This is a genomic window from Streptomyces justiciae (assembly GCF_015163075.1).
Taxonomy (GTDB): domain Bacteria; phylum Actinomycetota; class Actinomycetes; order Streptomycetales; family Streptomycetaceae; genus Streptomyces; species Streptomyces justiciae.
The window spans coordinates 57,011-165,772 of record NZ_JADDXU010000019.1; the positions used below are offsets into that span (position 1 = coordinate 57,011).

Consider the following 108,762-nt stretch of genomic DNA (forward strand, 5'->3'; position numbering starts at 1 on the left):
GTGAAGACCGACTCCACCTCGTCCTTCGGCTCGACGCGCAGCAGCTTCAGCAGGGTGTTGGCGAACGCGTTGACGCCGAACACCACGGGCCGCAGCACGCGGGTGAGCGCCACCAGGGGCGGGCCGAGCACCAGCGCGGTCGCCACGGGGGCGGCGAGCGCGATGTTCTTCGGCACCATCTCGCCGATCAGCATGTGCAGGTACGTCGCCACGGCGAGCGCGATGACGAACGCGATCGGGTGGACCAGGCCGTGCGGGATGTGGGCCGCCTCGAAGCCGGGCTCCAGCAGGTGTGCGATGGCCGGTTCGGCGACCGCGCCGAGCACCAGCGAGGAGACGGTGATGCCGAGCTGCGCGGTGGCCATCATCGCCGAGAGGTGCTCCAGGCCCCACAGGGTCATCCGGGCCCGCTTGTCGCCGTCCTTGGCGCGCGGTTCGATCTGGCTGCGGCGCACGGAGATCAGGGCGAACTCGCCGCCCACGAAGAACGCGTTGGTCAGCAGCGTCAGGGCGCCGATGACGAGTTGCAGGACGGTCATCGGGACTCCTCCCCCGCCTGGACCGGCACCGGGACCGGTGCGGTGATGCGGACACGGTCGGCGCGGTGGTGCTCGACGTCGAGGACGTCGAGCACCCAGCCGTCGAGCGCGACGACATCGCCCTTGACGGGGATGCGGGCGAGCCGGGTGGCGACGAGGCCGGCGACGGTCTCGTACGGACCCTCGGGCGCCGTGAGTCCTATCTCCTCCAGCTCGTCGATGCGGACGGAGCCGTCCGCCTCCCACGCCCCCGCTCCGACGGGCGCCAGGTCGGGCGCCTCGACGGGGTCGTGCTCGTCGCGGACCTCGCCGACGACCTCCTCGACGATGTCCTCCATGGTCGCGACGCCCGCGGTGCCGCCGTACTCGTCGATGACCACGGCCATCGTGCGCGTCGTGCGCAGCCGCTCCAGCAGCCGGTCCGCGGGGAGGCTGTCCGGCACCAGCAGGGGCTCGGTGGCAAGTTCGGTGACCGGGGTGACGGCGCGCCGCTCGGGCTCCAGGGCCAGCACGTCACGGATGTGGACGGTGCCGATGACCTCGTCCAGGCTGTCGCGGTAGACCGGGAAGCGGGACAGGCCGGTGGCGTACGTCAGGTTCGCCGCGTCGGCGGCCGTGGCGTGCGCTTCCAGGGCCTGGACATCGACGCGTGGGGTCATCACGTTCTGCGCGGTCAGCTCGCCCAGGTGCAGGGTGCGCACGAACAGCTCGGCCGAGTCCGCCTCCAGGGCGCCCTCGGCGGCCGAGTGCTCGGCCAGCGCGACCAGTTCCTCGGGGCCGCGCGCGGAGGCCAGCTCCTCGGCGGGCTCCAGGCCGAGACGGCGTACGGCACGGTTCGCGGTGTCGTTGAGATGGCGGATGAACGGGCCGAAGGCGGCCGTGAAGCCGCGCTGCGGTCCGGCCACCACCTTCGCGACCGCGAGCGGCCGGGAGATCGCCCAGTTCTTCGGGACGAGCTCGCCGATCACCATCAGCACGACCGTGGACAGCGCCACGCCCAGGACGGTCGCCACCGTCGGAGCCGCCCCGCCCAGCCCTGCGGCCTCCAACGGGCCCCGCAGCAGAGCGGCCAGCGACGGCTCGGCGAGCATGCCGATCACCAGTGAGGTGACGGTGATGCCGAGCTGGGCGCCGGAGAGCTGGACGGTCAGCCGGCGTACGGCCTTCAGGGCGCCCTCGGCCCCGCGCTCGCCGGCCTCGGCGGCCCGTTCGAGCTCACCGCGCTCGACGGTGGTCAGGGAGAACTCGGCCGCGACGAACACCGCGCAGGCCAAGGTCAGCAGGAGGGCCGCCAGGAGCAGCAGGACCTCGGTCACCGCGCCACCCCCGTTCCCTCTGGCGGGCGGGAGGCGGCACGGCTGGTACTGGGAGGCTCACCCATCGCGGGCTCGTTTCTCCTTCTCGGGTCGGTGGATCGGGGTGTGTCGCTGCACCCCATGGTAAAGGGCGCGCAAAGCACGCTGGTCAAGAGCACAACGCTCGGGACTCCCCGGTTGTTCCGCCGATCGGTGGTTTACGTCGCCCTGAGTCGGCAAGGCGGACAGGATGCCGCGCTCTGCCACCACACCCGTAACTCCAGTAAGACGAGCAACCCACCCCGCGGGTTTCACGACGGCGACGACAGAACGGCCCCAGCGGCGGGACGCGTTCTTCGACAACGCCAAGTACCTGGCGATCGTGCTGGTGGCGATGGGTCACGCGTGGGAGCCGCTGCGCTCCGACAGCCGTGCCGTGACCGCGCTCTACATGGTCGTCTACGCCTTCCACATGCCGGCGTTCATCGTGATCTCGGGCTACTTCTCGCGGACCTTCGACGCGAGCCCGGCGAAGATCAGGCGGCTGATCACCGGGGTCGTGGTCCCCTACGTCGTCTTCGAGACGGCGTACACCTATTTCACCCGCTGGTCCGACGGCGAACCGGACCGGGCGATCAGTCTGCTGGACCCGCTGTATCTGACCTGGTTCCTGGCCGCGCTGTTCATCTGGCGGCTGACCACGCCGATCTGGCGGGCGGTGCGATGGCCGATGCCGATCGCGCTCACCGTCGCGGCCCTCGCCACCCTCACCCCGTCCATCGGCAAGGACCTCGACCTCCAGCGCACGTTGCAGTTCCTGCCGTACTTCGTGCTCGGACTGTGTCTGCGGCCCGAGCACTTCAGTCTGGTGCGGCAGTGGCGGGTGCGGATCGCGGCGGTGCCGGTCATGGTGGCGACGCTCGTGTTCGCGTACTGGGCGGTGCCGCGCATGGACTACGCCTGGTTCTTCCACAAGGACGCCGCCGCGGACTTCGCGGTGCCCGACTGGTACGGGCCGCTCATGACGCTGGCCCTGTTCGGCTGTTCGCTGGTCCTGGTCGGCTGCTTCCTGTCGTGGGTGCCGGGTCGCCGGACGTGGTTCACCGCGCTGGGCGCGGGCACGCTCTACGGCTATCTGCTGCACGGGTTCGTCATCCAGGCCGCCAACCACTGGCACTGGTCCCACGTCGAGTGGTTCCATCAGCCGCTCGGCAAGGTCGCCGTCTCCGTGATCGCCGCCGCGGTGGTGACGGTGTTGTGCACGGCGCCGGTGCGGCGGGTGTTCCGCTGTGTGATGGAGCCGCGGATGAACTGGGCCTTCCGCAGGGAGGCCTGACCTCGGTTCGAACGGGCACTCGTATGGTCACCAACGAGTGAGGGGTGGCAGACCGCCCATGGAGATTTCAGGCGTCATCAGCGCGATCGTCATCGGCATCGTGATCGGTGTCCTCGGCCGGCTCGTCGTCCCGGGCCGCCAGCGCATCGGCATTCTGTGGACGATCGTCATCGGCATCGTCGCCGCGTTCATCGGAACCGGCATAGCCTCCGGCCTGGACGTCGCCGACACCAAGGGTGTCGACTGGGTCGAGTGGCTCATCCAGATCGCCCTCGCCGCCCTCGGCGTGGTCGCGGTCAGCAAGGTGAAGCTGCGTCGTTGACGGGGTCTCGGCGGGCAGTGTGCCAGGTCACATTCAGAGCGAGAACAAGGTCACAGGCTTGCGCTCTGCTGGAACTTCAGTGATCTGCCCTAGCATCCGAGCATGACGGTCCTGCCTGACGACGGGCTCGCGCTGGCCGCCGAGTTCCCTGACGCGACACACGAACAATGGCAACACCTCGTGGCCGGGGTGCTGCGCAAGTCGGGCAAGGAGGTCTCGGGCGCGGCGGCGGAGGATGCTCTGGCCACCGCGCTCGAGGACGGACTCGGCGCGCGCCCCCTGTACACCGCCCGCGACACCGCCCCCGATCCCGGCCTGCCCGGCTTCGCCCCGTTCGTCCGCGGCGGACGGGCGCAGGGCAACACGGCCGGCGGCTGGGACGTACGCCAGCGGCACGCGGCGGCGGACGGCCAGGCCGTCCTGACCGACCTGGAGAACGGCGTCACCTCCGTGTGGCTGCCGCTCGGCGAGGGCAGCGGCATCCAGGTGTCCGAGCTCGGCCGGGTGCTCGACGGCGTCTACCTCGACCTCGCGCCGGTCGTCCTCGACGCGGGCGCCGAGACCGAGGCCGCCGCACTCGAACTGTTCAAGCTGTACGAGGAGCGCGGCGTCGCCCCCGACGCGGCGCGCGGCAACCTGGGCGCCGACCCGCTGGGCTTCGAGGCGCGCACCGGGCGGTCGTACGACCTCGCACCCGTGCTGAAGCTCGCCGAGCGCTACCCGGGTGTGCGCGCCCTGACCGTGGACGCGCTGCCGTACCACGAGGCCGGCGGCTCGGCCGCGCAGGAGCTGGGCGCCTCGTTGGCGACCGGCGTCGCGTATCTGCGGGCACTGACCGAGGCGGGGCTGAGCGCCGAACAGGCCTGCGCCCAGCTGGAGTTCCGGTACGCGGCGACCGCCGACCAGTTCCTCACCATCGCCAAGCTGCGTGCCGCGCGCCGGCTGTGGGCGCGGGTGGCCGAGGTGTGCGGGGTGCCGAAGGCGGGCGCCCAGGTGCAGCACGCGGTGACCTCGCCGGTGATGATGACGCGCCGCGACCCGTGGGTGAACATGCTGCGGGCCACGATCGCCACCCTGGCCGCCGGTGCCGGTGGTGCCGACGCCGTGACGGTGCTCCCCTTCGACCAGGAGCTGGGGCTGCCGGACGCGTTCGCCCGTCGTATCGCCCGCAACACCTCCACGATCCTCATCGAGGAGTCCCACCTCGCCCGGGTGATCGACCCGGCGGGCGGCTCCTGGTACGTGGAGCGGCTGACCGACGAACTCGCCCACGCGGCCTGGGAGTTCTTCCGGACGATCGAGCGGGACGGCGGCCAGGCGGCCGTGCTGCGCTCGGGCCGGCTGCGCACCGACCTGGCGACGACCTGGGCGGAGCGCTCCAAGAAGCTCGCCAAGCGGCGCGAACCGGTCACCGGCGTCAGCGAGTTCCCGCACCTGGCCGAGAAGCCGGTCGTCCGCGAGCCCGCCCCCGAGCCGCTGTCCGGCGGACTGCCGCGGGTGCGCCGCGACGAGGCGTACGAGGAACTGCGCGCCCGCTCCGACGCCCATCTGGCCGCCACCGGCAGCCGCCCCCGCGTCTACCTGGCCGCGCTCGGCCCGGCCGCCGCGCACACCGCACGGCTGACGTTCGCCGCGAACCTCTTCCAGGCGGGCGGCATCGAGGCCGTCACCGAGGGCACGTTCGCGGAGAGCGGCGCCACCGAGGTCTGCCTGTGCTCCAGCGACGCGCTCTACGCCGAACAGGCCGAGGCCACCGCCCGGGAACTGCGCGCGGCGGGTGCCACGCACGTCTCCCTCGCCGGCCGTCCGGCCGAGTACGCGGGCGTGGACTCCTACGTCTTCGCCGGCTGCGACGCCGTCTCCGTACTGACCGACGCTCTCGACCGCTTGGGGGTCTCCCGATGACCGTCCCCGACTTCTCCGGGATCGATCTCGGAACCCCGGCCGCCACCGGCACCGCCGACGACTGGCAGGCGGCCGTCAAGAACGCCGGTGACGGCGACGACCTGCTCTGGGAGACCCCGGAGGGCATCCCGGTCAAGCCGCTCTACACCGGGCAGGACCTGGAGGGCCTGGACTTCCTGCACACGCGTCCGGGCGTGGCGCCGTATCTGCGCGGCCCGTACCCGACGATGTACGTCAACCAGCCCTGGACGATCCGCCAGTACGCGGGTTTCTCCACGGCCGAGGAGTCCAACGCCTTCTACCGCCGCAACCTCGCCGCCGGCCAGAAGGGCCTGTCGGTCGCCTTCGACCTGCCCACGCACCGGGGTTACGACAGCGACCACCCGCGCGTGACCGGTGACGTCGGCATGGCGGGCGTGGCCATCGACTCCATCTACGACATGCGGCAGCTCTTCGACGGCATCCCGCTGGACAAGATGACGGTGTCGATGACGATGAACGGTGCCGTGCTGCCGGTGCTCGCGCTCTACATCGTCGCCGCGGAGGAACAGGGCGTACCGCCCCAGAAGTTGGCCGGGACCATCCAGAACGACATCCTCAAGGAGTTCATGGTCCGCAACACCTACATCTATCCGCCGAAGCCGTCGATGCGGATCATCTCCGACATCTTCGCCTTCACCTCGCAGCGGATGCCGCGGTACAACTCCATCTCGATCTCCGGCTATCACATCCAGGAGGCAGGTGCGACGGCCGACCTGGAGCTGGCGTACACGCTCGCGGACGGGGTCGAGTACATCCGCGCGGGGCGTGAAGCGGGCCTGGACGTCGACGCGTTCGCGCCCCGGCTGTCGTTCTTCTGGGCGATCGGCATGAACTTCTTCATGGAGGTCGCCAAGCTGCGCGCGGCGCGCCTGCTGTGGGCGAAGCTGGTCAAGCAGTTCGACCCGCAGAACACCAAGTCCCTTTCCCTGCGCACCCATTCGCAGACCTCGGGCTGGTCGCTGACCGCGCAGGACGTCTTCAACAACGTCACGCGTACGTGCGTGGAGGCGATGGCGGCGACGCAGGGCCACACCCAGTCGCTGCACACCAACGCCCTCGACGAGGCGCTCGCGCTGCCCACCGACTTCTCCGCGCGCATCGCCCGCAACACCCAGCTGCTGCTCCAGCAGGAGTCGGGCACCACCCGGGTCATCGACCCGTGGGGCGGCAGCGCGTACGTGGAGAAGCTGACGTACGACCTCGCGCGCAAGGCCTGGCAGCACATCCAGGAGGTCGAGGCGGCGGGCGGCATGGCCAAGGCCATCGACGCCGGCATCCCGAAGCTGCGCATCGAGGAGGCCGCGGCCCGCACGCAGGCCCGCATCGACTCCGGCCGCCAGCCGGTGATCGGTGTGAACAAGTACCGGGTGGCGAACGACGAGGCGATCGAGGTCCTCAAGGTCGACAACTCCTCCGTGCGCGCCCAGCAGATCGAGAAGCTGCGCCGACTGCGCGCCGAGCGGGATGACGTCGCATGCCGGGCCGCCCTCGACGCGCTGACCCGCGCGGCGGGCGGCGAGGGCAACCTGCTGGAGCTGGCGGTGAACGCCGCCCGCGCCAAGGCGACCGTCGGCGAGATCTCCGACGCCCTGGAGAAGGTGTACGGCCGGCACGCGAGCCAGATCCGTACGATCTCCGGCGTGTACCGCAACGAAGCAGGGGAGTCCCCGTCCGTGGACCGCACCCGCGCCCTGGTCGACGCCTTCGAGGAGGCGGAGGGCCGACGCCCGCGCATCCTGGTCGCCAAGATGGGCCAGGACGGCCACGACCGCGGCCAGAAGGTCATCGCGACCGCCTTCGCCGACCTCGGCTTCGACGTCGACGTCGGCCCGCTGTTCCAGACCCCGGCCGAGGTGGCCCGGCAGGCCGTCGAGGCGGACGTGCACATCGTCGGGGTGTCCTCGCTGGCGGCCGGTCACCTCACTCTCGTACCGGCGCTCAAGGAGCAGCTGGCCGAGGAGGGGCGCGAGGACATCATGATCGTCGTCGGTGGGGTGATCCCGCCGCAGGACGTGCCCACGCTCCTGGAGATGGGAGCGGCGGCCGTGTTCCCGCCCGGGACGGTGATCCCGGACGCGGCGCACGACCTGGTGGAGCGGCTGTCGTCGGACCTCGGGCACGACCTGTGATCGATGCCGACGCGTATGTGAAGGGCGTGCTGTGATCGATGTCGACGCCTATGTGAAGGGCGTGCTCGACGGGAAGCGGGCGATCATCGCGCGCGCCATCACGCTCATCGAGTCCACCCGGCCGCAACACCGGGTGCTGGCGCAGGAGTTGCTCACCGCGCTGCTCCCGCACAGCGGCCGGTCGCGGCGGATCGGGATCAGCGGGGTGCCCGGCGTCGGCAAGTCCACCTTCATCGACGCCTTCGGCACCCTGCTGACCGGCCTCGGCCATCGGGTCGCGGTGCTGGCCGTGGACCCGTCCTCCACGCGGACCGGCGGTTCGATCCTCGGCGACAAGACCCGCATGGAGCGCCTGGCCGTCGACCCGGCGGCCTTCGTGCGCCCCTCCCCCACCGCCGGGACGCTGGGCGGTGTGGCCAAGGCGACCCGTGAGTCGATCGTGGTCATGGAGGCGGCGGGCTACGACGTGATCCTGGTGGAGACGGTCGGCGTCGGCCAGTCCGAGACCACGGTCGCGGGCATGGTCGACACCTTCCTGCTGCTGACCCTGGCCCGCACCGGCGACCAGCTCCAGGGCATCAAGAAGGGCGTCCTGGAACTGGCCGACGTGATCGCCGTCAACAAGGCGGACGGCCCGCACGAGCGCGACGCCAAGGCCGCCGCCCGTGAACTGGCGGGTGCGCTACGGCTGATGCACGGCCCCGACCCGGCCTGGACCCCGCCCGTGCTGAGTTGCAGCGCCCGCGAGTCGACCGGCCTGGACACCGTCTGGGAGCGGATCGAGCAGCACCGCACCCTGCTGGACTCCACGGGCCGCCTCACCGCCAAGCGCCGCGACCAGCAGATCGACTGGACCTGGAGCATGGTCCGCGACGAACTCCTGGACCGGCTGCACGCCGACCCGGCGGTCCGGGCCCTCGCCCCCGACCTCGAACAGCAGGTCAGGGACGGGGAGTTGACGGCCACGCTGGCGGCGGAGCGCATCCTGAAGGTGTTCGGGACCGCCGGCGGTCGGAGCTGATCAGTCCCGTGACGGACTGACGGCCCCCAGCCCCGAGGTCAGCCACAGATACAGGTGCCAGTCCTGGTCGTTGGCGAGCGGATCGGCGCGGTGCGCGGCGCGGCCGTCGACGGTCGAGGGCATGACGAAGGCGCAGGTGGCCGAGCCGTCCTCGCGGTAGTTGGCCATGTTGGCACGCAGGATCGCCTCGGCGAGACGCTCGGTGCCGGGGGTGCGCAGGGCGGCGGGGAGGCGCCGGAGCGTGGTCGCGGTCAGGGTGCTCCAGTAGTGCGGGAAGACATCGCCCCACAGCCGGTCGGCGCCGAACCAGAAGCCGTCCCAGTGCCGGATCGCGATCCCGTGCAGCCGGGCGTGCGGCTGCGGCCCGCCGAAGGCCAGCAGCCAGGGCAGCCGTTCGGCGACGGCGTCGAGGAGGACGGGGTCGCCGGTGAGGGCGTGGGCGTCGGAGAGGAGGTCGAGGAGCGGGGCCACGATGGACTGCTCGTAGTTGACCTCGTGGGCGGGGAGTTTCCTGCCGAGACGCACGAACTCCCGTGCGCTGTCGATCAGTTGTCCCCGCAGGGCCTGGGCACGGTCCGCCTGCCCGGCCGCCTCCAGCCGGGCGCAGACGTCCAGCACCGCCGGCGACAGCCCGATGGACAGATGCAGGGCGCCGCCCATGGCGTAGCTGCGTTCGAGGATGCGGGCGGCGCGTTCGAGGTCGTCCGCCCGGCCGTGGGCCTGGTACCGGTCGTGGAAGAACCGGGCCAGCCACGGCATGTCGTACAGCCGTGGTCCGCTGTCGTGGTCCTGCGAGCCGCGGCGCGGGGCGTCGGTGTCGTCGAGGAGGTACCGGCAGGCGAACGCCGACCAGCCGTCCAGCAGCGGGTCGATCTCCGCCGGGTCCGCCCAGCCCCGGGTGGCGGCGGCCTGGAGCAGCAGCGGCATCGCGATCCGCTCGGAGCCGTCCGTCCAGTCGGACCAGCCGTTGGTGGACTGGGTGAGGCCGGTGCGGGTGTCGACGGGCACGAAGGCGTGCGCGAGCAACCCGGCGCGCTCCCGGGCCCGTTGGTGCCGGGTGATGTAGGCGACGCGGCGGCGGACCATCTCCTCCAGCGGCAGATGGAAGAGGACCTCGGTGCGGGCGCCCTCTCCGATGTCGAGGGAGTAGCTGCCGTGCCGGGAGGCCTGGACGCGGAAGCGGCCCTCCGCCGTCTGCTCGACCTTGACGTCCGGGTCGGGGGCGGTGACAGAGGCGGCCCGGACGGTGACGGAGTCCCCCAACTCGGCTGCGTAGGCCGAGAGTTCGGCGGGTGGCCGGGTCGCCCGGGTGAAGTCCTCGTCCGAGGTGTACCAGCCGAGCTCCCAGGCCAGCGTGGTCGACTCCCCCGGCGCCAGGCGGAGTTCGGGCTGGCCGCCGAACGCCTCCGGGTTGCGGGCCCGGTCGGTGACCAGGAGGACCAGATGGCCGCGGACGTGGGAGTTCGACTTGACGTTGCGCGACTCGACGGAGTACGCGCGGACGGCGCCCTCGCGCACGATCAGCCCCAGTGACCTGCCGGTGCCGGACATCGGCCGGGCCAGCGCCCATGCCCACGTACCGCCGGTGAACAGGTGCGCGTTGACGGCCTGGTCCAGGGACTCCTCGGCGGTGGTGTAGCGGTCGGCGAAGGGGACCTGGATGCCGAGGCCGGTGACGGTGAGAGGGTCGGGCGTGTCGTTGACGAGCGTGTAGCGCTCGCGCAGCAGCGAACCGTGCGCTGTGCGGCGTATCTCGACCCGGACGCCGGGGAGGGGTTCGTGCACGGCCTCGATCCGGCCGTCCTCGCAGCGGAGTCGGGCGGGGGCGTGCCAGCGGGCCGCGCCCCGGTCGGTGATCAGGTGCCCCGAACCCCACTGGTGCTCGACCGAGTGCCACGGTGTGACGTCGGCGTCGAGCAGGAACCGGCGGGCCGGGTCCGCCTCGTCGACGAACTGGACGGGGGCGCCGGTGCCGGGGTCGACGACGGCGTGGCCGCCGCCGAAGGCGAGCGAGTCAACAGGGCGCAAGGGAGGGGCCTTTCGGTAGGGCGGGTTGGACCAACCGATGCCTTACCCAGGCGCACGCCGGACATCACCGTGCACCCCCAACTGCCCAGGCGCACCCCGAACATCACCGTGCCGGCAGCCGTACCCCCAGCTCCTCGGCCGCCGCCCGCAGCACCGGCACCATCGCGACCATGTCGTCCATGCTGCGGCGGAAGGCGGGTGCCGCGGTGGACAGGGCGGCGAAGACGGTGCCGTCGGGGCGCAGGATCGGGACGGCGACGGCGCGCAGGCCCGCGTGGTGCTCCTCGTCGGCCGTGGCGTAGCCGCGTCCGGCGGCGCGGGCGACCTCCTCGCGCAGGACGTCCCGGTCGGTGATGCTCCGGGGGCCGTGCGGGGTGAGCTCGACGCGGTCGAGGAGGTCCTCGCGGACGTCGTCGGGCGCGAAGGCCATGAGGACCTTGCCCATGGAGGTGCAGTGCAGCGGTCCGTGCCGGCCGGGGTCGCTGCGGACGCCGACCGGCAGCGGGCCGTCGACGTAGTGGACGTAGAGATGGCGGGTGCCGTCGAGGACGGACATCAGGGTGGCCTCCTCGGTCTGCCGCGTCACGCGCTGCATCACGGGGAGGGCGGTGCCGGCGAATCCGTAGACCTGGCCGGCCTGCTGGCCGAGCTGGAACAGTCGGAGTCCCGGTTTGTAGCGCTTGCCGGCGGCCTCGAACTCCACCAGGCCTTCCCGGCACAGGGAGTTGACCAGTCGGTGCGCGGTGCTGACGGCGACGCCGCTGGCCCGGGCCAGCTCGGAGAGCGTGATGCCGTGCGGGTGCTCGCCGACCAGGACGAGCAGCCGGATGGCCCGGCCCACGACATCGCTCGGCACCTCACTGGTGGCACTCATGCTCCGCAGATTACCATTGAGTGGATAAGTTTTCCACTGAATGGAAAAACAGCGATGAGTCATCCTCTCTTCGACGTCACCGGCAAGGTGGCCCTGGTGACCGGTTCGAGCCGTGGCATCGGCCGGGCGCTGGCCACGGGGTTGCTGGAAGCGGGCTGCACGGTCGTCCTGAACGGCCGTGACGCCGTCGCCCTGGAGGCCGCCCGCAAGGAGCTGGCCGAGACCTTCGGCGACCGGGTCCTGGCCGAGGCCTTCGACGTCACCGACTCCGCCGCGGTCACGGCCGCCGTCGCCCGGATCGAGGACCGCGCCGGACCGATCGACATCCTGGTCAACAACACCGGCGCCCAGCGCCGCGCCCCGCTGCTCGACTTCACCGACGAGGACTGGCACGGCCTGCTGGACACCAACCTCACCAGCGCCTTCCTCGTCGGCCGCGAGGTCGCCCGCCGCATGGTGCCGCGCGGCCGCGGCAAGATCGTCAACATCTGCTCGCTCCAGAGCGAGGCCGTCCGCCCCGGCATCGCCCCCTACTCCGCCACCAAGGGCGGTCTGAAGATGCTCACCAAGGGCATGTGCGCCGACCTCGGCCCACACGGCATCCAGGTCAACGGCATCGGCCCCGGCTACTTCGACACCGAGCTGACCTCCGCCCTCGTCGCCGACGAGGAGTTCAGCGCCTGGGTCCGCGGGCGCACCCCGGCCGGCCGCTGGGGCAAGGTCGAGGACCTCGTCGGCGCCCTGCTCTTCCTCTCCTCCCCCGCCTCCGACTTCGTCAACGGACAACTCGTGTACGTCGACGGCGGCATGCTCTCCGTCCTGTAACCCAAGGAGCCCCCATGCACGCCTGTGTCGTCCACGGAGCCGGAGATCTGCGGATCGAGGAACGGCCGTACGACGGTCCCGGCGCCGGTGAGATCGCGGTCGCCGTCGCCCTCGGCGGGATCTGCGGCAGCGACCTGCACTACTACCACCGGGGCCGGGTCGGGGACTTCGCCCTGCGCGAGCCCATGGTGCTGGGCCACGAGGTGGTCGGCCACGTCGCCGCCCTCGGCCCCGGCACCGACGGCCCCGCACCCGGCACACCCGTCGCCGTCCACCCCGCCACGCCCTGCGGCACCTGCCCCGAGTGCACCGGCGGGCGCCGCAACATCTGCGCCCGCACCCGCTACCTCGGCAGCGCCGCCCACACCCCGCACGTCCAGGGCGGGTTCGCACAGACCATCACCGTGCCCGCCGAGCAGATCCGGGCGCTGCCGCCCGGCCTCGATCTGCGGCGCGCCGTGCTCGCCGAGCCGCTGTCGGTGGCGCTGCACGCGGTCAACCGGGCGGGCGAGGTGCGCGGCAGGCGGGTCCTCGTGACCGGCGCGGGGCCGATCGGCTGCCTGGTCGTGGCCGCACTGCGCCGGCGGGGCGCCGCCGAGGTCGTCGTCAGCGACCTCTTCGACGAGCCGCTGCGCCTCGCGACCGCCGTCGGCGCCACGGCGACGGTACGGGCCGACCGGCCCGAAGACCCGTCCTGGGCAGGCGACTTCGACCTCGCGATCGAGGCGTCGGGCGCCCCGGCGGGGCTGCGCACCTGCGTGGAACGCGTCCACCGCGGCGGCACCGTCGTCCTCCTCGGCCTGCTTCCGCCGGGCGAGATCGGCCTGTTGGGCAACGTCGTGGTCACCCGGGAACTCGAACTGCGGGGCGCCTTCCGCTTCGACACCGAGTTCGACGAGGCGCTCACCCTGCTCGCCGGGGGGCTGCCCGTGGACCCGGTCGTGACGCACACCTTCCCCCTGTCGGAGTCCGTCACCGCGTTCGCGACCGCCCAGGACCGGATGGTCGCCTCGAAGGTGCTGCTGGACCTGTCGAGGTCCTGACCGGCCGAACACCCGCTCGCAACGAGGCAGTTGTGGCCGGTACGTTCGCTCCCATGCGCATACGGACGATGGTCATCGGTGGCGGGATCGGCGGTACGGCAACGGCGTTGGCGCTGCACAAGGCGGGTGCCGACGTCGTCGTGCACGAGGCGCATCCCGACTCGGCCGAGGACCTGGGCGCGTTCCTGACGCTGGCGAGCAACGGCATGCGGGCGCTGACCCAGCTCGACGCCGGTGCCGCCGTCCGGGCGGTCGGGTTCCCGCTGCGGGAGATGCGGGTGCTCGACGCGGCGGGCGAGGAGATGGGGCGGGGGCCGCTGGGCGAGGCCGACGATCCGCGCCTGCGGTTCCGGTGCGTGCGCCGCGGCGACCTCAACGCCGCGCTCCAGGCGGAGGCGGTGCGCCGGGGCATCGACGTCCGGCACGGGGTACGGCTGACCGCCGTCGAGGAGGGCCCGGACGGCGTCACCGCCCGCTTCTCGGACGGCAGCGCTGCGACGGCCGACCTGCTCGTCGGCGCCGACGGCCTCCACTCCACCGTCCGGGAGGCGATCGTCCCGGGCGTGCGCCCGCGGTACGCCGGGCAGCGCGTGTTCTACGGCTACACCGGCGCCGCCCGCCCCCCGGGCGCCGCCGAGCAGCTCACCATGGTGCGTGGCAGCCGGGCGGCGTTCGGGTACGCGGTGTCGCCCGACGGGGAGACGTACTGGTTCGCCCGCGTGGCCGACGTACCGCCGAAGGCGCCCGGCGGCTGGCGGGAGCCGCTGGTCAGGCTGCTGCGCGAGGACGGCGGCCCCGCTGCGGACATCGTCGCGGCCACCCACGACGATGTGCTCGCCACCGACGCCGCGGAGATACCCGTCGGCACGCCGTGGCGCTCCGCGCGCACCCTGCTCGTGGGCGACGCGGCGCACGCGGCGTCCCCCGCGACCGGGCAGGGGGCGTCGATGGCGCTGGAGGACGCGGTCGTCCTCGCCAAGTCCCTGCGGGACGCCCCGGATCTCGACGCCGCGCTGACCCGCTACGAGGCGCTCCGCCGCCCGCGCGTGGAACACAACATCACCGTCAGCGGCGCCCTCTCGCGCGGCGACCGCCCCACCGGGGCGCCCCGCCCGGGCGAGGACGACCTCGTACGACTGCTGGACTGGAACAGCGAGTTGGCGGCGTAGGGAGAGCCGGTCAGATCCAGCCGTCCAGGGACTTCATGAACCCCTCGAAGTCGTCACGGTGGATGGTGTGCCCCGCCCCGGTGACCGTGCGCACCTCGAAGCCGCTCGCCCGCAGCCGCGTCACGTCCTCGGCGCCCACCAGGAAGCTGGGGTCGGCGAGTTGGACGAGGGAGGGCACGAAGGGGCGGTCGGGGACGAAGCCGGTGAGGGGGCGGCCGTCGAGGAAGTACGAGGTGTCCGCGTCCCAGTCGGCCAGCGTGGCCACCTCGACGTCGACGTCCTCGGGGTCCCAGCGCGGATTGAGCTGGGCTATGTGCTCCCGGGTGACGTTCTTGCCGGACGCGAACACCTCGGGGTCCAGGGGCTGTTCGGGGTCCGGCGAAGCCCAGGCAGGGTCCGAGTAGACGGCCCGCAGGGGGCGCAGCCGCTCCACCGCCAGGGAGAGGGTGAGCCCGCCGAGGGAGTGGCCGATGACCACATCGGCACCGGTGGGCAGGGTGTCGACGAGGTCGTCCGCGAAGTGCCGCGGGGTGTACTCGCCGCGCGGCGACCGGCCGTGGCCGCGCAGATCGACCGCGATCACCCGGTAACCGCGCTCCGCGAGCGCCGGTCCGACGCGGCGCCAGGTACGGGAGTCGGACATGATGCCGTGGACGAGCAGGGCCGTCCGGTCGCCGGTGCCCCATTCACGGGTGTGGAGTTGCACGGAATTCCTTTCGCTCCGGTGGGTGTGCCGCAGTCAGTGTGCGGGTTTCTCCCAGACGGAGACATGCCGGCCGCTGTCGTGGGTGAACGGCTCCCGAGCCCACCCTTCCCACCGCTCCCGCAGCCGCAGCCCGGCGAGCCGCGCCATCAGGTCGAGTTCGGCGGGCCAGACGTACCGGAAGGGGATCTCGAAGTACGTCGCCTGCCCGTCCGCGACCCTGACATGGTGCGAACTCATCGCCTGGGTCGCCACGTCGTAGGTGTCGAACCCCAGCCGCTCCGCCCCGACATGGAACGGTACGGCGTGCTGCCCGGGCGGCAGCTTGCGCAGCTCGGGGACCATGACCTCGACGACGAAGCAGCCGCCGGGGGCCAGATGGCCGGCGGCGTTGCGGAAGCAGGCCACCTGGGCGTCCTGCGTCGTGAGGTTCATGATCGTGTTGAAGACGAGGTAGGCGACGGAGAAGTCGCCGTCGACCTTCGTCGTCGCGAAGTCGCCGATCGTGACGCCGATCGCGTCGCCGCCCGGCTTGGCGCGCAGTCGGGCGACCATGGCCCGGGAGAGGTCGATGCCGTGGACCGGGACACCGCGGGCCGCCAGCGGCAGCGCGATGCGTCCGGTGCCGACACCGAGCTCAAGTGCCCTGCCGCCACCGGCTCGTTCGGCCAGGAAGTCGACGACCGGTGCTACGGCGTCCGGCGCGAACATGTCCGACGACGACTCGTCGTAGGTCGCCGCGATGGGTTCGGGGAAGTATCCGTCCTCGTCGTCCACGCTCGGACGGTACCTCTCGGCCGGGCGGTGGCGCCCGTGGATTTCCGCCGGGGTGCCGTGCGTTCAGCGGCGGGCGCGGCGGAGTTCCGGGCGGGGTGGGTTGATGAACTGGAGGGTGAGGGTGGCCGGGGGTTCGGCGAGGCCGGGGCCGCCCGCCGCGACCCAGTCCAGTACGTCGTCCGTGCAGGCGTCGTCGCCGGACCAGCCGATCCAGGTCGCCCGGCCGCCCCGGCGTCGGCCCTCCCCCGAGGGCTGCACGACCAGGACGTTGGCCTGGTCGCAGGGGCCGAGGCAGTCGGTCGTACGGACCGCGAGACGGCCGCCGGAGTCCGCGGCGGCGGCCCGCAACCGGTCCAGCTGCCACTGATGGTCGACGCCGGGGTGCTTGCGCGCGTCGCCGCAGCAGCAGCCCCGGCACAGCACGAGGGTGCACGGCCGGGCACCGGCGGCCCCGAACACGACCCGGCTTCTCGGCACGCTCACGCCATCCCCTCCCGGTGACACCTCGACTTCCAAGATCGTACGTACTTGTACGGCACACCCAGACCGCGGCCGCCCCAACCGTTGACGGGAACATGCCCCATCCCTATCTTCTGACCGGAATCACGAACTACGTTCGAAATTACGGACAGGGACGGTCTCGTATGCCTCGGACTCACCTCGGGACACACCGCCGAGCGCTGCTCGCCTGTGTGCTCGGCCTGCTCCTCGCGCTCGTGGCGGCGACCCAGCCGGCGCAGGCCGCGGAGGGCCGCCCGTACACCAATCCGCTCAAGTCCTTCAAGGGCGCCGACCCCTGGCTGGAGTACTACGACGGCAACTACTACCTGATCACCACGACGTTCACCGGCATCCTCGGCATCCGGAAGTCGCCGACGCTGGCGGGCCTCGCCACCGCGCCCAACGTGCAGGTGTGGTCGGACACGACGTCGACCCGCAACACCAACATCTGGGCGCCGGAGATGCACTTCCTCAACGGGCACTGGTACGTCTACTACTCCGCCGGACAGAGCGGGGTGGCCTGCTGCGACTCGCAGCGCACGCACGTCCTGGAGAGCGCCGGGACCGACCCGATGGGCCCGTACAGCTACAAGAACACGCTCACCGGCTCCAACCTCAGCCCGAACGGCTGGCTGATCGACGCGAGCGTGCTGGAGCACGGCGGCAGTCTGTACCTCGTCGGCAGCGGTTTCATCAACGGCAGTACGCAGAGCCTGGTCATCGCGCCGATGAGCAACCCGTACACGCTGGCGAGCAGCACCTTCACCATCATCTCCAGCCCCACGGCGAGTTGGGAGACCTCAGGCTCCCCCGTCAACGAGGGCCCCGAGCCGCTCTATCACAACGGCCGCACCTTCCTGACCTTCTCGGCGAGCTCCTGCCAGACGGCCGACTACAAGCTCGGCATGCTGGAACTGACCGGGTCCAACCCGCTCAACGCGTCGTCCTGGACGAAGAGTTCGTCGCCCGTGTTCCAGCGCAGTGACGCCAACAGCGTCTACGGCCCAGGACACAACGGCTTCTTCTCCTCCCCTGACGGCACCGAGAACTGGATCGTCTACCACGCCAACTCGTCCTCCTCCGGCGGTTGCGGCAACGGACGGACCACCCGCGCCCAGAAGTTCACGTGGAACGCCGACGGCACCCCGAACTTCAGCACCCCCGTCGCCCTCGGCACCTCACTGCCCGGCCCGTCCGGCGAGACGGCGGCGACCCCGACGTCGTACACGCTCGTCAACCGCAACAGCGGCAAGTGCCTGGACGTGAACGGCGGCAGCACCGCCGACGGCAACAACATCTTCCAGTGGACCTGCAACGGCGGGACCAACCAGAAGTGGCGGATCGAGGACCTCGGCGACGACACCAACCGGCTGGTCAACGTGGCGACCGGCAAGGTGGCCGACGTCGCGGACTGCTCCGCCTCGGACGGCGCCGACATCCGCCAGTGGTCGTGGCTCAACAACAAGTGCCAGCGTTTCCGGCTGGTGTTCACCGCCACCGGTGACTACGTCCGGATCGTCAACGAGTCCACCGGCAAGGTCGCCGACGTCGCCGACTGCGGCACCGCGAACGGCTCCGACGTACGCCAGTGGACCTGGCTGAACAACAACTGCCAGCAGTGGCGCCTCGTTCCGACGACCTGACTCTCCCCCCCGCTCCCGTATCCGGAGAACTCCCTTGAGACGCATCGCCGTTCGCCTGCTGCTGGCTCTGCTGGTGGCGCTCACCGCGGCCCTGGGCACCGCCCCCGCTCAGGCCGCCGTCCCCGACTCTCCCGCCGTGACCTACACCAACCCGATCGCGGAGAAGCGCGCCGACCCGCACATCTTCAAACACACCGACGGCTACTACTACTTCACCGCAACCGTCCCCGAGTACGACCGCATCGTGCTGCGCCGGGCCACCACGATCCAAGGCCTGTCCACGGCCTCCGAGGTGACCATCTGGACCAAGCACAGCAGCGGTGTGATGGGCGCGCACATCTGGGCGCCGGAGATCCACTTCATCGACGGCAAGTGGTACGTGTACTTCGCCGCCGGGTCCACCAGTGATGTGTGGGCGATCCGCATGTACGTCCTGGAAGGCACTGGCGCCAACCCGCTGACGGCGACCTGGACCGAGAAGGGCCAGATCACCACGACGTGGGAGAGCTTCTCGCTGGACGCGACCACGTTCGTCGTGAACGGCGTGCGGTATCTGGCGTGGGCGCAGCGCAACCCGTCGGAGAACAACAACACCAGCCTGTTCATCGCCAAGATGGCCAACCCCTGGACCATCAGCGGGACTCCGGCCGAACTGTCGCAGCCGACACTGTCCTGGGAGACGGTCGGCTACAAGGTCAACGAAGGGCCGGCGGTGATCCAGCACGGCGGCAAGGTCTTCATGACGTACTCGGCCTCGGCGACCGACGCCAACTACTGCCTGGGGATGCTGACCGCGTCGGCGACGGCCGACCTGACCAACCCGGCGTCCTGGACGAAGAGTTCGACGCCGGTGTTCCAGAGCAACGCCTCGACCTCGCAGTACGGCCCGGGCCACAACTCCTTCACCACGTCCGAGGACGGCAAGTCGGACATCCTCGTCTACCACGACCGCAGCTACAAGGACATCAGCGGCGACCCGCTGAACGACCCCAACCGCCGCACCCGGGTACAGAAGGTCTACTGGAAGGCGGACGGCACCCCGGACTTCGGCATCCCGGTCGCCGACGGCGTCACGCCGAAGCGCTTCTCCTCGTACAACTTCGCGGACCGGTTCATCCGCCACTGGGAGTACCGGGCGAAGATCGAGGCGAACGTCTCGCCGCTCGCCGACTCACAGTTCCGGGTGGTCACCGGTCTCGCGGGCACCGGCACGGTCTCGCTGGAGTCGGCCAACTTCCCCGGCTACTACCTGCGGCACAAGAACTTCGAGGTGTGGGTGGAGAAGAACGACGGCACGTCGGCCTTCGCCTCCGACGCGAGCTTCTACCAGCGGTCCGGGCTGGCCGACTCGGCCGGGATCTCGTACGAGTCCTACAACTACGCGGGCCGGTACATCCGGCACTACGACTACCTGCTCTACGTGCAGACGCCGGCCACGGCGACGGACCGGGGGGATGCCACGTTCTACGCGCAGTAGCCGGTTCACAGGCATGATCAAATAGACTATAAACCGCGAGTATAATCGCTGTGTATAGTCCCGACATGCCATCTCTGACCAACCAGATGCACAAAACGGGGGCCGGGTTCCGAGCGGCGCTGATGTCGGCGGCGGCAGCGTGTCTCACGCTGTCGCTGACCGGCTGCGCGAAGGTCGACACGACCGCGCCCAGCGCCGCCCGGGCCCATGCGGCGCCGGCCACCGCGCAGGCCCGGTTCGGGACCGTCGACTGCCGTCACGCCAAGTGCATCGCGCTCACCTTCGACGCCGGCCCGAGCGAGCACTCCGCGCGGCTCCTCGACATCCTCAAGGAGAAGCAGGTCCCGGCGACCTTCTTCCTCCTCGGCAAGCGGCACATCGAGAAGTACCCGGAGCTCGTCAAACGCATGGCGGACGAGGGCCACGAGGTGGCCAGCCACACCTGGGACCACAAGATCCTGACCTCGCTGAAGCCGGACGAGATACGCGAGGAGCTCAACCGCCCGAACGACGCGATAGAGCGCCTCACCGGTAAGAGACCCACGCTCATGCGGCCGCCGCAGGGCCGCACGGACACCGATGTCCACGACATCTGCGCGGAGTTGGGCCTCTCGGAGGTGCTGTGGACGGTCACCGCCAAGGACTACATGACGACCGACTCGGCCCTCATCCAGAAGCGGGTCCTCGCGCAGGCGTCCCGGGACGGGATCATCCTGCTGCACGACCTCTACGACGGGACGGTCCCGGCGGTGCCCGGCATCATCGACGCGCTCAAGGCACGGGGGTATGTGTTCGTGACGGTGCCGCAGTTGCTGGCGCCGGGGAAGGCGGAGCCGGGGAAGGTGTACCGCTGACGCATGCCCTGGCCGGCGCGGGTGCGGGCGGGAGGGCTCAGAAGACGACGGACCAGCCTTCCCGGGTGGCCTGTTCCTTGGTGTACGAGACTCCGTGGACCTTCAGGCCCTTGGCGTCGAAGAGGGTGATCTCGCCGCCGTGGTTGCCGAGTTGGGCACCGCCCTCGGCGAGCGGTACGAGGAGGCAGGCGCCGGCGGCCAGCGTTCCGGCGGGCACCGGGGACTTCTGCCCCAGGCGGTCGCCGAGGCGCCACCCTGTGAGGTCGACGGGGTCGGGTGAGGCGTTGAGGAGCGTGACCGTCTCGGCCTCGGGGGACGGACCGGGCGGGTTGACGAGCGCGGCGACGATCCGCACGGGCAGGGTGCCCGGCTCCGGCCGGTTGCCGTCGACGTCGTCGAGGGCGTGCCCGGTGACGTCGTCGGTGTGCCAGGACTGGCTCTGGAAGGCGAGGAAGATGCCGACCCACCGGTCCAGCCCGGGGAAGTGGATCAGCACTCCCCCGTCCTGCCACACCCCGTCGTCACCGCGGAAACGCCGGCTGTTGCCCTGGTTCATGTGGATGTCGTGGATGCCGTTGCCCGGCAGGAAGCCGAACACCTTGTCCTTGACGCCAGGTTCGGGCCCGAAGCGCTCACCGAACAGATACACCCGGGCGTCGGGGTCGGCGACGGCCCGTCGTACGTAGTGGTCGAGGATGTCGGCGAGGTCGTTGCCGTCGCCGGGGAGGTCCGGGGGCAGGGTGCGCATCTTCGCCGGGTCGAACAGGTTCCCCCGCACGAAGTCGAGGTTGGGCCCGCCGGGCCCGGACGGCAGCGTGTTCCACCCGCTGGCCAGCCCCGCGAGCCGGGCGGTGACCGGGTGCCGGAAGTCCTCGTCGACGAGGTAGAGCAGCTCGGAGGGACGCTCCTGGGACAACACGTTGACGGCGGCGCGGTAGTGCACGCCCTGGTCGTCGGTCAGATGGATCTGGTAGTGCGGGGTGTCGACGGCGCCCTCGCGCCGGGTGTCGACAGCCCTGGTGATCAGTACGCCGTAGGCCTTCAGCGGCATGACGATCAACTCCCCCTGTTATCGGGCGGATTGCCCAACCCTGGGAGTAATCGTAGAGCGGGCACCGCCGCGCCGGGCCGGTGTCCGCCCGGTGTACGCCCGTCTGTCGACCCCGCGCTGGACGAAGTCTGTGAGCCGTATACGAATACGCCGCTGAGCTGGCCGGATTCCTTAAGATCCTGCCGTGGTCAACTTCCAGCTCGAACGCACGGCCCCGCTCCCTCTCGACGAGACCTGGCGCCGTCTCACCGAGTGGCCCCGCCATGGCGAGGTCGTCCCCCTGACCCGGGTCACGGTCCTCACGGACCCGCCGACGGGCGAGGGCACGGTGTTCGTGGCCCGCACGGGGCTTGGCCCGCTGGCCTTCGACGACCGCATGGAGGTCACGGTGTGGCGCCCGCCGGTGGAAGGGGCGTTCGGCTGCTGCCGGTTGGAGAAGCGGGGGCGGGTCGTCACCGGGTGGGCGGAGATCGAGGTGGGGCCGGGGCCGGGCGGGCGCAGCCGGGTGGTGTGGCGGGAGGAGCTGGGGTTCCGGTTTCTGCCGGGGGTGGTGGATCCGGTGACGCGGAGGGTGGCTCGGTATGTGTTCGGGCGGGCGGTGAATCGGCTGCTGCGGATGGGCTGATGGGGGGCTACCAAAGCCTGCGAGTCTGTCCGGCACCAGGCGACGCCCGGCTTCCTGGGTCGGCGGGTCTCGGGAGCGGCCCTCAGGCCACCGACCCGATCCGCCCGGTCGGCAGCGACGACGTCACGTCATGGTGGATCGGCGTGTGCGCGCCGGTCAGTGACACCCCGCTGCCGCCCCGCCGGTTCGCCACGATCTCCGCGCCGATCGACAACGCCGTCTCCTCCGGTGTCCGTGCCCCGAGGTCCAGGCCGATCGGGGAGCGCAGTCGGGCCAGCTCCAGTTCCGTCACGCCTACTTCGCGCAGGCGTTCGTTGCGGTCCAGGTGGGTTCGGCGGGAGCCCATCGCGCCGACGTACGCCACCGGCAGGCGCAGCGCCAGCTGGAGCAGGGGTATGTCGAACTTCGCGTCGTGGGTCAGGACGCACAGGACCGTGCGGGCGTCCACCGGCGTCCGCTCCAGGTACTTGTGCGGCCACTCCACCACGATCTCGTCCGCCTCCGGGAAGCGGGTCCTCGTCGCGAACACGGGGCGCGCGTCGCACACCGTGACGTGGTAGCCGAGGAACTTGCCGACCCGTACCAGCGCCGACGCGAAGTCGATCGCGCCGAAGACGATCATCCGGGGGGCCGGGACCGACGACTCCACCAGGACCGTGAGCGGTGCTCCGCAGCGTGAGCCCTGCTCTCCGATCTCCAGGGTGCCGGTGCGGCCGGCGTCCAGGAACGCGCCCGCCTCCGCCGCCACCGTGCGGTCCAGTTCGGGGTGGGCGCCGAAGCCGCCGTCGTACCCGCCCTCCGTACGGACGAGCAGCGCCCGCCCCAGCAGCTCCGCCGGGCCCGAGACCACACGAGCCAGCGCCGCCGCCTCGCCCCTCGACGCGGCGGCCAGGCCTGCGGCGAGCACCTCACAGACCGGGTCTCCCGCCCGTACCGGCGTCACCAGGATGTCGATGATGCCGCCGCAGGTCAGGCCGACCGCGAAGGCGTCGTCGTCGCTGTAGCCGAAGCGTTCCAGGACCGTCTCGCCGTCCTCCAGCGCCTGTTGGCACAGCTCGTACACCGCGCCCTCCACGCAACCGCCGGAGACCGAGCCGATCGCCGTGCCGTCGGCGTCGACCGCGAGGGCCGCGCCGGGCTGACGAGGGGCGCTGCCGCCGACCGCCACCACGGTGGCCACGGCGAAGTCGCGTCCCTGCTCGACCCACCGGTGCAGCTCTTCGGCGATGTCCAGCATCTCTCGGTCTCCTCACGGAAGTCGTGTACAGGGCGGCTAGTGCACGCCCATCCAGCTCTCAATGGGATTGAGGGCGAAATAGACGAAGAAGATCACTGTCAGGGCCCACATGAACGCCCCGATCTCCCGCGCCTTGCCCTGGGCGACCTTGATGGCGACGTACGAGATGACGCCGGCCGCGACGCCCGCCGTGATCGAGTACGTGAACGGCATGATCACGACGGTCAGGAAGACCGGGATCGCCGTCGCGCGGTCCGCCCAGTCCACGTGCCGGGCGTTCATCATCATCATCGCGCCGATGACCACCAGGGCGGCCGCCGCCACCTCGCCGGGCACGATCGCCGTCAGCGGGGTGAAGAACAGGCACGCCGCGAAGAACAGGCCGGTGACGACGGAGGACAGGCCCGTTCGGGCGCCCTCGCCCACTCCCGTCGCCGACTCCACGAACACCGTCTGGCCCGAGGCTCCCGCCACGCCGCCGATCGCGCCGCCCGCGCCGTCGATGAACAGTGCCTTCGACAGGCCCGGCATCCGGCCCTGCTCGTCGGCCAGCTTGGCCTCCGTGCCGACGCCGATGATCGTCGCCATCGCGTCGAAGAAGCCCGCGAGGACCAGGGTGAAGACGATCATGCCGACCGTCATCGCGCCGGCCTCGCCCCAGCCGCCGAACTCGACGTCGCCGAAGATCGAGAAGTCCGGCATCGAGACCGCGCTGCCGTGGAGTTCGGGGGCGCCGCTCGCCCACTGCTTGGGGTCGATGACGTCGAGGGCGTTGAGGATCACGGCCAGGACCGTGCCGCCGACGATGCCGATCAGGATGGCGCCGGGGACGCCGCGGGCCTGGAGCATGAAGATCGCGAGCAGGGTCGCCGCGAAGAGCAGGACGGGCCAGCCGGCCAGTTCGCCCGTCGGGCCCAGCGTCACCGGGGTCGCCTTGCCCTGGTGGACGAAGCCGGCCTTGTAGAAGCCGATCAGGGCGACGAACAGGCCGATGCCCATGGTGATCGCGTGCTTGAGGGCCAGCGGGATGGCGTTCATGATCATCTCGCGCAGGCCGGTGACGACCAGCAGCATGATGACGACGCCGTACATCACGCACATGCCCATGGCCTGCGGCCAGGTCATCTGCGGGGCGACCTGCGAGGACAGGACGCCGGAGACGGAGAGGCCGGCGGCGAGGGCGAGCGGCACCTTGCCGAAGAAGCCCATCAGCAGTGTGGTGAAGGCCGCCGCGAACGCGGTCGCGGTGATGAGGGCCTTCTGGCCGAGGGTGTCCCCCGCCGCGTCCTTGCCGGACAGGATCAGGGGGTTGAGCAGGAGGATGTACGCCATCGCCATGAAGGTGGTGACGCCGCCGCGCACCTCACGCGCGACCGTCGATCCTCGCCTGGATATGTGAAAGTACCGGTCGAGCCAGGACCGTCCGGCCGGGACGCGGGTGCCTTCTCCCGCGTCTTCGGCAACGGTCTCCGGCTCCAGTGACTGCTGGGTCATGTGGGCCTACTCCCAAGGTTCACAGGGGCCCCCGTCAACCGCCTGTGCGGCTGCGGGATTTGGGAAGGTGCTTCGGCCGCACGACCCGGGGGACGGCCCGAGACGAACGAACAGAGGTGGTACAGGTACTTGCTCAAGTGCCGCGAGCGGTGCGGGACTTGGTGCTCCGGGCGGCGCGGCGGAGGTTGTGACGTTCCCTGCGCCGCCCGGAGAGCTTCAACTGAACGGTTACGCCGTGCCCGTGAGGTGTTCGGGCCTGACCGGCGTCCTGTTGAGTTCCAGCCCCGTCGCGTTCCGGATCGCCGCGAGGACGGCCGGGGTCGACGACAGGGTGGGGGCCTCGCCGATGCCACGGAGCCCGTACGGGGCGTGGTCGTCGGCGAGTTCGAGCACGTCGACGGGGATGGTCGGCGTGTCGAGGATGGTGGGGATCAGGTAGTCCGTGAAGGAGGGGTTCCTGACCTTGGCCGTCTTGGGGTCGACGATGATCTCCTCCATCACCGCGACACCGAGGCCCTGGGTGGTGCCGCCCTGGATCTGACCGACGACCGACAGCGGGTTGAGCGCCTTGCCGACGTCCTGGGCGCAGGCCAGCTCGATGACCTTGACCAGGCCGAGCTCGGTGTCCACCTCGACGACCGCGCGGTGCGCGGCGAAGGAGTACTGGACGTGGCCGAAGCCCTGGCCGGTACGGAGGTCGAAGGCCTCGGTCGGGCGGTGCCGCCACTCGGCCTCCACCTCGACGGTCTCGCCCTCCAGCACCTCGGCCAGGTCCGCGAGGACCTCGCCGCCGTCGGTGACGACCTTGCCGCCCTCCAGGAGCAGCTCCGCCGTCGCCCAAGCGGGGTGGTACGAGCCGAACTTGCGGCGGCCGATCTCCAGGACCTTCTCGCGCACCAGCTCGCAGGAGTTCTTGACCGCGCCGCCGGTGACGTACGTCTGCCGGGAGGCCGAGGTTGAACCCGCCGAGCCCACCTGTGTGTCCGCCGGGTGGATGGTCACCTGCGTGACGCCGAGCTCGGTGCGGGCGATCTGCGCGTGGACGGTGACACCGCCCTGGCCGACCTCCGCCATCGCGGTGTGCACGGTGGCCACCGGCTCACCGCCGACGACCTCCATGCGGACCTTGGCGGTGGAGTAGTCGTCGAAGCCCTCGGAGAAGCCGACGTTCTTGATGCCGACCGCGTAGCCGACGCCGCGGACGACACCCTCGCCGTGCGTGGTGTTGGACAGACCGCCGGGCAGCTGTCGTACGTCCGCGCCCTCGCTGGACTCCCACTGGCGCTCCGGAGGGAGCGGCATCGCCTTGACGCGGCGCAGGAGTTCGGCGACCGGGGCCGGCGAGTCGACGGGCTGGCCGGTCGGCATGATCGTGCCCTGCTCCATCGCGTTGAGCTGACGGAACGCGACCCGGTCCATGCCCACCTCGTCGGCGAGCTTGTCCATCTGGGCCTCGTAGGCGAAGCACGCCTGGACCGCGCCGAAGCCGCGCATCGCGCCGCAGGGCGGGTTGTTGGTGTAGAGGGCGATGGCCTCGATGTCGACGTCGTCGACCATGTACGGGCCGATCGACAGGGAGGAGGCGTTGCCGACGACCGCGGGGGACGCGGAGGCGTACGCGCCGCCGTCCAGGACTATCCGGCACTTCACGTGCGTGAGCTTGCCGTCCTTGGTCGCGCCGTGCTCGTAGTAGAGCTTCGCCGGGTGGCGGTGGACGTGGCCGAAGAAGGACTCGAAGCGGTTGTAGACGATCTTGACCGGCTTGCCGGTGCGCAGCGCCAGCAGACAGGCGTGGATCTGCATCGAGATGTCCTCGCGGCCGCCGAAGGCACCGCCGACGCCGGACAGCGTCATGCGGACCTTGCTCTCGGGCAGGCCGAGGACCGGGGCGATCTGCTTGAGGTCGCTGTGCAGCCACTGGGTGGCGATGTAGAGGTGGACGCCGCCGTCCTCGTCCGGCACCGCGAGCCCCGACTCGGGGCCGAGGAAGGCCTGGTCCTGCATGCCGAAGGTGTACTCGCCCTTGACGACGAAGTCGGCGCGCCGAGCGGCCTCTTCGGCGTTGCCACGGATGATCGGCTGGCGGTGCACGATGTTGGGGTGCGGGACGTGACCGATGTGGTGGTCGTCGCGGCCCTCGTGGATGAGGATCGCGTCCGGCGCGGTCGCGGAGGCCTCGTCGGTGATGACGGGCAGCTCGCGGTACTCGACCTTGATCTTGGCGGCGGCGCGGCGCGCGGTCTCCGGGTGGTCGGCGGCGACGATCGCGACGGGCTCACCGTGGTGGCGTACCTTGCCGTGCGCGAGGACGGGGGTGTCCTGGATCTCCAGGCCGTAGTTCTTCACGTCCGTGGGCAGGTCGTCGTACGTCATGACGGCGTAGACGCCCGCCATGGCGAGGGCCTCGGAGGTGTCGATGGAGACGATCTCGGCGTGCGCGACCGTGGAGCGCAGGATCTGGCCCCAGAGCATGTCCTCGTGCCACATGTCGGACGAGTACGCGAACTCGCCGGTGACCTTGAGGGTGCCGTCCGGGCGGAGCGTGGACTCGCCGATGCCGCCCTTGGTCTGCGAACCCTGGGTGATTTTGGTGGGAGCGCCGGTGGTGGGCATGCTCAGACCCCCTCGGACTGCCGGGCGGCCGCGAGGCGGACCGCGTCCATGATCTTCTCGTAGCCGGTGCAGCGGCACAGGTTGCCCGACAGCGCCTCGCGGATGTCCGCGTCGGTCGGGTTCGGGTTGCGCTCCAGCATCTCGTCGGCCGCGACCAGCAGACCGGGGGTGCAGAAGCCGCACTGGACGGCGCCGGCGTCGATGAACGCCTGCTGGATCGGGGAGAGTTCGGTGCCCTCGCCGGTCTGCGAGTCCTGGCCCTTGGCAGCCCACTGCTTGGCCTCGTCGAGCGGGGTCCCACAAGTGGACCCACAGGCCCGCTGCTTGGCGAAGTCCGCCAGGCCCTCAACCGTGACCACGTCACGGCCTTCCACCTGGCCCGCCGCGACCAGACACGAACACACCGGCACACCGTCCAGGCGGACCGTGCAGGAGCCGCACTCGCCCTGCTCGCAGGCGTTCTTGGAGCCGGGCAGGCCCAGCCGCTCACGCAGCACGTACAGAAGGGACTCGCCCTCCCAGACGTCGTCGGCCTCCTGCGGACGGCCGTTGACCGTGAAATTGACGCGCATTACGCGACTCCCTCCGTGCGGGCGGCGGTGCCGCGGTACGACTCCCAGGTCCAGGTCAGCGTGCGGCGGGCCATGATGCCGACCGCGTGGCGGCGGTAGCTCGCCGTGCCCCGGACGTCGTCGATCGGGTTGCAGGCGGCGGCGCACAGGTCCGCGAACTGCTTGGCGACCGACGGGGTGATGATCTTTCCGTTGTCCCAGAAGCCGCCCTCTTCGAGCGCCGCGTTCAGGAACTCCTCCGCGGCCTTCGCCCGGACGGGCGTGGGCGCCGCCGAACCGATGCCGGTGCGGACCGTACGGGTCTCGGGGTGCAGGGCCAGACCGAAGGCGCAGACCGCGATGACCATGGCGTTGCGGGTGCCGACCTTCGAGTACTGCTGCGGGCCGTCGGCCTTCTTGATGTGGACCGCGCGGATCAGCTCGTCGGGCGCGAGCGCGTTGCGCTTCACGCCGGTGTAGAAGTCGTCGATCGGGATCAGGCGCGAGCCGCGCACCGACTCCACCTCGACCTCGGCGCCGGCCGCGAGGAGCGCGGGGTGGGCGTCGCCGGCCGGGGAGGCGGTGCCGAGGTTGCCGCCGACGCCGCCGCGGTTGCGGATCTGCGGGGAGGCCACCGTGTGCGAGGCCAGGGCGAGGCCCGGCAGCTCGGCACGGAGGTTCTCCATGACCCGGGTGTACGGGACGGAGGCGCCGAGCCGCACCGAGTCCTGGCCGACCTCCCACTCCGTGAGGTCGGTGACGCGGTTCAGGTCGAGCAGGTACTCGGGCCGCCGGTGGTCGAAGTTGATCTCGACCATCACATCGGTGCCGCCCGCAATGGGCACAGCGGTGGGGTGCTCAGCCTTGGCGGCGAGCGCCTCCTCCCAGCTGGCGGGGCGAAGGAAGTCCATGACCGGCTCTCTTCTTCGTCTCGTGGGTGGTACGGATTGAGCCAGATCGTGTGCGGCGGGCCCGGCTCGTTCATGTGTTGTTCACGCGGAGTGGGGCCAGTACACAGCGCCGTGCTCCGACGGGGTCAGTCACGGAAACTCTGAAGGAGTTGGCTGGTCGGGGCGGGCATCTTGTAGATTCGTATGAACGGAGGTCCTCAGTAACCTCCATGTTTTCCTGTGGAAACGCGCGACACACCGGGCGTGACCTGGGACACAGCCCGAGGGGCGGTGAGCGGAGCACACCGGACCCACCGGACAGGCGCCTCCCGCACAGGGGCCTCACTGTTCATCGTAGATTTCGAGACAAAGATCGGCGGCGACGAGAATGCGGCTGCGCGCACTGCTGGACACCGACGCGCTGGGCCTGCGGCTGCTCGGCGGCGAGGACGAGCTGGACCGCACCGTGCGCGGTGTGATGACCACGGACCTGCGGGACCCGAGCCGCTATCTGTCGGGCGGTGAGCTGGTGCTCACGGGGCTGGCGTGGCGGAGGGACGCCGCGGACTCCGACGCTTTCGTACGAATCCTCGTGCAGGCCGGTGTGGCGGCGCTGGCGGCGGGCGAGGCGGAGCTCGGCGATGTGCCGGAGGACCTGGTGCTGGCCTGTGCGCGCAACCGGCTGCCGCTGTTCGCGGTGCACGAGTCGGTGGCGTTCGCGACGATCACCGAGCATGTCGTACGACAGGTCAGCGGCGAGCGCGCCGGGGACCTGGCGGCCGTGGTGGACCGGCACCGCCGGATGATGACCTCGGGCCCCGCGGGCGGCGGCCCGGACGTCGTCCTGGACCTGCTGGGCTCCGACCTGGACCTGCGGGCCTGGGTGCTGTCGCCGACCGGACGGCTGATCGCGGGCTCCAAGACCTCCGGCCCCGGGCTCCCCGCCGACGTCTGCGCGAAGCTCGCGGCGGAGCATCTGGCGGCCGCACGCACGGGCCGGCGCGGACCGCACCGGCTGACGCTCGGCTCGACGACGTACTCCCTTTTCCCGGTGCGCAGCAGCGGCCGCTCCCCGCAGGCCTCGCGGGACGTGCGCGAGACGGTGCTGTCGGACTGGCTGCTGGCCGTCGAGGCGGACGCCGGTGACTGGCCCGAGGAGCGGCTCGACCTGCTCCAGGGCGTCACCCAGCTGATCGCGGTCGAGCGCGACCGCAGGGACGCCGCCCGCACGGTGCGGCGGCGGCTCGCCCAGGAGGTCCTGGAGCTGGTCCAGACAGGCGCCGCGCCCGCCGAGATCGCCGCGCGCCTCAGAGTCGCCGCGCCCGTCCTGCTGCCCGGCCTCGGGGCGGCGCCGCACTGGCAGGTCGTCGTGGCCCGGGTCGAGTGGGACGGCGGGGACATCGAGGGCGGCGCGGTGGCACAGTCGCTGCTGGAGGAGATCCTCGTCGACCCGCTGTCCACCGGTCCCGAGCCGTCCGACCGGATCGCCGTGGCCCACACCGGGGAGGAGGCCATCGCGCTCGTCCCGCTGCCGGCGGTGTCGACCGAGCACGACGGCTCCGAGACCGGCGTCCTCGCCGACGTGCTGCTGGAGTCCGTACGGGACCCCCTCGCCGCCGGTCTCGACGACGACGGGCGCGTCACGCTGGGCGTCAGCGCGGCCGTGCACTCGGCGGAGGGGCTGCGGGGCGCCCTGGAGGAGGCGCGGCACGCCCGCCGGGTGGCTGCGGCCCGTCCTGGCCGGGTGTGCGCGGCGGGCCACCAGGAGCTGGCCTCGCACGTGCTGCTGCTGCCCTTCGTGCCGGACGACGTCCGCCGGGCGTTCACGGCCCGCCTCCTCGACCCGCTGCGCGACTACGACCGCCGGCACCGCGCGGAGCTGATCCCGACGCTGGAGGCGTTCCTCGACTGCGACGGCTCCTGGACCCGCTGCGCGACCCGCCTCCACCTGCACGTCAACACGCTGCGCTACCGAGTGGGGCGAATCGAGCAGTTGACGAGTCGTGACCTTTCCCGGCTGGAGGACAAGCTGGATTTCTTCCTGGCGCTGCGGATGAGCTGAAACCTCGGGCCTCCGGGGATCCCACGACTTTGTGAAATCCTTCACCCACCCTCTTGGCCGGGCCACGGAATTCGTGCTGAGATGCGGCCACCACTCAACAGCTCAATGGTGTGCCGGGGAGGGCGAGGTGGCGTATACCGCCATGTCTGGTAACGGAACGACCCCTGACGATCCACTCCAGACCGCGGTATGGCGGCTGCGCTCACGCGCCTGCTGGGCCGACGCGGCAGCGCTGCTCCAACCGGTCGGCGCGGACGCGGCGTTGCAGCGGGCCGCGCTGCTGGTCGAACGGTGTCTCTACACAGAGCAGGGCTGGGAGGAGGCCGAGGACGCGCTGCGCACCGCCGAGGCGCTGGCCCACACCGACGACGAGCGGGGCGCCGCCGCTTGTGAAAGAGGGCAACTTGCGTACGCGGCCACGCTGCACCAGGTCCGCGACCGGGCCGACGAGGCGCGGGCCGCGCTCGGACGGGCGGCGGCGCTGATCGCTCCAGGGGCACCGGGACGGGCCCTGCTGGACTTCCGGCGCGGACTGCTCGCCGAGAACCTGGCACGCTCGCCGCAGGCCGCGCGGGCGGCGTACCGGCGGGCGCACGCGGGCGCGGTCGCCCACGCCGATCCGCTCCTGCTCTCCTTCACTTGGCGCCACCTGGCCGGACTGGCCCTGCGGGACGGGGAGTTGGCGGAGGCACGGCACGGCTTCGCCGAATCGTTGCGCATCCGCGAGGAGTTGGGCTACCTGGTCGGCACCGCCCCGGCACTGGCCTCGCTGGCGGACGCGGAGGCGGAGCCGGAGGCGTCACGGCTACGGGAGGAGGCGCGCCGGCTGTTCCGGCTGCTGGGCGGCGTACCGACCTGGCTGTCACGGCAGTTGGCGCCGCCGCCTGCCGCCACGGCCTGAGCGCTAGCTGTTGCGGATCTGGTCCGCCAACTTCTGGAGCTCGTTGAGGACGGTGTCGCGGAGTTCCGGGTCGCGGGCGAAGACCACGACCACGACGATCACCACGAGGAGTGAGACAAGGCCTCCACCGCGGCCGCCGCGGTGCGGCATCGGGGTGTGCGTCGGCGGGCGGTGGTAGCCGTGCCGGACGTGCTGCTGGTGCGCCTGCCGGTGGGAGTTCACGGCCTGTTGATGGGCCTGCTGGGCTTGCTGACTGGCCTGTTGCGCCTGCTGCTGCGCCATGAAGGACGGGTCCATGGGATCACCTCCGCTGTCGGCACCAGGCGTGCCGTCAGCGGATGCCACGCGGGACGGGACGGCCGGGTTCCCGGCGTCGCGGACCGTTGCGGGGAGCCGACAGTTCCGTGACCGCCGTCACAAGCTCAGGACGCTCCCCCGAAGTGCTCCCCCACCAGCGAGCGCACCACGTCCAGGTCCCCGGCGATCAACGCGTCCAGCAGCGCGGTGTGTTCGGCCGCGTCCGCGACCAGTTCCGCGCGGCCGCGGGAGGTGGGCGCACCGGTCAGGGGCCACTGGGCGCGGCGGTGGAGGTCGTCGGCGATCTGGACGAGTTGTTCGTTGCCGGCGAGGGCGAGGACCGCGCGGTGGAAGGCACGGTCCGACTCGGCGTACGTCGCCCGGCATCCCGTCGACGCCGCCCGCACCGTGGCCTCGGCGACCGGCCGCAGCTCCGCCCAGCGCTCGACCGGCACCGTACGGGCCAGCCGCAGCATCACCGGCACCTCGATCAGGGCGCGGATCTCGGCGAGTTCGGCGAGCTCCCGCGCCCCGCGCTGCACGACCCGGAAGCCCCGGTTGGGCACGACCTCGACGGCGCCCTCCAGCGCGAGCTGCTGCATCGCCTCACGGACCGGCGTCGCGGAGACCCCGAAGCGCTCACCGAGGACAGGCGCCGAATAGACCTCGCCGGGGGTGAGTTCACCGGCCACCAGCGCGGTGCGCAGCGCGTCGAGGATCTGCCCGCGCACGGAGGCCCGCTGGACGACGGGCCGGGCGCGGTGCCCGGCGGGCGGCGTCGGCAAGGGCTGCTCGGCGGCCAGCACCCGCGGCGTCGGCATCGGCTGCTCGGCCGGCGGGCGTCCACCCCGGGCCTTCGGTACGGCGTCGGCGGCGCGGGAGCGCTCGACCGGCGGTTCCGGGAGCCCGCCCTGGGCGCGCGCCTGCCTGGCTCGGGCGGCGTCCACATCGGCCGCCCGCACCTGTGGCGGCACCCGCACCGGCCCGGTGATCCCGGCACTGTCCGTCCCGGTGGAGCCCTGTGTGCCCTGATTCACAAGGAGCCTCCTCCGGACGTGTCGGTACTTGGGGTCATTACGGCGGGTTGTTACTCGCCCGTCAAGCACCTTAGGCGCAGAAGCCGACGGTTCAAAGCGTGACGATCTTGGGTAAGGTTAGGCTTACCTTCAGAACATCTGTGCCACACAGTCGCACAACTGTCTTGGATTGGTGGCCCCGCATGACCGCTCCCGCCTCGGCCCTCACGGACGCCTACCACCGTCTGACCGAGGCCTTTCCGGGCATGACGGTACGAGAGCTGGGACCCACGGAGGCGGCACCCCGGGGCGACGGATGGGTCGGCGCCGACGCGCTCGCGGCGGGCGGGGCCGGACTCGAGACCTTTCTGATGTGGGACGACGCACAGGTGCGGCGCGATCACGGCCGGCCCGGCCGCCCGGACGTCATAGCGAGCTTCGGACTGCACCGCTACGCCTGGCCCGCCTGCCTGCTGATCACGCTGCCCTGGTTCCTGCACCGCCGGGTGCCGCACTTCCCCGTGGCGCAGGTGTCGTACGACCGGACCCGCGGCCCGATGGACTTCGCCGTGCGGACCGGCGCCTTCGCCTGCCTGCCGGGCGATCCGGCCGCCGCGCTTCCGGGCGCCCGGGTGGTCCCGGACGAGGAAGCGCTGCGCGCCGAGGTGCGGGACGCCGTCGCCGAGCACATGGAGCCGCTGCTCGCCGGGTTCGGGCCACGGATGCGGCGGCGCGGGCGGGCTCTGTGGGGCATGGTGACCGACGAGGTGGTCGAGGGGCTCTGGTACGTCGCCGGACTGCTCGGCGAGCACGAGCAGCGGCGGGCCGAGCGCGAGCTGGAGCTGCTGCTGCCGGGCACGACCAAGCCGTACGTCGGCACCGCGGCCTTCCGCGAGTTGAGCGGACCGGCCGGTGAGACGCTGCCCACCAGGGACCGGGTCAGCTGCTGCATGTACTACACGCTCGAACCGCAGGACACCTGCGCCACCTGCCCGCGCACCTGCGACGCCGACCGCGTCGTCAAACTGCTGGCGGAAGCAGCCAGTTGACGACCCCCGGGGAACGATCACGTCCGCCGGTCCCGTAAGATCACCGGCGAACAGGACTCCCGTTCGGTTACAGGCGATTCACAATTTCCTCACCTGCCGCAGGAACTTTCCGTGGAACCACCCGTACGGGTAGTCTTATTCGAACTCAACTCCCGCCCCTCACGCGGCAGTTCGAGCAGAACGCCGCCCTGGGCAATCCCTTGCACCTCCTTGGCGGCCTCTTGCCCCGAAACCCCCTGAGGGCCGGTGGGATTGGGCCACTATGGCGGGCGTTACGCCCTATCCCAATGCAAGGGACCCCAGATGAGACTGACCGACATATCGCTGAACTGGCTGCTTCCGGGCGCCGTACTGCTCCTGGGCATGGTCGCGGCGATGGCGGTGCTGGCGCGGAGCAAGCGGTCCGGCGGGGAGCACGCGAAGGACGACTCCTGGGAGCGCAGCGAGGAGCGCCGGCGGCGCAAGGAGGCCATATACGGCACCGCCTCCTATGTCCTGCTGTTCTGCTGTGCGGCGGTCGCCGCCGCCCTCTCCTTCCACGGCCTGGTCGGCTTCGGACAGCAGAACCTGAACCTGTCCGGCGGCTGGGAGTACCTGGTCCCGTTCGGCCTGGACGGCGCGGCGATGTTCTGCTCGGTGCTCGCGGTGCGTGAGGCCAGCCACGGTGACGCGGCGCTCGGCTCCCGGATACTCGTGTGGACGTTCGCGGGCGCCGCGGCCTGGTTCAACTGGGTGCACGCGCCCAGGGGTCTGGGCCACGCGGGCGCCCCGCACTTCTTCGCGGGCATGTCCCTGTCGGCGGCCGTCCTGTTCGACCGCGCGCTGAAGCAGACCCGCCGGGCGGCGCTGCGCGAGCAGGGCCTGGTGCCCCGCCCGCTGCCGCAGATCCGCGTGGTCCGCTGGCTGCGGGCGCCCCGTGAGACGTACAAGGCCTGGTCGCTCATGCTGCTGGAGAACGTGCGCAGCCTCGACGAGGCGGTGGACGAGGTCCGCGAGGACAAGCGGCAGAAGGAGGAGAACCGGCTGCGCCGCCGCGAGGCGGACCGTCTGGAGCGCGCCCAGCTCAAGGCGATCAGCCGGGGCCACCGCGGGTTCATCGGCCGCGGTGGCGGCCGTCAGGTCGAGGCCCTGGAGCGGGGCGACGACCGAGCCACCGCGGAGCCTGCCATATCGACGACGCCGGAACAGCTGCCCGTGCGCTCGCGTCCGTCCCTTCAGCCGGTCCGTCAAAATACTGAGCCGATCACCGTCGACCTCACCGCGGAGGACGACACCATGGCCCTGCCGCGGCTCGACTCCCTGGAGCGCAAGCTCAAGGACCTTGAGCAGCAGTTCGGTTGAGTCCCTCAGGGGACCACGCGAGGGGGGTACGGCCCGGTGGCCGTACCCCCCTCGCGTTCGTCCGTCACGCGGCGCCCGCGTCGAGCTCGAACCACACCGCCTTCCCCACGCCGTGCGCCCGTACGCCCCACGCGTCGGCGAGGGACTGTACGAGGACCAGGCCCCGGCCGTGCGTACCGTCGTCGGCGTTCGGTACGCGCAGTCTGGGCCTGCGGGCCACGAAGTCCCGTACCTCCACCCGCAGTCCACGGGGTCCGACGGTGGCCGTCAGGACCGCGTCGTGGTCGGTGTGGACGAGCGCGTTGGTGACGAGCTCGCTCGTGAGCAGTTCCGCTATCTCCGATCGTCCGGGCCTCCCCCACTGCCGTAACAACTCGCGCAGCGCGCGGCGTACTTCGGGCACCGCCCGCAGATCCGCCCGCCCGAGTCTGCGCCGTAGCGATACGGCCTGCGCCGGGTCGCCGGCGCTCGTGGCCCTGTCCTCCACCGTCTCCGCCGAGAAGGCCCCGATCGCCATGGGACCGCCTCCTCGTGCCTGCCTCTTCATGACCCCCGCCCGCGTGCCGATGTCGGTTCCCCTCCTGCTCGAACACGTTCACGGGGATCCATGCCCCGTCGTTCACGCCGCAGTCATGTCGAATCGTCAACGACCAGGTGTTCGGCCATGGTTCCGGGGTGCTGGGCCGGGCGCGCGACCTCCGCCGCACCGCTCCTCGAGCGCCCTTCGAGCGCCCTTCGAGACACCGTGCGGCGCGGCCGGGCCGCGGCGGCTGCGGGGCGGGCGTGCCGCTGGTCCCCCCCCCCGGTTGGCATGTGCCGCGCGTGCCGCGGGCCGGGGCGAGGGCCCTCGCGGGCGGCGGGGCGCGGGGAAAGCGCTGGTCGAGGAGGTCGTTCCGGTGGGCTCCGGAGCGGGCCTCGCAGTGGGGCGGACACCAGGACCGGCCAAGGTCGCGGGCCGGACAGCGCTGCTACGACGCCGTACGCGCCGCCTCCGACGGCGTGCTCCGCGACCTCGCCCCGCGGCCGCGAGCGCAGCCGGGGCCGTGCTTCCGGCGTTCGTGACGACCGGCCGATCCGGCGGTCCGGCGCGGCCTCGGGCCTACGCGCACGTGAGACACCTGACCGGCGGGCCTCGGACGAACTGCCCATGCGCGTCTGCACGGGCGGCCGTACCCGGCCGGAGAAAGGGGCGGCCGGCGCGGGAAGTCACGCCACGCCGGCCGCCGTGCCCCCCTCGGCGAAACTGGCTTGAATTCATCAGCCCGGTACCGGACCTGCGGCGGGGTGCCGCCCTCCCGACCCCCGTGGCGAGAGGGCGGCCCCGCTTCCTCGGATGGCCTCAGTAGAGCTTGTTCACCGCGGTGGTCGTCGTCTTGCGGAACGCCTTCACGGGCGCGTCGGCGAAGTCGCCCAGCTGCCCCCACTGCACGACCGTGACGGTCTTGCCGTCCCGGCCCACGGAGAGCAGATGGATGTCGGACGCGCCCCAGGAGCCCTCGATGTGCAGCCCGTGCACCCGGGCGCCCTCCTCGACCGGCAGCGCCCCGTAGTTCCGGTGCGTGGCCTCGATCTCCGGGTCGGCCTGCTCCAGGCGCGTGGGGCAGGTCCGGATGTCCTTGTTCAGCCGGGTGGCGAGGGCCTTGGCCTTGGCGGTGTCGCCGACGACGATCGTGAGCTGGAGGGCGCCGGTGTCGAGGTCGGTGTGGAAGGCGCGGTACCGGGAGTCGTAGCCCGGCATCGTGTCCTGGAGGCAGGACAGCAGGCCGTCCGGGACACCGTCGGTGACCTTGCCGGCCGTCCAGGAGGACGAGGGGTGCGGCGGCAGTTCGGACGCCGACAGGAACTTCGGAGACGTCTTCGGGGCGGCGGCGTCCGCGGGTGAGGCGAGCGTCGCGCCGAGGGCGAGTCCGGTGACGGCGACGGCGAGGAGCGCGCCGGTTCGGTTGCGCATGGGCATGGGTGTGTCCCCCGTGTACGAGTGAGTGCGAGAAGCGTGTGCGAATGCGTGCGAGTAAGTAGCGTGTCGCCCGGGGGTGGTTGGTCGGTCCGGCCCGCTCGGTGCGACACCAAGAGCATCAGCGGTCACAGGCGGCCGGCGCAACAACTGACGGCCGATGTGTGCCGGTGGAACCATCCCAGGCCATCTGACGTGCAGGTATGTGAGTGCCTGGGACAGCGGAACGGGGGCGGGACAACGGTGTCGGAGCAGCACGGCGCAGACGAGGTGGCGGAGTTCGCGGCGTTGCTCACGCGGCTGAAGGAACGGACGGACCGCAGCTACGGCCAGTTGGCCCGCCGTCTGCACATGAACACCTCGACGCTGCACCGGTACTGCGCCGGTGAGACGGTCCCGGTGGACTTCGCCCCCGTGGAGCGGTTCGCGGCGCTGTGCGGGGCGACGCCGGAGGAGCGGCACGAACTCCACCGGCGCTGGCTGCTCGCGGTGGCGGCACGACAGCGGTCGCGCCCGCAGGAGCCCGCGCCGACGCCTGGACCGACGCCGGCACCGGACCCGGTCGAGACCGACGACGAGGCGACCGTTGAGCCGACCGTCGAGGCGAACGGTGCACCGCCCGCCGAGCCGACCGTTGAACCGCCCGCCGAGTCAACCGTTGAACCGACCGGCGAGGCGGACGAGGCCGACCCCGTCACCGAACTGCGGGTGCCCGAGCCGCCGCCCCACCCCTGGTACCGGCGTCGGCGGACCCTCGTCGCCTCCGCCGCGGCCGTCGCGCTGATCGCCACGCTCGGCAGCCTGTCCGCCCTCTCGGACCGCCGCTCCTCCGCCGCCGACTCCGTACGCCCCACCGACCCGGCCGTCACCAGCTCGGCCGCCTCCGCGTCACCGGACCCCACCGCGTCGAAGAAGAAGCCGAGTCCGTCCGCGTCCCCGGAGCGGGGGACCTCGTCGCCGTCCGCCTCCGGAACCGGCCGCCCGCACGCCGGCCCGTCCGCCAAGGGCGGCGGCAGCCCCACCGGCGGAGCCGCCCCCGGGGCTGCCGTGCCGCTGTCGTGGACGGTCAACTCCCACGTCTGGAACGCGGGCTGCGGCCACCACTACGTCATCGACAAGCCGTCTACGCAGGTCCCACCGCCGCCGGTCGCGCAGGACGCCGCGGTCTGGGCGGCGGCGCAGGGCGCGACGCACGGCGGCGAGACGATGGTGCAGATCTCCGTGCAGGGGCGCAGTTCCACGGCCGTGGTCCTCGACGCGCTCCGGGTCCGAGTGGTCGGGCGTGCGGCCCCGGCCGGGGGCAACTCGTACGCCATGGACAACGGCTGCGGCGGCGCGCTCACGCCCCGCATGTTCTCCGTCGACCTCGACGCGGACCGGCCGATCGCCCGCTCGGAGGCCGGCAACGACGGCGAGAACGAGATCCCGGCGATCCGGATGCCGTACCGCGTCTCCGCCGAGGACCCGGAGATCCTGCTGGTCACCGCGCGGACCGTCGGCTGCGACTGCAGCTGGTACCTCGAACTGGACTGGTCCTCCCAGGGCCGCACCGGCACCGCCCGCATCGACGACCACGGCACCCCGTTCCGCACGACAGGCGACAAGAGGCTGCCGCAGTACTCGTACGACTACGCGAACCGGAAGTGGGTCTCGGAGGACTAGGGGCGGGGCACGTTCCGCAGGTTGGAGCGGGCCATCTGGAGCATGCGGCCCACGCCGCCGTCGAGGACGATCTTCGAGGCGGAGAGGGCGAAGCCGGTGACCATCTCGGTGCTGATCTTCGGCGGGATGGACAGGGCGTTGGGGTCGGTGACGACGTCGACGAGGGCGGGGCCCTTGTGCTTGAAGGCGTCCTTCAACGCCCCCGCGAGCTCCTTGGGCTTCTCGACGCGGACGCCATGGGCACCGCAGGCGCGGGCTACGGCGGCGAAGTCGGGGTTCTTGTTCGTGGTGCCGTACGACGGGAGTCCCGCGACGAGCATCTCCAACTCGACCATGGACAGCGAGGAGTTGTTGAAGAGGACGACCTTCACGGGGAGGTCGTACTGCACCAGGGTCAGGAAGTCGCCCATCAGCATGGAGAATCCGCCGTCGCCGGACATCGACACGACCTGGCGTCTGCGGTCGGTGAACTGGGCGCCGATCGCCATCGGCAACGCGTTGGCCATGGAGCCGTGCGAGAAGGAACCGATGACGCGGCGGCGGCCGTTGGGTGAGATGTAGCGGGCGGCCCAGACGTTGCACATGCCGGTGTCGACCGTGAACACGGCGTCGTCGTCGGCGAGTTCGTCGAGGACGGCGGCCACGTACTCGGGATGGATCGGGACGTGCTTCTCGACCTTGCGGGTGTAGGCCTTGACCACGCCTTCCAGGGCGTCGGCGTGCTTCTTGAGCATCTTGTCGAGGAAGCGCCGGTTCTGCTTCTCCTTCACCCGCGGGATCAGACACCGCAGGGTCTCCTTCACATCGCCCCACACCGCGAGGTCGAGTTTCGAACGCCGGCCCAGGTTCTCGGGGCGGACGTCGACCTGGGCGATCTTGACGTTGTCCGGCAGGAAGGCGTTGTACGGGAAGTCGGTGCCGAGCAGGATCAGCAGGTCGCACTCGTGGGTGGCCTCGTAGGCGGCGCCGTAGCCGAGCAGCCCGCTCATGCCGACGTCGAACGGGTTGTCGTACTGGATGTGCTCCTTGCCCCGCAGCGCGTGTCCCACCGGGGACTTGATCTTCCCCGCGAACTCCATGACCTCGGCGTGCGCGCCGGCCGTGCCGCTGCCGCAGAAGAGGGTGATCTTCTCGGCCTTGTCGATCATGCGGACGAACGCGTCGAGTTCGGCGTCGCCGGGACGGACCGTGGGCCGGGTGGTGACGAGGGCGGTCTCCAGCGGCTTGTCCGGGGCGGGGTCGTCGGCGATGTCGCCGGGGAGGGAGACCACGCTGACGCCCGAGCGGCCGACCGCGTGCTGGATGGCGGTCTGCAGCAGCCTCGGCATCTGCTTCGGGCTGGAGATCAGCTCGCTGTAGTGGCTGCACTCGCGGAACAGTTGGTCGGGGTGGGTCTCCTGGAAGTAGCCCAGGCCGATCTCGCTGGACGGGATGTGCGAGGCGAGGGCGAGGACGGGCGCCATGGAGCGGTGGGCGTCGTAGAGGCCGTTGATGAGGTGCAGGTTGCCCGGGCCGCAGGAGCCGGCGCAGGCGGTGAGCTTCCCGGTGATCTGGGCCTCGGCGCCCGCGGCGAAGGCGGCGGTCTCCTCGTGCCGGACGTGCACCCAGTCGATGGCGCGGTTGCGGCGCACGGCGTCGACGACCGGATTGAGGCTGTCGCCGACGACGCCGTAGAGGCGTCGCACACCGGCGCGCACGAGGATGTCCACGAACTGTTCGGCGACGTTCTGCTTGGCCATGAGTCCATGTATCCACACCCCTCGCGGTTACGCCTCCCACACGGCGGCCGCCGTACGGTCGTCGGCGTAGCCCTTCACCCGGACCTGGGTGTCGGCGAGGAACGCGGCGAGGCCCGGCGGGTTGGGGCCGGACCAGCGTCCGGTGAGGTACGCGCACAGCTCCGGCTCGCCACGCAACGGCTCCGCGAGGCCGCCGCTGCACATCAGGAGCGTGTCACCCGGGCGGGCTACCGAGGCGCGGAACCGGAAGGGTTCGCGGGGTGGCTCGGGGGCGGGTTCGTAGGGGCTCGGCGGGGTGGGGATGCCGAGGTCCATGGTGAGGCGGTCGCCCTCGGGGGTCTCGGCGGGCAGCGAGCCGAAGCCGACGACCGGTTCGCCGGTGGCGTCGGTGACGCGCGGCTCGATGTCCTGCCACTCGCCGTCCCGGAGCCGGAACAGGCCGCCGGCGCCGACGCCGAAGAAGACGCGGGTACGGCAGTCGGTGTCGGCGGGCAGGAGCAGACAGCGCAGGGTGGCGGAGTACTCCTCCGGGTCGATGCCCTGTTCTGCGGCGCTGGCGCGGAGTTTGCCGAGGCTGCGGTCGGTGAGGCGGTGCAGGCCGGACTTGAGGTCGCCGCGGCGGGCGGCCCTTATGTCCTCGGCGAGGCGGGCGTGGCTGCGCCCGACGGCCCTGCCGATCCAGTGGCAGGCCTCGGCGGCGGCTCGGTGGGCGCCGGGGGTGGCGCGGGCGCCGGTGGCCATCGCGACGAGGACCAGGGCGTGGTCGCCGGTGCCGAAGCGGGCGGTGAGGAGGGAGTCCCGGCGGGGTTCGCCGCGGAAGCGGGCGGAGTCGCCGCGGACGGAGGCGGCGCGGAGGGTGCAGGAGCCGTAGTGGGCGCCGTCGAGGACGGTGTCGGCTACGAGGTCGTCGAGTTCGTCGGGGTCCGCGGGTGGGAGGGCGGTGGGTTCGGCCTCGTAGGTGGGTGGGCCTGAGCCGAGGTAGGTGACGGGGGGTGGGGGGAGGGTGGGGAGGTCCAGGCGGGTGGCGGTGCGAGTGGGTTGCGGTGCGGGGGGCGTTTCGGTGGGCGGGGGTTCTGGGTCGGCCGGGGTCTGTGCTGGGGGGTGGGTTTCGCTTGCCCGCGCCGGCGGGGTGCCGCTGCGCCCACCCGTGCCGCCCTGCGGCACGACTGCCCGCAGCGGCGGTTCGTGTTCGGAGTCAGTCGGCTGCGTCGGGATGTCAGGTCCCTCCGCGTCGCCGTTCACCGTTCCCGCTGCCGACTCGTATCTGTCGTCCAGCGTGTCCGGGGCCGTTGTCGGGCCCGCGTCCTCGGTCTTGTCGTCGTACAGCTGTCCCCACCAGTCGTCCTCGTGGCCGGTGGGCCTTCCCCCCTGATGGCTCATGCCCCTAATTGTCCACCGCGCGGGCCGGATGAAAACGGGGCAACCGGAAAATCAGCAGGTCGTGCGAAACAGGTCGCCGGGCGGTTCCACCCCCCACGGGAGAACCGCCCGGCGACGTCCGAGTGACCCGGGCCCGCGATCCCCTAAGGTGCTAGCGCACGTCGTAGGCCCGGGTCACGATCTGGGTGACCGAGTTGCCGTCGGCGTCGGTCAGGTCGGCCCTGAGTGTGACCTGCTTTCCTGTCGCGGAGCTGTGATCGACGATCGCCTGCCAGACCCCGCCGCGCTGTTCCGTCCTCGCCTCGGTCCAGGTCTCGCCGCCGTCGTACGAGTAGGCGAGCTTCACCGACGTCAACGCGCCCGGCTGGTAGCCCGCGTGGCCCGTCGCCGTGAGCGTGATGCGCCGGCCGTCCTTCGCGGGGAGGGTCTTGAGGCCGTCCTCGGGGAGGGCGTAGTGCGGGAACAGGAGCGGGATGCCCTGGGAGTAGGCGTTCTCGTCGAGGGCCGAGCGGAAGGACCAGGTCGTGGTCGTCTGCGTGGTGCGGTTCCAGACGCGGGCCGGCTGGCCGAACTTCGCCGTGTTCAGGGTCAGTTCGTACGACGACTCCTCCGCCGGGACCGTGAACACCCCGAACGGGTAAGGGCTGTCGCCGATGGTCTCACCGTTCCGCTTCAGGACCATGTTGCCCAGGTCGCCGAAACTGCCCTGGACGCCCATGTGTTGGCCGTCGCCGTAGAACGCGGGGGCGACCCCGATGAGATTGCCCTGGCGTTCCGCGGCCAGCGCCTCGGTGCCGGTGTCGTCGAGGGGGCCGGTCGGCGCGAGGACACCGCCGTACCACTCCTCCTCACGACGCTCGCCCTTCTCGTAGGTCCGCACCGGGTCGATCATGAACTCGCCCCACGGGAAGCTGCTGGACAGCTGGTGCCCCCAGCCGGTCGTGCCCGGCGTGAGGTACTCGGTGCGGGTGAAGGGCGCGGGGACGGTCTCGATGTCACCGAAGTAACCGGACAGGCCACTCGGCCGGGTCATCGACTGGAGATCGATGTGGTCGGTGGCGCCGCCCGACATCGACTTGTACGTCGCCTTCGTCGCCGCCAACTCCCGGTCATGGGCGCGGTAGACGCGGTCGCTCCGGAGCTCGCCCTTCTCCGGGTAGGCGAGGTTGTAGAGGTACGGGCTCTTCGCCGTGGCCGTCCAGCGCAGGGTCACGTCGGTTCCGGCCGCGAGCAGCGCCTGCGCCTCCTCCGTCGGGATGCCCAGGATCGGCAGCGTGCCCCCGACGAAGCCGGCCGACGGGTACCAGCGGCCCGGCGCCTCGCGGTAGCCGAGGACCGCCACGGCACCGGCCGCCTTCGCGCGGCTCGCGACCTCGTAGGCGCCGCCGTCGTCCGGGAGCTTGACGAGTGCGATCTTGCCCTTCGCGCCCGAAAGCTCCCCCTCCGTACCAGACTTGGCGTCGTAGAGCGCGGCCTGTCCCCTGCCGTCCAGGTTCACGGAGCTGGTGGACGCGGTCACCGGGTGGAGCTTCTGCCCGCCCACGACCGCGAGTTCGGTGATCTGCGGGGCCGCGGCGCGCCAGAAGCTGTCGAACTCGAAGGTGCCGTCCGTGGCCTTGCCGTCGACGGAGGCGTAGTAGCCGCGCAGGGTCCGGCCGCCCGCCGCGGTGCCGCCGTGCAGCCAGGTGTCGTCCCACGAGCGGGCGAAACCGAGCGTGGCGCCCCGGAGTTCGGTCGGCCGGTCCGTCTGGACGCTGAGGCGGTGGGCCTTGCGGGCGTCGAGGACGACCGTGGTGTCCCCGCGGACCTCCAGCTGCGGACGGGCCAGGTAGGCAAGGGAGTTGTAGAGCGGGCCCTCGGTCTCGGGGGTGGTGATGAAGCTGGAGAGGAAGTAGCTGCCGGGGCGGATCGCGTACGTCTGGTCGGCGGCACCGTCGTTGAAGCGGCGCTCACCGGTGGCGTCGTCGGTGCCGATGACGTCGACGGAGGAGGCACCGGTGGCGGGGTCGCCATGACGGTCGATCAGCTTGACGCGCAGGGTGACCGTCTCGGGCTGGACGTAGAGGGAGAAGGGGGTGGAGACGCTGACGCCGTTGGCAGCCTCTGCCAGAACCCGGCCCGTGATGTCCCCGTACTGGGCACGCTTGAGCGTGGCCGTCGGATCGACGCGGAGCGGGACCTCGACCGTCTTCCCGGCCGGGACGGTGACCGACGTCGAGCCCAGGCGGGCCACGGGTGAGCGGACGGTGGAGCCGTCGTTGCCGGTCACCCCCGTCACCGACAGCTTCAACCCCACCGCCCTGTCCGTGGTGTTGGTGTACGGCACGGAGACGGTGGTGCGGTCGCTCGGGTCCTGCGGCCAGTTGAAGGTGCCGGCCTGGACCGCGGGCGTGCCGAGGATCGTCTGGTCGACGGCGGCCTTGACGTCGAGGCGGCCGCCGCCGGTCTCGCGGACGTCGCCGGGGATGTCCGCGTCGGCCGAGGAGACGAGGGCCGCCTTGATCCGGGCGGCGCTCCAGTCGGGGTGGGCCTGCTTGACGATCGCGGCGGCGCCCGCGACGTGCGGGGTCGCCATCGACGTACCGCTCATGGACTGGTAGGCGTACACACCCCGCCCGCCCGCGTTGGCGGCGGAGATGCCGACGCCCGGGGCGGTGATCTCGGGCTTGAGGGTGTGGGCGCCGTAGACCGGGCCGCGGCTGGAGAAGTTGGCGGTGGAGTCGTCGCGGTCGACGGCGCCGACCGTGAGGACGCTCGGGGCGCAACCGGGCGAGGAGACGGTGTTGTTGCCCGGGCCGGAGTTGCCGGCCGCGATGACGAAGAGGGTGTTCTCGTGGGCCCGCGCGAGTTCCTCGGTGGCCTGGGCCATCGGGTCGGTGCAGTCCCGTTCGTCGGGGTTGCCGAGGCTCATGGAGACCACGTCGGCGCCCTGGTCGACCGCCCACTGCATGCCGGCGATGATCCACGAAGTCTCGCCGTAGCCGCCGTCGTTGAGGACCTTGCCGTTGAGGAGATCGGCGCCGGGCGCGACCCCCTTCTTCTTGCCGCCGCTCGCGGCGCCGGTGCCGCCGACGGTGGAGGTGGTGTGGGTGCCGTGGCCCTGGTGGTCGTCGGCGTCGGCCGAGTCGGTGAAGTTCCGCGACGCGCTGATCCGGCCCTTGAGGTCGGGGTGGTCGGCGTCGACGCCGGTGTCCAGGACGGCGACCTTGGTGCCCTTGCCGTCGTAACCGGCGGCCCAGGCCTCCGGGGCGTGGACCTGCTTCGTCGACCGGTCGAGGGTGGCCTCCACCCTCGCGTCGAGCCACAGTTTCTTCAACGATCCCTGGTTGACGTCGGACCAGAACGCGTCGGCCTTCTCCTTGTCCGCGTCCAGCGCCACGCCGTCGATCGAGTCGAGCACCCGGTCGCGGGCGGCGCCGCGCGGGGTCTTCGGGACGCTGCGGGCGGTGACGGCTTGGTCGTACGTCGCGATCAGCGGCAGCGTGTCGGTGTGGGCGTCGTCGTAGCCCTGCCGGACCAGGCCGGTGACGTTGAAGAGTTCCTCGTCCACGCGTCCGGCGGCCAGCGCCTCGATCGCGCCCTCGGGATAGACGTACAGGTCGTCGCCGTCCTGGCGGGTCTGGGTGAACGGGGTCGTGCCGTCCTCGCCGGGCAGGGCGACGGCCCCGTCCTTCGTGACGAGGACCCGGTCGCCGGTGACGAGGGTGACGACGGCGCCGGAGCCGGGGGTGGCCCGGCTGCCGGTCAGCGGTCTGGGTCTGTCGTCGTCGGCCGCGTGCGTGGGCGCGGCGGTCGTGACGGCCAGGACGACGGCGGTCGCCGCCCCCATGGCCGTACGGCGTATCGCTCTCGCCAAGATCGCTCTCCTGCCGTGTCGCCGCATGCCCGCGTACGCGAGACGCGCAGGCCGAAGAGGCCCAAGGCGGGCATTGCGGACGGTGGTTGATGCTGCGGTGGCGCCACGATGGCAGAGGGGCGGGTGGTGCGGCGATGATGTGCCGAGGCGGGTTTGCGCCGTGGCCGGTTCCCGCCACGGCGCTGCCGGGGAGGGGTCGTTGATGCTGGGTGTGCTGGGGCTGGACGAGACGCACGAGTCGGCGTACCGGGCGCTGGTGTCCGTGGGCGCGGCCGACGTGCCCGATCTCGCGCGGCGGCTGACGCTCGCGGAGCACGACACCGAGCGCGCCCTGCGCCGCCTGGAGCGCCATGGACTCGCGGCCCAGTCCTCCGCCCGCCCCGGCCGCTGGGTCGCCGCTCCCCCGGGCGTGGCGCTGGGCGCGCTGCTCACCCAGCAGCGGCACGAGCTGGACAAGGCGGAGCTGGCGGCGGCGTTGCTCGCCGAGGAGTACCGGGCTGCGGCGGCCGAACCGGCCGTGCACGATCTGGTCGAGGTGGTGATCGGGGCGGCGGCGGTGGCGCAGCGGTTCCTTCAGTTGCAGCTCGGGGCGACGGAGGAGGTGTGCGCGCTGGTCACCGGCAATCCGGCGGTGGTCTCCGGCGGGGAGAACGACGCCGAGGAGCAGGCTGCCGGGCGCGGGGTGCGCTACCGGGTGGTGGTCGAGCGGTCGGTCCTCGATCTGCCGGACGGCATCAGCGAGCTGTCCGCCGCGCTGGGCCGGGACGAGGAGGTACGGGTGGTGGACCGGGTGCCGACGAAGCTGGTCGTCGCCGACCGCGTCCAGGCCCTCGTACCGCTGACCTCGCACACGGCGGAGCCGGCCGCGCTGGTGGTGCATGCGAGCGGGCTGCTGGAGCTGCTGTCGGGACTGTTCGAGTCGGTGTGGCGGGAGTCGCTGCCGCTGCGCCTGGGTGTCGCCGGGGTGACGGAGGAGGAGGCCGACGCCCCCGACGCCACCGACCTGGAGGTGCTGTCCCTGTTGCTCGCCGGGATGACCGACGCGAGCGTGGCCAAACAGCTCGATCTGGGGCTGCGGACCGTGCAGCGGCGGGTGAAGCGGCTGATGGAGCTGGCGGGCGTGACGACACGATTGCAGCTGGGGTGGCATGCGTACGAGCGAGGGTGGGTGGCCCGCCAGTGACCTGGGCGAACCTTACTGACCTGCGGTTTCTCCGGTCGTCGGGCACCCTGGACGAATGGGAGTGTGGGACCTCCTGCTGGTCGGCCTGGTCCTCCTGCTCGGCCTGTGCGGAGTGCTCGTGCCCGGGGTGCCGGGGTCGTGGCTCGTGTGGGCCGCGGTCTCGTGGTGGGCGCTGAAAGATCCGCAGCCGGTCGCGTGGTGGGTGCTGGTGGGGGCCACCGTGGTGCTGTTCCTGTCCCAGGTGGTGCGCTGGGCGCTGCCACCACGCCGGCTGCGCACGAGCGGCGCGACGCCCCGGATGGGCGTGTACGCCGGTGTCGGCGCGTTCCTCGGGTTCTTCCTGATCCCGGTGCTGGGCGCGATCCCCGGCTTCATGGGCGGCGTCTACCTGTATGAACGCCTCCGCCTCGGCCGGCACGGAGAGGCGGTCGCGGCCCTGCGCACGGTGATGCGCTCGGGCGGCTCCAGCGTGCTGACGGAACTGTTCACGTGCCTGCTGATCGCGGGCGCGTGGCTGGGGGCGGTGATCTGGGGGTGACGTAGGCCTGCGGCCCTAGTCCGAGGAGCCGATGTGTGGGCGGGGCGGGCGTGTTTGGGTGGCCGCATGACCGAATTCAGCGAGGCCGAACGCGCGTATCTGAAGTCGCAGCGGCTGGGGCGGCTCGCCACCGTCGACCCCCAGGGGCAGCCGCAGGCGAACCCGGTCGGTTTCTTCCCGCAGGACGACGGGACGATCCTGGTCGGTGGCTACCAGATGGGCCGCAGCAAGAAGTGGCGCAACCTGGAGAAGAACCCGAAGGTCGCGCTCGTCGTCGACGACATCGTCAGCCTCCGGCCCTGGAAGGTGCGGGGCATCGACATCCGCGGGGAGGCCGAGCTGCTGGTGGGCCCGCACGGACTGGGCCCGCACTTCAGCGAGGAGGTGATCCGCATCCATCCGCGGCGGATCCACAGCTGGGGTCTAGAGGACGCCTTCGAGGGTGAGTAGCGCGGTCTTGCGCTCCAGCCCGCCCGCGTAACCCGTCATCGACCCGTCCGCGCCGATCACCCGATGACAGGGCCGGACGATCAGCAGCGGGTTGGCGCCGATCGCGCCACCGACGGCGCGTACGGCGGCTCTGGACGCCCCGACCCGGGCGGCGATCTCGCCGTAGGTGACCGTCGCCCCGTAGGGAACGTCGTCGAGCGCGGCCCAGACCCGCTCCCGGAAGGCGGTGCCCTCGGCACGCAACTCCAGCTCGAACTCCTTGAGTTCACCGGCGAAGTAGGCGGCGAGCTGCTCCTGGGACGCACGGAAGGGCCCGGGGTCGCACCGCCAACTCCCCTCCACCACCCGCCCGTTCTTCTGCCCGGGAACGGACAGGGAGGTGAGCGCACCGCCCGGCTCAGCGGTGAGCAGGAGCGGCCCCACCGGGCTTTCGACGGTCGTCCAGTAGAGGGTCATCGGGGCTCCAACTCCCCTGCGGTGCGCAGGTGTTGCAGGGCGTACGAGCGCCAGGGGCGCCAGCTGTCGGGGATGTCGAGGTCGGGCGGGGCGACGTCCGGGTCGCCGAGGGCGCGGGTGCGGATGACGGCGACCGTGCGGGCGTCCATGCCGGGGAGGGCGAGCAGGGCGGCCTGCGCGTCGTCGCGGTCGGCGCCGGGGTCGAGCCGTACAGCACCGTCGGCGAGGGCGGCGGCGAGGGCCGCGACGGGACCGTCGGCCTGGGCGAGGGCGGCGGCCTCGGGGAACAGGTGCGTGAGGCTGCCGCAGGGCGCGTCGAGGGCCTTGCCGTACCGCCGTACGAGCCGCTCGGCCTCCTCGGTCCCGACGAGCGCCCGCACCGCGAGCTCCTCGGGATCGGCCGCCCCGGGCGACCGCAGCCCGGGCCGGGCGGCGACCAGCGGAGCGAGCCTCGGATCGGCGCCGAGCCGCTCGTCGACGGCGTACGGATCGGCGTCGAGGTCGAGGAGCCGGCGCAGCCGGCCGACGGCGGTCGTCAGATCGCGCAGGTCGGTGAGGTGCAGCCGGGCGTCGAGCCAGCCCCGGGGGCGCTCGTCGACGGCGACGATCCCGGTGCCGTACGGCAGCCGGAGGGTCCGCCGGTAGACCCGCCTCCCGGGAGGCCCGCTGACCTCCTCGACGCCCGGTACGGCCTCGGCGGCCAGGACGTCGAAGACGGCGGAGGACTGGTAATGGCCCCGGTAGGCGAGCCGCAGCGGCACCCCGGCCGACGGGGTGGCCGTACGACGCGCGCCGGGGGCGGCGGCGCGCAGCTCGCTGGGCGTCGAGGCGTACACGGTGCGGATCGTGTCGTTGAACTGCCTCACGCTGGCGAAACCGGCGGCAAATGCCACCTGGGTGACCGGCAGCTCGGTGGTCTGGAGCAGGACGCGGGCGGTGTGCGAGCGCTGGGCCCGGGCGAGAGCCACGGGCCCGGCGCCGAGCTCGGCGGTGAGCTGCCGCTGGACCTGCCGGGCGCTGTACCCCAGCCGCCCGGCCAGCCCGGCGACGCCCTCACGGTCGACGACCCCGTCCCCGATCAGCCGCATCGCCCGCCCCACGACGTCGGCCCGCACGTTCCACTCCGCAGACCCCGGCACCGCATCCGGCCGACACCGCCGACAGGCCCGGAACCCCGACCCCTGAGCGGCGGCGGCGGTCGCGAAGAACCGCACGTTCCGCCGCTTCGGCGTGACGGCAGGACAGCTGGGCCGGCAGTAGATCCCGGTGGTGGAGACGGCGAAGAAGAACTCCCCGTCAAACCGCCCGTCCCGACTGCGCACAGCTTCGTACCTGGTGTCTTCGTCCATCACAGGTTCCAGTGTGGTCCAGGTACGAAGATGCGGCTGGCGGATTTCAGACACGGTACTGACGAGGCTCCTAGGGGCGCGGGGAACTGCGCGACAAGCCACAGCGCACCTGCACCCGCCGGACGGCCCCGCGCGGCACCCCACTAGGCGCTAAGCCCACCGCCCCCGCTTAACCTCCATGGCCGCCTTACCCTCGGCCCCCCGCTTCTTCCACTCCCGCCGAAGCTCCGCACGGACCCGCGCATCGGTCTTGGCGACAATCCGCTGGTTCTCCCGAATCAGCTTCCGATAGCTCTCCAGCCGCCGCTCGGGCAGCTCCCCGGAGTCGATCGCGGCGAGCACCGCGCACCCCGGCTCGCTCTCGTGCGCACAGTCATGGAACCGGCACTCCCCCGCCAGCTCCTCGATCTCGGAGAACACCTGCCCGACGCCGCTCTCGGCGTCGAAGAGCCCGACGCCTCGCAGCCCGGGCGTGTCGATGAGGACACCCCCGCCGGGCAGGGCGAGCAGATTGCGGGTCGTGGTGGTGTGCCGTCCCTTCCCGTCGACGTCACGGGCGGCCTGGACCTCCATGACCTCGGAGCCGACGAGAGCGTTGGCCAGGGTCGACTTCCCGGCGCCGGACTGCCCGAGCAGCACGGAGGTACCGCCGGAGACCACCGCGGTGAGGATGTCGAGCCCGTCCCCGTCCAGGGCGCTGACGGTGAGCACCGGCACACCCGGCGCCGTCGTCTCCACGTCCTGGACGAGATGCGCGAGCGTCACGGCGTCCGGGACGAGGTCGGCCTTGGTGAGCACGACGACGGGCTGGGCGCCGCTCTCCCAGGCGAGGGCGAGGAAGCGCTCGATGCGGCCGAGGTCGAGTTCGACGGCCAGCGACACGGCGACGATCGCGTGGTCGACGTTGGCGGCGAGGATCTGCCCCTCGGACCGCTTGGAGGAGGTGGAGCGCACGAAGGCGGTACGGCGCGGCAGATACGTCCGTACGTAGCGCGGGTTGCCGCCGGGTTCGACGGCGACCCAGTCGCCGGTGCACACGACCCGCAGCGGGTCGTGCGGGGTGACGAACGCGGTGTCGGCGCGCAGCGTCCCGTGAGCGGTGACGACGTCGCACTGCCCGCGGTCGACGCGGACGACCCGCCCGGCGAGCAGTCCTTCGGCGTCGTAGGGGGCGAACTCGTCCGCCCATGCGTCGTCCCAGCCGTAGGGAGCGAGCGCGGAGAAAACAGAAGAGGTGGAGCCGGAGGAAGTCAAGGGTGACCCTTCGAAGGGCGGCCCCGGCGAGGAAGTTGTGTGAGGTCAGCCGGTGGCCACGGAGGAGGTGGACGTGATGATCTGAATGCGGGCAGCGCTCATCGCAGTGACAGCCATCGGTCGACACCTCCTCGAAAAAACTCACTCGGCCAGCCCGTCCGGCTGGAACGTCCACACCGTATCCGGGGCACCCTCGGCCCCGTCAACCGAATTAATCAGGCCTTCGTGCAGGCCTGCCCGTTCAACGTCACGTCGTACCCCGGCGTGTTCGCCCCCTGCCAGGAGGCGAGGAAGCCGAAGGCGAGGTCGGCGCCCGCCGCGACGGTCTTGTTGTAGTCGGCGGCGGTGGCGGTGACGCGGGAGCCGCTCTGGGTGAAGTTCCCGTCCCACATCTGGTTGACCTTCTGGCCGTCCTTGAAGGACCAGGCGACCCGCCAGTCGTCGAGGGCCCGCGCGGTGGTGACGGTGATGGTGGCCTGGAAGCCGTCCGGCCACTGGTTGACGAGGGCGTACTTGTAGGTGCAGGCGGCCGGTTCGGTCGTGGCGGGGGCCGGTTTGTCGTCGTCGTGCGCGGCGGAGGAGGTGGTGCCCTGGGGTTCGGGGTCGGGGTTCTCCCGGGTGGGCGAGCCCTGGGTGTCGCTCGCGGACGGGGTCGGCGAGCCCGACGGGCGGGCGCTCGCGGAGGGCAGCGTGGTGCCGGGGTCGGCCGCGACCGGCTGGCGGTCGGCGGAGTCGCCGGGGCTCGCGGAGCCGTCGTCCATGTCGCCCTTGCCGAACGGCATCATCGAGACGCCGAGCGCCAGCAGCGAGACGAGTACGGCGGTGACGAGGAGGCTGTTGCGTACGACCCGCGCCTTGTGCGCGCCCGGGTTCGGCGGGCCCGCGTCGGCCGGTTCCGGGCGTCCGGCACCCAGCCGCACCTCGGCGGCCCGGCGTCTGCGCTCCAGGTAGGCGAGGCCGCCCCAGCCGATGACCCCGCCGGCGAGGGCCGCGGGCAGCCCTCCGCCGTGCAGCCGCAGACAGGCGGCGGCCTCGGCGCACTGCACGCAGGTGGCGAGGTGCCGGGAGAGGTCCTCGGGGGTGTCGGCGCCGGAGGACCGGGTGACCGCGTCGAGGAGCCGGGCGTAGCTGCGGCACTGCGCGGCCATCGGGGTGTCGAGGTGGTTGCGGTGGCTGCGGTCCCTGAACAGGCCGCGCACCTGGGCGAGTTCCTCGGACACCTGGGCCGGGTCGAGGCCGAGCCGGCGGGCCACCACCGACAGCGGCAGCGCCTCGACCTCGGCGAGCCAGAGCAGGTCGGCATCGTGTTCCTGCATGTCGCGCAACCCGCGCAGGGCGAGCGGACGTTGGAGCGGCGGGCCGGTGTAGCGGTCGGCCTTCTCGGAGTTGAGCCAGAGCCGCAGGTCGGGGTCGAGCTTGTGGCCCTGGCCGTCGGTCTCCCAGCCGGCCGCGGTGGTCCGCACCGCGGTGAGCAGCAGCGGGATCATCGGCAGCCGGGGTGCCCGCCGGCCGGCGCCGCGGCCCGGGCCCGTGTCGGCCGCTCTGGCCTCGCGCATGCCGAGCGAGAACGCCTCCGTGGCCAGTTGGTTGGCCGCGGTGGACCCGGACGTGCACAGGTCGGCATAGGAGAGCACCGCGTCCCAGCACTCCGAGAACAGCGCGGCCTCGGTGGCATCATGGGGGGTCGGCAGGTCGGGCATCGGTCTCCTGCATCCAGAGCGAGGTCAACTCACCTTATTGGCAACGGAGTTGTGGGGAACCTCGCGGCAGTGCACGAGCTTTTCACGGGTTCCACACAACTGACAAGCGGGCTATTCAAATCCGGTTACCGGGAGTTGGCGTACGCCCACGTCACGTTGCCCTTGTTGTGCCTGTTGCGCCTGTTCCTTCTGGTGTCACTTCTGGATACATACGCAAAGAAGGCCCGGACGTCTCTATCCGGGCCTTCCTTTTCGCGAACCTACGGCTACGCCTCCACCGACTCCTGCGCCGGGAGGCTGTCCATGAAGGAGCTCACGGAGAACACCGCGCGTCCGGCGCCGGGTTCACCGTAGCCGGGGGGCGAGGAGAGGCCGAACTCCTCCATCGTCCGGCGATAGGCCTGGAGCAGCCGGATGTGGTACTCCAGCGGCGCGCCCTGCGGGTTGGCCTTGCCCAGCGGGGTCGTCGGCTCGGGGCACCAGGTGGTGAAGCGGGGCGTGATGCCCTGCGACATGAAGAAGCGCAGGCCCTCCGTGGTCGAGGCGATCGCCTCGTCGACCGTCTTGAAACCGAAGGGCTCGGCCATCTCCACGCCGGCCACGAAGTTGGGGATCACGTTGCGCGCGCCGAAGATCTCCGCCGAGTCGAGGATGCGCTTGTGCCACTCGTCGCGGCCGACGTAGCGCTCCTTGCCCGGGCAGTACATCTTGAACAGATACTCGTCCCACACCTCGTAGTTGGGGTGGTAGATCTGCACGCCGTAGTCCTTGAACCGCTGCACGTCGTCCTTGGGCAGCGCCTGGGCGACGACCTTGCCGATCCAGCGGCCCGGGAAGCGCTCCTCGATGGCCTTGGCGTAGTGGCCGTAGAAGTCGGCCTCGTCGCGCCCGGAGACGGTCTTGGTGATCGCGCCGCCGGTGAGCGTGTAGGCGGTGGAGGCCTTCTGGGTGTCGTACCGGTCGATGATCTCCAGGGCCTCGAGGACCTCCTCGACGTCCTTCACACCGGTGTACGGCCGGCCTGCCGCCTTGTGCTGGCGCCAGTTGTGGTTGATGTCGCAGTACTGGCACTCCTCCTTGGCGCCGAAGTACTGGCACACCCGGAAGACCGTCAGATAGATGAGGTAGCCCCACTGGATGGTCGGGGCGACCTCCATCACGGACTTCCCGTTGGCGAGCTTGTGCTTGTAGTACTCCGGCATCGGCGGCACACCGACGTCGGCGATCCGCTTGCCGTCGAGATAGAGGCCGAGCACGCCCTCCTCGTTCGCGGCGACGCGGTACGGCGAGGCCGGGTTCACGCGCACGGAGACGACGGTGCGGCGCAGGTCGTACGGACCGCCGGTGAGGATGATCTCCTCCGGCGGGCGGCGCAGCGCGGCCTCGCCGAGCTCGGGGAGGGTGCCGTGGTCGAAGGAGAAGATGAAGTACGACTTCGGCTTGACCTCACCACCCTCGTTGTCGCTGAGGGCGGACGGGTCGAAGGCCACTCCACCCCGGAGCAGATCCTCCTTGAAGACGGCTTCCCGTGGCACTCCCGGGAACCTCTCCATCAGATCTTCGACCAGCGCGGTACGGCTGCCCATCCGTCATCTCCTCCCGACCAAGGCGTTCGACTCCTCACGGTATGCCCCCGCCCGCCCGTCACGCGTACCGGGTCCCCTCGCGCCGTGCGATGTGTCCGGGTACGGGCGTTTCGGCGGCCAGCGCCGGGTCGCCGACCGGCGCTCCCCAGACCGAGGTGAGCGGCAGCACACCGGCCCACAGCCCCAGCTCCGCGTCGGGCCCGTCACCGTCCTCGGGCGGACCGGTCCGGATCTTGACCGAGGCCTCTTCGAGAGAGAGGGCGAGGAGGGTGGTGGCAGCGAGTTCCTTGCGGTTCGGCTGCCGGGCGTACGACCACTGCCCCGGCGTCGCGTGTTCGGTGAGCCGGCGCAGAGCTTCGAGCTTCTCCTCGGGGTCGGTGACCTTGCGGGCGTCGCCGTGGATCATCGCGCTGCGGTAGTTCACCCCGTGCTCGAAGACGGACCGGGCGAGGACGAGGCCGTCCACGTGCGTGACGGTGACGCAGACCGGCGTCCCGCCCGCGAGACTGCGGCTCGCCACGGAACCGTGGAGGTAGAGATGCCGCTCGTCCCGCCCGTAGACAGTCGGCACGACCAGCGGCCGCCCCTCGACGACCACACCCAGATGACAGACGAACCCGGCGTCGAGGATCGCGTTCAGGTCGGCCCGGTCGAGGCTGCCCTGCGCGCGCAGGCGGCGGTGCCGGGTGAGGTCGGTGTCGGGGAGCGGATCGAGGGTCATGACGACAGAAGCTACTGATAGCGCATCGATAACGCCAGATATTTGCGAATAGCTCGCCTTAAGGCCCTGCAAATCAACGAAATCCGCACCGCTCAGGCTTCGCGCTCCAGCGCCGCCCACTCCACCGGATACGCCGGCCTCTCCCCCGCCCCCAGCCGCGCCGCCTCCTCCGCGACCGTCGCGCCCAGGCGGGCCAGCTCGTTGCCCTGGGAGCCCGCGAGGTGCGGGGTGACGAACGCGTTGGGGAGGTCGTAGAGCGGGGAGTCGGCCGGGAGGGGCTCGGGGTCGGTGACGTCGAGGACGGCGTTCAGGCGACCGGTGCGCAGTTCGGCGATCAGGGCGTCGTGGTCGACGAGTCCCCCGCGCGCGGTGTTGATCAGGGTCGCCCCGTCGGGCATCAGGGCCAGCTCGCGGCGGCCGACGAGGTGATGCGTCTCGGGGGTCTCGGGGGCGTGGATCGTGACGATGTCCGAGGTGCGCAGGAGATCGTCCAACTCCAGGAGGGGTACGCCGAGTTCGGCCGCGCGGGCCGCGTCGACGTACGGGTCGGCGAGAGCGGGGCACAGGTCGAAGGGGCGCAGGAGTTCCAGGACCCGGCGGCCGATGCGGGAGGCGCCGATGACGCCGACGCGGCGGCCGAGGTTGCCGATGCCGGGGACGACGCCCCAGCCGGGGTGGGCGCGGGTGCCGCGCAGCCGTTCGCGGGCGGTGAGCAGGTCCTTCCCGGCGAGGAGGATCATGGCGAGGGTGTACTCGGCGACCGGCAGCGCGTTGGCGACGGCGGCGGAGGAGACGGCGATGCCGCGCCGCCAGACCTCCGGCGTCGCGAAGCCCTTCACCGAGCCGGCGGAGTGCAGGACGGCCCGGAGTTTCGGGGCGGCGTCGAGGGCGGCCGCGTCCAGGCGGGGGCAGCCCCAGCCGGTGACGAGGATCTCGGTGCGGGCGAGCGCCTGCCGGACGCGCGGGTCGGTGAAGTCCTCGGCCACGAGGCCGTCGTCGATGACCACCGACTCCCGCAGCCGCGCCAGCACCTCCGGCGGGAAGACGAGCGGAACGTTGGCGGCGGTCATGGCGAACACGGCGTGGGGGCGCTCGGACAACGAAGGGCCTTCCCGCTGGGCGTCTTGGATCGGGCGTCTTGGATCTTGGCGGCTTGGATCTGGGCGTCTTGGATAGCAAACGGTTTCTAACGTAGGCGGCGGCGAATGAGAGGGTCAATGCACACGCACTCACGTGGAGGGACGCAGGAATGACGGAGACGGTCACCAACTGGGCGGGCAACATCACGTACACCGCGAAGGAGCTGCACCGGCCCTATTCGCTCGACACCCTCGCGGCGCTGGTGGCCGGGAGCGCGAAGGTGCGGGTGCTGGGCAGCGGACACTCCTTCAACGAGATCGCCGAGCCGGGCGCCGAGGGGACGCTGCTCTCCGTCGCCGGGTTCCCGCCGGTGATCGACGTGGACTCGGCGGCGCGGACCGTGCGGGTCGGCGGTGGCGTGCGGTACGCGGAACTCGCCCGCATGGTCGACGCGCACGGGCTCGCGCTGCCCAACATGGCGTCCCTGCCGCACATTTCGGTCGCCGGGTCGGTCGCGACCGGGACGCACGGCTCGGGCGTGGGCAACGGCCCGCTGGTCGGCGCGGTGCGCGAGGTGGAGCTCGTCCTCGCCGACGGCTCGACGGTCACGATCGGGCGGGGTGACCCGCGGTTCGGCGGTGCGGTGACCTCGCTGGGCGCGCTCGGGGTCGTCACCGCGCTGACGCTGGACCTGGAGCCGTCGTACGACGTCGAACAGCACGTCTTCACCGAACTCCCCTTGGAGGGACTGGACTTCGAGACGGTGATGTCGGCGGCGTACAGCGTCAGCCTGTTCACCGACTGGCGGGCGCCGGGCTTCCGGCAGGTGTGGCTCAAGCGGCGGGTGGACCAGCCGCTCGCCGACTTCCCCTGGGCCGCGCCCGCCACCGAGAAGCTGCACCCGGTGCCGGGGATGCCCGCGGTCAACTGCACCGAGCAGTTCGGGGTGCCCGGCCCCTGGCACCAGCGACTGCCGCACTTCCGGGCCGAGTTCACCCCGAGCAGCGGGGCGGAGCTCCAGTCGGAGTACCTGCTGCCGCGCGAGTACGCCGTCGAGGCGCTGCACGCGGTCGACGGCATCCGGGAGACGGTCGCCGGGGTGCTCCAGACCTGCGAGGTGCGCACGGTCGCCGCGGACGAGCAGTGGCTGAGTCCGGCGTACGGACGGGACACGGTGGCCCTGCACTTCACCTGGATCGAGGACACCGCGGCCGTGCTGCCCGTCGTACGGCGGCTGGAGGAGGCGCTCGACGGGTTCGGGGCGCGGCCGCACTGGGGGAAGGTGTTCACCACGCCGGGCGCGGTGCTGGCGGAGCGCTACCCGCGGCTCGACGACTTCCGGGCGCTTGCGCGTGACCTCGACCCGAGCGGTAAATTCGCCAACAGCTTCGTGCGGGACGTACTCGGCGACTGACTTTATAAAGCCCCTTTCCTAACCCCTTGTCGAAAGGTCGCGGCGGTCATAGCCTTGCCGCGCGCCGGTGCCGACGTCGTCCCGGCATGAGCGAAGGGACGGGGCTACCCGGTGAAGCGCACCTCACGTGACATCCGCACCGCGAACCGCTACGAGGTGCTGCGCCAGATCATCGCCGCATCGCCCACCTCCCGGCAGGAGCTGGCGGCCGCCACCGGGCTGAGCCTCGCCACCGTCGCCACGCTCGTCGGTGAGCTGCTCGACCTGCGGATGATCACGGAGGTCGGGTTCGAGGACTCGGCGGGCGGCCGCCCCCGGGGACTGGTCGCGGTCAACGCGTCGGGCGGCGCGCTGATCGGCGTCGACATCGCGGAGACGTACGTCCATGTCGAGCTGTTCGACCTCGGGCTGAACGTGCTCGCGCGCGCCGAGGAGGACGTCCGGCCGAGCGAGAGCCGGCCCGAGCAGGTGGTCGGGCATGTCGCCGCGGTCGTCGGCTCGGTGGTCGCGCAGGCCGGGATCGAGGGGGCGCGGGTCCTGGGGGTCGGGGTGAGTGTGCCGGGCCAGGTGGACCGGGCCACCGGTATCTCGGAGTACGCGCCCAACTGGGACTGGCACGACGTGCCGCTGCTCGACCTGCTGACCGAGCACATCGCCTACCCCCTCTACCTCGACAACCCGTTGCGCGCCTCGGCGGTCGCCGAGCTGTGGTTCGGGGCGGCGCGCGGGCGCGGGGACGCCGTGGTGGTCAACCTCGGCACCGGCGTGGGCTCCGGGCTGATCCTCGGCGGCGGGCTGCACCGGGGCGTCAGCAACAGCGCCGGGGAGTGGGGCCACACCACCATCGTGCTGGACGGCCGGCTGTGCCGCTGCGGCAAGAACGGGTGCGTGGAGGCGTACGTCGGCGCGTCCGGGATCATGCTGACGCTGCGCGAGTCGAGCGCCGACAGTCCGCTGCTGCACCCGGAGGACCAGACGGCGACGATCGCCGCGCTGGCGCGGGGGCTGGCCGAGCGGGACCCGGTGGCGGTCAAGGTGGTCCGCGACACCGTCCGTTATCTGGGTGCCGGCATCGCCGACCTGGTCAACCTGTTCAACCCGGAAGTGGTCGTGCTCAGCAGCTGGGTCGCGGCCGCCCTCGGCGAGCCCCTGGTCGAGGAGGTGCGCGGGGCCGTCGCCCGGCACGCGCTGCCCCGGCCCAACGCCGCCACCGAGATCGTCCTCTCCCCGATCCCCACCGACCCGGTGTGCCTGGGCGCGGCCACGTTCGCGCTCGAAGGGGCACTGCAGTCGGTCGGGCAGAGGCAGCAGAAACGCACCCCGTCGGCGCGAGCCAAAGCACACCACCGGCAGTAACCCCGGCCACCGGAAAAGGGGGTCGCGGGCCGCCGGGACGGCGGTCCGCACCTCGTGACGTCCGGCATCCCGAACGTCACGCAACGCTTCGAACAGACTTCGTCCAACCCCTTGCCGAAGCCTTAGCCGAAGGTTAACGTCCCGCACCGCAACTCCTTTTGAGCCATTGGCGCTGAGCCGCAGCCGTACTCGAGACAAGGACGTCAGCATGTCGGCATTGAGCAACAACAACTGGTCCCGCCGATCCCTCTTCCGGGCCGCAGCGGGTATGGCGGCCGCCGGCTCGCTGGCCGCGTGCGGCGGCAACACCGGCCGGAGCAGCTCTGGCGACAGCCTGGTGCAGTACTTCCACGCGTACGGCGAGGCGGGCACCGAGCAGGCCATCAAGCGGTACGCCAAGGCCTACAAGGACGCCAACGTCACGACCCAGTGGATCACCGGCAGCAACTTCGAGAACAAGCTGTTCCCGGCCCTGCTCACCAAGAACGCCCCCGACGTCTTCGAGTTCCACCCGCAGCTTCAGCTGGTGACGAGCGGTCAGGTCGCGGACCTGTCCGACATCATCAACCCGGTCAAGGACGACTTCAACCCGGCCGACATCGCCTCCCACACGGTCGACGGGAAGATATACGGCGTCCGGATGATCGACGACCCGCAGTTCTTCTACTACCGTCCCTCGCTGTTCGAGAAGGCGAAGGTCGAGGTCCCCCAGACGCTGGAGGAGCTGATCGAGGCCGTCAACAAGCTGACGACGGACAAGGTCAAGGGCGCCTTCCTCGGCAACGACATCACGCCGGTCCAGAGCCCGCTGATCTGGTCGGCCGGCGCGGACACCCTGAACGAGAAGAACGAGATCGCGTACCACACGGACGCCGTGGCCGAGGGCCTGGGCCAGCTCCGCAAGCTGTTCACCAGCGGCAACCTGCTGCTCGACGCCCCCGCCGACTGGTGGGACCCCTCCGCCTTCACGCAGGGTCTGACGGCGATCCAGTGGTGCGGCATGTGGGCCATGCCGGTCATCCAGAAGGCGCTCGGCGACGACGTCGGCATCTTCCCCTTCCCGAAGGTCGGCTCGGCCGGCAAGTTCTCGGTCACCAACGGCGGTTGGTCGATGTTCGTCAACGCCAAGGGCGACAACGTCGACGCGGCCAAGGAATACGTCAAGTGGCTGTGGATCGACCAGAAGGAGTACCAGGAGGACTGGGCGCTCTCCTACGGCTTCCACATCCCGCCGCGCACCTCGATCGCGCAGTCGGCGACCAAGCTCAAGTCGGGTCTGCCGGCCGAGGGCGTCAAGCTCTTCAGCGAGTACGGGCACTTCGACAACATCGGCTGGACGCAGGCCATGATCGCCGCGGTCAACGACGTGATCGCCAACTCCGTGCGCAAGGGCGGCAGCCCGGAGGCCGCGCTGGACGCCTGTGACAAGAAGGTCAACGCCGAGCTCAAGAAGCTCTTCGGATAGACCGGCGGACGGACCTCGACATGTCGACCACCACCAAGATCGACCTCGCGAACCCCGCCCCGGCCAAGCCTGCGAAGGCGCGGCCGCGGCGGGGCCTGCGGGCCAACGCCACGCTCAACTTCTGGCTGTTCACCGGGCCCTTCCTCATCGGCCTGATCGTCTTCGTGTTCGTGCCGATGGGCTGGAGCATCTACCTCAGCTTCTTCGAGGCCCGCTTCACCGTCTCGCCGAGCAGCTTCATCGGCTTCGACAACTACCGGGCGATCCTCGACAACCCCGACTTCACCGGGGCGCTGGTCACCTTCACCGTCTTCGCCGCGTTCATCGTGCCCACCACCTGGGCGCTCTCGCTGGGCCTGGCGCTGCTGGTGCACCGCATCCGGTTCATGAAGGCGTTCTTCCGGTCGGTGTTCTTCCTGCCGACCGCCGTGTCCTACGTGGCCGCCGCGCTGATCTGGAAGATGTCCATCTTCAACGGCGTCCGCTTCGGCATGGCGAACACGATCCTGAGCTGGTTCGGCGTCGACAACGTCGCCTGGCTCGCCAACCCCGACCCGCCCTGGTACTGGCTGGTCATCGTGACGCTGCGGCTGTGGCTGCAGGCCGGCTTCTACATGATCCTGTTCCTGGCGGCGCTGCAGAACATCCCGGCCGAGCTCTACGAGGCCGCGTCCATCGACGGCGCCAAGCCGGGCTGGCAGACCTTCCGGTACATCACCCTGCCGCAGCTGCGCGCCACCTCCACCGCGGTGATCCTGCTCCTGCTGATCGCCGCCTACCAGGCCTTCGACGAGTTCTGGAACCTGCTGAGCAAGGCGACCTGGGGCCAGCCGCCGCTAGTCGAGCTGTACAAGACGGCACTGGGCGAGAACCAGGACTACGGCCAGGGCAGCGCGGGCGCGGTCATCCTGACCCTGCTCATCCTGATCATCACGCTGTTCCAGGGCAAGATCATGGGCTTCGGAAGGGGTGAGGAGTCCAAGTGACCACCACCGCACCTGACGTCAGGAAGACTCCCGCGAAGAAGAAGCGCGGCGGGGTCATCGGCAACACCGGCCTCTACATCGCCACCGGCGTCGCCGCCCTGCTGTTCCTGATCCCCTTCTATCTGATCGTCCGCAACGCCCTGATGACGGACCCGGAGATCACGGGCGAGAACTGGAAGTGGTTCCCCACCGACATCCAGTGGGGCAACATCACCGAGCCGTTCAAGGACGAGACCGTCGACTTCGGCCGCGCCCTGTGGAACTCGTGGGTCGTCGCCCTCCTGCACACCAGCGGCATCCTGCTGATCTGCTCGCTCGCCGGTTACGGTCTGGCCCGCATCCCGTTCAAGCACGCCAACAAGGTCTTCTACGCCGTCCTGGTCACCCTGATGATCCCGACCGCCGTGACCTTCGTGCCCAGCTTCGTGCTGGTGTCGTCGCTCGGCTGGGTGGACACCTACCGCGGTCTGATCATCCCGGGCCTCTTCAGTGGTTTCACCTGCTTCCTGTTCCGGCAGTACTTCCTGGGATTCCCCAAGGAGCTGGAGGAGGCGGCGCGCGTGGACGGACTCTCGTACTGGGGGGCGTACTGGCGGGTCGTCGTGCCCAACTCGCTGAACTTCTTCGCGGCCATGGCCACGATCACGTTCATCAGCGGCTGGAACTCCTTCCTGTGGCCCCTGGTCATCGGCCAGGACCCCAGCGCCTGGACCATCCAGGTCGCGCTGTCCGCGTACATGACCAACCAGACCGTGAACTACCACCTGATCTTCATGTCCACGGCCATCTCCATCCTGCCCCTGGTCCTGGTGTTCCTCTTCCTCCAGCGCTGGCTGGTGCAGGGGATCGCGCAGACCGGCATCAAGGGCTGACACCACTTCCCGAAAGACCTGGAGACCGATGTCCTTCCGCACCACCGACGTCGACTACGTAGAGGACGTGTCACCGGGCAGCGGGGCTCTCCCGCCCCGCGCCTGGTACGCGTCCTCGGACGCCAAATCCCTTTCCTTGAACGGCAGCTGGCGCCTGAGGGTGTCCCCGACCGCCGACGCCGAGGACGACTCGTTCGCCGAGGAGGGATACGACGCCGGGGACTGGGCCGAGGTCACGGTCCCCGGGCACTGGGTCCTCCAGGGCGACGGGGCCTTCGGGAAGCCCATCTACACCAACCATCTCTACCCGTTCCCGGTGGACCCGCCGCACGTGCCGACGGAGAACCCGACCGGCGACCACCTGCACGTCTTCGACCTGCCGGCCGACTGGCCCGCGCTCGACGAGGGCGGTGCCGTCCTGCGTTTCGACGGCGTCGAGTCCTGCGCCCGTGTCTGGCTCAACGGCACGGACATCGGCGAGTTCAAGGGCTCGCGCCTCGCGCACGAGTTCGCGGTCGGGCATCTGCTGAAGCCGGCCGGCAACGTCCTCGCGGTCCGCGTCCACCAGTGGTCGGCCGGCTCCTACCTGGAGGACCAGGACCAGTGGTGGCTGCCCGGCATCTTCCGTGACGTCACCCTGCTGCACCGCCCGGCGGGCGGCGTCCTCGACTTCTTCGTGCACGCCGACTACGACCACGTGACCGGCGAGGGCACCCTGCGCGTCGACTCCGACGTCGACGGGCGGGTGCTCGTGCCGGCCCTGGACATCGATGTCGCGACCGGTGAGCCGGTGACGGTGCCGGTCGAGCCGTGGAGCGCCGAGGCGCCGAAGCTGTACGACGGTGAACTGGTCACCGAGGGCGAGCGGGTGCCGCTGCGGATCGGCTTCCGCACAGTCGTCCTGGAGGACGGCCTCATCAAGGTCAACGGCCGGCCGATCCTCTTCAAGGGCGTCAACCGGCACGAGTGGCACCCGCGGACGGGCCGCGCGCTGGACCTGGAGACCATGCGCGAGGACGTGCTGCTGATGAAGCGGCACAACCTCAACGCGGTCCGCACCTCGCACTACCCGCCGCACCCGGCCTTCCTGGACCTGTGCGACGAGTACGGCCTGTGGGTCATCGACGAGTGCGACCTGGAGACCCACGGTTTCACCGAGCAGGACTGGCGGGACAACCCCGTCGACGACGACCGCTGGACCCCGGCCCTCCTGGACCGCGCGGCCCGCGTGGTCGAGCGCGACAAGAACCACCCGTCGATCGTGTTCTGGTCGCTGGGCAACGAGGCCGGCACCGGCCGCGGCCTGACCGCCATGGCCGAGTGGATCCACCGCCGGGACACCTCGCGCCTCGTGCACTACGAGGGCGACTGGAACTGCCGTGACACGGACGTCTATTCGCGGATGTACGCCAACCACACCGAGGTCGAGGCCATCGGCAAGGAGCTCGACGGCGGCACCCTCAAGCGGCGTCAACTCCCCTTCATCCAGTGCGAGTACGGGCACGCCATGGGCAACGGCCCGGGCGGCATCGCCGACTACCAGGAGCTGTTCGAGAAGTACGACCGCATCCAGGGCGGCTTCATCTGGGAGTGGATCGACCACGGCATCGAGCACGCCGAGCTGGGCTACGCCTACGGCGGCGACTTCGGCGAGGAGCTGCACGACGGCAACTTCGTCTGCGACGGCCTGATCTTCCCCGACCGCACACCGTCCCCCGGGCTCGCCGAGTACAAGAAGGTCATCGAGCCGGTCCGCATCGAGGGCGACGGCGCCGACGGCACCGTACGCGTGACGAACAAGTACGACTTCGCCGATCTGTCGGCGCTCGCCTTCGACTGGTCGTACCAGGTGGACGGCGAGACGGTGGAGTCCGGCTCCCTGTCGGTGCCCGCACTGAAGCCGGGCGAGTCCGCCGATGTGAAGCTGCCCGAGCCGCCCGCTCACCAGGACGCCGCGGAGACCGGGTGGACGGTGCGGGCGACGCTCGCCGCCGACACGGCGTGGGGCGAGCGCGGGCACGAGGTGGCGTGGGGTCAGTTCCCTGGCTCCGTACGGGCGTTGCCGTCCGTGGCGGCCACCGACGGACCCGTGCGCGACGGACGGACGATCACGCTCGGCCCGGCCGCGTTCGACGCCCGCACCGGCGCACTGCGGTCGATCGGCGGAGTGTCCGTCGAGGGGCCGCGCCTCGACGTGTGGCGGGCGCCCACCGACAACGACGAGGGCACCGAGTGGGTGTCGGGCATCCAGTACTCGGCGCTGTGGCGCACGCTGGGCCTGCACCGGATGCGGCACCGACTCGACGCGGTGGAGCTCACCGACGACGCGCTGACCGTGCGGACGCGGGTGGCGCCGGCCGCCCGTGAGGTGGGGCTGGCCACGGTGTACCGGTGGACCTCCGACGGCAGCCGGCTGAGGCTGACGGTGTCCGTGGTGCCCGAGGGCGACTGGAAGGTGCCGCTGCCCCGTCTCGGCATCCGGCTCGGACTCGCCGAGGCCGACGCGGTGACGTGGTTCGGCGGCGGTCCCGGCGAGGCGTACCCCGACACGAGGGCGGCGTCGCGCATCGGCCTGTGGAAGTCGACCGTGGACGGCCTCCAGACGCCGTACCTGCGTCCGCAGGAGAACGGCGCCCGGGGCGACGTCCGTTGGGCGGAGCTCGGCGGTCTGCGGATCGAGGGCGACCCGGAGTTCGCGTTCAGCGCCCGCCGCTGGACGAACGAACAGCTGGAGGCGGCCTCGCACCTGACCGACCTCAAGGCCGGGGACACGGTGTGGGTCAACCTCGACCACGGTCAGCACGGCGTCGGTTCGCAGTCGTGCGGGCCCGGCCCGCTGCCGCAGTACCAACTGACGGCCGCACCCGCCGAGTTCTCGTTCGTGTTCTCGACCGACGAGTAAGAAGACCATTAATCGATTGACTGATTGATCGACTTTCCGACACCGTCGGAACGTAGTCCGCGGCCGATCGGCGCTTCTGCCGATCGGCCGCAACTTCGTTGTGCCCAAAAGGAGTTGATGCCACTTGGATGCCAGCATCGAGGTCCACGGACTGTCCCGTACCTTCCACACCACCGTCCGCCGTCCGGGCTTCACGGGAGCGGTCCGTTCCCTGGTGAACCCGGAGCGGGTCGCCAAGCACGCCGTCACCGACATCACCTTCGACGTCGCCCCCGGCGAACTCCTCGCCCTGCTCGGCCCGAACGGCGCCGGCAAGTCCACCACCATCAAGATGCTCACCGGCATCCTCACCCCCACCTCAGGGCACGCCCGGGTCGCGGGCGTGGTGCCGTACGAGGAACGGGAGCGCAACGCCCGTAACATCGGGGCGGTGTTCGGGCAGCGCACCCAGCTGTGGTGGGACCTGCCGGTGCGGGAGTCGTTCGCGATCCTGCGGGACATCTACGAGGTGCCGAAGGCCGAACACGCCGCCCGGCTCAAGGAGTTCGACGACCTCCTCGACCTGTCCTCCTTCTGGGACACCCGGGTGCGCCACCTCTCCCTCGGCCAGCGCGTGCGCAGCGACCTGGCCGCCGCCCTCCTCCACGATCCGCCGGTCGTCTTCCTGGACGAGCCCACCATCGGCATGGACGTCGTGGTGAAGGAGCAGGTGCGGGAGTTTCTGCGGCACCAGGTGACCGAGCGCGGCCGGACCGTGCTGCTCACCACCCACGACATGACCGAGGTCGAGCGGCTGGCGGAACGGGTCGTCCTCGTCAACCACGGGCGGCTCGTCCTGGACGGCACCCTCGACGAGATCCGCCGCAAGTTCGGCTCGACCTGGCAGGTCCGGGCGACGCTGGCCGACGCGCACACGGAGGTCGCCCCGCTGCCGGGCATCGCCCTGCTCCAACGGACCGGTCCGCAGGTCGTGTTCGGTCCGGACGGCCCCGACGCCCCGACCGTGCACCAGGCGCTGAAGGCCGTCATCGAGCACCACGAGGTGACGGACATCGCCCTCGACGAGGCGGACCTCGAGGACGTGATGCGGGCCGCGTACGTCCATGTGGAAGAGGTCTGACATGGCCGTGCTCCACGCCTGGCGCGCCGCCCGCGTCACCCCGCTCGGCGAGCTGCACACCCCGCCCCGGATGACCGCCGTACTGCTCCGCCTCACCGTGCAGATCGTGCTGGTGGCATCGCTGTGGCACGGCCTGTACGCCGACACCGGCACCACCGCCGGACTGGACCGCGACCAGGCGGTGACGTACGCCGTGCTGGCCGTCCTCGCCTCCAGGATGCGGGAGTTGGACCAGTACGCGGGCCGCGACACCGTGCTCCAGCACATGCACTTCGGCACGATCGTCTACTGGTACCTGCGCCCGCTGCCACCGCAGCGCTACCACGCCCTGCGCGCGCTCGGCGAGAAGCTGTACGGGTTCGCGTGGGCGCTCGCCGGATACACGGTGTGCCTCACGGCCGGAGTCGTCGAGCCGCCCAAGTCGGCGGCGACGGCAGGGGTGTTCGTGCTGAGCCTGCTGCTCGGCCAGCTCGTCCTGTACTACGTGCTGCTCGTCCTGGACCAGATGTGTTTCTGGACGGTCCGCAACAACGCGGCGATGCTGATCCTGATCTTCGCGCAGAACCTGCTGTCCGGCGTGTACGCGCCCCTGTGGTTCTTCCCCGGCTGGTTCGTGACGCTGAGCGCGTTCCTGCCGTTCCAGGCGACGCTCAACGTGCCGCTGTCGCTGTACATCGGCCGCATCCCGCTGTCGGACGCGGGACTCCAACTCGCCGTGCAGGCCGCCTGGGTGGTGGCGCTGCACCTGTTCACCCGGTTCCTGTGGCGGCGGGCCGCCCTTCGTGTCATGTCCCAGGGAGGCTGAGGACCGTGCAATCCCTGCGGATCATGTGGCGCATCACGCTGCTCAACTTCCGTGCCCAGCTGGAGTACCGCACCGAGTTCCTGCTGATGGTCGCGATCGGCGCGATCTGGCAGGTGTCGGTGATCGTGTTCGCGACGGTGCTGCTGGCCCGGTTCACCGGGATGGGCGGCTGGGACAGCTCCGAGGTCCTGCTGATCCCGGCGACCCGGATGCTGGCGCACGCCCTGTTCGTCCTCTTCCTGGGCCGGGTGCACGGCGCCGGCCGGCAGATCCAGGAGGGCAGGATCGACACCTACCTCCTGCGCCCGATGCCGGTGCACCGCCAGCTCCAGCTGGCCTTCTTCCCCACCAACGCGATCGGCGACCTGACGGTGGCGGTGGGCCTGATGATCGGCGCGCTCAGCCGGAGCGAACTGGACTGGACACCGGGCCGGATCGGCTATCTGATCGCCGCGGTCATCGGCGGCCTGTTCCTGGAGGCGGCTCTGTTCACGGCGCTGGCCAGTGCGTCGCTGCGCTTCCCGGCCGCCGACTACTGGAGCTACTGGCTGGAGGAACTGCTCGGCACGTTCGGCAGCTATCCGCTGAACGTCCTGCCGCGCGCGGTGGGCGGCTTCCTGACCTACGGCCTTCCGCTCGCGTTCGTCGCGTACTTCCCGGTCGCCGTCCTGACCGGGCACGGCCATGACACCGGCGCCCCCTACTGGCTGGCGGCGGCATCGCCGCTGCTCGGGGTGCTCGCGTATCTCGGGGCACGGTGGCTGTGGCGGTGGAGCCTGAGGCACTACAGCGGCATCAACGGCTGACGTCCATGGCCGGGCCCCCTGAGGGCGGCCCGGCCATGGACGCGGTGTCCGGGGTGACCCCTAGGGACAGCTGAGACGGGTGTCGCCGGTGTCCGTCGTGCAGGTGTCGGTGCCGAACCCGCCGTTGGCGGTGTCGTTGCCGGAGACGCCGTCGACGGTGTTCAGGCGGTCGTTGCCGTAGTTGCCGATCAGGTTGTCGTTGCCGGGGCCGCCGTTGAGGGTGTCGTCGTTGAAGCCGCCGTCGACGCGGTCGTTGCCGTAGTTGCCGTACACGGTGTCGCTGCCGTAGCTCGCGTTGATGCTGTCGTCGCCGCCGAGGCCGCAGATCACGTCGGTGCCGTAGGTCCCGGTGATCGTGTCGTTGCCGCTGGTGCCGATGCGGGTGCAGCCGCGGGCGTTGTTGACCGTGGTGGTCACCGTGGCGGTGTTGTTCGCGGTCGCCGGGTCGGTCTGGGTCGCGGTGACCGTGGCCTTCTCGGTGAGGGTGCCGGTGGCCCGGGGCTCGGCGACGACGGTCACGGTGGCCTTGGCGCCCGGGGCCAGGGTGCCGAGGGCGCAGGAGACGGCGGTCGTGCAGGTGCCCTGGGAGGGGGTCGCCGAGATGACGGTGCCGGCGGGGCCGGTGAGGGTGTCGGTGAGGGTCACGCCGGTGGCGCTCGTGGTGGTGCTGGTGTTGGTGACGGTCACGGTGTAGGTGGCCCGGTCACCGATGCTCACCGTGGTGGTGCCGGTCTTGGTGACCGAGAGGTCGACGCCGGTGGGCGGCGGCGGGGGCGGCGGGGTGCCGGTGCCGCCGAGGTAGCGGGCGAGGGCGCGGTCGTCGCTGGTGTCACCGGCCGCGACGATCTTGCCGTCGGTCTGGAGGGCGAGGGCGCCCACCCTGTCGAAGGCGCCGAAGTCGGTGGTGGTCCGGCCGGCGGTCGCGAAGCCGGTGTCGGCCGTGCCGTCGGCGTTGTAGCGGGCCAGGGCGAAGTCGCCGCCCGTGGAACCGCCGGCGAGGATCCGGTCGTCGGGCTGGACCGCGAGGTCGTTCACCGCGGACGTGGGGCCGAAGTCGGTGGTGACGACGCCGCCGGTGCCGAAGCCGCCGTCGAGGGTGCCGTCCAGGTTGTAGCGGACCACGGTGAAGTCCTCGCCGGTGGCACCGGACATGAGGATCTTGCCGGTGGACTGGACGGCCACGGTCTCGCCCCAGTTGTAGCCGCCGAGGTCCGTGGTGACCTTGCCGTCGCCGCCGAAGGTGGTGTCGAGGCTGCCGTCCGGGTTGTAGCGGGCCAGCGCGAAGTCGAACGAGGTCTCGCCCGAGTAACCGGCCATCACGATCTTGCCGTTCGGCTGCACCACCATGTCCTTCGCGATGGCGCCGCCCTCGTCGAAGAAGGAGGTGTCGACCACACCGTCGCCGTCGAAGGAGGTGTCGACGGTGCCGTTCGGCAGGAGGCGCACCAGCGCGAAGTCGCCGCCCGCGCGGGCCCCGGCGAGGATCTTCCCGTCGGACAGCACCGCGACGCCGGCCGCGTCCTCGGCACCGCCCGCGAGGCCGGGGCTGATCCAGCCGTCGCCGCCGCCGAAGGAGGTGTCGAGGCTGCCGTCGGTGTTGTAGCGGGCCACCGTGAACCAGCAGCAGCCGGCGAACTCGTCGTCGGTCTCCTGATGGCGCCCGACCACGACGATCTTCCCGTCGTCCTGGAGCGCGACCCCCTGGGCGATGTCCTCACCGAACTCGAAGTCGGTCAGCACCTCGCCGTCGCCGCCGAAGGAGGTGTCCGGGGTGCCGTCGGGGTTGTGGCGCATCACGGTGAAGTCGGACGCGTCGAAGTCGCCGCCCTGGCTGGAACCGACGGTGACGATCTTGCCGTTTCCGGCCTGTACGGCGACGTCCTGGGAGTCGGCGCGGTAGCCGTTCTCGACGACGACTTTCCCGCCGGTGCCGAACGCCGTGTCGAGGTCACCGGGTGCGGCGAGCGCGCTGCCCGGCAGGGCGACGACGAGCGCGAGCGCGGCGGCGCCCCGCAGGACCCCCGCGCGCAGAGATCCCCGTAGGGAGTCAAGGGTGGACATGCGCCCAGCTTCCGGACGTCCGTACGGCACGGTGGCGTGGCTGGCCGGTGTCTGGTCCCACTGGGCCGCACACTTCCACCCCACGGGGTGACCGGACCGACAATCGGCCCGCGCGGCATAGGGTCGGGCGCGATGGACGAGCGACAGGAAAAGGAACGGGCGTACGCCGCCGAGGGGGCCGTGTGGTCACGGCTCGCCGGGTTGCTGCCGGGCGCCGAGGACGTGGCCGAGATCCAGGGATGCTGGGACATCGGTGAGCAGGAGGCCGGTCTGTTCCGGCTGGTGGACCGGCTGTTCGAGCTGGGGCTGTCCGTGGACGACCGGACGCGGGCCGAGCTCGCGGCGATGGCCGAGCAGTGGGGCGTGTGGGACCAGCTGGCCGCGGACATCGTCGATCTCCCGGGTTTCGAGGGGCAGTTGCGGGTGGTCGAGGGCCTGGAGCCGGTCGACCGGGCGGGTGCTCCGGCGCTGGTGCCGTGGATGCGGTGCGAGCCGTGCGGTCGCATCCTCGCCCTGGAACACCGGCGTGAGGCGTGGGGCGCCCTGTCGTTCTCGCCGGTGTCGTACGTCGTGTCCGTCCCGGACGGCTCGGGCACCCAGCTCGTGATCGACGCCGAGGGACCGGACGCGGTGTGGCGGGCGCTCGACACGTTGACGGCGGGCTGCCGGGCGGCGGGGCGATGGTGATCGAGCACACGCGGGGGCGGTGAGAAGCCTGAGCTCGCCGCTCAGGCGTCGACGGTTTCGTACCGCTCCATGGAGTCCAGGCCGCGGATGCCCGGTATCGGCGACGGCAGCAGCCACAGCACCGACAGCATGCCGCCGACCGCCGCCACGACAAAGGTCGTTCGCAGGCCGACGCCGGTGGCGAGCGCCCCTCCGACGACGGCGCCGAGCGGCCGTACCCCGTAGTTGACGGTGCTGTACGCGCCGGTGACCCGGCTGCGCATCTCGCCCGGAATCGCCGCGGCCATCAGCGAGTTGAGGTTGACGTCGAACAGCATGACGCCGAGGCCGATGAGGAACTGGGCCCCGCCCAGCACCCCGGCACGCGCCCACATCGGACCGTCGGCCACGACCGCGAGGGCGAAGGGCGCCGGGAACAGCACGGCTCCCACGGCGACGGCACGGCCGATGCCGATCCGGCGCGACACCCAGGGCGCGAGCAGCGCGCCGACGAGGGAGCCGCTCGCGCCGATACCGAGCGTCAACCCGATGACGCCGGGCGGGAGTCGGAGCTCACGGTCGGCGAACAGCACGACCAGGCCGCTGCCCGTCAGGAACGTGAAGAAGTTGATGGTCGTCGTACAGCCGAGGCTGGCCCGCAGCACCGGGTGCCGAAAGACGAACACCAACCCCTCCCGGGCGCCGTGCCACACCCCCCGCCGGTTCCGGCGCTCCGGCACCGGTTCCTCGACCCGCACCCGGCGCAGCAGCAGCGCCGAGCCGAGGAAGGACACGGCGTCCACGACGACCGCGACCGGCGCGGTGAGCGCCTGCACGAGCCCTCCGCCCAGCGCCGGCCCGGCGATGAAAGAGGCCGAACGGGCCGCGCTGAACTTGCTGTTGGCGTCGACATACGACGAGGGCGGCAGCAGCCAGGTGAAGAGCGGCGTGAACGCGCAGCCCGCCAGCACGCTCGCGACGCCGCACAGCAGGACGACGGCGAAGAGGTGCGCGGTCGTCAGCGTGCCCCACAGGTAGGCCGCCGGCAGCGTCAGCAGCACCGCCGCGCGGAACACGTCGCACCCGATGATCAGCCGTCGCTTCCCCGCCCGGCCGTCGACCCACGCCCCCAGCAGCATGCCGAGCAGATTGGGCGCCCAGGCCAGCGCGGTCAGCCACGCCACCTGACCGGCGGAGGCATCCAGCGCGGTGACGGCGATGAGCGGCACGGCCACCTCGGAGACCCGGTCACCGACCTGCGAGACCGCGCTGCCGGCCCAGGTAAGGACAAAGGGCCGGTCACGCCAGAGGGAGCCGGTCCGCTCGGAGGCTTCCCGCCCAGAGGCGGCTCGACCAGAGGAATCTCCATCAGAGGCGGCTCGACCGGAGGCGGCTCGCGCAGCGTCATCTCGCCCCGGGGTCACTCCCCCTCGCCCGCTTCCGGCAGGGAGTACCGCAGCAGCCGTACGCCGCGCGTGCCCGGTGGGCGGTCGGCCGCGTCGCGTGTCACGTACGGCGCGAGTACGGCCTCCACGGCGTCCTCGATCGCGGCGAGTTCCTCGGCGGACACCACGACACGGGTGTTGGCCAGCCGGGCGACCCGGCGCCAGGCGGGCTCCAGTTCCGGCTCGGTCTCGGCCGCCCAGCGTTCGATCTGCTGGGCGCCCCGGGCGAACATCTCCATGCCGAGCGCCCGCGCGGCCGACAGCCCGTCCTCGTCGTCCGGCATCTCGAACCGGAACCCGCGCGCCACCGCCTCCCACCGCCGCTCCCGCCGGTCGCCGCTGCCCTCGGCGTCCCGCACCAGCCCGAAACCGGCGAGATGACGCAGATGCCAGCTGGTCACGGACGGGGTCGCGCCGACATGCGGGGACAACTGCGTGGCCGTGGCGGGCCCGTTGCGCTGGAGCCGCTCCAGGACGGCGAGCCGTACGGGGTGCGCGAGCGCCCGCATGGCCTTCGGGTCGGTGAGCTCGATGTCACCGAGACGGTTGCCGGACGTGCCTTCAGGACGATCGTCGGGTTCCATGACGTGAGAGTGTCCTCTCACAAAGTATGAGAGTCAACTCTCACGTCACCCATGAATGTTGAACAGTTTTCTCAACTACTCTTTTTAATCACTCGCGTTGACATGAACATGGGCCCATGAGACGACTCCTCGGCACCCTCGCGGCCGCGGCCCTGGCCCTCACGGGCCTCGCCGCCACCGGTACGACACCCGCCGCCGCTGCCACCACCGGCACCTTCAACGTGCTGACCTACAACGTCGCCGGCCTCCCGGAAGGCCTGAGTTCGGGACACCCGGAGACCAACACCCCGCTGATCTCACCGCGGTTGGCGCCGTACGACATCGTCAACGTGCAGGAGGACTTCAACTACCACGCGGCGCTGTACGCGGGCGACAACCACCCGTACCGCACCGCGACCAGCGGCGGTGTGCCCTTCGGCGACGGCCTCAACACCCTGTCGGACTACGCCTTCGACGACTTCGAGCGGGTGAAGTGGAACAACTGCACCGGCACCAACTGCCTGACGCCCAAGGGCTTCTCGCTGGCGCGGGTGCGGCTCGCCGAGGGTGTCTTCGTGGACCTGTACAACGTCCACACCAACGCGGACGACACCGACGACGCGCTGGCCGCCCGGCGCGCCAACGTCGAGCAGCTCTCCGACTTCATCCAGGCGAACTCCGCGGGCAACGCCGTGATCGTCATGGGTGACACGAACACCCGGTACACCCGCTCCGGCGACAACATCCGCACCCTGGCCGACGAGAACGGCCTCACGGACGCGTGGGTGCAGCTGGTGAAGGGCGGGGTGCGGCCGACGCAGGGCGCGGGCGCGCTGGTGTGCCCGACGACGGCGCCCACCAACGACTGCGAGGTCGTGGACAAGGTCCTGTACCGCGGCAGCAAGCTGTTCTCCCTCACCGCCACCCGCTACAACAACGAATGGGCGAAGTTCCTCGACTCCGCCGGCGGCAACCTCTCCGACCACTTCCCGCACACGGTCGACTTCTCCTACACCCTCAACTCGTCCCTGAAGGCGAGCGACTTCTTCGGCGGCCCGCACGGCACCGCGTTCAACGACGCGGACGACCTGCCGTCCACCGTCTCCCCGCGCACCCTCACCCTGCGCGGCGGCTCCCGCCTCGACGCGGTGTCGCTGACCCACGACGGCGGTACGGTGCTCGGTCACGGCGGTACGGGTGGCACGGCCACGTCGCTCACCCTGGCGTCCGGCGAGCACCTCACGTCGGTCAAGCTGACCCAGGGTCAGAAGGACGGCCGCACAAGGATCTTCTCGGCGGCGTTCACGACGGACAAGGGCCGCGCCCTGTCCTCCGGCACGGCGACCTCGGACACGAAGACCTTCACGGCACCGTCGGGCTGGCAGATCGCCGGCTTCACGGGCCGCGCGGGCGACGAGATCGACAAGCTCGGCGTGCTGTACGCGCCGATCGGCTGACGGGGCCGCAGCGCGGCCCGAGTTGGAGTTTCCGGCGTCCGGCCTGTACGTAAGGAGTGATCAGTACACGCAGGAGGGGGACCGGTGACGCCGGAGGCTCTTGGACCGTTCAACCGCCGGGTTCGCCTGGTCGTCGAGGTCCGCGACGACCAGGACGAACGGGAGCTGGCCGGCGGCCTGTTCGAGGCCCAGGGCTGGGGGGTGCGGCCGGTCCGAGACAGCGACGCGGTCACCCCCGACGACGGGTACGCGGCGTTCATCGTCGAGATACCCGTGCACGGCTCGCGCTGGACCGCACGCGGAGCGGCGGTCGAACGGCTGACCTCGCTCGCGGACCGGCGGAAGGTCGACGTGTGGGTGCGGGAGACCAAGCTGGTCCCGCGCAAGTCGGCCACGCCTCACACCACTTACCACGTGCATCACAAGGTGCCCGAGGGCGCGGGCCCCGTCCTTCGTCGGCTCGCCGAGCAGTGGATCGCCGTGGGCGGGTGGGACGTACGGCACACCCTGCATCTGCGCGGGGAGCCCACCGACGACCAACGCGAGCGGGCGCTGGCCGAGTTGGAGGCCCGCAACATCGGCGGCCGGCCGTTCGACCGGGAGGTGCATGACGTCCGCGTGGCGATGGGCCCGGCGAGCAACGGCACTCCGGCCGATCCGCGACGGCAGGCGCTCACGGCCGCGGTGATGATCGCGGTCGCCCTGGTGTGCCTGGCCTGCGGCGCGGTTCTCGGCGCCTTCGCGACCCCGTGGCGATGGGCGGCCCTGCTGCCTCCCGCCGGGCTCGCCTGGCCGGTGGGCGCCTGGCTGACCTCGAACGCCCCCCGGCCGTGGCCGGTCAGGCTGGGGTGCGGCGCCGTGTTCATGGCGGCCCTGACCTGCGGGGGCTACTTCTGGGCGAGCTCCCAAGAGGCGAGCCTGCCCCAGCAGTTCAACTGGCTCCTCGTCACCTTGGGCATCGGCTTCGTCGCCTTCGGCCTCTGGTACGCGCTCAGTGCGTCGTGGTTCAGCCGCAACGTGCAGTGGTTCCTGCCGGTGCTCGCCGCGCCGCTGCCGTTCGTCGTCCCGTGGGTCGGGGCGTTCCTGCACGCGGTGTACCTGGAGGACATGTTCGGCATCCCGGCGGACGCCGTGCACGTCGGCTTCTTCTGGCAGTACGCCGTGGCGCTCAAGCCCCTGGCCGTGGCGGTGGCGTGTGTCCTGACGGCCGTGGCGGTGGGCGGCTGGGCCCGGCACTTCAATGTGGCGCCGTCCGTGAGCGGCTTCTTCCGGCTGATGCTGGTGCTGGCCGGACTGGTCGCGGTACTGACGACGGTGACCCTGTCCCTGGACACGACGGAGAAGGCCGCCGAACGGGCAATGAACGCGGCATCCGAAGGCCGCCGTCCCCCCGCCTACTACGGCCTCCAGCCCGAACTGGTCTGCATCCACCCGCTCACCAAGCAAGTCCCGGTCATCAACGGCCCCGCCCCCAGCACCCACCCCGTCCTCTCCTTCCAGCCGAACGGCGACACCCTCTGGCTCTGGGACCCGTCCCGATCCCGCGGCAAGGACACCACCCGACATGCACTGCGCGTGCGGGCGGAGGACGTGATCCTGAGCCCGGCACAGGGCACACGCTGCTGACGCCTTTATGCACTAGCATGAAACCTAGGAACCCTAGGTTGCTGGAGACGCCCCCATGGCCCGCGCAGGAATCACCGCCGATCGGCTCACCGAGGCGGCGGCCGAGCTCGCTGACGAGGTCGGGTTCGACAAGGTCACCATGTCCGCGCTCGCCCGGCACTTCGGGGTGAAGGACGCGAGTCTGTACTCGCACATCAAGAACCTCCAGGAGCTGCGCACCCGCGTCGCCCTGCTCGCCGGGGCGGAGATGATCGACCGGATCGCCGTGGCCGTGGCGGGCCGGGCCGGCAAGGACGCGCTGGCCGCGTTCGCCGGGGCGTACCGGGAGTACGCGCTGGAGCGGCCCGGGCGCTACGCGGCCACCCAGATCCGTATCGACCAGGCCCTCATCGCCGACTCCCCCGACTTCCGCCGCACCGCCGAGATCACCTACGGCATGCTCCGCGCCTACGGCCTGGAGGAGCCCGACCTCACCGACGCCGTACGCCTGCTGCGCAGCACCTTCCACGGGTACTGCGCCCTGGAGTCCACCGGCGGCTTCGGCGCCGACCGTGACGTGCGGAAGTCCTGGGCCCGCGCGATCGACGCCCTGCACGTCCTGCTGGAGAACTGGCCCCGCGAGGCGTCCACGGACGAGTGAGCGGTGTGGGAGGCGCTCGTCAGGGCGTTCCGTCTCTGCCGAGCGCCACGACCTCCTCGTACGAGAGTGTGGCGCCCTGCGGTGAGCGGCCCTCCGCGACGGCCGTGACCGTCTCCAGCATCGCGCCCAGCGCCCGCCGGTACGGCAGCGAGCCGAGGCTGACCCGGCGGACGCCGAGGGCGGCCAGCTCGGGGAATGTGGGGCCGGTGGGCGAGTAGAGGATGTTGAGGGGGACGTCGAGGCGCTCGACCAGCGCGCCGATCGCCGCCGGGTCGGTCAGCCCCGGTACGAACACGCCGTCCGCGCCCGCCTGTTGGTAGGCGTCGAGGCGGTGCAGGGTGTCCACACCGACACCGACACCGACACCGACACCGTCGCCTTCGCCTTCGCCTTCGCCGAGCCAGTACGTGTCCGTGCGGGCGTTCACGAAGAGGTCCGGTGCCGCTGCCTTGACCGCGGCGATCTTCGCCGCGTGCACCTCGACCGGTCCGAGTCCGTCCTCCAGGTTGATGCCGACGGCGCCGACTGCCGCCAACTCCCGTGCGAACTCCGCCACTTCGTCGGGGTCGTCGCTGAATCCGCCCTCGGCGTCCACCGACAGCAGGAAGGGCTCCGTGCCCAGCGTCAACGCCAACCGCAGGGTCTCGTCCCGGGTGGCCGCCGCCCCGTCCGGCAGTCCGGCCGCCGCGGCGACGCCGAGGCTCGTGGTGCCGACGGCCGGGAAGCCCTGGGCGGCCAGCACCGCGGCCGAGGCGTGGTCCCAGGCGTTGGGCAGCAGGAGGGGCGTGTCGCCGTGGTGGAGTGCGGCGAAGGGCGTCACGACAGCTCACCCACCGCATCAGTCAGGAGCGTCACGACAGCTCACCCACCGCGTCGGCGTAGTACGTCGATCCCCTGAGGTGGCGGGCGAGTTCGCGGAAGCTCCAGCCCTCGCCCGGCGAGGCGTCGAGCTGTTCGTCGGTCAGTGCCTCCAGGCGGTTCGCCCAGATCCTGGCGAGCCGGGTGAGCCTGCTGCGGGCCTCGTCGAGGTCCTCCTGGGTGAAGGCCGCGAGGTCCGCCTCCGTGGTCACCGTGGACGCGTGCCAATGGTCCGCCTGCGGTTCCTCGCCCGCCAACCGGGCCTCCAGCTCGGCCAGATGATCGACCAGGTGGTCGGCGACCCGCCTGATCGCCTTGTGCGGGGTATAGACACGGTCGTCGATCTCGAAGAGTCTGCCGTCCCAGCGCGTCCAGGTCGCGGCCAGGGCGAGAACGTGATCGACCATGCCGGTGACGGCCTGGGCGGGGGTTTCGTGCGGGTGCTCGGTCATGGACGGCACGCTAGAGCCGTATCCGTTCGGCCCGCGCCGAAGTGTCCTCGCCCCCCTACTCCCCGCGCTCCCCCGCACTCCGCTCCACACAGAACTCGTTGCCCTCCGGATCGCCCATCACCACCCACCCGGTCCCGTCCGGCCTGCGCTGGTCGTCGACGACGGTCGCGCCGAGGGCAAGAAGGCGCTCGACCTCCTCGTCGCGGGTGCGGTCCTGGGGCTGGAGGTCGAGGTGGACGCGGTTCTTGACCGTCTTGGCGTCGGGGACGGTCACGAACAGCACGCCCGCGGACTCGATCAGCGCCATGGGGTCGCCGGGGTGGTCCTCCTCGTGGAGGGGCTGGTCGAGCACCTGGGACCAGAACGTCCCGAGGGTGTAGGCGTCGGCGCAGTCGATCGTCACATGGCGGATCAGAGAGGTCATGTGAGCGATCTTTGTGCACTGCTGTGAAATGAGGCAACCAAAGTGGCAACCTTCCCGCACTCGGCGGCCACTTGAAGGCATGACATCGGCACAACAGACCACCTCCCACCGCCGCGTCCGCGGCGCACGCAAGCCCCTGATCGCGGGGCTCGCCGCCACCGCCGCCCTCGTCGGCGCCTGGTACGCGACGGCGGGAGCCAGCACCACCGCCGCCTCCGGCCTCACCGTGTCCGCCACCTCGGTGACCCTGTCGGCCAAGTTCCCCTATCTGACGGCCGGTTACAACAACTCCCGCGAGTGGACGCGGACGGCGACGGCGGCCGCCCCCGACGGCACCCTGCGGGTGGCCTGGCCCGCCTCGGACGGCATCCATGTCACCCCGCTGACCGCGGCCGGCAAGCGCTCCGGTGCCGACACGATCGTCAAGGGCGCCAAGGAGGTCGGCGGTCTGGTCGCGCACAACGACGGGTTCGCGCTGCTCACCCGGGTCTCCGACACCAACAAGTGGAAGGAGACGGCGGCCGCGATCGTGCGCTACACGAACGGCAAGAAGACCTTCCAGACCAAGCTCACCGGCACGGCCACCCACGACACCTCGCCGACCCTCGACGGCCAACTCGTCTGGAACGGCACCAAGTACGGCGCCTACTTCGTGGTGCACGGCGCGGGCGGCTTCGCCGACGGGCACTTCGGCGACAAGATGCAGTACGTCACCGCGAAGGGCAAGAAGGCGAGCGGTGGCTGGAGTTGGGGTTGCAGCCACAACGAGGGCATCGCCCTGCACGCCGAGACCTCCGGCGCGTTCACGTCCCTCTGCTTCGACGACTGGCGCTCCGGTCTGTTCGTGTCGACCGGCATCGGCGCCCCCGACGACGCCCCCGTGGTGCAGCGCGAGCAGTGCTGGGCGGGCTACTGCGGCGGTACGTTCGCCGGCCGTACCGGCGATCTCGTGAAGTCCGCCTCCGGCCGCTACGCCACCGCCTTCGCCTCCCGCGGCGCCGCCTCGGCCAAGAAGAACCCCGACGACTCCAGCGGCCGCGGCTGGACGGTCACCCCCAAGACCGGCACCCATCAGGTCGCCGTCGCCTTCCTCAAGAACCGCAACACCCCGGCCGCGGCCAAGGCGATCCGGCTGTCCAGCACCACGGGCACGGAACACGTCAACGTCCGCCTCGCCCCGTACGGCAAGGACAAGCTCCTGCTCTCCTGGGAGTCCCTGAAGAACGCCAAGTGCAAGGACGGCACCTGCACCGGCACCTTCGCGGGCACGCATCTGCGTCTCATCGACTGGAACGGCACGTTCCAGAGCGCGGACAAGGTGGTCGCCACCCGGATCACCGGAGACATCGCGGTCGCCAAGAACGGCACCCTGACCTGGGCCTCCGTCCCGGTCACCCCGTCGTACGCGACCGCTCTCACGGGGGCGTCCCCGACCACGAAGACCCTGAAGATCACCCAGCTGACCCCCTGAGGGGTCCCCCTACTACCACCTCCCCCGTCCTGCACCCGTGCGGCATACGCGGCCGGGGGAGGTGGGCCACACAGGGCAGGCCCTCAGCCGACCGCGCCTGCCACCACCGCGTCGACCATGCGCCGCATGACCTCGACCGGCAGCCCCGGGTTCCGTGCCGCCGTCTCCGCTCCGAGCCCACGCAGCAGCCCGACCAGCAACCGGGCCGGCATCCGCGGGTGGAGTGCCGCGGCCTGCCGTACGTGCTCGTACGGGTCCTCCAGCAGCCTCGCCGCGGCGGTCGCCGACAGCCGTGGGTCGGTCGCGGCGCGGTACCGCACCTCCTCGCTGACGTCCCGGCTGAGCCGTTCGACCAGTTCGGGTGGCGACTCGGGGTCGTCCAGGGCGAGTTGACGCATCCGCGGGTTCGGGTCGTCGGCGTACCGGACGAGGCCGTGGCGGGGGAAGTTCGGGTGCCCGCGCGGCCGGTCGGGGGTGCTGAGGCTGCCGTCCCACCACTGCCACACCCGCAACAGCATGTCGGCGGGCGCGTCGTCGCAGGACTCGGCGAGGAAGAGCTGGACGATCCGGTCCTCGTCGCGGGCCAGGCGCTCGACGACGTCCGGGGGCAGCTGCCGGGCCCGCGCGACGCCTCTGCGCACCAAGGGGTGGGAGGAGGCGGCCAGGCGACGCATGGCGTCCTCGTCCTCGTGCAGGGCGTCGCCCCAGTCCAGCTCGAAGTAGCGGATGCCCGGGTCGAGTTCGACCGGGACGGCGGCCCGCTGCTCCTCGGTGAGGTCGGGCCGGGTGGACACCTGGAAGCGGACCCCGTCGTCCAGGTCCTCGGCGAGGAGGGCGACCAGGTCCGGGTCCAGACGCGGGTTGGCGGCGAGGGACCAGCGCTGCGAACGGTCTCCGTGACGGACCAGGTGCTCGGCGAGGTCACGCTCCAGGAGGCAGGTCTCCAGCGCCGCGCTCTCCAGGTCCTCGGCGTCGAACACCGACCGGGGCATCGGGTGATCCCGGTGGTACAGCACGCGGGCCCTGGCCCGCACGAGGTCGTGCGGGTCGGCGAGAAGGGCCTCCCGGCCCGCCGCGTCGAGATGGGGCCAGGCGGTCCGGCAGGCCACGGCACGCACACCGTCGGCCGGGTCGGCGGCCAGCGCGACCGCCGCGGAGGCGGGCAGCCCTTTGAGCCGCGCGGCCTCGGACCGCACCCGCGCGGACGGGTCCGCGGCGAGGACCCGACACGCGTCCTCGGCGACCCGGGCCTGGAACTCCCCCGCCGTCATGGCGAGGAGCCACCGCTGCCGCTCGTCGCGCTCGGCGAGGATCACGCGGCCCCACTGCTCAGGGGTGATGCCCGGCTGGGTGCTTGCCGTCCTCAACCGGACCTCCCAGTCGGGGTCGGCCAGCAGCCCGTCCACGACCTCGGTCGGCAGGGCTCCGTACAGGGCGTAGGAGGAGAGCACCGGCAGCAACGGCCGCAGCTCCACCGGCAGGGCCGGGTTCAGCGAGAGTCCGCTCGCCCAGGAATCCAGCACCCGCTGCGGACACTTGGGCCCCTGGAACAGCGCCTCCCAGGCGGCCGCCCGCTCCTCCGGGCTCTCCCGCCCCGCGACCCGGGCGGCCTCCTCCCGCCGCTCCCGCACCCCGTCGACGGCGACGAGCCGCACGTGCTCCTCGGTCGTGGCCCCCACCAGGGCGTCCCCGTCCAGCGCCATGCTGACGAACGCGGGCCGCTCACCGAGCACCCCGGCGAGGTCCCATCCCTCACGCAGCCGCACCCTGATCCACCCGTCACTCCCGCTGCCGGGAAAGTCGACGAGGAAGGCCCCGTCAGCACCGAAGACGCCGGCCTCGGACGCCAACCGATGCCACTCGGCGTTGAGTTCACCGACCAGGTCGGCCCGGCCCAAGGAGACCGACACGGTCGTCTCGGCCTCCCGCGCGACCACATACCGCCAGGCCAGCGGAGACGGCAACACCTCCTCACGCCGCCGCTCCCCCACGACGTCGAGCCCGGCCCGCCCCAGCAGTTCTACGAGTTCGTCTCCCCCGCCCATGATCCCCATACTGCCCGACCGCCGACGACGTCCACAGCGGCACTGTCCACCCGCGCCTCGACCGCCCACTCGTCGCGCCAACGCACGTGCAATACACCCGAGTTGTCGAGCCGCACGCTCACCGCGTCCTCCAACGGCACGGCCTCCACCTCACCACTGAGCCGGACCACGGCGACGAACAGGCTGTCCCCGTCACCGGTCACGCCGGACAGCTCGGGCCCCAACCCGACCACCGGCAGGATCTCCGCCCGCATCCCTTCCGCATCGGCCCACCCCGTGACGCGCACCGGCGTCCCCGGCTCCGCCCCCGCGACCAGATGCGCCCGCACCTCCACGGCCCCGTGCGCCAGCACCAGGCTGGTGACCCTCGCTCCCCCACCGGCCGCGTGCCGCGAGGCAGCCCAGCCGTCGCCCACCCCCAGCGGCTCGATGTCCGTACGGCTCGGATCGCCCCCGACGATCACGCTGTTGTCGTACGACGGTGAAGGCGTCGTGACCGTCGAATAGGCGAGCCGCGTGTAGTACGGGTCGTAGCGGACGTCCTCGCTGCCGTGGTTGTGGAGCCGGACGAGCCCGTCCGAACGCGTCGACTGGATCAGCCAGTTGGGGGCGCCGATCGACCGCACCACGTCCGCTCGCTCCGTCGGCCCGGGTTCCTCGGTGGCCGTCCACACCTCGTGATCGGGCGGCAGGAGAAGCCCGAGGAAGGCCTTGCTGGCCCAGTACGGGGAGGCAGGACCGGAGTACCCCTGGAGGACGGCCTCATCAGGACCGTGCCAGCCCAGGGTCAACAGCCCGTCCGCGTTCACGGCACCCCGGTCCAGGAAGTACTTCAGCGCACCGGACGCCAACCGCCGCGTCTCCCCCGGCGTGAGCGGCGTACGGCCGGTCAGGGCGCCGAGCCACAGCGGGGCGGTGGTCGCGAACCGGTAGGTGAGGGAACGCCCTTGGTGCAGGGGAGCGCCGTCGCCGCCGAACAGATGGGCGTAGTCGGCGAGATGGGCTTCGAGCCGGTCGCCGTACAGGTCCAACAGGCGGCTGTCGGCGGCGAGATGGGCGTGCAGCACGGGGTACAGGTGCATCGCCCAGCCGTTGTAGTAGTCGTACTTGCGGCCGTCGCCGTCGGTGTACCAGCCGCCGCCGACGTACCAGTCCTCGATGCGCTCCAGCCCACGGTCGATCGCCTTGCCGGCCGCCTCGGTCTCGTATCCGATCTCCTTCAGGAACCCGCCGACGGTGACGGGGAACAGCTCCCAGTTGCACGGCCAGGCCTCGGCGCCGAGCGCATCCCCGAGCCAGCCGGCGGCCCGCTGCCGCACCCCGTCGTCCAGCCGGTCCCACAGCAGCGGCCGGGTCAGCCGCAGCGCGAGAGCGATCGACGCGGCCTCGACGAGCGGTTGACTACGGTCCTCGATCCGAGGCCAGACCCCGGAGACCCCGGCGGCGAGCCCGTCGCCGTACCGCTCCAGCGCGGTCTCGTCCCGCCGAAAGGCCGCGAGCAGCAAGGTCCGGGCATACCCTTCCAGCCCATCGGAAAGCCGTCCGGACCAGCTCGTATGCGTACCGGGGAACTGATACAGCGCCCCACCCTCGACGGCATACGGCTCCGTAGCGGCCAGCAGCGCATCGGCAGCGGCTTCCCAGTGGACGCGGGTGTAGCCGGTGAACGGGCTCAGGATGCGGTCTTCGGCGGGAAGGTGCATGGGCTCGCTTTCAATCTTGCAGGGGTGAGACGCCGTTAAGGGGCGCGGGGAACTGCGCGACCAGCCCCCACCGGCCCGCAGACGAAAACCGCCCCCGGCCGGTAGGCCTGAGGCGCCCCGGTTCCGGTCGGGGCGCCCCAGGGGCTCATTCCGCCCGCACCCGGCCTTCCGGCACCAGATGCTGGGCAAGCAGTTCGTCACGGACAAGCCCCGCATACACCGTGGCTCCATGCACAGACGTATGCGTGTTGTCGCGCTTCTCGTTGTAGAGATACAGCGCCTTGGACCCCTCCGTCCCGAGGGACTCCACAAGCGCCTTCGTCTTCGCGGTCAGGTCGATCAGCGGGACGCCATTGTCTGCCGCGACCGAGCGGATGACGGCGGGGTGGTCGACGCCGAGGCCGTTGACCAGGAGTGCGGTGTTGTTGTTCAGGGTGCCGTCCGAGTTGAACCAGCGTCGCACGATCGGCGTCACGAGGACAGGCTCCCCGCCCTTTTCGCGGATGCCGGCGACCAGAGTCTCCAGGTTCGCCCGGTAGGTCGCCTCGTCGGTCGTCTTGTCGTTGTGGGCGAGCTGGACGAGGACGAGGTCGCCGGGCCGGATCAGCGGCTGGACGGTGCCCCAGAGCTGGGCGCTCGCGAGATAGGTCACCGTGCTCTCGCCGGAGTCGGCGTAGTTGGCGACGGAGAGGCCCTTGCGCAGGTACTGGGGCAGCTGCTGGCCCCAGCCGGAGTACGGGTCGCCGGGCTGGTCGCAGACCGTGGAGTCGCCGACGAGGAAGATCTGGCGGGCATGACGGGCCGGGGTGACCTTGATGTCGGCGAGCGCGGGGGCCGTGCCGCCGATGAGGAGGTCGAGGCCGGGGGTGCCTTCGGCGCCGGTGGGCTCGCCCTCGGGGGTGCGGACGTTCACGGTGAAGCTGCGGGCGACCCGCTCCCCCGCGGGCGCGGCCGTCGCCGGCAGCAGGGAGCGCCGGGTCTCGCCGCTGATCGCGGTGCTGGAGTCGGCGTCGCCGCCGAGGAGGACCTTCACGTCGTACGTGCCCGCCGGGACGTCGAAGTGACAGGCGCCGGCAGTGCAGTTGTCGATGCCGAGCGGGGCGTGCCCCTCCCCGGCGTGCGCCGGTACGGCGGTGAGTCCGGCGCCCAGGGTGAGCGCCGCCAGCACGGCGAGGTTGAAACGTCTCATTCGCTGCTCCTCCGACACATGACAAGACCTGGCGGCTGGACCGTACCCCTATCGGCAAGCGCTTTCTAGATCTCGGGTCGATTTCACAAGATTGCCAACCTCCTGCAAGCGAAAGCCCTTTCGCGAAATCGATTCAACTGTCACCCTCGACGACACCCGCACCTCCCCCACATGTCTCGAAGGAGGCACCCCCATGTCCGGAGCCGCATCCAACGGAGGCGTCGGCCGCCGTACCTTCGTGCTCGGCAGCGCCGCCGCGGCCGGTACCGCCGCGCTCGCCGGGCCGCTCGCCCAGTCGGCGTCCGCCGCGACCTTCGGTTGGTCCGACGACGGCTCGAACTACGTCGTCGACACCGGCGCCAGCCTCGTCTTCAAGGTCAGCAAGACCAACGGCGACCTGACCTCGCTGGTCTACAAGGGCACCGAGTACCAGGGCTACGGCGGCAAGAACTCGCACATCGAGTCGGGCCTCGGCACCTCGACCGTCACGATCAAGCAGTCCGGGACGACGATCCTGATCTCGGTCGCCTACGGCACCCTCAGGCACTACTACGCGGCCCGCAGCGGCGAGAACAACGTCTACCTGTGGACCAACCGCGCCGACACCTCCGTCGCCTCGACCCGCTTCATCCTGCGCGTCAAGGCGGGCCTGTTCCTCAACGACGAGCCCGATTCCTACACTTACGCGCCCACCACCATCGAGGCCTCGGACGTCTTCGCGAAGTCCGACGGCCAGACCCGCTCCAAGCACTACTCGAAGCTGCGGGTCATGGACTACAACTACATCGGCTGGAGCGCGAACGGCGTCGGCCTGTGGATCGTCCGCTCCAACCACGAGAAGGCCTCCGGCGGCCCCTTCTACCGCTCCCTCCTGCGCCACCAGAGCGCGGACGGCGGCGGCCTGTACGAGATCCTGCACTACGCCCAGAACCAGACCGAGGACGAGCGCTTCGGCCTCCAGGGCCCGTACGTCATCGCCCTCACGGACGGCGGCGCGCCCTCCTCCTCGCTGTACCCAGGCACCCTGACCACCTCCTGGGCCGACTCCCTCGGCATCTCCGGGTACGTCGCCTCGGGCGGCCGCGGCCGGGTCGCGGGCGTCGGGATCACCGGCCGCAACACGGCGTACCCGTACACGGTCGGGCTCGCCAACTCGGCCGCCCAGTACTGGGGTTCGGCCCGCTCCTCGGACGGGTACTTCTCGATCGGCGGGGTGCTGCCGGGGACGTACACGCTGACCGTCTACAAGGGCGAACTCGCCGTCCACACCACGTCGGTGACGGTGACGGCGGGCGGCACGACCACCCTCAACACCCTCGCGATCCCGTCCTCGAACGACCCGAGCAACGCGAGCGCGATCTGGCGCATCAACGACTGGAACGGCACGCCGAGCGGCTTCAAGAACGCCGACCTGATGACGTACGCCCACCCGTCCGACGTCCGGGCCGCGTCCTGGACCGGCAACGTGGTCATCGGCAGCGGGACCGAGACCTCGGCCTTCCCCTGCTACCTCTGGAAGGACGTCAACAGCGGTCTGCTCGTGTACTTCAAGCTGACCGCGGCCCAGGCCGCCGCCGCGCACACCCTGCGCATCGGCGTGACGACGGCCTACGCCAACGGACGGCCGCAGGTCGTCGTCAACGACACCTGGACGTCGGCGATCCCCTCCCCGCCCACCCAGCCGAGCACCCGGTCACTGACCAACGGCTCCTACCGGGGCAACAACTACACGTTCACCTACAGCGTTCCGGCGAGCGCCTGGCTCACGGACACCAGCCAGTACAACATCCTGAAGATCAACGTGGTGAGCGGTTCGGGGACGACGGCCTATCTCAGCGCCGGCACGTCGATCGACGCGATCGACCTGCTCGCCTGATCCGACGTCAGGTTCCGCGCGTCCACTGCTGGTTGGTCGCTCCGTTGCAGGTGTACGTGATGATCGCGGCGGAGTTGGCGGTGGACGCGCCGTTCACGTCGAGGCACTCGCCGGTGGCGCGGGCCTTGATGGTGACGTACGAGCCCGAGGTGACCACCGACCACTGCTGGCTGGTCGTACCCGAGTTGCAGTTCTCCTGGGTGACGTTGGTGGCGTTCTCCTGGAGGCACAGGGAGCTGCCGCGGCCGACCAGCTGGTAGTAGCCGGTGCCGAGGTCCTTGAACCACCACTTCTGGTTGCCGCCGCCGTTGCAGGTGTACTGGCTGATGGCGATGCCCTGCCAGAGCGACTGGTTGGCCACGTCCGCGCACTTGGAACTGTGGCGCGCGATCAGCGTGTTGTACGTGGCGCTCGTCCCGCCGATGGTGCCGGCGGCCGTGTCCACGGTGATCTCCGGGTACCAGGACATGGACATCGTGGTGGAGCTCGGGAAGGTCAGCGGCAGCCACACGTACCGGGAGTCCTGGACGGTCCCGCCGAAGGAGTTGCCCCAGCGGTCGCCCATGTAGAGGTACGAGGTGCCGGACGTCCCGGTGATCGGGAGGACGTACGCGGTCTGGGAGTTGTACGTCGTGGAGTCGCCGACGTTCGCCATCGAGGACCACGGTCCGGCGAGCGAGGTGGCGGTGGCGTACTGCTGCTGGTTGGCGCTCCAGCCGGTGGCGCCCGAAGTCAGCATGAAGTAGACGCCGTTGCGCTTGAACAGCGCCGGGGCCTCACGGTGGCCGCCCGGCCAGGGGTTGGCGACCAGGCTGTCGATGCCGGTGTAGGAGGCGTTGAGCTTGTAGATGTGCAGGTCGTAGTTCTCGTTGGCGGCCGAGACCATGTAGCCGGTGCCGTCGGTGTCGACGTACGTGGTGATGTCCCGGGACATGTACTGGCCGAGCGGGCGGAAGCTGCCCTGGTAGGTGTAGCTGCCGTCGACGGTGTCGGAGACGGCGACGGCCGCGCGGGCCTCGCTGTAGTCGGTGCCGTTCTCCTTGTGCATCCACATCACGAACTTGCCGGTGGACGCGTTGTAGATGACCTTCGGGCGCTCGATGTAGGCGGTGCCCAGCTCGGCGGCGGAGGACTGGGTCAGGACGTTGTTCCTGAACTCCCAGTTCTTCAGGTCGGTGGAGCGGTAGACGGAGACGGCCTTGAAGGTGTTGTCGGCGTTGCGGTTCTCGCCGAACCAGTAGTAGTACGAGCCGACCTTGATGACGCCGCCGCCGTGGGCGTGCAGGGCGTTGCCCGAACTGTCCGTGAACTGGACGCCGTTGGGGACGGTGAGGGCCGCGGCCTGGGCAGGACCGGCGGTGACGAGGGCGCCGGCGAGCGCCAGACAGAGGGCGAGCAGTACCGCGTACGCACGTCTCATGACGCGACCTCCATGTCCGTGACGGTGGTGTCCGCCACCGGGATGCCGAAATCGGGGGTGCCGTCCGCGTGCCAGCCGAGCTTCTGGACGCGGGTGTGCCGGTTGGGGTCGTTCAGCGGGTCGCCGACGATCTCCTTGTACTGGCGTGCGTGGTAGACGAGGACGTCGCTGCGGCCGTCCTCGGCGACGGTGAAGCAGTTGTGGCCCGGGCCGTACTGCTTGGTCGTGTCGTTGCTGGTGAAGACCGGTGTCGGCGACTTGGACCAGTTCGCGGGGTCCATGAGGTCGGCGTCCGCGTCGACGGTCAGCAGGCCCATGCAGTAGTGGAAGTCGGTGGCGCTGGCCGAGTACGACATGAAGAGCCGGCCGTTGCGGGCGATGACGGACGGGCCCTCGTTGACCTTGTAGCCGATGCACTCCCAGTCGTACTCGGGGGTGGACAGCCGCACTTGAGGCCCCGTCAGGGTCCAGGGGTTCGCCATCTTCGACAGCCACAGCGCGGTGTTGTTGGCCATGCCGGGCTCGTGCTGGGCCCAGGCGAGATAGCGGGTGCCGCGGTGGGTGAAGGTGGTGGCGTCGAGGGAGAAGGTCTCCCACGCGGTCTTGAGCTGGCCGCGTTCGGTCCAAGTGCCCTTGAACGGGTCGTGGTTGGCGTTCTCCAGCACCCAGATCCGGATGTCCCACACGCTCTCGGCGGGTGCGGAGGCGAAGTAGATGTACCACTTGCCGCCGATGCGGTGGATCTCCGGTGCCCAGATGTGCGCGCCCATCGGGCCGGTCGCGTGCTTGGTCCAGATGACCGACTCCGCGGCGGTCGCGAGACCGTTCAGGGTGCGGGAGCGGCGCAGGATGATCCGGTCGTACTCCGGGGCGGTGGCCGTGAAGTAGTACGTGCCGTCGGAGTGCCGGTGGATGTGCGGGTCGGCGCGGTTGCGGACGAGCGGGTTCACGAACGGGGCTGCCTTCTTCGGGCTCGATGCGGTCGGGCTCGGGGCGGCTGCGGCGACGGTGGGGGTCGCGGCCAGGGCGCCCGCGGCCAGGGCACCCTTCAGCAGCAGTCGTCGGTCGGGGACGGGGGGAACGCGGCTCATACGGACTGCCTCTCGGGTGGGGTGTCCTGAGAGTGATGTTCGATATTGAGAACATCTGTTGTTATTGCGAACAGCCGAAAGGTACGGCGGGCAACAGGGGAGGTCAACGGGTCGGACGCGACGAAAGAAGGCGCTTTCTGCGAGCGCTTTCTGTCTGCGCGTCCGGCGCGCGTGGCGGGGCACGTCCCAGGGGCGGATTTTTTGTTATCGCCCGCCGCCCCGCCGCGTCTCCCCTCCCGTGCGCAGCCATACCCACAAGACAGCAGCGGCCGCCGGTGCCCTCGCGGCGGTCGCCGCCCTCCTCGCCACCGCTCCCCCAGCCCGGGCGGCCGGCGGCCGGGACGTCACCGCCGACGTGCTCGCGGGCCGGGACGTCACGCTCACCGGCGACACGGTCGTCACCGTGCCGTCCGGGACGACGACGTACGACGGAGTCTTCCGCGGCGAGGGCACGCTCACCGTGCGCGGCACCGGGACGCTGATCCTGACCAAGGACAGCGACTTCACGCTCCCGAAGGCACGGCAGCGGCAGAAGGTGTCGGTCCAGGGCGGCAACCACCCGTACGTCACCACCGCCACCCCCGACCCGCCCGCGATCACGGTCGCCCGCGGCGCCACCCTCCAGTACGGCAACGGCGGGTCGACCGGGGTGATCGGCCACTACCCGTACAACACCCCGGCCTTCCGCCTCAACCAGGACAACATCCGGGTCGACGGCACCCTGAGGCTGTCCCTGAAGAACGTCCCCTACAACCTGGGCACCATCAGCGGCTCCGGCCTGATCACCCAGCCGCGCTTCCTCTGGGCCACATGGGACGTGACGTCAGGGCCCTTCTCCGGGGTGATCGACAACGGCACGCAGACGAACGCCGGACGACCGGAGTACGCGACCTCCCTGCCGGGGATGCGCAAGGTCCTCAACCAGGGCACCTGGACCGTGGACACCCCGCTCGGCCAGACGGTCACGATGGGCATGGACTTCTACCAGCGCGAGTACGGCAGCGACATCAACGTCCAGTCCCGCCCCGGCGGCAAGGTGATCCTCAGGGGCCAGTACAGCTGGTCGGACCAGGGCGGCGACACCGACCCCTCCCTCAGCGACCCGGCCCTGAACTGGACGCCCGCCCGCAAGAACGTCAACAAGCGCGGCACCAACATCAAGGGCGCCGACGTCCAGTGGGGCGACGGCACCACGCACAAGATCTTCATGCCGGGCACGGCGGAGACGGTCTACATCAACCTCCTCGCCGCCCGCTCCCGTTCCCTCCTCACCTTCGACTACAACGGCCCGGTGACCCTCGGCGCCCCCATCGGCGGCGGCAAGTTCCACGACACGCTCGCGGCGCCCGGCGCCGGGGACATCGTCATCGCCGGGACGCGCGGCAACGACGTCACGTTCGCGGCCGTCCAGTACTACGACGGCTCCACGACCGTCGAGAAGGGGGCGGTGCTGCGGCTGGGCAGCGGCCGGGCGGGCGGCGACGGTGGGCTGTACACCGCAGGCAGTCTGTACAAGGTCGTCAACGACGGCTCGCTGGTCCTGAACAACGTGACCAAGTCCCTTGCCCTGCCCCGGATCAGCGGCAGCGGCTCGCTCACGCAGACGGGCAGCGCGACGACGACACTGACGGGGACCTCGGTGACGTACACCGGCACGACGACGGTGAAGAAGGGCACGCTGGCGCTGCGCGGCGGAGCAACTCTGCGCCACAGCAAGGCGATCCGGCTGACCACGCCCGGCGCACGGCTCGACGCCGGTACGGCGGGGCTGCGGGTGGCGACCTCGCTGAGCGGCAAGGGCACGGTGAAGGGGGCGGTGACGAACGAGGGCGTGGTGACGAGCGGCGTCACGGTCGCTGGGGCGTACACCCAGGGCGCGAAGGGTGAACTCGTTCTGGGCGCAAGGCCGTTGAAGGTGACCGGCGCGGTCCGGCTGGCCGGGGACCTCGACCTGGCGGCGGCAGGGTCGGACCCCGCGAAGAAGATCACTGTGCTGGACCACAAGGGGACCGCGAAGACGAAGGGCGCCTTCACCGGGTTGAAGGAGGGCACGAAGATCAAGCTCGTGGACACCACTTACCGGATCACCTACAAGGGCGGAGACGGCAACGACGTCGTCCTCACCGCCACCACGGCCAAGACCACCGAAGCAAAAACAACCCCGTCCGCCGCAGCCGACGTGACCCACACCGCGGGCGCCGCACAGGACGACAAGCTCGCCTGGTGGCCGTACGCCTTGGGCCTGGGCCTCCTGGGCGGCTTGGCGGTCCCGGCGACGCGCTACAGGCGGGGCCGCCGCGGGGGCGGAAGGCACGCGGCACACTGACAGCGCCGGGCAGTGACACCCCCCAGGGGCGCGGGGAACTGCGCAACCAGCCACAACCGGCCCGCACCCGGCCCCCAACATCAAGACGCACCCCCGTAGCCGCACCGACTACTGTCACCCACATGACCAGCACCACACCCCTCGCCCAGGCGCTAGCCACCCGCACCGTCGTCCTCGACGGCGGCATGTCCAACCAGCTCGAGTCCGCCGGCCACGACCTGAGCGACGAGCTGTGGTCGGCCCGTCTCCTCGCCGAACGCCCCGAGGCGATCACCGAGGCGCACCTCGCCTACTACGAGGCCGGCGCGGACGTGGCGATCACCTCCAGCTACCAGGCCACTTTCGAGGGCTTCGAGAAGCGCGGCATCAGCCACGACCGCGCCACCGAGCTGCTGTCCCTCAGCGTGGAGCTGGCCCGCGAGGCGGCCCGGCAGGCGCAGGCGAAGGGCGTCACCCGCCCGCTGTACGTGGCCGCGTCCGTCGGCCCCTACGGGGCGATGCTCGCGGACGGCTCCGAGTACCGCGGCCGGTACGGGCTGAGCGTGGCCGAGCTGGAGGCCTTCCACCGCCCGCGCCTGGAGGTGCTGGCTGCGGCGGGACCTGACGTCCTGGCCCTCGAAACGGTGCCGGACGCCGACGAGGCGCAGGCGCTGCTGCGGGCACTGCGCGGTCTGGACACGCCTGCCTGGCTGTCGTACTCGGTCGCGGGCGACCGTACCCGCGCCGGTCAGCCCCTGGAGGAGGCCTTCGCCCTGGCCGCCGACGCGGACGAGGTCATCGCGGTCGGCGTGAACTGCTGCGCGCCGGAGGACGTGGACGCGGCGGTCGAGATCGCGGCCCGGGTCACCGGCAAGCCGGTCGTGGTCTACCCGAACAGCGGCGAGGCCTGGGACGCCGAGGCCCGTGCCTGGAACGGCCGCTCCAGCTTCGAGCCCCGCGAGGTACTGGCCTGGGAGGGGGCCGGGGCGCGGCTGATCGGCGGTTGCTGCCGGGTGGGCCCGGAGGCGATCGCGTCGATCGCGGGGACGCTGTCGCCGAAGGCGTAGTCCGCACCCTCCCTCTCCTCGTCGCTCGCTGCTAGCCTCCGTTTCGGGAACCGGTTGCCGTCGTGTTGCCGCAGTTCCCGAGGGGTGGGCCGGAGCGCGGGGAGAGGGACGGGGCCGGGCATGACCAGGAAGAGCGAGGACACCAGCCGGAGCACCATCCGTGACGTGGCGGCCCGCGCGGGGGTGTCCGCGTCGACCGTGTCGCGGGTGCTCGGCGGGGTCTACCCCGTGAGTGCGACGACCCGGACGCGCGTACTGCGAGCCGTGCGCGAGATGGACTACGTCGCCGACGCGCGCGCCAAGGCGATCGCGGGCGTCGGCACGCCCACGCTGGCGTTCGTGCTGGAGGACATCACCGGCCCGTCGTTCGCGCTGATGGCGCACGGTGTGGAGCGCGAGGCGACCCGGCTCGGGCATCTGTGTCTGGTGTGCAGCACGGAGGGTGACGCCCGGCACGAGGTCGAGTTCGTGGAGATGATGCGCGCCCAGCGGGCCGCCGCGGTGATCCTGGTCGGCGGTGGCGCCGACACCGTCGAGTACCGCGACCGCACCCGCCGCATGGCCGACTCCCTCGCCTCGGCCGGCTCCCGGCTGGTGCTGTGCGGACGTCCGCCGCTGGGCCCCGGGGCGCCGGTGACGGTCATCGAGTACGACAACGAGGGCGGCGCCTACGCCCTGGTCGCGTACGTCCTCGCGCAGGGCCACCACAGGGTGCTGTTCCTCGGCGGCAAGCCGGACCACACCACCGCCCAGGGCCGTGAGCGCGGCTATCTCGCCGCCCACCGCGCCCGTGGCCTGGAACCCGATCCCGAGCTGGTCCTGCACGGCGACTTCACCCGCGACTCGGGCCATCGGCTGATGCGCCAAGTCCTGGAGCGGGGGCTGGAGTTCACGGCGGTGGTCGCCGCCACCGACATGGTCGCGGCGGGTGCGCTCACCGCGCTGCACGAGGCGGGGCTGAGCGTGCCGGACGACGTGTCGCTGGCCGGGTACGACGACATCCCGTTCGCCCGGGATCTGCATCCGGCGCTGACGACCGTGCATGTTCCCTACGAGGAGTTGGGCAGGCTCGCGGTACGGACCGCGCTGGGGCGCGAGCCGAACACGCCGGACGAGCATCTGCTGCTGGGGACGCATGTGGTGGTGCGGAACTCGGTGGCGGCCGTGGAGGAGGCCGCGGCATAGCACGGCCACGACCGCCCCGTGTCGCCGTGGTGTAGCACGGCCATGGCACCCCCTTGTCGTCGATCCGGACGTTTCCTATGCTCACGGCGACAGCAACCGGTTTCTATCCGGGGAGTACCGCGCATGCCCACCGGCCCGATCCGTCTCACCGACCGCGCGTCGAGCGCGCTGCGCCCGGCGACCGCCGCCCGCATCACCGGCGGCTTCTGGGCCGAGCGGCGCAGAGCCAACGCCGAGGTGAGCATCCCGCAGGGCCCGGCCCGGCTGGAGTCGGCCGGGAACCTGGCCAACCTGCGGGCCGCCGCGGCGGGCGAGGGCGCCTTCACCGGCGACTTCCCGTTCCAGGACTCGGACGTCCACAAGTGGCTGGAGGCGGCGTCCTGGCAGCTGGCCGACACCCCGGACGACGCCGAACTGGCCGCCAAGGTAGCCGAGTTGACTGGTCTCCTCGCCGCCGCCCAGGAGAGCGACGGCTATCTCCAGACGTACTACCAGGTCGCCCACCCCGAGAAGCGCTGGCAGGAGCTGGGCTGGGGCCACGAGTTGTACTGCGCGGGCCATCTGATCCAGGCCGCGGTCGCCCACCACCGGGCGACGGGACGTGGTGAACTCCTCGACGTGGCCGAGCGGTTCGCCGTACTCGTGGACTCGGTGTTCGGTCCGGACAAGGAGATCGACGGGGTGTGCGGGCACCCCGAGATCGAGACCGCGCTGGTGGAGCTGTACCGGGAGACCGAGGAGCGGCGCTGGCTGGACCTCGCCGGGTACTTCGTGGACCGGCGCGGATACGGGCTGCTCGACGCCGAGGTCAACGCGCATCTGGGCAAGGCCTATTGGCAGGACCACACTCCGGTGCGCGAGGCCACGTCCGTCGCCGGGCACGCCGTACGGCAGTTGTATCTGCTGGCGGCCGTGACGGACCTGGCCGCGGAGACCGGCGACGGTGAACTGCGGGCCGTGGCCGAGCGGTTGTGGGACGCGATGGTGGCGTCGAAGACGTATCTGACGGGCGGGCTCGGCGCCCGGCACGAGGGTGAGGCGTTCGGGGAGCCGTACGAACTGCCGCCGGACCGCGCCTACGCGGAGACCTGTGCGGCGATCGCGTCGATCCAGTGGTCGTGGCGGATGGCGCTGCTGACCGGCGACGCGAAGTACTCCGACCTGGTCGAGCGCACGCTCTACAACGGTTTCCTGGTCGGTGTCGGCCTCGACGGCGACAGCTGGCTGTACGTCAACCCGCTCCAGGTCCGCGAGGAGTACGAGGGCGCCTTCGAGCCGGACAAGACGGCCCGCCGCACCCCGTGGTTCCGCTGCGCCTGCTGCCCACCGAACGTCATGCGGCTGCTGGCCTCGCTCCCCCACTACCTGGCGAGCGGCGACGCGGAGGGGCTCCAGCTGCACCAGTACGCGACGGGCGTGTACGAGGCCGGTGGCGGCCGGGTCCGGGTGGAGACCGCGTATCCGTGGCAGGGGCGGATCACGGTGACCGTCGAGGAGGCGCCGGAGGACGCCGACTGGACGCTGTCGCTGCGCATCCCCTCCTGGTGCACGGACTTCACCGCCTCGGCCCCGGACGGCGCGGCGCCCGCCGAGACCCATCCGGGCTGGCTGCGGCTGCGGCGCCGCTGGTACCCCGGTGACACCCTCACCCTCGACCTGGAGGTGGAGACCCGGCTGACCCGCCCCGGCCCCTACGTGGACGCCGTACGGGGTTGTGTGGCGATCGAGCGCGGCCCGCTGGTGCACTGTCTGGAGGCCGTCGACCAGGCGCCCGGCCTCCGCTTCGAGGATCTCACCCTCCCCGACGGCGCCCGCCTCGCCGCCCACCACGACCCCGGGCTGCTCGGCGGGGTCACCGTGGTCACGGCCGACGGACGGAGCCGGGGAGCCGAAGCCGTCGTACCACTGACCGCAGTTCCGTACTACGCGTGGGCGAACCGGCGGCCGGGGGCGATGCGGGTGTGGATTCCGCGGGAGTGACGTCGGGGGCCCACAGGGCCAGCTCGGCGTCGAGCGGGCCGTACGCGAGGTGCGGCTCGCCGTCGCCGAAGATCCGCACCGGGTGCGTGGCGTCCCACGCCTGCCAGCCGGGGTTGCCGTCCGTCGCGAACCGCACCCACGCCCCGTGCATGGCGTCGCTCAGCTCCTGCGGGGCGCCGTCGCCCGCCAGCTTGGCCGACTCGGGGCTCTCCCCGGTGTCGAAGACGAACCCGAGTTCGAGGGCGTGGCAGGAGCCGAGGTCGGGGAGGTTCGAGGGCCAGGCGAACTCGTAGACGTACGACATGCCGGGGCGGGCGTCGGCGAGCCGGTGGAGGGGGATGCGCAGCAGGTGGTCGGTGACCATCTGGCCGACGATCTCGGCGGTGCCGGCGTCGGGGTGCAGGGCGCGGTAGCCGCGCGGCACCTCGTGGCTGGTGTGGCAGCGGGCCATGGCGCCGGCGAGGGCGACCGGGCCGAGCCGGTCGACGCGTTCCAGCAGGCCGCCGGGGACCAGCCAGAGCCGGTACTCGTCCCGGGTCCAGCCGGCCATCAGCTCGACGTCACGGGCCGCGTCCCCGTCGACCAGGGCGTCCAGCGGGTCGCGCGGGACGAGGTCGCCGTCGACGACGATGCCGAAGGCGGGGCCGCCGAGCACCGGGCTGCTGAGCTTGCCGACCTCGGCCTGGGTGCGCAACAGCAGCTCGCGGTCGACCTCGGCGAAGGCCGCGGCGGTGGCGGGGATCTTCAGCCGGGTCGCCATCCGGCGCACCATGCGCCGCACCTTGTCCCGGTCGGCGGCCTCGGGCGGACCGCTCTGCAGGATCGCGCGCCGGACCAGGCCCTGGGCCTGCGGCGCGGCGAGCAGGGCACCGGTGCTGATCGCGCCCGCCGACTGCCCCGCCAGGGTGATGCGGGCGGGGTCGCCGCCGAACGCCTCCACCGAGCGGTGGACCCACTCCAGGGCGGCGAGCTGGTCGCGCAGGCCGGGGTTGGCGGGGGCGTCCGGGAACAGCCCGTAGCCCTCCACCCCCAGCCGGTAGTTCACGGAGACGAAGACGACGCCGTCCCTGGCGAAGGCATGCCCGTCGTAGACCGGAACGGCCGAGGAACCCCTGGTCAGAGCCCCGCCGTGCAACCAGACCAGGACCGGGAGCCGGGCCCCGCGGCCCGGCTCCGGTGTCCACACGTTGAGGTTGAGGCAGTCGTCCCCGGGCACCGCCGGGTCGGACAGGTACTGCGCGAAGGCCTCGGAGTACGGCGGTTTCGGCGCCGTCGGCCCGAAGGCGACGGCATCCCGCACCCCGTCCCAGGGCTCGGGCGGCAGTGGCGGCCGGAACCGGCGCGCTCCGAAGGGCGGCGCCCCGTAGGGGATGCCCCGGAACACCGCCACACCCCGTTCGTACCGGCCGCGGACGGCCCCGTAGGGCGTCCTGACCACGGGGTTCGCCTGGTCTGCCGTCATGCGCCCACCAGCCCTTCGCCGCGCTCGTGCACCGGTAACACAAGAGCATCACAGCCCCTGCTCGTATTCCGGTGCACGGGCACTGGCGAGGGCCATTCGGTGGACACGGCTACCGCGGGACAGCCGTGTGCGCGGCTGCCGCGGGCTACTTCGCGTACATGAGCGTGCCGAAGCCGAGCTGGTCGAAGCCTCCGCTGGTGCTGCCGTAGTCACCGCCGCCGCCCTCGGGGGCGACGAGGTTGTAGTACATCTGCGAGATGTACTTGTCGTCCAGATACAGGCGACGGTTGTAGTGGAAGTGGAGCTGGGCCCAGACGGGCCGGATCTGGCCGCGGCTGCCGGAGCCGATCACGGTCTGTGACTGCTGGGCGCAGTTCTGGCCGCTGCCCCAGGTGTAGGTGGTGTAGGGGACGTCGTTGCCCAGGTTGTACTTGGCGACGTACTGGGCGGCCTTCATGAAGCGGCGGCTGTCGTACGAGTAGAGGTCGTCGCCCTGGTTCCAGGCCATCTCGCAGATGGCGCCCATCTGGCCCATGCCCATGACGGTGTGCCCCTGGTCGCGCCCGGACTCCTGCCACTGGCCGAGCGCGTAGCCGTCGGAGTCGGTGTACAGGTACGGCACCGCGTGGGTGATGGAGCCGTTTCCGGCGCCGGACTTGAAGTAAGTGACGGCCTGGTCGTACTTGGCGGCGTCCTCGTTGAGGATGCCGATGGCCAGGACGGAGGCCATGTTGCACAGGTCCCAGTTGGCCCAGTAGTTGGTGATGCAGGCGTCGTTGTGGCCGGTGAGGAACTGGTTGTTGAGCGGGTAGAAGACGTTCGCCATCATCTCCTGGGCCGCGGCGAGGTCGAATCCGCTGTAGCCGCGCATGAGTTCGCAGGCGTTGGCGAACTGCCAGCCGTAGATGCCGGCGGCGAGGAAGCGGTCGGCGTTGCCGGTGACCGTGGTGAGCGTCCGGGACCAGGCGTTGAGGATGTTCGCCGCGCAGACGGCGTTGGCCTCGGTGCCGCCGACCTGCCAGCGCAGGGCGTTCTGGTAGGCGGCGGCGATGTCGTTGTAGAGGAGTCCGTAGTTCTCGCCGGTGCCGCCGCGGATGACGGTGGCGGTGGCCCGGTTCGTCCAGGTGGACTGGGAGTGGGAGTTGGCGGTCAGCCGGTTCCAGCCGGACAGCCAGGGGTCGGTGCCCGCGGCCACCCTGACCTTGGCGCGGTTGATGTCCCCGGCGTTGTGCAGCATGCCCGGGTGGGTCCAGGTGGCCGGGGCGGCGTCCGCGGTGCTGACGGCGGCCGTACCGGCGACGGCGAGTCCGGCGGCGAGACCGCCGGCGGCCTTCAGCAGACCGCGGCGGCTCAACTCGCTTTCGTGGAGGTGCTGGTGGGGGGAAGTGCGGCTCATGACAGCGGCTCTCCAATCCGTGGGGGGATCTAGAGAGAGGTGACGATCACCTCTTCGAACTGCGTGGTGCAGCGGACCAGCGGGCTGCGGGAGCAGACCACCAGGCCCACGTGGAAGGGGGCGTCACCGAAGCCGGGGATCTCGCCGGTGGCGAGGTCGGTCCAGGTGGCGCCGTCATCGGTGGACACCGCTGCGGCGAAGGCGGTCCCGACGCGCTTCAGCCGCAGCAGCAGGGGCAGTTGGATCGTGGCGGTGCCGGAGAAGGCGGACGCGCCGGCGACGGTCTTGCGCAGCATGAGCTGTGCGGTGGTGCCGCCGGTGACGATCGCTCCGGCGGCCTGGTCGAACGGCGACAGCGACTTGGCCATCAGCAGTCCGACCCGGTCGGCGGTGGCGCCGGTGCGGGAGACGAGCCGGGCGGTGACCTCGCAGTCGCCGGTGACGGGCCGTCGTACGAACTGGCCTGTCATCCCTTGGTTGTTGACGGTGAGGTCGGTGCCCGCGCCGCGGACGGTGAAGGTGCCGTCGGCGTAGGAGGTGCTGCCGGGTGTCACGACCGCCGCCACGCCGAGGGTGCCGAAGGCGCGGTCGTCGAGGACCGGGTCGCCGAGGTCGCCGTAGGTCCAGGGGGCGGGCGGGGGTGTGCCGACGGTGAGGGCGAGGGTGCCGGTGCCGTCGCCGGACGCGTTGCCGGCGCTGGTGGTGACCGTGAACTCGCCGGTCTCGGTGGGGGTTCCGTGGATCAGGCCGGTGCGCTTGTCGAGGCGCAGGCCGTCCGGGAGACCGTCGGCGGTGAACCGTACGGGCTCGTGCGAGCCGCGCAGGAGGTACCGGAAAGCGTCCCCCCTGTTCGCGAACGCAGTGCCGGAAGAGGTGAGTTGAGGGACGGAGGGGGTGGGCATCGTCGCGGCGGCGGCTTCCGACAGGGGGCCGCGGCCCGCGCTGTTGGTCTTCGCGACGACGTAGTGGTAGGTCGTGCCGGGGGTGCCGGTGGCGTCCGTGTATCGGAGGCGGGTGCCGAAGCCGACCGGGCCGACGCAGGTCGCGATCGTCTCGAAGGGGCCGTCTGCCTCGGTGGCGCGCAGCACCTTGTAGCGGGCGGAGAGATCCGGGTCGGTCCAGGTCAGCCGGACGGCGTCCGCGCCGGTGACGGCCTTCAGGTCGGCGGCGGCCCGACCGGGCCGTGGCACGGTCCACAGCGTGCCGGCGGTGCGGGAGACGACGCTGACGTTGTCGAAGGCGCCGGTGCCGGTCTCGGCGTACTCCGCGTCGACGCCGAGGCAGGAGGTGAGGGCGAGGCCCGCGTACGCGGTGCGGCCCAACTCGACCTCGGTGGTACCGACTTCGGTCCAGCGGATGCCGTCCGGGGAGATCGCGCCGGTGCAGCTGCGGCCCTTGCGGGTCACCCGCACCCAGTAGGGCGCGCGCAGCCGGTAGCCGTCGCCCGCGCCCTCGACGTACGGCGCCTCCAGGGGCGTCGCCGACTCGGGCAGGGTGCCAAGACCGGAGATCGGGAAGGACGCGTTGACGGTGAGGGCGTCCTGCTGGGAGGGCGGCACGGGGGTGCTGCCGGTCGCCGAGATCGCCGCCCCCGCCTCAGGCCGTACGCTCCACACGCCGCTCCAGGTGTGCAGCGGCAGCCCCTGGATCAGCATCGAGGCGTGCGCGGCGTCCGCGTCGAGGGAGGCGCGCAGGGTGACGCCGATCTTGGAGTACTGGGAGCTGAGGGGGAACACGATCCGTGCGGTGACGGTGCCGTCCCCCGGCAGCGGCAGGTGGGCGAGCCGGTAGGTGTCGGCGGTGCCGGACGCCTCCAGCACGAACCGCTCCCCGTCGAAGGCGGCGGCACCGGGGATCTTCACGTCGCCGACGTCCTGCGTGGACCAGGGCTCGGGCAGCCCGGCGGAGGCGGCGGCGAGACCCGAATCGGGGCTGGTGCCCTGGGAGTTGGACGCGGTGACGGTGTAGTAGTGGGTACGCCCGCCGCGCGCGTCGGCGTCCGTGTACGTCGTGCCGTCGACGGCCGTCGCGATCTCCTCGTACGGCCCCTCGGGGCGAGTCGCCCGGCGGACGGTGTACGTCGTGGCCCACGCCGACGGCAGCCAGGACACAGTGACGCTCTTGCCGTCACCCAGTGCGGTGACGCCCGCGGGTGCGGTCGGCGCGGTCGGGGACGGGGCCTGCGTTCCGGCGTAGGCGAAGGTGCCGAAGCTCGGCAGGTCGTCGTTGCTGCCCTCGACGACGCGGGTGCCACCGGTGCCGCGGAAGACGGCCGCCTTGGTGTACGGGGTGTCGAGGCCGCGGACGCCGGCGTAATGGGCGTAGTACATCTCGTAGATCGGCGGCAGGGTGCCGCGGACCTTGTCGGAGACGGCCGTCTTGATGTACTTGCCGGTGCGGTCGAGGTCGGGGGTGAAGGGGACGTCGCCGCCGAGGTTGTACTCCGCCCCGTACTCAGCGTTGGCGAGGATGCGGTGGTCGTCGTAGCCCCACAGGTCGACGCCCTGGTTCCAGGCGACCTGCGCGGCGTCGCCCATCAGACCGACGGCGAGCTGCTCATGGCCCTGGTCGCGGCCGGACTCCTGGCCCTGGCCGGCGTCGGTGACGACGCGATTGCGGACACTGCCGTTCCCGGCGCCCGCCGCCACGAACCGCAGCGCGTCCTCGAAGAGGGTGCGCTCCTCGCAGAACACGCCGATGGCCAGGATGGACTGAATAGCCGTCAGGTCCCAGTTGCCGTTGGCGTAGAGCATGTAGCCGGAGATCGCCGGATACCAGACGTCGAGGAACGACGCCTCGCAGCGGGCGATGTCCGCCGCGCTCCAGCCGTCGTAGCCGGTGTGGCGCAGCAGTTCGGCCGCGTTGACGAACTTGAAGGCCTGAAGGCCCGCGCCGAGCGGACCGTCGGCGCCGGTGATCATGGTCAGGGAGGCCGACCAGGCGTTGAGGATGTCCCGGGCCTTGTCCGCGTTCGCGCGGTTGCCGGTGACGGCCCAGACCAGGGCGTTCTGGTAGGCGGCGGCCGAGTCGGCGACGGCCTGGTTCATGAAGTTGGTGGGGCCGCGGCCCCAGGAGGTGATCTGACCGGTGTTCTGGATCGTGTACGTCGACTTCGAGCGGGCGTGCGCGGAAAACACCAGGTAACCGTCGTAGATCGGGGTTTCCTGGGCGGCGACCGCGGCCTTCATCCGGGCGAGGTCGGCGGCGCTGTGCAGCAGCCCGGGGTGGGTGAAGGCGCGGGAGGACAGGTCGGCGTCCTGGGCCCAGGCCGCCGCGGCGGAGGCGGACAGCAGTCCGCCGCCGGCCGCGGCCACGAGGCCCGCCGCGCCGAGGAAGTTCCGTCGGCTGAGAGGAAGCACGGGTGACTCCATGGTTCTACGGGTACTGGGGGTGCCGGGTCACGCGTGCTCGACGGTGAAGGTGACGGTCTGCGTGGCGGTGCCCACGCTGTTGGTCGCGGAGACGGTGGCGGTGCAACCGCCCACGTTGTCCCGGACCTTGCCGGAGATCAGACCGGTGGCCGTGTCGATCGACAGGCCCTTCGGCAGCCCCTCCGCGGCGAAGGAGGTGGGCAGGTTGTCGGCCGTGATCAGGTAGTTGAAGACCTGGTTCTTGGTGGCCGTGGCCTTCTCGGGGCTGGTGATCGCCGGCTTGTCGGTGGAGGTCGCCTCGGTGGAGTTCAGGAACCGGGTGTTCACGACGTGCTCGTTGGCGTACGCCGGCATCATGTCCTCGAACCGGTACCAGCCGGGCTTCTTCATGCCGTTGGCGACGGTCTTGCCGTTGATGACCAGGTTCTGGAACGTCACGTTCTTGATCGCGTGGTCGGCGTCGTAGCCGACCATGATCGACGGGTTGGCGTGGGTGCCGTTGTAGGACAGGTTCTTGATGTACACGCCGTCGATGCCGCGGCCGATCGAGGTGTTGTACTTCGTGTTGTACATGACCCGCATGTTGATCAGCTGGCCCCAGCGGAAGTCCTCCACCCGGATGTCCTGGAGGCGGACGTTCTTCAGCAGGTTGCTGTCGCCGGGGTTGAGCGCGATGCAGCCCTGGTAGTCCATCTGCGGTTCACGGTGGTCGAGGATGTCGATGTTGCTGAGGACGAGGTTCTCGATCGTCTCCGGGGCGTCGGTGTTGCCGTGCGTGCCCACATTGACCGGGTGCGCGACGTCCGCCCAGAGGGTGGAGTCCCGGACAGTGACGTTGCGGACGTCGCCGTAGTAGTCCCAGCGGTGGGTGTAGATCGCGATGCAGTCGTCGGAGTTGCGCATCCACACGCCCTCGATGAGGACGTCCTCGCTGGAGAAGATGTCGATGCCGTCGCCCCACTGACCGGCGCTGTAGGAGTGCAGGTCACGGATGACGACCTGCTTTGACTGCCCGACGGTGACGGAGTAGCCGCTGCTGGGGTTGAGGACGAGGATGCCGTCGATCTCGATGTTCTTCGAGTACTGCACCAGCACCCCGCTGGGCGAGTTGTAGAGCACACCGCGGCCGATCAGCCGCGAGTTTTCCACGTTGACGAACTCCACCCGAGAGGTCAGCACCGCGCCACCGGCCAGGTACACCGTCTTGCCGCTGGGCACCTTCAGCACGTTGTCCGTGGTGGTGTGCAGACCGGGGCCGAAGTAGAGGACGTCGGGGTCGTCCGCGTCCGGGACCTGGGTCTCGATCGGGTTGGCGTGCAGCTGGAGGTTGTCGAAGATCTCGCCGTTGATCTCGATGGAGAGGTTGCGCGGCTCGGTGAGCGTGAAGGTCACCGTGTCCCCGGACACCGTGTACTTCGTGTCGTACGACAGCGGACGCACCTTCGCCGAGGCGATGGTGCCCTTGGACGAGGTGACGGCGACCTCGACGGTGCCCTCGAAGTCGAAGGTGGCGACGGAGGAGTTGTAGACCGGGCCGCTGCCGGTGTCCGCGTTGATCCACTTCGCGCGGGCGCGGTAGACGGGGATGGTCTGCCAGTCGCCGCCCGCCGTACGGGCCTTGACGGAGAAGCTCGCGTTGGTGGGGACGCCACTCGGGATGGGGTACGTGACGAGTTTGCCGGCGGAGGCGGAGGCGGACGCGGTCTCGTCCGCTCTCGCCGTGCCGGCCGTCGCGCCTATCAGGGAGTACGCGGCGGCGGTGGCGCCGGCGGCCTGGAGGATGGTGCGCCGGGACAGACCGGTGCTCTGGATGTCGTTCATGGAGAAGTTCCTTCAGCAGGCGGGGAGATGAGAGATACGGAGATCACACGCGGAAGCGGCGGTTGAGGCCGTCCGTCACTTGAGGCCGCTGGTGGACATGCCGGCGACGAAGCCGCGCTGGGCGACGAGGAAGATCAGCAGGATCGGGACGACGTACATCACCGAGGCGGCGGCCTGGAGTTCGGGGACGGGCGTACCGCCCTCGTTGACATAGGCGGTCATGACCGCGACGGCGAGCGTGGTGCGGTCGGTGGACAGCAGCAGCTGCGGGGCGATGTAGTCGCCCCAGGTCCAGGTGAAGGCGATGATGAAGCTCGCGGACAGCACCGGCCACGACTGCGGCAGGAAGATCCGCCAGAAGATCGAGGTGTATCCGCAGCCGTCGACGATCGCCGCCTCCTCCAGCTCGCGCGGCATGCCCGCGAAGAACTGCCGGAAGAGGAACACCAGATAGGGAGCCGCGGACAGGCCCCACAGCACCCACGGCCAGTAGGTGTTCACCATGCCGAGCTTGGCGAAGATCAGATAGGTGGGCAGCAGGGTGACCATCTGCGGCAGCATCATCGAGCCGAGCAGCACCCCGAACAGCACCTTCTTGCCGGGTGCGTCGAGACGGGCGAAGCCGAAGCCGACCCAGGCGGAGCTCAGGGTGACGAGGGTGGCGTAGATCAGGGCGATGACAAGGGAGTTGCGGGCGTAGCCGAGGAAGTCGATCTGGTCGAAGGCGTCCGCGAAGTTGTGCCACTGGAAGGCGTCGGGCAGCCAGTGCACGGGCGAGGCCGCCAACTCCCCTTGTGTCTTCAGGCCGGAGAGGACCAGCCAGCCGAACGGGCCGAGGAACAGTCCGGTGACGGAGACGAGGACCGTGTAGAGGGCGAGACGCCTGGCCCGTATCCGCACCCGGACACCGGACGGGGTGGAGGTGGCCGCCTGGGAGGGCTTGGGCGGCAGGATGGTGGCGGTCACTTCTTCTTCGCCTCCGGGTCGACGTTGTAGAACACCGCGCCGGACGTGAACTTGAAGATGAGCCCGGTCACGACGAGGATCAGGACGAAGAGCACCCACAGCAGTGCGGAGGCGTAGCCGTAGCGGCCGAGCGCGAAGTACTGCGCGAACACGTGCATCATGTAGAGGTAGTTGGACTGCGGGACCGTGGTGATACCGCTCGTGTCACCGAGCGGCGCCAGCAGCAGCGGCATGATGGTCTGCACCGAGGCGATCATCCCGGTCACCGTCTGGAACAGCAGGACCGGCGACAGCAGCGGCACCGTGATACTGCGGAAGGTCCGCCAGGAACTCGCCCCGTCGATCCTGGCCGCCTCGTGCAGCTCCTTGGGTACGTCCTGCAACCCGGCCAGCGAGATGATCATGACGTTTCCGGCGGCCCAGAGCACCGTCATCAGCAACACGTACCGGGCGTAGGGGTCGGCGAGCCAGGGCACCGCGTCGATGCCGAAGAAGGTCAGCACCCCGTTGGAGGCACCGGAGTTCTGATCGAAGAGCAGCTTGAACGCGAGGCCCGCGCCGACCGGCGGCACCACGGCGGGCAGATAGAGCAGCGTGCGGAACAACCCGCGTGCCTTCAGCGGCCGGTTGACCAGCACGGCGAGCCCGAGACCGGCGAGGATCGACAGCGGCACCGAGGTCACCGCGAACAGTCCCGCGCGGCCCAGGGAGTCCCAGGTGACCGGATCGTTCAGCAGCTCGCGGTAGTTGCCGAGGCCGACGTACTTCCAGTTGGGCGAGATCCCGTCGAACGTGGTGAAGCTCAGCCACAGCGCGTACGCCATCGGCGTCACGGTCAGCAGCAGGAAACCGATGATCCAGGGCGAGGTGAACAGGTAGAACGCGCGGTGCCTGCGGGCCGTCATGGAGGCGCGGGAACGGCGGGCGCCGGTGGCCCGTGCACGTCCGGCCGCGAACCGGTCCGTACGGGAGGGAAGCTGATCGACCGTCATCCCACCTGCTCCTTACCGCGCTTGAGCTGCTCGTTGATGGCCGAGTTCAGGCGCCCGGCGAGGGTGTCGACGGAGATCTGGCCGTTCATCGCGGCGGGGGCGATCTGGTTGAAGAGGGCGTCGATCGCGTCCGCCCGGGAGTAGGGGGTGAACGAGACCACCGAGAAATGCTTCAGCTCCTCCTCCTGCACCCTCAACACCCGCTTCTGGTAGTCCTCCTGAGCAGGCATCAGGGAACGCAGCGACTTCAGGCTCGGGATGCCCCAGCCGCCGGAGGCACGCGCCTTGGCCGGCTCCTCGCCGAAGAACCACTCGAAGACCCGCCAGGCGGCGTCCTTGTTCTTCGCGCCACGCGGCATCCACAGACCGGTGCCGCCCTGACAGGCACTGATCCGCCGGCCGCCCGCGAAGAGCGGGGCGGGCGCCAGCCGGGACACCTGCGCCAGCTTCTTGTCCGGGTAGATCATGCCGCCCATCCAGTAACCGGAGTTCGACATGGCCATCCGGCCGGCCTGGTAGGTGGGACCGTCCCAGCCGTTGGGGTCGGGCTGGATGAGACTCGGCCCCACCTTCGTCTTCGCGTAGTCCACGTACCAGGTCAGGGCCTTACGGGCCTCGGGGGTCGTGAAGTCGACCCGGGAGAAGTCGTCACTGAAGAGGCTGCCGCCGGCGGACGCGGTCATGGTCGCCAGGAGCGTGGCCCGGGTCAGCCCGTTGAAACTGCCGCCGAAGACGGTGGTCTGGCCGCTCTTGCGCTGCACGAGGCGTTTCGCGTCGTCCAGCCACTCCTCGTACGTGACCGGCTCGGTCTCCGACGGATAGTCGAGACCGCCCTTGTCGAAGGCCGCGGTGTTGTACCAGTACATGGAGTCCTGGGAGAAGTCCTTCGCCATGCCGTAGCGCGGCCCCTTGCCCTGGGTACGGCCGTCGTACCGCCACAGGTCGTTCACGGGGTCGAGGTCGTCGAGCTTGAGGACGCTGCTGCGGGCGAAGTACGGGTCCAGGTTCTCCGCCACGTCGCGTGCCGCGAAGAACGGCAGGTCCACGGCGCCCACCCCGCGCACCAGGTCCGGCGGGCTGCCGCTGGTGAGCATCGCGATCAGCTTGGTGATGTCGTACTTGACCAGGGCGATCTTGATGCCGAGGGCCTTCTGCGCCTGCTGGACCTGTTCCGGGAGGATGTCCCCGGAGTTGACCATCACCGTGACGGTCTCGCCGGAACCGCTGACGCCGGAGGAGACCTGCATCGCGCAGCCGCTCAACGCCGCCGCGCCGGCGATGGCGCCGCCCGCCGACAGCGCGAGGAAACGACGACGACCCAACGGAACACCGGCCCGGGTGGCATCGGTGTGCATGAACTACCCACTCTCTTCATCGAGGGGACGGAGACGGGACGGGGGTGTGCGCACGCTCCGCGGAGGGTGAGACGTGGCGTGCGAAGTTTCGGCAACCGGTTTCTACGGCGGTGGTGGGAGCTTCAACCCGGACGCACGGCACGTCAAGGGGCGTGACGAACTTTCGAAAACTGTGAGGGCGGTGGGCTGAGGGGTCCGGCGGGCCTACGATCGGGGGGATTTGGGCAACCGGTTGCCGTGGCGTGAGCGGGTAGCCGGGGGCTTGTCAGGGCGCCCATCAGGGGTTTCTGTCCGCCGGGTGGGCCGTACGGGCGGGGCGAGAAACCGATTTCGCCGATGATTCAGCGCCGGGTCGGTGCCTGTGTGCACGCCGAGCGCGACAGATCCGCCAGGTCAGCCGCGATCGCGCCGAAGGCCGCCGACTCCACCGAGTGATTGACCGCCGCTTCTCGACAGATCTACGGTAGAAGGCGCTTTCTGAAACTGTTTCCACTCAGCGCGTCAGGAGACTCATGCCCAGCCCCCAGCTGCCGCGGGCCGTGTTCGCGATGGATCCGGTACACCTCCCCCTGCTGTTCCCCGCGCCCCTCATGGACCGGCTCCGCCAGGCGGCCGACCTCGACCCCGCCCTGGTCGTCCAGGACTTCACCGACCCGGTGGCCGCCGACGCGCTGGCCCGGGCCGAGGTCCTCATCACCGGCTGGGGCTGCCCGCCCCTCGACGCCGGCGTCCTCGCCGCCGCGCCCCGCCTGCGCACCGTCCTGCACGCCGCCGGCTCCGTACGCTCCCTCGTCGGCGACGCCCTCTGGGAACGCGGGATCACGGTTTCCAGCGCGGTCACCGGCAACGCCCTGCCCGTCGCCGAGTACACCCTCGCGATGATCCTGCTCGCCGGGAAGGACACCTTCGCCCACCGCGAGCGCTTCAGAAACACCCACGCCTACCCGACACCGACCGAGACCGCCCACACCGGGAACGTGGGGCGCCGGGTCGGGGTCATCGGGGCGTCCCGGGTGGGGCGCCGGCTGCTGGAGCTGCTACGGCCGTTCGACTTCACGGTGCTGCTGCACGACCCGTACGTCAGCGCCGCTGAGGCGGCGGGACTTGGGGCCCAACTCGTCTCGCTGGAAGACTTGTTGCGGCACAGCGACATCGTGAGTCTGCACGCGCCGGACATCCCTGAGACCTATCGGATGCTGGACGGGGAGCGGCTTGCGCTGATCCGGGACGGTGGGGTGCTGATCAACACGTCCCGGGGGGCGTTGGTGGATCCGGATGCGCTGGCGGACGAGCTTGTTTCTGGGCGGCTGCATGCGGTGCTCGACGTGACCGAGCCCGAGCCGTTGCCCGCGGGGTCGCCGCTGTACCGGCTGCCCAACGTCTTCCTCACGCCTCATATCGCCGGGTCACTCGGGAACGAGCTGGAGCGGCTGGGGCGGATCGTGGTGGAGGAGCTGGAGAGGTTGGGGGCGGGGGTGGCGGTCGTGCATGAGGTTCGGCGGGCGGATTTGGCTCGGGTGGCTTGAGGGGGGTGGGCGTGGCGGGGGGGGGGGGGGGGGGTGGGGGGGGGGCGGGGGGGGGGGGCGGATAACGGGGGGGGGGGTTTTCAATCCCGGGGGCGGGGCCCGGGG

The 108,762-nt window shown here is 71.0% G+C and carries 85 protein-coding genes (1 of these 85 running past the window's edge); 40 read left to right on the forward strand and 45 right to left on the reverse strand.

The annotated features are described in order from the left end of the window. Positions 1 to 539, reverse strand: partial view of a hemolysin family protein gene (locus tag IQ210_RS38280; RefSeq protein ID WP_194083862.1) — the 5' portion only. It extends 484 nt beyond the left edge of the window; 539 of the gene's 1,023 nt are visible here — the first part of the coding sequence; its start codon is at positions 537 to 539; the stop codon falls past the left edge of the window. Further along, positions 536 to 1,855: a hemolysin family protein gene (locus IQ210_RS38285; RefSeq protein WP_194083863.1), complete on the reverse strand. Its 1,320-nt coding sequence runs from the start codon at positions 1,853 to 1,855 to the stop codon at positions 536 to 538. The genes IQ210_RS38280 and IQ210_RS38285 overlap by 4 nt, the downstream gene beginning before the upstream one ends. Positions 1,856 to 2,084: 229 nt before the next feature. Between IQ210_RS38285 and IQ210_RS38290 the strand changes: the two genes are divergently transcribed. The 5 genes from IQ210_RS38290 to meaB all read left to right on the forward strand — a co-directional run bounded on the left by IQ210_RS38290 (position 2,085) and on the right by meaB (position 8,589). Next, the gene (locus IQ210_RS38290; protein WP_194083864.1) at positions 2,085 to 3,170 is read left to right on the forward strand and encodes an acyltransferase family protein; all 1,086 of its coding nucleotides are present in this window, start codon (positions 2,085 to 2,087) and stop codon (positions 3,168 to 3,170) included. 58 nt (positions 3,171 to 3,228) lie between these two features. Continuing rightward, positions 3,229 to 3,492 (forward strand): GlsB/YeaQ/YmgE family stress response membrane protein, encoded by a 264-nt coding sequence (locus IQ210_RS38295; protein WP_194083865.1) that lies wholly within the window; start codon positions 3,229 to 3,231, stop codon positions 3,490 to 3,492. A 102-nt stretch (positions 3,493 to 3,594) separates the two neighbouring features. After that, on the forward strand, positions 3,595 to 5,397 hold the full coding sequence (locus IQ210_RS38300) for a methylmalonyl-CoA mutase family protein (protein ID WP_194083866.1): 1,803 nt from the start codon (positions 3,595 to 3,597) through the stop codon (positions 5,395 to 5,397). Next, the gene (gene scpA / locus IQ210_RS38305; RefSeq protein ID WP_194083867.1) at positions 5,394 to 7,568 is read left to right on the forward strand and encodes a methylmalonyl-CoA mutase; all 2,175 of its coding nucleotides are present in this window, start codon (positions 5,394 to 5,396) and stop codon (positions 7,566 to 7,568) included. The genes IQ210_RS38300 and scpA overlap by 4 nt, the downstream gene beginning before the upstream one ends. A gap of 31 nt (positions 7,569 to 7,599) precedes the next feature. Further along, on the forward strand, positions 7,600 to 8,589 hold the full coding sequence (gene meaB / locus IQ210_RS38310) for a methylmalonyl Co-A mutase-associated GTPase MeaB (protein WP_194083868.1): 990 nt from the start codon (positions 7,600 to 7,602) through the stop codon (positions 8,587 to 8,589). On the opposite strand, the gene IQ210_RS38315 is transcribed toward meaB, so the two are convergent. Next, on the reverse strand, positions 8,590 to 10,617 hold the full coding sequence (locus IQ210_RS38315) for a hypothetical protein (protein WP_194083869.1): 2,028 nt from the start codon (positions 10,615 to 10,617) through the stop codon (positions 8,590 to 8,592). 103 nt (positions 10,618 to 10,720) lie between these two features. Continuing rightward, positions 10,721 to 11,491: an IclR family transcriptional regulator gene (locus IQ210_RS38320; protein WP_194083870.1), complete on the reverse strand. Its 771-nt coding sequence runs from the start codon at positions 11,489 to 11,491 to the stop codon at positions 10,721 to 10,723. Between the two features lie 54 nt (positions 11,492 to 11,545). Between IQ210_RS38320 and IQ210_RS38325 the strand changes: the two genes are divergently transcribed. From IQ210_RS38325 to IQ210_RS38335, 3 genes are read left to right on the forward strand one after another with little or no spacing between them, the layout of a single operon-like run. Further along, positions 11,546 to 12,316 (forward strand): SDR family oxidoreductase, encoded by a 771-nt coding sequence (locus IQ210_RS38325; RefSeq protein WP_194083871.1) that lies wholly within the window; start codon positions 11,546 to 11,548, stop codon positions 12,314 to 12,316. A gap of 14 nt (positions 12,317 to 12,330) precedes the next feature. Continuing rightward, a complete protein-coding gene (locus IQ210_RS38330; RefSeq protein WP_194083872.1) occupies positions 12,331 to 13,359 on the forward strand; it encodes an L-idonate 5-dehydrogenase in 1,029 nt (342 codons plus the stop codon). A 53-nt stretch (positions 13,360 to 13,412) separates the two neighbouring features. After that, complete coding sequence (locus IQ210_RS38335; protein ID WP_194083873.1) at positions 13,413 to 14,528, forward strand: FAD-dependent monooxygenase; 1,116 nt, start codon at positions 13,413 to 13,415, stop codon at positions 14,526 to 14,528. A 10-nt stretch (positions 14,529 to 14,538) separates the two neighbouring features. Here IQ210_RS38335 and IQ210_RS38340 read toward each other — a convergent pair whose 3' ends face one another. From IQ210_RS38340 to IQ210_RS38350, 3 genes are all read right to left on the reverse strand, one after another. Beyond that, positions 14,539 to 15,234, reverse strand: a complete 696-nt coding sequence (locus IQ210_RS38340) for an alpha/beta fold hydrolase (protein WP_194083874.1) — start codon at positions 15,232 to 15,234, stop codon at positions 14,539 to 14,541. 33 nt (positions 15,235 to 15,267) lie between these two features. Further along, positions 15,268 to 16,008: a class I SAM-dependent DNA methyltransferase gene (locus IQ210_RS38345; protein WP_194083875.1), complete on the reverse strand. Its 741-nt coding sequence runs from the start codon at positions 16,006 to 16,008 to the stop codon at positions 15,268 to 15,270. A gap of 63 nt (positions 16,009 to 16,071) precedes the next feature. Next, positions 16,072 to 16,491 carry a (2Fe-2S) ferredoxin domain-containing protein gene (locus IQ210_RS38350; RefSeq protein ID WP_194083876.1) on the reverse strand — a complete coding sequence of 140 codons (420 nt, stop codon included), beginning with the start codon at positions 16,489 to 16,491 and terminating at the stop codon, positions 16,072 to 16,074. Positions 16,492 to 16,652: 161 nt separating this feature from the next. Between IQ210_RS38350 and IQ210_RS38355 the strand changes: the two genes are divergently transcribed. The 3 genes from IQ210_RS38355 (at position 16,653) to IQ210_RS38365 (ending at position 20,483) form a co-directional block, all read left to right on the forward strand. Next, positions 16,653 to 18,152, forward strand: a complete 1,500-nt coding sequence (locus IQ210_RS38355) for a family 43 glycosylhydrolase (RefSeq protein ID WP_194083877.1) — start codon at positions 16,653 to 16,655, stop codon at positions 18,150 to 18,152. A 34-nt stretch (positions 18,153 to 18,186) separates the two neighbouring features. Beyond that, complete coding sequence (locus IQ210_RS38360; protein ID WP_194083878.1) at positions 18,187 to 19,629, forward strand: family 43 glycosylhydrolase; 1,443 nt, start codon at positions 18,187 to 18,189, stop codon at positions 19,627 to 19,629. Between the two features lie 86 nt (positions 19,630 to 19,715). Further along, positions 19,716 to 20,483, forward strand: coding sequence for a polysaccharide deacetylase family protein (locus IQ210_RS38365; RefSeq protein WP_194083947.1), 768 nt, complete (start codon positions 19,716 to 19,718; stop codon positions 20,481 to 20,483). 37 nt (positions 20,484 to 20,520) lie between these two features. Here the strand turns inward: IQ210_RS38365 and IQ210_RS38370 are convergent, their stop codons facing one another. Next, a complete protein-coding gene (locus IQ210_RS38370; protein WP_194083879.1) occupies positions 20,521 to 21,534 on the reverse strand; it encodes a DUF2278 family protein in 1,014 nt (337 codons plus the stop codon). 184 nt (positions 21,535 to 21,718) lie between these two features. Between IQ210_RS38370 and IQ210_RS38375 the strand changes: the two genes are divergently transcribed. Then, the gene (locus tag IQ210_RS38375) at positions 21,719 to 22,159 is read left to right on the forward strand and encodes an SRPBCC family protein (protein ID WP_194083880.1); all 441 of its coding nucleotides are present in this window, start codon (positions 21,719 to 21,721) and stop codon (positions 22,157 to 22,159) included. 82 nt (positions 22,160 to 22,241) lie between these two features. Here IQ210_RS38375 and IQ210_RS38380 read toward each other — a convergent pair whose 3' ends face one another. The 5 genes from IQ210_RS38380 to IQ210_RS38400 form a co-directional block, all read right to left on the reverse strand. Next, complete coding sequence (locus IQ210_RS38380) at positions 22,242 to 23,396, reverse strand: XdhC family protein (RefSeq protein ID WP_194083881.1); 1,155 nt, start codon at positions 23,394 to 23,396, stop codon at positions 22,242 to 22,244. Between the two features lie 36 nt (positions 23,397 to 23,432). Continuing rightward, a complete protein-coding gene (locus tag IQ210_RS38385; protein ID WP_194083882.1) occupies positions 23,433 to 24,890 on the reverse strand; it encodes an NCS2 family permease in 1,458 nt (485 codons plus the stop codon). A 228-nt stretch (positions 24,891 to 25,118) separates the two neighbouring features. Then, positions 25,119 to 27,503 carry a xanthine dehydrogenase family protein molybdopterin-binding subunit gene (locus tag IQ210_RS38390; RefSeq protein ID WP_194083883.1) on the reverse strand — a complete coding sequence of 795 codons (2,385 nt, stop codon included), beginning with the start codon at positions 27,501 to 27,503 and terminating at the stop codon, positions 25,119 to 25,121. A 2-nt stretch (positions 27,504 to 27,505) separates the two neighbouring features. Beyond that, positions 27,506 to 28,075 (reverse strand): (2Fe-2S)-binding protein, encoded by a 570-nt coding sequence (locus IQ210_RS38395; protein WP_194083884.1) that lies wholly within the window; start codon positions 28,073 to 28,075, stop codon positions 27,506 to 27,508. Next, positions 28,075 to 28,965 (reverse strand): FAD binding domain-containing protein, encoded by an 891-nt coding sequence (locus IQ210_RS38400; protein WP_194083885.1) that lies wholly within the window; start codon positions 28,963 to 28,965, stop codon positions 28,075 to 28,077. The genes IQ210_RS38395 and IQ210_RS38400 overlap by 1 nt, the downstream gene beginning before the upstream one ends. Positions 28,966 to 29,332: 367 nt before the next feature. On the opposite strand from IQ210_RS38400, the gene IQ210_RS38405 reads away from it, so the two are divergent. Then, entirely contained in the window at positions 29,333 to 31,006 is a 1,674-nt protein-coding gene (locus tag IQ210_RS38405; protein ID WP_194083886.1) for a PucR family transcriptional regulator, read from the forward strand. 127 nt (positions 31,007 to 31,133) lie between these two features. Then, positions 31,134 to 31,907, forward strand: coding sequence for a hypothetical protein (locus tag IQ210_RS38410; protein ID WP_194083887.1), 774 nt, complete (start codon positions 31,134 to 31,136; stop codon positions 31,905 to 31,907). A 3-nt stretch (positions 31,908 to 31,910) separates the two neighbouring features. Here IQ210_RS38410 and IQ210_RS38415 read toward each other — a convergent pair whose 3' ends face one another. After that, the gene (locus IQ210_RS38415; protein ID WP_194083888.1) at positions 31,911 to 32,204 is read right to left on the reverse strand and encodes a hypothetical protein; all 294 of its coding nucleotides are present in this window, start codon (positions 32,202 to 32,204) and stop codon (positions 31,911 to 31,913) included. 125 nt (positions 32,205 to 32,329) lie between these two features. Then, the gene (locus IQ210_RS38420) at positions 32,330 to 33,241 is read right to left on the reverse strand and encodes a GntR family transcriptional regulator (RefSeq protein WP_322657725.1); all 912 of its coding nucleotides are present in this window, start codon (positions 33,239 to 33,241) and stop codon (positions 32,330 to 32,332) included. A gap of 182 nt (positions 33,242 to 33,423) precedes the next feature. Here IQ210_RS38420 and IQ210_RS38425 point away from each other — a divergent pair, with 182 nt between their 5' ends. Both IQ210_RS38425 and IQ210_RS38430 read left to right on the forward strand, forming a co-directional pair. Beyond that, positions 33,424 to 34,269, forward strand: a complete 846-nt coding sequence (locus IQ210_RS38425; RefSeq protein WP_194083889.1) for a (2Fe-2S)-binding protein — start codon at positions 33,424 to 33,426, stop codon at positions 34,267 to 34,269. Positions 34,270 to 34,572: 303 nt separating this feature from the next. Then, positions 34,573 to 35,610: a DUF2637 domain-containing protein gene (locus IQ210_RS38430; RefSeq protein ID WP_194083890.1), complete on the forward strand. Its 1,038-nt coding sequence runs from the start codon at positions 34,573 to 34,575 to the stop codon at positions 35,608 to 35,610. A 64-nt stretch (positions 35,611 to 35,674) separates the two neighbouring features. On the opposite strand, the gene IQ210_RS38435 is transcribed toward IQ210_RS38430, so the two are convergent. Continuing rightward, the gene (locus tag IQ210_RS38435) at positions 35,675 to 36,127 is read right to left on the reverse strand and encodes an ATP-binding protein (RefSeq protein WP_228049267.1); all 453 of its coding nucleotides are present in this window, start codon (positions 36,125 to 36,127) and stop codon (positions 35,675 to 35,677) included. An 822-nt stretch (positions 36,128 to 36,949) separates the two neighbouring features. Beyond that, positions 36,950 to 37,567, reverse strand: a complete 618-nt coding sequence (locus IQ210_RS38440; protein WP_194083891.1) for a hypothetical protein — start codon at positions 37,565 to 37,567, stop codon at positions 36,950 to 36,952. A gap of 240 nt (positions 37,568 to 37,807) precedes the next feature. On the opposite strand from IQ210_RS38440, the gene IQ210_RS38445 reads away from it, so the two are divergent. Continuing rightward, entirely contained in the window at positions 37,808 to 39,226 is a 1,419-nt protein-coding gene (locus tag IQ210_RS38445) for a helix-turn-helix domain-containing protein (RefSeq protein WP_194083892.1), read from the forward strand. Here the strand turns inward: IQ210_RS38445 and IQ210_RS38450 are convergent. The 3 genes from IQ210_RS38450 to IQ210_RS38460 all read right to left on the reverse strand — a co-directional run bounded on the left by IQ210_RS38450 (position 39,223) and on the right by IQ210_RS38460 (position 46,174). Continuing rightward, entirely contained in the window at positions 39,223 to 40,965 is a 1,743-nt protein-coding gene (locus IQ210_RS38450; RefSeq protein WP_194083893.1) for a pyruvate dehydrogenase, read from the reverse strand. The genes IQ210_RS38445 and IQ210_RS38450 overlap by 4 nt on opposite strands. A gap of 27 nt (positions 40,966 to 40,992) precedes the next feature. Next, positions 40,993 to 42,345, reverse strand: a complete 1,353-nt coding sequence (locus IQ210_RS38455; RefSeq protein WP_194083894.1) for a protein phosphatase 2C domain-containing protein — start codon at positions 42,343 to 42,345, stop codon at positions 40,993 to 40,995. A gap of 151 nt (positions 42,346 to 42,496) precedes the next feature. Beyond that, positions 42,497 to 46,174 (reverse strand): S8 family peptidase, encoded by a 3,678-nt coding sequence (locus IQ210_RS38460; protein ID WP_228049281.1) that lies wholly within the window; start codon positions 46,172 to 46,174, stop codon positions 42,497 to 42,499. Positions 46,175 to 46,403: 229 nt separating this feature from the next. Here IQ210_RS38460 and IQ210_RS38465 point away from each other — a divergent pair, with 229 nt between their 5' ends. The 3 genes from IQ210_RS38465 to IQ210_RS38475 all read left to right on the forward strand — a co-directional run bounded on the left by IQ210_RS38465 (position 46,404) and on the right by IQ210_RS38475 (position 48,372). Continuing rightward, on the forward strand, positions 46,404 to 47,384 hold the full coding sequence (locus tag IQ210_RS38465; RefSeq protein WP_194083896.1) for a helix-turn-helix transcriptional regulator: 981 nt from the start codon (positions 46,404 to 46,406) through the stop codon (positions 47,382 to 47,384). 55 nt (positions 47,385 to 47,439) lie between these two features. Continuing rightward, positions 47,440 to 47,922: a DUF456 domain-containing protein gene (locus IQ210_RS38470; protein ID WP_194083897.1), complete on the forward strand. Its 483-nt coding sequence runs from the start codon at positions 47,440 to 47,442 to the stop codon at positions 47,920 to 47,922. A 66-nt stretch (positions 47,923 to 47,988) separates the two neighbouring features. Next, positions 47,989 to 48,372, forward strand: a complete 384-nt coding sequence (locus tag IQ210_RS38475; RefSeq protein WP_194083898.1) for a PPOX class F420-dependent oxidoreductase — start codon at positions 47,989 to 47,991, stop codon at positions 48,370 to 48,372. Here the strand turns inward: IQ210_RS38475 and IQ210_RS38480 are convergent. The 7 genes from IQ210_RS38480 to IQ210_RS38510 all read right to left on the reverse strand — a co-directional run bounded on the left by IQ210_RS38480 (position 48,346) and on the right by IQ210_RS38510 (position 56,538). Beyond that, on the reverse strand, positions 48,346 to 48,828 hold the full coding sequence (locus IQ210_RS38480; protein WP_194083899.1) for a methylated-DNA--[protein]-cysteine S-methyltransferase: 483 nt from the start codon (positions 48,826 to 48,828) through the stop codon (positions 48,346 to 48,348). The two genes, IQ210_RS38475 and IQ210_RS38480, sit on opposite strands and share 27 nt — an antisense overlap. Continuing rightward, complete coding sequence (locus IQ210_RS38485) at positions 48,825 to 50,177, reverse strand: DNA-3-methyladenine glycosylase 2 family protein (RefSeq protein ID WP_194083900.1); 1,353 nt, start codon at positions 50,175 to 50,177, stop codon at positions 48,825 to 48,827. The genes IQ210_RS38480 and IQ210_RS38485 overlap by 4 nt, the downstream gene beginning before the upstream one ends. A gap of 150 nt (positions 50,178 to 50,327) precedes the next feature. After that, complete coding sequence (gene rsgA / locus IQ210_RS38490; RefSeq protein ID WP_194083901.1) at positions 50,328 to 51,431, reverse strand: ribosome small subunit-dependent GTPase A; 1,104 nt, start codon at positions 51,429 to 51,431, stop codon at positions 50,328 to 50,330. A gap of 215 nt (positions 51,432 to 51,646) precedes the next feature. Next, positions 51,647 to 53,131 (reverse strand): cellulose-binding domain-containing protein, encoded by a 1,485-nt coding sequence (locus IQ210_RS38495; protein ID WP_194083902.1) that lies wholly within the window; start codon positions 53,129 to 53,131, stop codon positions 51,647 to 51,649. Positions 53,132 to 53,397: 266 nt separating this feature from the next. Next, positions 53,398 to 54,717 carry a radical SAM protein gene (locus IQ210_RS38500; protein WP_194083903.1) on the reverse strand — a complete coding sequence of 440 codons (1,320 nt, stop codon included), beginning with the start codon at positions 54,715 to 54,717 and terminating at the stop codon, positions 53,398 to 53,400. A gap of 58 nt (positions 54,718 to 54,775) precedes the next feature. Beyond that, entirely contained in the window at positions 54,776 to 55,438 is a 663-nt protein-coding gene (locus IQ210_RS38505; RefSeq protein ID WP_194083904.1) for a pyridoxamine 5'-phosphate oxidase family protein, read from the reverse strand. A 92-nt stretch (positions 55,439 to 55,530) separates the two neighbouring features. After that, positions 55,531 to 56,538, reverse strand: coding sequence for a hydroxyacid dehydrogenase (locus IQ210_RS38510; RefSeq protein WP_194083905.1), 1,008 nt, complete (start codon positions 56,536 to 56,538; stop codon positions 55,531 to 55,533). Positions 56,539 to 56,687: 149 nt separating this feature from the next. On the opposite strand from IQ210_RS38510, the gene IQ210_RS38515 reads away from it, so the two are divergent. The 9 genes from IQ210_RS38515 to IQ210_RS38555 all read left to right on the forward strand — a co-directional run bounded on the left by IQ210_RS38515 (position 56,688) and on the right by IQ210_RS38555 (position 68,244). Continuing rightward, entirely contained in the window at positions 56,688 to 57,932 is a 1,245-nt protein-coding gene (locus tag IQ210_RS38515) for a D-arabinono-1,4-lactone oxidase (protein WP_194083906.1), read from the forward strand. Between the two features lie 111 nt (positions 57,933 to 58,043). Beyond that, positions 58,044 to 59,288 carry an ROK family protein gene (locus tag IQ210_RS38520; protein WP_194083907.1) on the forward strand — a complete coding sequence of 415 codons (1,245 nt, stop codon included), beginning with the start codon at positions 58,044 to 58,046 and terminating at the stop codon, positions 59,286 to 59,288. 208 nt (positions 59,289 to 59,496) lie between these two features. Then, on the forward strand, positions 59,497 to 60,753 hold the full coding sequence (locus IQ210_RS38525; RefSeq protein ID WP_194083908.1) for an ABC transporter substrate-binding protein: 1,257 nt from the start codon (positions 59,497 to 59,499) through the stop codon (positions 60,751 to 60,753). A 20-nt stretch (positions 60,754 to 60,773) separates the two neighbouring features. Next, positions 60,774 to 61,739: a carbohydrate ABC transporter permease gene (locus IQ210_RS38530; RefSeq protein WP_194083909.1), complete on the forward strand. Its 966-nt coding sequence runs from the start codon at positions 60,774 to 60,776 to the stop codon at positions 61,737 to 61,739. After that, positions 61,736 to 62,611 carry a carbohydrate ABC transporter permease gene (locus tag IQ210_RS38535; protein WP_194083910.1) on the forward strand — a complete coding sequence of 292 codons (876 nt, stop codon included), beginning with the start codon at positions 61,736 to 61,738 and terminating at the stop codon, positions 62,609 to 62,611. Before IQ210_RS38530 ends, IQ210_RS38535 begins: the two co-directional genes overlap by 4 nt. A 28-nt stretch (positions 62,612 to 62,639) precedes the next feature. Continuing rightward, positions 62,640 to 65,513, forward strand: a complete 2,874-nt coding sequence (locus tag IQ210_RS38540) for a glycoside hydrolase family 2 TIM barrel-domain containing protein (protein ID WP_194083911.1) — start codon at positions 62,640 to 62,642, stop codon at positions 65,511 to 65,513. A gap of 124 nt (positions 65,514 to 65,637) precedes the next feature. Next, on the forward strand, positions 65,638 to 66,633 hold the full coding sequence (locus IQ210_RS38545) for an ABC transporter ATP-binding protein (RefSeq protein ID WP_194083912.1): 996 nt from the start codon (positions 65,638 to 65,640) through the stop codon (positions 66,631 to 66,633). Between the two features lies 1 nt (position 66,634). Next, complete coding sequence (locus IQ210_RS38550) at positions 66,635 to 67,438, forward strand: ABC-2 family transporter protein (RefSeq protein WP_194083913.1); 804 nt, start codon at positions 66,635 to 66,637, stop codon at positions 67,436 to 67,438. 23 nt (positions 67,439 to 67,461) lie between these two features. Next, positions 67,462 to 68,244, forward strand: coding sequence for an ABC transporter permease (locus tag IQ210_RS38555; protein ID WP_228049283.1), 783 nt, complete (start codon positions 67,462 to 67,464; stop codon positions 68,242 to 68,244). 60 nt (positions 68,245 to 68,304) lie between these two features. Here IQ210_RS38555 and IQ210_RS48045 read toward each other — a convergent pair whose 3' ends face one another. Further along, a complete protein-coding gene (locus tag IQ210_RS48045) occupies positions 68,305 to 70,305 on the reverse strand; it encodes a DUF11 domain-containing protein (RefSeq protein ID WP_194083915.1) in 2,001 nt (666 codons plus the stop codon). A gap of 132 nt (positions 70,306 to 70,437) precedes the next feature. On the opposite strand from IQ210_RS48045, the gene IQ210_RS38565 reads away from it, so the two are divergent. Then, the gene (locus tag IQ210_RS38565) at positions 70,438 to 70,992 is read left to right on the forward strand and encodes a hypothetical protein (RefSeq protein WP_194083916.1); all 555 of its coding nucleotides are present in this window, start codon (positions 70,438 to 70,440) and stop codon (positions 70,990 to 70,992) included. 41 nt (positions 70,993 to 71,033) lie between these two features. On the opposite strand, the gene IQ210_RS38570 is transcribed toward IQ210_RS38565, so the two are convergent. Further along, the gene (locus IQ210_RS38570; protein WP_194083917.1) at positions 71,034 to 72,395 is read right to left on the reverse strand and encodes an MFS transporter; all 1,362 of its coding nucleotides are present in this window, start codon (positions 72,393 to 72,395) and stop codon (positions 71,034 to 71,036) included. After that, entirely contained in the window at positions 72,392 to 73,000 is a 609-nt protein-coding gene (locus IQ210_RS38575; protein WP_194083918.1) for an ArsR/SmtB family transcription factor, read from the reverse strand. The genes IQ210_RS38570 and IQ210_RS38575 overlap by 4 nt, the downstream gene beginning before the upstream one ends. A gap of 116 nt (positions 73,001 to 73,116) precedes the next feature. Here IQ210_RS38575 and IQ210_RS38580 point away from each other — a divergent pair, with 116 nt between their 5' ends. From IQ210_RS38580 to IQ210_RS38590, 3 genes are all read left to right on the forward strand, one after another. Then, the gene (locus IQ210_RS38580) at positions 73,117 to 74,436 is read left to right on the forward strand and encodes a jacalin-like lectin (RefSeq protein WP_194083919.1); all 1,320 of its coding nucleotides are present in this window, start codon (positions 73,117 to 73,119) and stop codon (positions 74,434 to 74,436) included. Positions 74,437 to 74,520: 84 nt separating this feature from the next. After that, entirely contained in the window at positions 74,521 to 76,062 is a 1,542-nt protein-coding gene (locus IQ210_RS38585) for a hypothetical protein (RefSeq protein WP_194083920.1), read from the forward strand. A 55-nt stretch (positions 76,063 to 76,117) separates the two neighbouring features. Then, entirely contained in the window at positions 76,118 to 76,702 is a 585-nt protein-coding gene (locus IQ210_RS38590; RefSeq protein ID WP_194083921.1) for a TetR/AcrR family transcriptional regulator, read from the forward strand. 19 nt (positions 76,703 to 76,721) lie between these two features. On the opposite strand, the gene IQ210_RS38595 is transcribed toward IQ210_RS38590, so the two are convergent. The 3 genes from IQ210_RS38595 to IQ210_RS38605 are packed head-to-tail and all read right to left on the reverse strand — an operon-like array spanning position 76,722 to position 78,436. Then, a complete protein-coding gene (locus IQ210_RS38595) occupies positions 76,722 to 77,522 on the reverse strand; it encodes an isocitrate lyase/PEP mutase family protein (RefSeq protein WP_194083922.1) in 801 nt (266 codons plus the stop codon). A gap of 31 nt (positions 77,523 to 77,553) precedes the next feature. Then, a complete protein-coding gene (locus IQ210_RS38600; RefSeq protein ID WP_194083923.1) occupies positions 77,554 to 78,012 on the reverse strand; it encodes a hypothetical protein in 459 nt (152 codons plus the stop codon). 55 nt (positions 78,013 to 78,067) lie between these two features. Further along, positions 78,068 to 78,436, reverse strand: coding sequence for a VOC family protein (locus tag IQ210_RS38605; protein ID WP_194083924.1), 369 nt, complete (start codon positions 78,434 to 78,436; stop codon positions 78,068 to 78,070). A 79-nt stretch (positions 78,437 to 78,515) separates the two neighbouring features. Between IQ210_RS38605 and IQ210_RS38610 the strand changes: the two genes are divergently transcribed. Continuing rightward, a complete protein-coding gene (locus tag IQ210_RS38610) occupies positions 78,516 to 79,907 on the forward strand; it encodes a hypothetical protein (RefSeq protein ID WP_194083925.1) in 1,392 nt (463 codons plus the stop codon). An 83-nt stretch (positions 79,908 to 79,990) separates the two neighbouring features. Here the strand turns inward: IQ210_RS38610 and IQ210_RS38615 are convergent, their stop codons facing one another. The 3 genes from IQ210_RS38615 to IQ210_RS38625 all read right to left on the reverse strand — a co-directional run bounded on the left by IQ210_RS38615 (position 79,991) and on the right by IQ210_RS38625 (position 84,844). Next, entirely contained in the window at positions 79,991 to 81,952 is a 1,962-nt protein-coding gene (locus tag IQ210_RS38615; RefSeq protein WP_194083926.1) for a PE-PGRS family protein, read from the reverse strand. Continuing rightward, entirely contained in the window at positions 81,928 to 83,655 is a 1,728-nt protein-coding gene (locus IQ210_RS38620) for a DUF2264 domain-containing protein (RefSeq protein WP_194083927.1), read from the reverse strand. Before IQ210_RS38620 ends, IQ210_RS38615 begins: the two co-directional genes overlap by 25 nt. A gap of 145 nt (positions 83,656 to 83,800) precedes the next feature. Further along, positions 83,801 to 84,844, reverse strand: coding sequence for a rhamnogalacturonan acetylesterase (locus IQ210_RS38625; protein ID WP_194083928.1), 1,044 nt, complete (start codon positions 84,842 to 84,844; stop codon positions 83,801 to 83,803). A gap of 193 nt (positions 84,845 to 85,037) precedes the next feature. Here IQ210_RS38625 and IQ210_RS38630 point away from each other — a divergent pair, with 193 nt between their 5' ends. Then, complete coding sequence (locus tag IQ210_RS38630) at positions 85,038 to 86,720, forward strand: rhamnogalacturonan lyase B N-terminal domain-containing protein (protein WP_194083929.1); 1,683 nt, start codon at positions 85,038 to 85,040, stop codon at positions 86,718 to 86,720. 7 nt (positions 86,721 to 86,727) lie between these two features. On the opposite strand, the gene IQ210_RS38635 is transcribed toward IQ210_RS38630, so the two are convergent. Beyond that, positions 86,728 to 88,140, reverse strand: coding sequence for an RICIN domain-containing protein (locus IQ210_RS38635; RefSeq protein WP_194083930.1), 1,413 nt, complete (start codon positions 88,138 to 88,140; stop codon positions 86,728 to 86,730). Beyond that, on the reverse strand, positions 88,137 to 89,231 hold the full coding sequence (locus IQ210_RS38640; protein ID WP_194083931.1) for a glycoside hydrolase family 43 protein: 1,095 nt from the start codon (positions 89,229 to 89,231) through the stop codon (positions 88,137 to 88,139). Before IQ210_RS38640 ends, IQ210_RS38635 begins: the two co-directional genes overlap by 4 nt. Positions 89,232 to 89,469: 238 nt before the next feature. Between IQ210_RS38640 and IQ210_RS38645 the strand changes: the two genes are divergently transcribed. From IQ210_RS38645 to IQ210_RS38660, 4 genes are all read left to right on the forward strand, one after another. Continuing rightward, the gene (locus tag IQ210_RS38645; RefSeq protein WP_194083932.1) at positions 89,470 to 91,557 is read left to right on the forward strand and encodes an autotransporter; all 2,088 of its coding nucleotides are present in this window, start codon (positions 89,470 to 89,472) and stop codon (positions 91,555 to 91,557) included. Positions 91,558 to 91,679: 122 nt separating this feature from the next. Continuing rightward, positions 91,680 to 92,603 carry a homocysteine S-methyltransferase gene (gene mmuM / locus IQ210_RS38650; RefSeq protein WP_194083933.1) on the forward strand — a complete coding sequence of 308 codons (924 nt, stop codon included), beginning with the start codon at positions 91,680 to 91,682 and terminating at the stop codon, positions 92,601 to 92,603. Positions 92,604 to 92,723: 120 nt separating this feature from the next. Beyond that, complete coding sequence (locus IQ210_RS38655) at positions 92,724 to 93,788, forward strand: LacI family DNA-binding transcriptional regulator (protein WP_194083934.1); 1,065 nt, start codon at positions 92,724 to 92,726, stop codon at positions 93,786 to 93,788. Positions 93,789 to 93,911: 123 nt separating this feature from the next. Continuing rightward, positions 93,912 to 95,768, forward strand: a complete 1,857-nt coding sequence (locus tag IQ210_RS38660; protein ID WP_194083935.1) for a glycoside hydrolase family 127 protein — start codon at positions 93,912 to 93,914, stop codon at positions 95,766 to 95,768. On the opposite strand, the gene IQ210_RS38665 is transcribed toward IQ210_RS38660, so the two are convergent. From IQ210_RS38665 to IQ210_RS38695, 7 genes are all read right to left on the reverse strand, one after another. Further along, positions 95,650 to 97,230 (reverse strand): carboxylesterase/lipase family protein, encoded by a 1,581-nt coding sequence (locus IQ210_RS38665; protein ID WP_194083936.1) that lies wholly within the window; start codon positions 97,228 to 97,230, stop codon positions 95,650 to 95,652. The genes IQ210_RS38660 and IQ210_RS38665 overlap by 119 nt on opposite strands. Positions 97,231 to 97,375: 145 nt before the next feature. After that, positions 97,376 to 98,626, reverse strand: a complete 1,251-nt coding sequence (locus IQ210_RS38670) for an alginate lyase family protein (RefSeq protein ID WP_194083937.1) — start codon at positions 98,624 to 98,626, stop codon at positions 97,376 to 97,378. A gap of 29 nt (positions 98,627 to 98,655) precedes the next feature. Further along, the gene (locus IQ210_RS38675) at positions 98,656 to 101,985 is read right to left on the reverse strand and encodes an alginate lyase family protein (protein WP_407699738.1); all 3,330 of its coding nucleotides are present in this window, start codon (positions 101,983 to 101,985) and stop codon (positions 98,656 to 98,658) included. Positions 101,986 to 102,024: 39 nt separating this feature from the next. After that, entirely contained in the window at positions 102,025 to 103,818 is a 1,794-nt protein-coding gene (locus IQ210_RS38680) for an Ig domain-containing protein (protein WP_194083939.1), read from the reverse strand. 75 nt (positions 103,819 to 103,893) lie between these two features. Then, on the reverse strand, positions 103,894 to 104,784 hold the full coding sequence (locus IQ210_RS38685; RefSeq protein WP_390897457.1) for a carbohydrate ABC transporter permease: 891 nt from the start codon (positions 104,782 to 104,784) through the stop codon (positions 103,894 to 103,896). Then, positions 104,781 to 105,776: a carbohydrate ABC transporter permease gene (locus tag IQ210_RS38690; RefSeq protein WP_194083940.1), complete on the reverse strand. Its 996-nt coding sequence runs from the start codon at positions 105,774 to 105,776 to the stop codon at positions 104,781 to 104,783. The genes IQ210_RS38685 and IQ210_RS38690 overlap by 4 nt, the downstream gene beginning before the upstream one ends. Further along, positions 105,773 to 107,131, reverse strand: a complete 1,359-nt coding sequence (locus IQ210_RS38695; protein ID WP_194083941.1) for an extracellular solute-binding protein — start codon at positions 107,129 to 107,131, stop codon at positions 105,773 to 105,775. The genes IQ210_RS38690 and IQ210_RS38695 overlap by 4 nt, the downstream gene beginning before the upstream one ends. Positions 107,132 to 107,643: 512 nt before the next feature. On the opposite strand from IQ210_RS38695, the gene IQ210_RS38700 reads away from it, so the two are divergent. Beyond that, complete coding sequence (locus IQ210_RS38700) at positions 107,644 to 108,657, forward strand: hydroxyacid dehydrogenase (protein WP_194083942.1); 1,014 nt, start codon at positions 107,644 to 107,646, stop codon at positions 108,655 to 108,657. The last annotated feature ends 105 nt before the right edge of the window (positions 108,658 to 108,762 follow it).

Excerpts from the sequence above, each read along its gene's own strand:
- IQ210_RS38290 (WP_194083864.1), top strand. The coding sequence starts at position 2,085 with ATGCCGCGCTCTGCCACCACACCCGTAACTCCAGTAAGACGAGCAACC.
- IQ210_RS38295 (WP_194083865.1), top strand. The coding sequence starts at position 3,229 with ATGGAGATTTCAGGCGTCATCAGCGCGATCGTCATCGGCATCGTGATC.
- IQ210_RS38300 (WP_194083866.1), top strand. The coding sequence starts at position 3,595 with ATGACGGTCCTGCCTGACGACGGGCTCGCGCTGGCCGCCGAGTTCCCT.
- scpA (WP_194083867.1), top strand. The coding sequence starts at position 5,394 with ATGACCGTCCCCGACTTCTCCGGGATCGATCTCGGAACCCCGGCCGCC.
- IQ210_RS38320 (WP_194083870.1), bottom strand. The coding sequence starts at position 11,491 with ATGAGTGCCACCAGTGAGGTGCCGAGCGATGTCGTGGGCCGGGCCATC.
- IQ210_RS38325 (WP_194083871.1), top strand. The coding sequence starts at position 11,546 with ATGAGTCATCCTCTCTTCGACGTCACCGGCAAGGTGGCCCTGGTGACC.
- IQ210_RS38330 (WP_194083872.1), top strand. The coding sequence starts at position 12,331 with ATGCACGCCTGTGTCGTCCACGGAGCCGGAGATCTGCGGATCGAGGAA.
- IQ210_RS38335 (WP_194083873.1), top strand. The coding sequence starts at position 13,413 with ATGCGCATACGGACGATGGTCATCGGTGGCGGGATCGGCGGTACGGCA.
- IQ210_RS38355 (WP_194083877.1), top strand. The coding sequence starts at position 16,653 with ATGCCTCGGACTCACCTCGGGACACACCGCCGAGCGCTGCTCGCCTGT.
- IQ210_RS38365 (WP_194083947.1), top strand. The coding sequence starts at position 19,716 with ATGCACAAAACGGGGGCCGGGTTCCGAGCGGCGCTGATGTCGGCGGCG.
- IQ210_RS38370 (WP_194083879.1), bottom strand. The coding sequence starts at position 21,534 with ATGCCGCTGAAGGCCTACGGCGTACTGATCACCAGGGCTGTCGACACC.
- IQ210_RS38380 (WP_194083881.1), bottom strand. The coding sequence starts at position 23,396 with ATGCTGGACATCGCCGAAGAGCTGCACCGGTGGGTCGAGCAGGGACGC.
- IQ210_RS38385 (WP_194083882.1), bottom strand. The coding sequence starts at position 24,890 with ATGACCCAGCAGTCACTGGAGCCGGAGACCGTTGCCGAAGACGCGGGA.
- IQ210_RS38390 (WP_194083883.1), bottom strand. The coding sequence starts at position 27,503 with ATGCCCACCACCGGCGCTCCCACCAAAATCACCCAGGGTTCGCAGACC.
- IQ210_RS38395 (WP_194083884.1), bottom strand. The coding sequence starts at position 28,075 with ATGCGCGTCAATTTCACGGTCAACGGCCGTCCGCAGGAGGCCGACGAC.
- IQ210_RS38400 (WP_194083885.1), bottom strand. The coding sequence starts at position 28,965 with ATGGACTTCCTTCGCCCCGCCAGCTGGGAGGAGGCGCTCGCCGCCAAG.
- IQ210_RS38405 (WP_194083886.1), top strand. The coding sequence starts at position 29,333 with ATGCGGCTGCGCGCACTGCTGGACACCGACGCGCTGGGCCTGCGGCTG.
- IQ210_RS38415 (WP_194083888.1), bottom strand. The coding sequence starts at position 32,204 with ATGGACCCGTCCTTCATGGCGCAGCAGCAGGCGCAACAGGCCAGTCAG.
- IQ210_RS38425 (WP_194083889.1), top strand. The coding sequence starts at position 33,424 with ATGACCGCTCCCGCCTCGGCCCTCACGGACGCCTACCACCGTCTGACC.
- IQ210_RS38430 (WP_194083890.1), top strand. The coding sequence starts at position 34,573 with ATGAGACTGACCGACATATCGCTGAACTGGCTGCTTCCGGGCGCCGTA.
- IQ210_RS38435 (WP_228049267.1), bottom strand. The coding sequence starts at position 36,127 with ATGGCGATCGGGGCCTTCTCGGCGGAGACGGTGGAGGACAGGGCCACG.
- IQ210_RS38440 (WP_194083891.1), bottom strand. The coding sequence starts at position 37,567 with ATGCCCATGCGCAACCGAACCGGCGCGCTCCTCGCCGTCGCCGTCACC.
- IQ210_RS38450 (WP_194083893.1), bottom strand. The coding sequence starts at position 40,965 with ATGGCCAAGCAGAACGTCGCCGAACAGTTCGTGGACATCCTCGTGCGC.
- IQ210_RS38455 (WP_194083894.1), bottom strand. The coding sequence starts at position 42,345 with ATGAGCCATCAGGGGGGAAGGCCCACCGGCCACGAGGACGACTGGTGG.
- IQ210_RS38460 (WP_228049281.1), bottom strand. The coding sequence starts at position 46,174 with ATGGGGGCGGCGACCGCCGTCGTCCTGGCCGTCACGACCGCCGCGCCC.
- IQ210_RS38465 (WP_194083896.1), top strand. The coding sequence starts at position 46,404 with ATGCTGGGTGTGCTGGGGCTGGACGAGACGCACGAGTCGGCGTACCGG.
- IQ210_RS38470 (WP_194083897.1), top strand. The coding sequence starts at position 47,440 with ATGGGAGTGTGGGACCTCCTGCTGGTCGGCCTGGTCCTCCTGCTCGGC.
- IQ210_RS38475 (WP_194083898.1), top strand. The coding sequence starts at position 47,989 with ATGACCGAATTCAGCGAGGCCGAACGCGCGTATCTGAAGTCGCAGCGG.
- IQ210_RS38480 (WP_194083899.1), bottom strand. The coding sequence starts at position 48,828 with ATGACCCTCTACTGGACGACCGTCGAAAGCCCGGTGGGGCCGCTCCTG.
- IQ210_RS38485 (WP_194083900.1), bottom strand. The coding sequence starts at position 50,177 with ATGGACGAAGACACCAGGTACGAAGCTGTGCGCAGTCGGGACGGGCGG.
- IQ210_RS38495 (WP_194083902.1), bottom strand. The coding sequence starts at position 53,131 with ATGCCCGACCTGCCGACCCCCCATGATGCCACCGAGGCCGCGCTGTTC.
- IQ210_RS38500 (WP_194083903.1), bottom strand. The coding sequence starts at position 54,717 with ATGGGCAGCCGTACCGCGCTGGTCGAAGATCTGATGGAGAGGTTCCCG.
- IQ210_RS38505 (WP_194083904.1), bottom strand. The coding sequence starts at position 55,438 with ATGACCCTCGATCCGCTCCCCGACACCGACCTCACCCGGCACCGCCGC.
- IQ210_RS38515 (WP_194083906.1), top strand. The coding sequence starts at position 56,688 with ATGACGGAGACGGTCACCAACTGGGCGGGCAACATCACGTACACCGCG.
- IQ210_RS38525 (WP_194083908.1), top strand. The coding sequence starts at position 59,497 with ATGTCGGCATTGAGCAACAACAACTGGTCCCGCCGATCCCTCTTCCGG.
- IQ210_RS38530 (WP_194083909.1), top strand. The coding sequence starts at position 60,774 with ATGTCGACCACCACCAAGATCGACCTCGCGAACCCCGCCCCGGCCAAG.
- IQ210_RS38540 (WP_194083911.1), top strand. The coding sequence starts at position 62,640 with ATGTCCTTCCGCACCACCGACGTCGACTACGTAGAGGACGTGTCACCG.
- IQ210_RS38550 (WP_194083913.1), top strand. The coding sequence starts at position 66,635 with ATGGCCGTGCTCCACGCCTGGCGCGCCGCCCGCGTCACCCCGCTCGGC.
- IQ210_RS38555 (WP_228049283.1), top strand. The coding sequence starts at position 67,462 with ATGTGGCGCATCACGCTGCTCAACTTCCGTGCCCAGCTGGAGTACCGC.
- IQ210_RS48045 (WP_194083915.1), bottom strand. The coding sequence starts at position 70,305 with ATGTCCACCCTTGACTCCCTACGGGGATCTCTGCGCGCGGGGGTCCTG.
- IQ210_RS38565 (WP_194083916.1), top strand. The coding sequence starts at position 70,438 with ATGGACGAGCGACAGGAAAAGGAACGGGCGTACGCCGCCGAGGGGGCC.
- IQ210_RS38575 (WP_194083918.1), bottom strand. The coding sequence starts at position 73,000 with ATGGAACCCGACGATCGTCCTGAAGGCACGTCCGGCAACCGTCTCGGT.
- IQ210_RS38580 (WP_194083919.1), top strand. The coding sequence starts at position 73,117 with ATGAGACGACTCCTCGGCACCCTCGCGGCCGCGGCCCTGGCCCTCACG.
- IQ210_RS38590 (WP_194083921.1), top strand. The coding sequence starts at position 76,118 with ATGGCCCGCGCAGGAATCACCGCCGATCGGCTCACCGAGGCGGCGGCC.
- IQ210_RS38600 (WP_194083923.1), bottom strand. The coding sequence starts at position 78,012 with ATGACCGAGCACCCGCACGAAACCCCCGCCCAGGCCGTCACCGGCATG.
- IQ210_RS38605 (WP_194083924.1), bottom strand. The coding sequence starts at position 78,436 with ATGACCTCTCTGATCCGCCATGTGACGATCGACTGCGCCGACGCCTAC.
- IQ210_RS38610 (WP_194083925.1), top strand. The coding sequence starts at position 78,516 with ATGACATCGGCACAACAGACCACCTCCCACCGCCGCGTCCGCGGCGCA.
- IQ210_RS38615 (WP_194083926.1), bottom strand. The coding sequence starts at position 81,952 with ATGGGCGGGGGAGACGAACTCGTAGAACTGCTGGGGCGGGCCGGGCTC.
- IQ210_RS38620 (WP_194083927.1), bottom strand. The coding sequence starts at position 83,655 with ATGCACCTTCCCGCCGAAGACCGCATCCTGAGCCCGTTCACCGGCTAC.
- IQ210_RS38625 (WP_194083928.1), bottom strand. The coding sequence starts at position 84,844 with ATGAGACGTTTCAACCTCGCCGTGCTGGCGGCGCTCACCCTGGGCGCC.
- IQ210_RS38630 (WP_194083929.1), top strand. The coding sequence starts at position 85,038 with ATGTCCGGAGCCGCATCCAACGGAGGCGTCGGCCGCCGTACCTTCGTG.
- IQ210_RS38635 (WP_194083930.1), bottom strand. The coding sequence starts at position 88,140 with ATGAGACGTGCGTACGCGGTACTGCTCGCCCTCTGTCTGGCGCTCGCC.
- IQ210_RS38640 (WP_194083931.1), bottom strand. The coding sequence starts at position 89,231 with ATGAGCCGCGTTCCCCCCGTCCCCGACCGACGACTGCTGCTGAAGGGT.
- mmuM (WP_194083933.1), top strand. The coding sequence starts at position 91,680 with ATGACCAGCACCACACCCCTCGCCCAGGCGCTAGCCACCCGCACCGTC.
- IQ210_RS38655 (WP_194083934.1), top strand. The coding sequence starts at position 92,724 with ATGACCAGGAAGAGCGAGGACACCAGCCGGAGCACCATCCGTGACGTG.
- IQ210_RS38660 (WP_194083935.1), top strand. The coding sequence starts at position 93,912 with ATGCCCACCGGCCCGATCCGTCTCACCGACCGCGCGTCGAGCGCGCTG.
- IQ210_RS38665 (WP_194083936.1), bottom strand. The coding sequence starts at position 97,230 with ATGACGGCAGACCAGGCGAACCCCGTGGTCAGGACGCCCTACGGGGCC.
- IQ210_RS38670 (WP_194083937.1), bottom strand. The coding sequence starts at position 98,626 with ATGAGCCGCACTTCCCCCCACCAGCACCTCCACGAAAGCGAGTTGAGC.
- IQ210_RS38680 (WP_194083939.1), bottom strand. The coding sequence starts at position 103,818 with ATGAACGACATCCAGAGCACCGGTCTGTCCCGGCGCACCATCCTCCAG.
- IQ210_RS38690 (WP_194083940.1), bottom strand. The coding sequence starts at position 105,776 with ATGACGGTCGATCAGCTTCCCTCCCGTACGGACCGGTTCGCGGCCGGA.
- IQ210_RS38695 (WP_194083941.1), bottom strand. The coding sequence starts at position 107,131 with ATGCACACCGATGCCACCCGGGCCGGTGTTCCGTTGGGTCGTCGTCGT.
- IQ210_RS38700 (WP_194083942.1), top strand. The coding sequence starts at position 107,644 with ATGCCCAGCCCCCAGCTGCCGCGGGCCGTGTTCGCGATGGATCCGGTA.